The following is a 98,681-nucleotide window of genomic DNA, read 5'->3' as shown; positions in this document are numbered from 1 at the left end:
CTGGCATTAGGGTTTTGGCAGGCTTCAGGCCCTGATGGCAATGCAGGGTGTATAGTGCCTGCTCGGGTGACTGTCGTTCAGTGGCTCATAACCGAGATGCCAACATGTCCCAGACGTACCCCAACGCGGCCCAAAAAGCCCATGTGCGCATCTGCGAGCAGGTCGAGGCCTTCCTTCAGCATGGCGGCCGCATTCAGCAGGTTGCGATCGGTGTCACCGGTTACTCTGAAGGTGTCTCCAGAGCGCAGTGGAAAAAAGGGCGCACTGTAAAGCCTTGAGGATGCCGGCAGCCGCCGTGAAACGTTCCTTTCAGGTGATGGTTCACGGCTTGTGCATTCGCGAGGCGGAGTCCGGGGTGGTCATGAAAGCTGAGCCTTGCCTCGGAACCGGAACGCGATCAGAAACCTTCCAGAACAATCTTGCCGCGTGCTTTCCCGCTCTCGATCAAGGCGTGAGCGCGTTTGAGGTGCTCGGCGTTGATGGTGCCGTAGTGCTCACCGAGGGTAGTCTTGAGCACGCCATCATCGACCAGCTGTGAAATGCGATCGAGTAGTTGATGCTGCTTGATCATGTCCTCGGTCTGGTACAGCGAACGCGTGAACATGAGCTCCCAGTGCAGGGAAAGGGATTTGCGCTTGAGCGGCATGACATCCAGTTGTGCCGGGTCGTCGATCAACGCGAGCTTGCCTTGTGGACGTAGCACTTCGACCAGTTGGGGGAGGTAGGTGTCGGTATGGGTCAGGCTGATCACATGATCGACCGGGTTCAACTTGAGCGCTTCCAGTTGATGGGGGATCGGTTTGGTGTGATCGATGACATGATGTGCCCCCAGTTCCTTGACCCAGGCCTGGGTTTCAGGCCTTGAAGCGGTGCCGATGACAACCAGCTGCGTGAGTTTGCTGGCGAGCTGGACCAGGATCGAGCCCACCCCGCCGGCGGCTCCGATCACCAGAAGGCTTTGGCCCTGGCCCCCGTTTTCTTCAACACCCAGGCGGTCGAACAGCAGCTCCCATGCGGTGATGGAGGTGAGGGGCAGGGCTGCGGCACTGGCATTGTCCAGGCTGCGGGGCTTGTGTCCGACGATACGCTCGTCCACCACATGGCGCTCACTGTAGCTGCCAGCACGGTCGATGGCACCGGCGTAGAAAACCTCATCGCCAGGTTGGAACAGCGTGACCTCTGGCCCAACCTCGCGAACAACGCCAACCGCATCCCAGCCGAGAACCTGTGGTTGCTCACCGCCGCGGCTCGCGCGGATTTTCGTGTCGACCGGGTTGACAGCAATGGCCTTTACCTCGACCAGCAGATCCCGGGCTCCCGTCTTGGGTTCGGGCAACTGCGCGTCATACAACGACTGCGGGTCCTGGATCGGCAAACCGGGTTGGGTGTAAACGACAGCCTTCATTGGCGCAACCTCTTGGGTAGGGGAAAAGTGAGCTCAGGCTAGTCGTTTCGATTAAGGCGATAAACTGGCCAAATAGCGCAAGACTTTCTCTCCTTCAGTGAAAATGGTGTGAGGCGCTCGTTACCAAGCTTAAGCGCCTCACGCGCAACCGTCAGCTGGCGCTGTACCGCGGTGCAAGCTGGTTGCTGGACAATTGGCCGAACAAGGCCTGGCGGGCAGCTTCGTATTGGTCGAAGGCTTGCAGATCTTGCATTGACGGCAAGGAGATCAGCACCCCGTTGTCGAAGTCCTGCAGCGCACCGTCCACCAAGTCCTGGGCCGACATCACGATGCCGGGGTCGAGGTTTTCGACCGGTAAGCCGCCGATTTGCCAGAAGTCAGTGGCGGTGGCCCCGGGCAGTACCGCCTGCACCTGCACCCCCTTGCCTGCCAGCTCCTTGTTCAAGGACTGGGTGAACGCAGTGACGTACGCCTTGCTGCCGCCGTAGACGCCGTTGAGCAGTTCTGGCGCCAGGCTGACGATGGACGAGATATTGATGATCGCCCCCCGCTCACGCGCCACAAAGCCAGGTACAGCCGCATAGGTCAGGCGGGTGAGGGCGGTCACGTTCAGGCTGATCATTTCGGCCATGCGCTCGACATCGCTTTCCAGCAGGCTGGTATGGGTGCCGATGCCGGCGTTGTTCACCAGCATGCTGATGCTGGCATCTTCGCGCAGTTTGCGTTCTACCTTGGCAAGGTCATCTGTATTGGCCAGGTCGGCCGGGAGCACTTCCACGTTCTGCCGGGTTTCGGTGGTGAGCCGGCCCGCCAATGCGTTGAGGCGTTCCCGGTTGCGGGCCACCAGTACCAAGTCATAACCGCGGCGTGCCAACTGCTCTGCGTAGAGCGAACCGATGCCGGTGGAAGCGCCGGTGACAAGCGCGGTGCCTTTGAATGCCTGTGCCATGGTGATACTCCGTTGCTTTGAGTGGGTGGAGCCATGATGCAGAAGACGGTTATTGTCTTAAAGGACGTATATGGTAGTGTTTCAGGACATTGCTCAGTGGGGTTCAACCATGCACCGGGTCGGCTATTTGTTAACCGAAGGCTTTCAAATCATGTCCCTGGCAACGCAAACCGTGTTCGAGTTTGCCAACCTTGTCGCCGGCAAAGCGGTTTACAGGCTCGAGAACTTTTCTGTCGGTGGCGGCACGGTGCGCTCCTCGTTGGGGATGTCTGTCGAGACGCTACCTTTGGCCGCCCCTGGCCTGGCCGACACCTGGATGGTGACGGGTACGCTGACGCCGTTGACGTCGCCCGGTGAAGAGGTGCTGGACAGCGTGCGGGGCTTCGTCGACGCTGCGCGGCGCACTGCGGGCCTTTGCACCGGCTGTTTCGTACTGGCGCAGGCCGGGGTGCTGGATGGGCGGCGTGCTACAACCCACTGGGCCTACGCGAACAAGTTGCGTGAGTTACATCCGAAGATCGACGTCGAGGAAGACCGGATCTTCATCGTCGATGGGTCGATATGGACGTCCGCCGGGATGACCGCCGCCCTGGACATGGCCCTGGGCATGGTGGAAAAGGATCTGGGCAACGAGATAGCCAGGTCGGTGGCGCACAAGATGGTCATGCATCAACGCCGTTCTGGTGGGCAGTCCCAACATTCCGAGTTATTGTCGCTGTCGCCCAGGACTGACCGTATCCAGAGCGCGCTGGATTACGCGCGCGGCCACCTCAGCCGCCCATTGAGCGTGGAAGAACTGGCCCAGGTGGCGCACCTGAGCCCGCGGCAGTTCACCCGTGTATTCACTGCCGAGACCGGGCAATCACCCGCCAAGGCCATCGAGGGCCTGCGGCTCGAGGCTGCCCGGCTGATGATCGAGCAGAGCCGGCACAGCCTGGAGGTGGTGGCCAAGGAAACCGGGTTCAGGGACCGCCGGCACATGCGCGAGGTGTTCATCCGTGGGTTTGGCGTCCCTCCTCAGGCGGTGCGAAGGGATGCTCGGCAAGTGTGACCTGCGCTTTCGTTGAAGCGCTTTTATTCTTGCGCCATCCCCTCAGGTTCATGACGCACAACACAAGCTGCAGCACAATCAAAGCCCAGGCCTGGGCATGCCACCCCCAGACTGACCACAGTATGTTGCTGGCGATAAAACAGCAGAAGCCCACCATGCGCCGTCCTGGGCGGTGCGACCCGATGCACCAGGCTGCCACCACCGTGACCAGCATGGCCGGCCACTCCAGCAAGTCGATCCAGCTCTCCATCGAAGCGAGTCCCCAACATTAACCCATGGCACCAGGGCGGGTCGATCGTGCCCGACCTGGCCTGGCGCCTTTGATTCACGCGGCCCGTTGCTCACCCTTCAGCAGTTTTTTCTGGGCTTGCATGGCGAGCCCCAGCTCTTCCAGTTGGTCTTTTCCGAGCAGTTTTTTCGCGGTGGGGAAGAGCTCTTCTTCCTCTTCCTCGATGTGGCACCGAGGCCCGCGTCAGCAGGCCCCGGCAGCACTTTCACAGAATAGGTTTGCCCCCTGTCACGGCGTAGCGCGAACCCGAGATGTAGCTGGCTTCATCGGACCCCAGCAAGACATAGATTGGCGCCACCTCCACAGGTTGACCCGGCCGCCCCATCGGGTAACCGGAACCGAAATTTCTCACCGCCTCATCAGGCATGGTGGCCGGTATCAGCGGTGTCCAGATCGGGCCGGGCGCGACGCTATTGACGCGAATGCCCTGCTTGCCCAGCAATTGCGCAAGGCCTGCAGTGAAATTGGCAATGGCCCCTTTGGTGGCCGCATAGGCCAACAAGCTGGGTGACGGGTCGTCAGAGTTGACCGAGCTGGTGTTGATGATCGAGCCGCCTTTTGGCATCGAGGGCAAAGCGCGTTGGCAGATGCGGAAAATGGCGGTGATGTTGGTATCGAAGGTCTTTACCCATTCATCGTCGTCAATGTCGTCCAGGCTTTCATGGGCCATCTGGAACGCGGCATTGTTGACCAGGATATCGATGCGACCAAACTGCGCCACGGTCTTGTCGACGATGTCATGGCAATGCTGTTTCTGTGCCAGGTCGCCGGGCAGCAGCAGGCACTGGCGGCCAGCCGCTTTGACCCAGCGCGCGGTTTCCTGCGCATCTTCGTGTTCATTCAGATAGGCAATGGCTACGTCAGCGCCTTCCCGGGCATAGGCAATCGCTACCGCACGGCCGATGCCGCTGTCAGCACCGGTTATCAAGGCGATCTTGCCTTCGAGGCGATTGTTGCCGGTGTAGCTCTGCTCGCCACAGTCCGGATACGGCTCCATCCTGCGCTGGGAACCTGGAACGCTTTGCGGTTGGGAGGCGAATGGAGGGGTAGGGTAGTCGCTCATGCTGGAAGCTCCTGCAGGTTGAAACGCTCATTTCCGTTCGAAAGGCGCGCCAAGGCAGTGTTGAAGTGGATCTTCGTGCTGAGCGACGAGCGGTTGATGCACCCACTTCCAATGAATTTTTACCAACCGCCTGGCTCTACCGCTGACGGGGCTTGCTGGCATGGGTGAGGCCCACGTTATCAAGGAGCCTGCAGTGCCTCGAATCATCACGCCTTCCACGCCGGAGCATGAGATCGACCAGACGAGCGAGAGGATGTTCGGTACGCCCAAAGAGCGACTGGATTTCTATCGACGCGAAATTCAGTATGAGACCACCATCCTGGCCAACCGCACTGACGCTTATCTTGCTGCCCAGTCGTTCCTGGTGATTGCCTATGTGTCATCGATGGGCAACCTGAACCCAGGCTGGGGCGAGATGTTCACCTTGATGGTGCCGGCTTTTCTCGCACTGCTCGGCGTGCTCAGTACACTGAATGCCTGGCCTGGCATCCGCGCGGCCTTCCGGATTATCGAGCACTGGCAGATGAAGCAGAGCCACCTGCTGCGCAGCGAGCCGATGATGGGCCTGGCCTATGACGAGTCGCCGCTGTTCTGCGAGGCCGAAACCTCTCAGGCAGGGCACCGTAAATCGCTGCTGTTTTCCTTGCGCACGCCCTGGATTTTCCTGTGCTTCTGGGTTTTGCTGGGCAGCTATTCGGTTTTCATCCAGCTGGCGTGACCAGCGCGTGCTGGTCGGTGCCATGGGCGGCCAGCACGCGCTGAAGAGCATCAGGCTTAGCCTGCCAATGCCTTGATCAACTGCTCATTGAAAGCGGGGATGTCATCCGGCTGGCGGCTGGTAATGAGGTTGCCATCGACCACCACTGGTTCATCCAGCCACGTACCGCCCGCATTACGAATGTCATCTTGCAAGGTTTTGTAGCTGGTCATCCGCTTACCGTTGGCCAGCCCGCTCGATATCAGCAGCCACGCGCCGTGACAGATGACCGCCAGCGGCTTGCCGGCCGCATCATGGCTTTTTAGCAGCTTCTGCGCGCCGGGCATCAAGCGAATCGTGTCCGAGTTCTGTACACCGCCAGGCAGCACCAGGGCATCGTAGAGGTCAAGCTGTGCACTGTCGAAAGTCGCATCCACGCTGAACCCGTCGGCGGGTTCGTCATGGTTCCAGCCACGTACCGTGCCTTCTTTCTCGCTCAGGATATCGACCACTGCGCCGCTGTTTTCCAACGCTTCACGCGGGCCGGTCAGTTCCACCTGTTCAAAACCATCGGTGACCAGAAAGGCCACGCGCTTGCCGTTCAATTTTGCACTCATCATTCTCTCCTCGTGCTGATAGGCCTTTCATAAGGGCCTGCAAACAGCGAGCAAAGTTCCTGCTCGATGCTTGGCGGTATAGGGAGAACAGGCTAACGGTTGCGTACGGTATCCAATGCAGGCGACCAGACTGTATGAGCGCAACGTGAACACGCCAGGGTGTCGTGAGGCTCATGGTAGGCCGGAAAACCGCAGTTCACGCAGCAATGCAACCCGGCGCCGGGCGGTGATCTGTACTCTGGGCGATGCTCGAACGGCAGCACTGAGAGGCCGGGACGTGTGTCTTGCTGGTTGTAGAAATACAAACTGAGGTCGCCATCGGTTTCCAGAAGGCCCAGTCGAACCTGGCCCAGGTGCTCGACACCTTGCTGGCGTAGCTCCATGAACAGCTCATTCGGTGAAATGTTCATGTGACGCAGCGAATGGATTTCGTACATGCCATCTTTCACTACCGTGACTGGCAGCCCGTCGATCCAGGCCTCGCAGGTTCTGTTTCGCCTCATGAGGTAGACCGTTCCTCGGTAAAGCATGAACAGTGTGAGGAAAACCACGGCCACCGGAAGCAGCGGTACATCTTCGTAAAAGGTCACATCGCCGGCCGCTGAGCCCAGGGTGAGAATGACCACGAGCTCGAACCGGGACAGCTGTCTGATACCGCGACGGCCACTGAACTTCAGAAAAAAGAACACGGCCAGGAAGGCCGCTGAAACACGCACGGCAACTTCCAGCAGAAAGGTAAAAGGAAAGTCGCCTATCAGCATCCGTTGCAGATCAAACGAAACCATTCGTTCCACCCTTCCTTCTGCCGGTTTCAGATAAAGGGTTGACCGTTCTCGCGCATGCCTGGTTCATCAACTTGGCCGGGCGCTCTCCGTGCACGTCACCAAGGAATCGGCGTGCCATCCCACGCCCAGAACGTTCCGCTCTGCGCCGGGCCGTGACGGCTCACAAGCGCCAGGATGCAGGTGGCGGCAAACGCGGGCGAGAACAGCTTGTCCGGCGGCACATTGCCCTGAAAGGGTCGGGAAAGCTGGGTGTCGGTGGTTCCGGGATGCAATGCAAGTACCGTTGAAGCGGGGTTCAGTCGCTTCAGCTCGATGCTTGCAGTGCGCAGAAGCTGGTTGAGCGCGGCTTTGCTGGCACGGTAGCTGTACCAGCCACCCAGGTGATTGTCGCCTATCGACCCGACTCGCGCAGACAGGGCGACGAAGGCCATCGGTTGCCGACGCAGCAGCGGCAGCAAGTGCTTGAGCAGCAGAACAGGGGCGAAACAGTTGGTTGTGAAACTACTCAGCAACCCCGCCATATCAAGCTGGGTCAGCGCTTTTTCAGCCCGTGCCGGGCCTTCTTGCAGCACGCCAAGCGTGCTGAAGACCAGGTTCAGCTGGTCGCAGCAGGCGCTCACCTGCGCAGCCAGTGTTTGCAGTGCCTGCTCGGACCGGGCGTCGCAGTCGAGGCGAACCAACCGTCGCCCGTGTTCCTTGAACAAGGTATCCAGCGCAGGGCTGGTGGTGGCTCGTCGCGAAACGGCGAACACCAGCCCGATGTCATCGCGCGCCAGCAGCTGCGTGCACAATGCCAGGCCAATCCCTTCACTGGCCCCGCAGACCAGCACGTTGGCGGGTGTGTGAAGGTCGTTGATCAGGCTCATCGGAGTGTCCTCTTGGCTGGGCGCTGGCGCCTCGTCCTGTGATGCCCGCCAACGTTCTTGCAACTGGCAGGGGTGAGCTCACAGCAGGATATAGTCACTGTACTGCCGTAAGCCGGCATGGGGCCCTTCGATCAAGTGCACGTAACGGTCGTTCACCCAGTCGATCGGCAGGCAATCGTCGACGTCCAGTACCGCGTCGGTATGCGGCTTGAGCCAGTCTGCCTGCAGGCGCTGTTTGCCCAGTTGCCTGGCCTCGGCCTTGTCCTTCGCCACCACCAGCAGGTAGCGGTGTGCCTCGCCAAACACCCCGGGCTCGTAGCCGCCAAGGTTGATGAAGAACAGCCTGGGATCATGTGGGCCAGGCGCTACCTGGCTGAACGCGACGCGGTAGCGGTCAATACCGTCGACTTCCATCCACGCGTCGATGTGCAGGCCCGTTCGGCTCCCGAACCAGGCTTGGCGCAGATATGGGTAGGCCTGTTCAAGTGAGTCCGCCTGCGCGAACACCACGTCGTGGACCTCGATATTCGCCCGTGGGTGGCGTCCACCGAGCATGACGACGTACAGCATGAGCAATTCCTTCTATCTCGACTTTCATGGGTGTTCGATAACGGGGCGCGAGGCTTGCAGAAATGTGCATGCTCGGCATTGAAATCTGTACATGCCCCAGCAAATATGTGTACAAGAGTCTACTATTGTATAATATTTCCCGAAGTCCTCGAGGTCAGAATGGCGCACCCCGCACGTTGGACCTGTTTGTGCCTGCTGCTAGCCGCCATGTCGTCGGCGGCAGACTGGCGAGCGGAGCTGCCTGCGGCGCAACGGCTGGGCGCCGGTGATTTCACATGGTTCGGACTGCGGCTGTATACCGCCCGGTTATGGGCAGTTGGCCCGGTTCAGGGCTGGAACCAGCCGTTCGCCCTTGAGCTGCTCTATCACCGGTCATTGTCCAGGGACACGCTGGTCAAGGCCAGCCTCAAGGAAATGCAACGCCTGGATGGCGGCAGCATGACGGCGCAGCAGCGCGCGGCATGGACCAGGGCGATAGAGCAGGCATTCGTGGACGTGAGCCCTGGCATGCGCATCACGGGCCTGTACCTGCCGGGGCAGGGTTGCCGCTTTTACGTAGACGGAAAACTGAGCCACGCGATCAACGATCCGGTGTTCGCCCGGGCCTTCTTCGCCATCTGGCTCGACCCGCGGGCCAGAGACCCCCAATTGCGTCAGCGGCTGCTTGGGCTGGCTGGCGATGACCGAGGAGCCTGAACATGTACAAAGCGCTGTTGCTGGCTGCCTGCCTGCTTCTGGGCAGTTGTGGCAATGTCGGTATTGAGCACTATGCCCAGGAGCAGCCGAAGCTGGACCTGGCGGCGTTCTTCTCGCGCCCGGTTCAGGCGTGGGGGATGTTCCAGAAGCGTTCCGGTGAGGTGGTCAAGCGATTCCATGTGCGCATCGACAGCCGACGCGAAGGTGAACGACTGATCCTCGACGAGCATTTCCTCTATAGCGATGGCACACGCCAGCAGCGTACCTGGACGCTGGTGCCGGACGGCCCCGGGCGCTGGCGGGGAACAGCGGGGGACGTGATCGGCGAGGCGCGTGGGGAAGTGGCGGGCAACGCGCTGCGATGGCGTTACCAACTGGATCTGCCAGTCGACGGGCGGCACTGGCAGGTAGACCTGGACGACTGGATGTACCTCATGGATGACGACACCCTGATCAACCGCTCGAGCATGAGCAAACTGGGCGTGGAGATTGGCCAGATCACCTTGTTCTTCCGCCGCCTGCCAGAGGGCACACCATGAACCTGAACGCGCTGACCCAGCTGGTTTCGACCGGCGAAGCCAAGGAACTTGAACTGCTGTCGCTGGAGGGGGGCTTCTACCTCCTGCGTGCCCTGACCGACGCCGGCCCCGTGACATTGAGCGATGCCCAGGGGCAGCCCGTGCGCGTGCGCTCCACGACCGAACTGCGGCAGTTGCTGGCCGACCTGCCGCCGGTGCCGTGCATGCTGGTGCAGCAGGTGGTGCACGATGAGATGTGCGGGCAGCGCGACGGCCCCATTGCGCCGCTGCGCGTACCGGTAACGCTCACCAGCCAGTGGTAGTCCGGACGATGCGCCTGGGCCTGGTGCTGGGTGACCAACTGTCGTTCGACCTGGCAAGTCTGGCGTCCCTGGACCCTGCTCGCGATGCGGTCCTGATGGCGGAAGTGGAGGGGGAGGCCCGATACGTACCGCATCATCCGCTGAAGATCGTTCTCATCTTCAGCGCCATGCGCCATTTTGCCCAGGCCCTGCGTGAACGGGGATGGCAGGTGCACTATGTCAAGCTGGACGCCGAGGGTAACAGCGGCAGCATCGTGGGTGAGTTGCGTCGATGGCAACAAACCTTGGGCGCCACCCACATCCACCTGACCGAGTGCGGGGAGTGGCGCCTGGAGCAGGCCTTGCGTGATGCTGCGCTGCCGCTTGTGTGGTTTCGCGACACGCGTTTTCTGTGCTCCCGTGAAGCCTTCGGGCGCTGGGCTACAGAACGTCGCCAGCTGCGTATGGAGCACTTCTACCGTGGCATGCGCAAGCGAACCGGCCTGCTCATGGAGCCTGACGGCAGCCCGGCAGGCGGGGCCTGGAATTTCGATGGCGACAATCGCAAGCCATTGCCACGGCAGCTGCGTGGCCCGTTCGCTGCGCATTTCGCGCCAGACGACATCACGGCAGCGGTGGTGGCCTTGGTGCGCCAGCGCTTCAGCGATCACTACGGGGGCGTCGACGGTTTCGACTACCCCGTGACCCACGCCGAGGCACAACAGCTCTGGCAGCATTTCCTGGATTTCGGCCTGGCGGCTTTTGGGGACTACCAAGACGCGATGGCCGAAGGTGAGCCGTACCTGTTTCATGCGCGCATCAGTGCGGCGCTCAACATCGGCCTTCTGGATGTGCGTCGTCTGTGCGACGACGTCGACAAAGCCTGGCGCGAGGGGCGTGTGCCGCTCAATGCCGCCGAAGGCTTCATTCGCCAGCTGATCGGCTGGCGTGAGTATGTGCGCGGCATCTATTGGCAGCGCATGCCGGCGTATGCCGGGCTCAATCACCTGAACAACGACCGGGCGCTGCCAGCGTTCTACTGGACCGGGCGCACCCGCATGCGCTGCATGGCGCAAGCCATCGGGCAGACCCTGCGGTTGGGCTACGCTCACCATATTCAGCGGTTGATGGTTACCGGCAACTTCGCCTTGCTGGCCGGTATCGTGCCAACCGAGATTTGTGAGTGGTACCTGGCGGTCTACATGGATGCCTTCGAGTGGGTCGAACTGCCCAACACGCTTGGCATGGTGATGCACGCCGACGGCGGCTACCTGGGGTCCAAGCCCTACTGCGCCAGTGGTCGTTATATCCAGCGCATGTCCGACCATTGCAAGGCTTGCAGTTACAGGGTCGACCAGGTGACCGAAGAGGAGGCCTGCCCGTTCAATGCCTTGTATTGGCATTTTCTCATTCGCCATCGCCCCCAGCTATCGGCTAACCCGCGCCTGGCCCTGGTCTATCGCAGCCTCGATGGCATGCCTGCTGGCCGTCGCGATGCCGTGTGGCAACGTGGCCAGTCATTGCTGGCGCGGCTCGATGCGGGGCAGGCGTTGTGAAAAAGAGCCTTCTGCCCAGCAAGGTTTGCGTGGTGTGTGGCCGGCCGTTCACCTGGCGCAAGCGCTGGGCACGCTGTTGGGAGCAGGTGCGCTACTGTTCCGAGCGATGTCGGCGGTCAGCGCCGCGCCGCGAGGCGCGCCAGCAGGGGCAGGGCCAAAGCCCATATCGGCATCAGTAGCAGGCCGGTTTCCAGCGCGCCCAATGGCAAGGCGACATCTGCCAGCCTGGCGCCACCTACATAGGCCAGGGGGCCGCCAAGCGCCCCCAGCAGTGCGCCGATTCGCCAGTGCCTGCCGGCCCATGCCAGGCTGTGACGCATCCCGCTGGCCAGCACCAACCACAGCAGCGCTAGCCACAGCGGCAGGGGCCAGGCGTCGAAACCGAACACCCCCAGTGCTCCCAGCACGCTGTCGAGCACGCACCCGGCAAAGGTGACGCGCAACAGCGCCTTGACCTCGGCGTTGACGTCCGGGCACAGGCGCAGGTGCACGGCCACGCCAGGAATCACCAGCAGCAACAACAAGGGCCGTTCGGCGCCCAGCACGCAGACCCACCAGCCGGCTTGCAGCCAGAGGGCATTGGCGATCAGCCAGCGGCTGGGCATCAGGCACCGCCAGGCAAGGGCGCGCGGCGTGCCTGGGGGGCTGCCCAGAGCAGGTGCGCTACGCCGATGGTACGTTCCTCGAAACCGCCCTGGCAGTAGCACAGGTAAAACTCCCACAGGCGCTGGAACATGTCGTCGTAGCCAAGGTCCGACAGCGCAGTGCGTGCCTGACGCAGGTTTTCACGCCAGTGTCGCAGGGTGTGGGCATAGTCCAGGCCGAAATCCTCCATGTGCACAAGGTTCAACCCAGTGTGCCGGCTGGCGGTGTCGAGCAACACGCTCAGCGAAGGCAGGGCGCCACCGGGGAAGATGTAGCGCTGGATAAAGTCGACCGAGCGCTGCGCCTGGGCATAGCGCTGGTCGCGGATGGTGATCGCCTGCAATAGCATCAGGCCTTCAGGCTTGAGCAGCGAAGCACACTGGCGGAAATACACCGGCAGGTAGCGATGGCCGACCGCTTCGATCATCTCGATCGAAACCAGTTTGTCGAACGTGCCTTGAAGGTCGCGGTAGTCTTCGCGGAGCACTTGCACGCGCTGCCCCAGCCCCAAGGCCTTGACGCGCTCCAGGGTATGGCTGTACTGCGCCTCGGAGAGCGTCGTGGTGGTGACCCTGCAGCCGTAACGGGTGGCTGCGTGGATAGCGAGGCTGCCCCAGCCGCTGCCAATTTCCAGCAGGTGATCCTCAGGGCTCAGCTCGAGTTTTTGGCAGATGCGCTCCAGCTTGTGCAACTGGGCCTGCTCCAGTGATTGGTCAGGGTGTTCGAACCGCGCAGCCGAATACATCATGGTGGGGTCCAGCAGCCGCTCGAACAGGGCATTGCCCAGGTCGTAGTGCGCCAGAATGTTGCGCCGGGCACCGCGCTTGTCGTTGCGGTTGAGCCGGTGCAGCAGGCGCAGGGCAGGGCGGCCCAAGCGGGCCAGGCCGCCCTCGAGCGCGTCGAGCACTTCGAGGTTGGCGACGAACAGGCGGGTCACCCGCGCCAGGTCGGGGCTGCGCCAATAGCCGTGGATGTAGGCTTCGCCCGCGCCGATCGAGCCATTGCCGGCGATCAGGCTCCAGGTGGCGTCATCGAGGATTTCCACCTCCGCCTGCAAGGGGCTGTCGGCATCACCGAAACTCCATTGCTGCCCGTGGCTGAGCAGGCGCAGGTGGCCGTGACGCAGCTTGCCCAACTGGGCGAGCACGGCGCTTCGTGCCAGCCCGCCGAGCAGTGGCGCAAGGCCTGCGAACTTGCTAACGCTCAGGGTGGGATTCGACATCATCAAGGTCCTCGCAAGGTTGGCCGAGCGCCAGGTCACCCTGGCAGGCGGTGTGGTCATGCACGGGCGTGCGTTTGAGCAACAGGCGGAGCGCTTGCCAGTAGATGGCCGAGACAGTGCGCAGGCTCATCCATGGGAAGTTCAGGACATACCGGCGCAGCGCTGCTCCATCCAGTGGCGTGCGGCGCAGGGCGAGGTCGGCCTCGAACACCTTTGTGCCGCCTTGCCAGTTCTGCATGTGAATGCGCACATGGTGCGCGTCCAGGAAAAAGCGCAGGCGATAGTCCATGTCCAGCGGCATGAACGGCGACACATGGAAGGCCTTGCCGACGCTGAAGGGCCTGGCAAGGTCGCCTTGCACCGGTAGCACGTAGTGAAAGCGTTCACGCCAGGGCGTGTTGCGCACTTCCATCAGGATCGCGGTCAGGCGCCCGTCTCGGTCATGGCAGAAATAGAAACTCACCGGGTTGAACGACAGCCCCCAGCACCGCAGTTGCGTGAGCAGCTGTACCCGGCCTTCGGGCATATGCCCCGTCGCCTGCCCGACCAGCAAGCGTGCAGCCTGGGCCAGCGATTCGCCTTGGCGGGTCTGGGCGGGCAGGTAGTCGGTCTCGCGCCAGCACAACGGCGCCAGGCGCCAGCGCCCCAGCCAGCGTGACAGGCCCATCAGCCAGGTTTGTTCGTCCAGGTCCAGGTAGAACATGCCGATCCGGTAGCGGAAAGCGTGGGCCCGCGGCGTCAGCCGACGGTGGCTGATCCAGCCCAGGCAGAGGCTGCTGTTCACAGTTGCTCTCCGAAATGCGCGGCCACTTTCAGTGCGCTGACCACCCCGTCTTCATGAAAGCCATTGCCCCAGTAGGCGCCGCAGAAGTAACTGTGCTGTTGCCCCTGCAGTTGCTCCTGGCACGCTTGCGCGGCGGACGCGGCAACGCTGTACTGGGGATGGGCGTACTGGAAGCGGGCGATGACCTGCGCCGGGTCTATCAGTGCGGTCTGGTTGAGGCTCACGCAGAAAGTTGTCGGTGCCTGGATACCTTGCAGAATGTTCATGTTGTAGGTCAGCGCGGCGGGAGCCTGCTCGGGGCCGCCCAGGCGGTAGTTCCAGCTGGCCCAGGCGCGCTGGCGGCGTGGCAGCAGACGGGTATCGGTGTGCAGCACCACGTCGTTGCTGGCGTAATCGATCGCGCTGAGCACGGCGCGCTCCTGGTTGCTGGGGCTTTCCAGCAGTGCCAGGGCCTGATCGCTGTGGCAGGCGAACACCACATTGTCGAAACGTTCGGTGCCGGCCGCGCTCACAAGAGTCACCCCACCTTCGTCGCGGCCGACCCGGTAAACCTTGCAGTTGAGGCGAATGCGCTCAGCGAACGGTCGGCACAGCGGCGCGACATAGCTGCGTGAGCCGCCTTTGATCACCCGCCACTGTGGGCGTTGGTTGACTGACAGCAAGCCGTGGTTGCGACAGAAGCGCACGAAGAACTCAAGCGGGAAGTGGAGCATGTCTGCGCGAGACATCGACCAGATCGCCGACCCCATCGGCACGATGTAATGATCGATGAAGCGCTGCCCATAGCGGTTCGCCTGAAGGTAGGCGCCCAGCGTGGTGCTTGCATCGATACGCTGGTTGTCCAGGTCGGCCAGTGCCTGACGGTTGAAGCGCAGAATGTCCCGGATCATCCCCCAGAACCCTGGGGACACCAGGTTGCTGCGTTGGGCGAACAGGGTGTTCAGGTCGTGGCCGTTATATTCCAGGCCCGTGATCGGGTCATGCACGGAAAAGCTCATCTCGGTCGGCTGCGAAGGGACCTTGAGCTGGTCGAGCAAGCGGATGAAGTGCGGGTACGTCCAGTCGTTGAAGACGATGAAACCGGTATCTATTGCATGGCGCTGGCCTTTCCAGACCACATCAAGGGTGTGCGTGTGGCCCCCGACCCATTGCTCGGCCTCGAAAACCGTGACTTCGTGCTTGCGTGACAGCAAATGGGCGCAGGTCAACCCCGCGATGCCACTGCCGATGATTGCTATACGCATGGATCATCTTTCCTGTTCATGACGGGCAAGGCGTTGGCCCAGCGCCAGGCGCACGCGCGCGGGCAGCGCCCCGAGCAGGCGCAACACCCAGGTGAAAAGGCCGGGGAAGTTGATTTCCAGGGGGCGGCGGGGCAGGCGCCTGGCGATATGCCGGGCGGCACGCTGCGCAGACCACAGCTGTGGCATGGGGAAATCGTTGCGGCGGGTCAGTGGTGTGTCCACGAAGCCTGGGCTTACCAGGGTGACCGCGATGCCCTCGCGATCCAGGTCGATTCGCTGTGACTCCACCAGATAGCGCACCGCGGCCTTGGACGCGCCATAGGCGCCAGCGCGGGGCAAGGCCAACCAGGTCACCGAACTGCCCATCACCACCAGGTGTGGGCGCTGGCCGGCGCGAAGCAAGGGCAGTGCTGCCGCCAGGCAGTAGCTGACGCCCAGCAGGTTGGTGCGCATGACGCGCTCGACCAACGCCGGATCGAAATGCCCTGGCTCCAGGTACTCGCAGGTGCCGGCATTGAGAATGGCCATGTCCAGGCCTCCCCAGGCCTGCTCGATATGCGCAGCGATGCCGGCGACCTGCTCCGGGCTGTCAAGATCGCCAATGGCCAGCAATGCCTGCCCAGGAAACCGTTCGGCCAGCGGGGCAAGGCGGTCGGCGTTGCGCCCGCCCAAGGCGACCTGGTGGCCTTGCTCCAGGAGGACTTGCGCGAGCGCGGCACCGATACCGCTGCTGGCGCCGGTCAGCCAGCAGCGGCTCATGCCAGCCTGCCTTTGAGCCAGCGGATCGCAGTGCCCATGACGGGAAGGTGCTCATAAAGCAGGGCGCCGGCGTCGAAATAGTCCTGGTGAAAATGCACACGGTCGCGCCAATGCAGGCAGCTGCAGCCTTGCAACGTGATCGGCTGGCCGCCGGCCAGGCGCGGGTGGCAAAACTGCAGTGTCCAACGCAGGTAGCCCTGCCCGGGCTTTACCTCGTCGGCGCTGGTGAAGGTGTAGCGGATATCGGTGGCGTTGGCGTACAACTGCTGGAAGTAGGCGCGCAGGGCCTGCAGCCCCTGTATCTGGTGCAGGGGGTCACGAAAGGTGACATCGTCGCTGTACAGTTTATCCAGCGTGTCGAGGCTAGCCCCATCGAGGCAGGCGAAGCGCTCGGCGAATTGCTGTAGGTACGCAGACATACTGGGCTCCAGGCAATCCTGTACAAAATTGAGTTGTTGTACAGGTATAACTGAAGCCTAAGCCTTTATCTATACAAGTCAACGGTCTTGTATAGGTTTTTTTGTCAGTGCTTGGCCTGGCCCTGCTTCCGACGCAATTCCGCCACTTCAGCCTCCAGCTCGCGAACCCTTTCCTCGGCGAATACTTGCGCTGTGACATCGCGCTGGATGCCGATGTAGTAGGTCAGCTGGTCCGCCTCATTGTGCACCGGTGTGATGGACAGCTCATTCCAGAACAGGCTGCCGTCTTTGCGGTAGTTGCGCAGCACCTGGCAGCAGGGGCGGCCTTCGCGGATCGCCTCGCGGATAATTGCGATGCCCGGCTGGTCGTGATCCTCGCCCTGAAGGAAACGGCAGTCCTGATAGAGAATATCGTCAGCGCAGTAGCCGGTCAGGCGCTCGAAGGCCGGGTTGACGTAGATAAGGATGCTCTCATTGCCTTCCTGCTCGGCGACAACGATGCCATCGTTGGAATGTTCGACCATCAGTTGCAGGAGTTTTGCGTTGATCATGGGGCTCACCTACAGATATTTCGTATGCGATATGCGCCAAAGGCTTCCGGTGCAGAAGCTTTTGGCGCCGTTTGTTGCATGATGAACCAAGGAGGCTCGCCGCAGAAGGTGCATCTGGGTTTAGAATGTATCACCCCCTGGATGACACCTCGTTATGACCGACGCCACCCCACCCGAATTGCTACCCATGCGCGATGTGGTCAGCCTGACCGGCATCAATCCGGTGACCTTGCGTGCCTGGGAGCGGCGTCATGGGTTGATTCGCCCGCAGCGCACCGAGGGCGGCCATCGCTTGTACACCGCCCAGGATGTGCAGCGCATACGCGACATCTTGCGCTGGACCGCCAACGGCCTGCCCATCAGCAAGGTTGGCGACAGGCTCGCCGGCCAGCCTGAGGCGCCTGTGCAGCAGCCCTCGGCCTTTGACGACTGGCGCGCCGCCGTTGCGCGCGCTTCCAGGGCATTCGATGCGCAGGCGCTGGAAGCGATCCATGGACAGCTGTTCACACTTTTGCCAAAGGCCACGGTGCTGCGGGACGTGCTGATGCCGGTTTGGCATGACCTGGCTTCAGGCACTGCGCCAGGCCAGCGTAGCCAATGGTTGTTTCTCGATACGTTCTTGCGCGCCCGGCTGCTGCTGCGCTTGCAGATGAACCAGGCCGACGCCCCACGGGTACTGCTGGCAGGTACCGAGGGTCAAGCCGAATGCCAGGTATTGTGCGCCGGGCTGCTGTTGAGCAGCGAGCGACAACGCATCGACGTGCTCGGCTGCGGGCAGCCGCTGGAAGAGCTCCCGCTGCTGTGTGCAGCGGTGCAGCCTGCGGCACTGGTGATCGCGCTGCAGCCACCGGTGAGCCCTGCCTTGGCCAAGCGCCTGCGCTCGCTGCAGATGGAAATTGCTTGTCCGCTGGCCTTGACAGGCGAGGGGCTGGCCGGTGTGCAGGCGGCCTTGCACGGGCTGCCGGTGTGCCTGCTGGACGAGCATGGTGCTGACGTCGCGCGCGTGCTTGACGCCTTGCTCCGAGGGGCGCTGGACCTTTGATCTCTGCCCTGCGCCCTGCCAAGGTGGTGAGGTGCACAGTTCCGTAACCGCGTCTACGCTCTCTAAGCGTCATTAAACCTACGCTGAACCGATACGGCGCATTGTTCAAAGGAGCTGGCAATGACTGTGTTCGTAAAAAGCTTCAGTACGCATCGTGCGGAACATGCGAAAGGGTGGATGCTTGCACCGGTTATCCTGTTGGCTCTCCACAGTAGCGACCTGTTAGCCGGAGGCATCTTCATCTATGAGGCCGGCCAGGAAAGCAACGGCTTGGCCAATGCTGGCTCGGCGGCGCTGGCCACCGACCCCAGCGTGCTGATGAGCAATCCCGCAGGTATCGCCCTGCTGCCTGGCACGCAGATCAGCGCCAACGCGCAGGTAATCCTTGGCGACCTGCGTTACTCACGCGACAGCAACAACCAGTTCGACGGCAACGAGGGCGGCAATGCCCTGCAATACCTGCCGGGCGCCAGCCTGTTCATCAGCCACCAGCTCGATGACCGCTCGGCCATCGGGTTCGGCATGTACGGTAATTTCGGCCTGGCACTGAACTACGACGATGACTGGGCAGGGCGATACTTCACCCAGGAAGCAGCAGTGATTGGTGTGTCTTTCCAACCCACCTTTGCTTACAAGTTCACCGATGACCTCACCGTCGGCGTCGGCCCGCGCATGATGCTCGGCTATTACCGCACCGAGGTGGCCATCAATAACAGCCTGCTGGGATTGGTCGAGCGCCCCGATGGCCAACTCGAATACAAGGACACCGATTTCGGCATTGGGGTGAACCTGGGCCTGCTCTACCAACTCGCCCCTCGCACGCGAATTGGCCTGGCCTACACCAGCAAGGTGAAACTGGAGTTTGAAGACAATCCGCACGTCAGCAACATCAACAATCCCCTCATCAATGCCGCCCTGAACCGCCTGGCGGTAGACACGCTGGAACTGGAGATGAATGTACCGCAGACCGCGACATTCAGTGTGGCCCACCAGTTGGACGAGCAGTGGACATTGCTGGGCAGCCTGGGTTGGCAGGACTGGAGCGAGTTCGGTGACATCGGAGTCGAGGTGGACGCCAATGCTGCCGGGGTCAGCCGCACGGTCGATCGCAAGTACAAGGACACCTGGCACGCTTCGGTGGGCGCCCAGTACCAGTCTACCCGCCAATTGCGCTGGAGCTTTGGGGTGGGCTATGACAGTTCGGCCGTGGATGACAAGGACCGGACCGTGGACAACCCGATGGGCGAGGTATGGCGCTTCGCAACCGGGGTGAACTATCAGATTGAAGAAGGACTGGACCTGCATCTGGCGTACACGCTGGTCTGGCTCGGCGACATGGACGTGGAGCAGACCAAAGCGCGTTCCGGCGACACGCTGTCAGGCCGTTTCGATAACGCTGCCCTGCACATCGTCGGAGGCGGTGCAACCTGGCGATTCTGAAGACGCTCATCCTTGGATAACCGCTCCAACGTGGAAGGAGAAGTTGCATGAAAAGTAAGTCTCTTATTGCAACCGTTTGTCTCGCATCGCTGTTACTGCATGGGTGCACGAGCAAATACGTGGAGCCTGATGAGTATTCCGGATTTCTGAAGGACTACAGCAAGCTCAAGGAAGACAAATCACCTTCGGGTGCCGAGGTCATGCGCTGGATCAAGCCTGGCATCAATGCCAACCAGTTTTCCAGCGTCTATGTCGAACCCAGCCAGTTTTACCCTAAACCGCAACCCACCGCGAAAATTCCGCAGCAAACCTTGCAAGGCATAACCCAATATTACGATCAGGCGTTGAAGAACCAATTTTCCACAGTCCTGCCGCTGGCGACGAGCCCTGGGCCTGGTGTACTGGTGGTGCGCCCGGCGATCACTGGGGTGAGCGCCAAAACCAAGGGGCTGCGCCCGTATGAGGTTATCCCGATCGCGTTGGTGGCCGCCGGCATCAGTACGGCTACAGGTATTCGCGACCAGGACACCAGCGTGGCCACGGAGGCCGCATTCATTGATGGAAGTACCAATGAGTTGGTGGCCGAAGTGGTACGTAAAGGTGCAGGCGCTGAACTGGACAACTCCTCGCAGATCATGCAGGCCAAGGACGCACGTGCCGTGCTCGATGGCTGGGCAAAGGATATGGTCAGTTCATTCCAGGCGCTGAAGAAATAGCCCGCATGTTCCCCTGTCGCGGAGGTGCGCCAAGGGAGCGGAATGTGATGCATGAATGCAATGCTTCAAGGGGGCCCCGATGAAAACGGTCATGCTCAAAATCAAACATGAATGCCTGAAAGTGCTTCCGCCCACCGTGTTTTTTTTCGTGATTCTGCACATCGTTGCGCTGATTCGCGCACTTATGATCAAGGGCTCAGGGGTGGAGCTGCCTGTCTCTGCCTCGGTGCTGATCGCCGCTCTGATATTGGGCAAGTCTGTGCTGGTTGCCGATATGCTGCCTTTCATCAACCGGTTTCCCGACAAGCCGCTAATCTGGAACGTTGTCTGGAAAACACTCATGTATGCAATGGTCGCGCTGATCGTTCATTACCTGGAACGTCTGTATGAGTACTGGAAAGAGGCTGAGGGCTTGCTCGATGCAAACGCGATGTTGTGGGCATCCATAAACTGGCCTCGCTTCTGGGCTGTTCAGATTTTGCTGATGACATTGATATTCATGTATTGCGTCATCGCAGAGTTGGCGCGCGTCATTGGTCGCGAGCGCCTTAAACGCATGTTCATCGGCCCGTTACCGTCAAAGCAGTCCGAGATGTCGAATCACACCGGATAGCCGAACAGCCCGGCCGATCGAAACGCAGTGACTTTCAGTTGACGGGTAATACTATGTCGAAAAGAAATGGCTACCCGCTTTATCTACTTGCCTTGCTGGCACATACCGGACAAGGGCAAGCGGAAGACTCCGCAGAGCTTGCCAAGAAAGCGCTTAACCCGGTTGCGGCCATGTACAGCTTGCCGGTGCAATATAACTGGGACCAGAAAATAGGCCCGCGCGGCAATGGCAAGCGCAGCCTGACAAACATCCAGCCCGTTCTGCCTTTCAGCCTGAATGAAGAGTGGAACCTGATTTCCCGAACTATCCTGCCCGTCATCGACCAACACGGCCTGGGGGGAGCAGCGGACACCTCTGGCGTGGGGGATGTGACCCAGAGCTTTTTCTTCTCACCGAAACAACCCACTGCCAGTGGCTGGATACTCGGTGCAGGGCCGGCGCTGCTGATACCAACAGGCAGCAACGACGTACTGAGCAGTGAACAATGGGGGCTCGGGCCGACCGCGGTAGCCTTGAAGCAATCCAACGGTTGGACGCACGGCATATTGGCCAATCATATCTGGGGGCTGGAGGGCAGCCCTGCGGATGGAAAGGAGAAGGTCAATCAGACCTTCTTGCAGCCGTTTCTTTCATACACCAATAGTACGTTGACCACCTTTGGTATCAACAGTGAGTCCACCTACGACTGGCAATCCAAAGACTGGACGATTCCGCTCAACCTGACCGTTACCCAATTATTGAAGGTTGGCGGCCACCCCATTACCGTCCAGGCCGGCCCGCGTTACTGGCTCGATTCACCGGATAATGGCCCGGACGGCTGGGGCTTTCGCTTTGCTGTGACGCTGCTGTTCCCCCGCTGAGCCGGACAGTAAGCCAATAATAACAAAGCGGATTTTCAGTTTGCGGCTATGATCAGTAACCAGTGGCCTGCAGGCCTGTCCGAGCGGTCGTTGGCGAACGGTGGGTTTCGGCTCTGTATGAAGAGCCTTGATATTCGGTGATGCTGCGTTGAAAACAGCCTGACCTTCGTCCAAAGGCTTTTCATGCACCCTAGGCAACAGCCTAATTACGCAGTCGTCGCTACTTGGCATGCCAGAAGCCTCCTCCAAGGGGCGCTGATTCGTTTGACCACGGAGCTAAAGGATGGCGCGTCGCAACGAAGGCAATATGCTGGGCTTGCCGTTTAAGGCCTTGTGCTGTTTGGCTGTTTTGATCATTTGGCTGTTTGGCCCAGTGGGCATCGCGTTCTCCGCTGATGAGGCGGGTTCTGTGCCTACCCCCTCGATCGCGTCCGAGGGCTATGTGGAAACCGCTACCTGCCTTGGCTGTCACGTTACCCAGGCCAAGGCCTGGAAGGACTCGGATCACGGTTGGGCCATGCGTGATGCCACCGAGGCCAACGTGCTCGGCAACTTCAAGGATGCTCGCTTCGATGAGGCCGGGGTAACGGCGCGTTTCTTCCGTAGGCAGGGTGGCTTCTTCGTCAATACCGAAGGTGAGGATGGCCAGCCGGCAGACTTTCAAATTCTCTACACCTTTGGCCACTATCCGCTGCAGCAGTACCTGGTTGCCCTGCCCAGGGGCCGCCTGCAGGCTTTGACCATCGCCTGGGACAGCAGAGCCAAGGGCGAGGGCGGGCAACGCTGGTTCTCGCTCTACCCAGGCCAACGCTTCGCGCCCGATGACCCCTTGCACTGGACCGGTCGCTACCAGAACTGGAACGGCATGTGCGCCGATTGCCATTCCACTCGCTTGATGAAGCATTACGACGATCGTCAGGACAGCTTCGCCTCCACCTGGAAAGAGCAGAACGTTGGCTGCCAGAGCTGTCATGGGCCTGGCAAGGCGCATGTCGATTGGGCGAATAAAACCAAACCAGCCGAGCAAGCCTATGCATCGGCCAAGGACATAGGCCTGGCCGTCGATTACAAGGCGCTGGGCAGTCAGGGCATGGTCGAGCAATGTGCGTTCTGCCACAGCCGGCGGCAGACCCTTGGCGTGGGTCAGTTACCTGGTCATCCGCAGCTTGACCAGAGCCTCCCGGCAACATTGCGCCGTGGCCTTTACCACGCCGATGGTCAGATCGACGGTGAGGTGTACGAGTACGGCTCGTTCACGCAAAGCAAAATGTACAATGCAGGGGTGGGCTGCACCGACTGCCACAATCCCCATACCACCAAGGTCAAGATCGAAGGCAACGGGCTGTGCCTGCAATGCCACAACGGCAATCCACCGGTTGCCCGCTTCGCCACCCTGCAGGCCAAGGACTACGATACACCCGCCCACCATCACCATGTCGCTGGCAGCCCTGGCGCTCAGTGTGTCAGTTGCCACATGCCGACCAAGACCTACATGGTCGTCGACCCCCGTCGCGACCACAGCTTGCGGATCCCACGTCCGGACCTCGCCGGCAAGGTCGACAGCCCCGATGCCTGCACCGCCTGTCACAAGGATCAGCAACCGGCCTGGGCGGCCAAGGCAATCGAGCAGTGGTTTGGCAAACCGCAGCGGCCGGTGTTGTTTGGCGAGGCGTTCCAGGCGGTGCGCGATGGCCAAGGTATCCCGTTGAGCCTTTTGAATACGGTGCTGGCAGACAAGACCAAGCCAACCATCGTCCGTGCCACGGCTGCCGAACAGATGGCCGACCTGGGCCCCCAGGCCCTCATCAGTCTGGGCTGGGCGTTGAAAGATCCGAGCCCCTTGGTGCGAGCCTACGCCACCTCTGGTTTCTCGAGCGTGCCACCAGAGCAGCGTCTCAAGCCGCTGTTGCCCCTGCTCGAAGACCCGTCCCTGGCGGTGCGCGATGAGGCAGTGCGGGCGCTCGCGGATGTGCCCACGGCGCAATTGCCAGCCCAGTCGATGGAGGCGTTCAGCACCGCGCTGGCGGACTATGAGGCGCGGCTGCGTGGCAATGCCGACCTGCCTGGCGGGCGTTTGAACCTGGCCGTCCTGTTGAGCCGCCAGGGGCGTCAGCAAGAAGCCATGGAACAGTACCGTCAGGCACTGCGCCTTGACCCATACTTTGTGCCGGCGCGGGTCAACCTGGCCAATCTCGCAACGGCCGAACATCAGCTCGATGAAGCGGAAAGGGTACTGCGTGCGGGCTTGGCGCTGGACAAGATATCGGCCCCCGACCACGGCAACCTGGCGTACATGCTGGCCCTGCTGCTGGTGGAGCGACGCCAGCCCGAAGAGGCCGTGGGACTGATGGAAACGGCAGCGGTCGCGCTGCCAGGCAATGCGCGCATTCGTTACAACCAAGGTTTGCTGCTGTCGCGCATGAACCGTCGGGATGAGGCCTTGGTGGCACTGGAGCAGGGCCTCAAGCAGGCGCCTGACAACGCCGACCTGCTTTACTCGTTGATCTACCTGCATGCCTTGGCCGGTGAACGCAGTGAAGCCTACGCCTATGTGCAAAGAATGCGCAAAGCGGCCCCTGACGATATACGCCTGCAAGGCATCGAGCCTTATTGGCAAAAGTACGAAAGCACAAACTGAAGCTGGCGAGGGCGCGGTGAGCGGCTAGATTTACCTCGTTGCCTTCAAGCAGTTGCGAACATCCGTGGGGCCTCTTGTCGATGCCCCGACTGACTAGGACCGGACAGTGGATATACGCGAGCAGATTGCTGAACTCGAAGCCCATGTGGCGCAGAGCGTGCTGGGCCAGGCCGACACCATTCGTCATGTGATTCTTGGCTTGCTGGCCAATGGTCACGTCTTGCTGGAAAGCCTGCCTGGGCTGGCCAAAACGCGTACGGTCAAGGCGTTGGCCACGCATCTGGAAGCCAGCATGCGGCGCATCCAGTTCACCCCCGACCTATTACCGTCGGACATCACCGGTGGCGAAATCCTCCAGCAGACCGCACAGGGCAACGAGATCAAGTTTCAGCCTGGGCCGCTGTTCGGCAACGTGATTCTCGCCGATGAGATCAACCGCGCCCCGGCCAAGGTTCAGGCAGCACTGCTTGAAGCCATGGAAGAACGCCAGATTACCGTAGCTGGGCAGAGCTACCCGATGTCGGGCCTGTTCATGGTGCTGGCGACCCAGAACCCCATCGAGCAAGAAGGTACCTACCCATTGCCCGAGGCGCAGATGGACCGGTTCCTGATGAAGCTGCAACTGGACTATCCCAAGGTGGAGGATGAAGCCCTGGTGCTACGGCTGGTGCGCAACGAGGAACAACAGGCAGGCCACCCGCACCAGGCGCCTGGGCGTCTGCCCCAGGAAGTGGTGTTCGCCGCCCGCAGCGCGATCGCGTGCATCGAAGTATCGCCCGCGATCGACCGCTACCTGATCGATCTGATCAACGGCACCCGCCACCCGGCAGAGCATGATCCGGACCTTGGGCGTTGGATCAAGATCGGCGCCAGCCCGCGTGGCGGTATCAGCCTGGATAGGGTGGCGCGCGCCCACGCGTGGCTGGCCGGGCAGGAGTACGTCACCCCGGACGATGTGCGTGCGGTCATCCATCCGGTGTTGCGCCACCGCTTGCAGCTCTCTTACGACGCCGTCGCCGATGGCATTGGGGCCGACCAGGTGATCGACCGGCTGCTGGACAAGGTCGCCATCCCAGCCTGAACGGAGCGAGCCCATGCAACCGACCCAGGATGGCTTCGTCTACGCTTCGCTGAGCCAGCTGATGGCGTTCGAGTACCGCGTGCGCGGTTTGAGCTTTCTGGCGCGTCAGCCCTTGGCGAGCATTCTGGCGGGCAACCATGCCTCACGCCTGCGTGGCCGTGGCTTGAGCTTCGACGAGCTGCGCCGTTACATACCTGGCGATGACCTGCGACACCTCGACTGGCGCGCCTCGTTACGCTATGGCAAGCCGTTCGTGCGCACGTTTACCGAGGAGCGCGACCGGCCGACGCTGCTGCTGGTCGATCAGCGCATGAACATGTACTTCGGCTCCAGGCGCAGTTTCAAGTCGGTCACCGCTGCCGAGCTTGCCGCGTTGTCGGCATGGATCGCCCTGCAGGCCGGTGATCGGGTGGGCGGGCTGGTGTTCGACGATCAGCAGGTGGTGCACATCAGGCCGCTGCGCAGCCGCGCACGGGTGCAGGCACTTTGCGCAGCAGTGGTGCGCAGCAACAATCGCCTCAGTGCGTCAGGGCCGGACAGCGAGCTGGAGGGGCAACTCGACAATGCGCTGCGCACTGTCCTCGGCCTGGCCGGGCATGATGCGCTGATTTGCATCATCAGTGACTTTGCCGGCGTGTCGGAGCAGACCTTGAAGCTGTTGCGCCAACTGAGCGCGCACAATGATGTGATCGCCATGCAGGTGTATGACCCCATTGCGCTGGATGTCCCTGACAAGGGGCGTCTGAGCGTGACGCAGGGTGAGGTACAGATCGACCTTGAGGTTGGGCGGCGCCAGGTGCACCGGCCGTTGGGCGACTTTTTCTCCGGGCGCCTGCAGGACGTGGCTCAGTTGCTGCGCCGCAGCCAGATACCCCTGATGATGATCAGTACCGGCGACGAGGTGCTGGGCCAGGTACAGCGTGAACTGGGGCGGCTTGGGGGAAGTGCCCGATGAGTGCCCGGCCGTCGCCTGCCGCCATCGACCAGCTCAAGGAGCTGCCGTTGCCGGTACCGCCGTTCAGTTACGCCCCGCACACCTGGGGCTGGGCGGTATTGCTGGCCTTCGTGGTGCTGGCAGGGCTCGCTTATGCCGTGTATGCCTGGCGGCGCTGGCAGCGCAATCGCTATCGGCGTGAGGCGCTGTTGCGGCTCGACGCGCTGGTGGGGGCGCTGGCCAAGCCCGAGCAGCGTCTGGCGGCCCTGCGTGAAGTGCCGGAGCTGCTCAAGCGGGTAGCGCTTTCCATGCCCGATGCACCCGCGGTACACAGCTTGTCGGGCGCGCAATGGCAGGTGTTTCTGCAGCAGCGGGCACGCTTTGCCTTGCCTGGGCAGTTCGCCGCGCAACTGCACACGCTGGCTTATGCGCCAGACCTGCAGGTGCAGGCGATCGGCGAACCTGAGCTGCGGACCCTGGTGAACACCTGCAGGCGCTGGATCGAGGCTCATCATGTGGCAGTTTGATTACCTGTGGGTGTTCTTGTTGCTGCCCTTGCCCTGGGTCGTCTACCGTTTCATGCGCCCTTATCACGAGGCGCGCAGCGCATTGCGGGTGCCGTTTTTCTTCGCCATGAGCCGTGCAGTGAACCAGTTGCCGGGCACCTCGCCACCCTCGGGCGGACGCTGGCAAGTGCTCGTGAACCTGCTGGTATGGGGTCTTCTGGTGGCGGCCTGCGCGCGGCCCGTACTGGTGGAAAAGGCCATTGAGCGTGAGCAACCGATCCGCGACATGCTGCTGGCGATCGATATTTCGCAGTCCATGCAGGCCAAGGACTTTACTGACGCCAATGGCCGGCAAGTGGATCGGTTGAGCGCGGTGAAAGGGGTGGTCCGCGACTTCATCGCCCAGCGCAAGCAAGACCGCATCGGCTTGATCGTCTTCGGCACGGGCGCCTACCCACAGGCGCCCCTGACCCTCGATCATGCCAGCCTCTCGCTGCTGCTTGATGAAGTCGGTGTGGGGATGGCTGGGCCGAATACCGCCATAGGCGATGCCATTGGCCTTGCCATCAAGCTGCTGGACCAGGCCAATGAGCAGGAAAAGGTGATGGTGCTGCTGAGCGACGGCAACGACACCGGCAGCGCCATAACGCCTGAACACGCGGCAGCCTTGGCCAGTGATCGGAATATCGTGGTACATACCATTGGTATCGGCGACCCCCAGGCCAGCGGTGAAGACAAGGTGGACTTGCAGGCGCTGGAGGGCATCGCGCGTACCACCGGTGGCTGGTTCTTCCGCGCCGATGACCGGGGCGCGCTGGCGCAGGTGTATGCCACGCTCGACCGGATCACCCCGCACCGCGTCAAGACCTTCAGCCATCAGCCCAAGCGTGACCTGTTCTGGTGGCCACTGGGGGCGGCCCTGCTGTTGCTCGCCTTGGGGCATAGCCTGGCAGCCATAGCCGGCCCGTTGCGGGCACGGCCTGCGCAGGGGAGGCCGTGAATGGACATCGACCTCAGCGCCTTGCACCTGCTACGCCCTTACTGGTTGTTGCTGTGGCTACCGGCTGCGCTGCTGCCGTGGGCCTGGCAGCGGCGCCATGATCTGAAGCGGCAGTTGCACGGCGTGATCGCTCCACACCTGGTCGAGCATTTGCTCATCGTCCCCGAGGAGCAACAGCGGGTGCGGCCCGTTCACCTGCTGGCAGCACTGCTCGGCCTGGGTGCCCTGGCCGCCGCCGGGCCGACCTGGCAGCGAGATATCCCGGCGTTCGTCGACAACCGTGCGCCGTTGATCCTGGCGCTGGACCTGTCGCCCTCGATGGATGCCGACGACGTCCCCCCGTCCCGCCTGCAAGCCGCCAAACATACCTTGCACGACCTGGTGATGCGCCGCGCGGGCGCGCGTACAGCGCTCATCGTGTATGCCGGCAGCGCGCACCTGGTGCTGCCCGCCACGGAAGACCCGCAGTTGCTCGATACGTTTTTGCAAGCGCTGACCACCGATTTGATCGCCAAACCCGGCAAGGACGTGGTGGGCGTGATCGAAGTGGCGAAACGCTTGCTTGCTGCCGAACAGGTGCCCGGCACGCTGGTGCTGCTGACCGATGGCGCCGATGCCGGGCAGCTGTCGGCACTCGCGGGCGCGCTGAAAGGCAGCGACCTGCAGGTGATGGTACTGGCCGTTGGCAGCCACGACAGCGGTGTTTTGCATGACGCCCAGGGCCGTACCCGCGTCGATGCCGAAGGGCGCCCGCTACAGGCGGACTTCGATCAGCAGGGCTTGAGGCAGTTGGCCAAAGCCGTCAACGGCCCGCTGGGCAGCCTGACCCTGAGTGACGACGACCTGGACTGGATCGAACTGCATGCGCAGCAGCATTTTCAGGCAGCCCAAGGCGACGCGCAGCAGGTGCACTGGAAGGACGCCGGCTACTGGCTGTGCTGGCCGCTGGCGCTGATCGCGCTGTTGTGCCTGCGCCGTGGCTGGAAGGTGCACTGGATGGCCACCGTGCTGGTGGCGGCATTGCTGGGCACGCAGCCGCAAACGGCGCAGGCCGGGCCTGTCGCTGATGCCTTCTTCACGCCTGACCAGCAGGGTCGCTGGGCCTTTGAGCATGGCCATTACCCGCAGGCTGCGGCGCATTTCAACGACCCTTACTGGAAAGGCCTGGCTGCCTACACCGCCGCCGACTATGACGTTGCCCTGGTCAGCCTCGGCAAGGTCGATACCGCCCAGGCTTTTTTCTACCGGGGCAATATCTACGTGCGCCAGTTCAAGTTCCCCCAAGCGGTCCAGGCCTACCAACAGGCTTTGAAGCGGCAGCCGGTGTTTCCCGAGGCCAGCGCCAACCTGGCATTGGCACAGGCGCTGCTCAAAGACTACGAAGACCAGCAAAAGGCAGGTACACCAGACGAGAAGGCCGACAAGGTGGTGGAGGACCAGACACCCTCCAAAGGCGCCCGGCAGAAGCAGCAAACTCCGCAGGCCGCTTCGGACCAGGTCTGGCTGAACAACCTGACGACGTCGCCGGCACAGTTCCTCAGGCGCAAGTTCCTGCTTCAGGACGCCTCACGGCAAACCCCGGAGGGCACCCGATGAAACGCTTGCTGTTGCTGCTAGGGCTCTACCTGCCATTGCTCGCGGTCGCGGCACCCGAGGCACGCGTGCAGGTGCGGCTGCTGCCGGCCGGTGACACGGTAGTAGGCGCGACGCTCGAGTTGCAGATCGACTTATTGGTGGACACCTGGTTCACCCAGCCGGCCGTGTTGCCGGTGATCGAATTGTCGGGTGCTACGGTGAGCGCGCCGAGCGGTGAAGCGCAGCATCTGAACGAGCGAATCGACGGCAAGACCTTCTTTGGCCTGCGTTACACCTATCAGATTACCCCGCAAACGGCCCAGGCCTTCACACTCCCGGCGCAAACCTTTCAGGTGTTCCCCGGCCAGGCGGATGCCCCGGTCACGCTTACCAGCGAACCGCTGGCGTTCGCAGCCAAGGCCCTGGCCGGCGACGCGACTGTGCACCGCCTGGTGGCACGAAACGTCAGCCTTGAGCAACAAACACAACTGTCGCATTCGCCGTTGCGGGCAGGGGACAGCGTTACCCGCCGTGTTATTACGCAAGCCGAAGGTGCGCAGGCGATGCTGATACCGCCGCCACCGTTGGTCGACATCAAAGGCCTTAAAAGCTATGTACAAACCCCTCGTATTGCGTCGCTCAGTGATGGCCGCGGGGGCTCGATAGGCGGCCAGCGCGAGGACAGTGTGAGCTATGTGGTATCGGCTGCCGGACGTTACCAATTACCCGCGATCGAACTGCAGTGGTGGGACGCGGCTACTGGTGAGGCCAGGCAAGCAACGTTGCCCCCCATCGACGTCAACGCCATCGAGGGTGGTTACAAGGCGCCGTTTTCCATCGACCAGGACCTGCGCGCGCTCGGCCGTCAGGCCCAGTTGCGCCTGCCCGGTTACGGGTTGTGGGCAGCGGGCTTGCTGGTGCTTGGCGGAGTGCTGATTTACTTTGCACGGCCGTGGATGCAGGTGGTGTGGCGGCATTTGAAAGGCTGGCGAACAGCGCGGCGTACGGCGCGGTTGCAGTCTGCCGACCATGCCTGGCGGCAGGCGCGTGCACAACTTGCGCAAGACCCACCTCAGCTCGACGGGCTATACCTGTGGATCCGGCGGGTTACCGGGCAGCGCACGGTGTCAGAATTTTCCTTATCTTTGCCATCCTCATTGCGAATACGTCTACTAGACTGGCTCCAGAACCGTTACGGCAATGGCAGTGAAGTACGCCAGGTTGCGCCGTCACTGAGCCCGATTCTGCCAGCGCTGCGGCGAGCGGCGGTGAACGGGCGGCAGGTCAGTCACCCTGAAGGCTTGAAACCACTCAACCCATGAGTTTTTGCCTGAAGTGGATAGGCAGCACAGAGGAGGGATACTTCATGCTCGACCTGCACCGTACGCGCTGGTGGTTGACCTGGTTGCTCGTGTTGCCTTTGGCTGTGCAGGCCGCGAACCCGCTGCCTTCCTGGCGGGAGGGTCCTTCACGGCAAGCCATCGAAGCTTTCGTGGGCGCCGTGACCACCGAGGGCGGCAAAGATTACGTGCCCGAGGCCGAGCGCATCGCCGTCTTCGACAATGATGGCACGCTGTGGAGCGAGCAGCCGCTGTATTTCGAAGTGCTGTTTGCCCTCGACGAGGTCAAAAGGCTCGCACCGCAGCACCCGGAATGGGCCACCCAACAGCCGTTCAAGGCCGTCCTTGAGGGCGACCAGCAAGCACTCAGTGACAGCGGCATGGACGGTATGCTGAAGATCGTGGCCGCCACCCATGCCGGGGTCAGCACCGAGGCTTTTATCACCAATACCCAGCGCTGGCTGGCGAAGGCCGTGCACCCTCGCACCCACAAGCCGTACACCGAGATGGTCTTCCAGCCCATGCTCGAGCTCTTGCAGTACCTGCGGGCCAATGGTTTCAGGACTTACATCGTTTCAGGCGGCGAGGTGGCCTTCATGCGTGCATTCGCTGAGGAAGTCTATGGGGTGCCGCCAGAGCAAGTGATAGGCACCATACTGGAAGCGCGCTTTATCGACGACAACGGTAAATTGTCTATCGAACGGCTGCCCAAGTTGCTGCACAACGATGATGGCCCAGGCAAGCCGGTGAGCATCGATGCTCATATCGGCCGTCGCCCTATCTTCGCCTTCGGCAACTCCGACGGCGACCTGCAAATGTTGCAGTGGACCATGGCTGGCGACGGCAAGCGCTTTGCCGGGCTGGTCCACCACACCGATGCGACACGCGAATGGGCCTATGACCGCGACAGCAAGGTCGGGCACCTGGACAAGGCGCTGGATGCCGCCATGGGTGCGAACTGGACCGTAGTCGATATGGCGCGCGAGTGGCAGCGCATCTACCCATTCGAAAGCAACCAGGTTCAATGAAAGAGAACCGCAGGGCACAGGGAACCAGCCAAGCAGTAGGTCGATCGTGCACGTAGTCGTGGCAAATGCCAGTAAACGTGATACGGAGAAACCGCCTTATGAAGTCCAGTAGAAGATGGATAACCACATTCGCGCTCGCCGCTACTGCGGCGGTGAGCGTGTGCACGGCGAGTGCCGCGGAAAAACCCAATATTCTGGTGATATTCGGCGATGACATTGGCCAGACCAATATCAGTGCCTACGGCAAGGGCGTGGTCGGCTATCAGACGCCGAACATCGACCGCATCGGCCAGGAAGGGATGCTGTTCACTGACTATTACGCCGAGAACAGCTGCACCGCTGGGCGTTCTACCTTCATCACCGGGCAGACACCGCTGCGCACCGGTTTGTCCAAGGTCGGTATGCCTGGGGTGCCCGTGGGCTTGCAGGCGCGCGATGTCACCATTGCCCAGGCACTCAAGGCGCAGGGCTATGCCACTGGCCAGTTCGGCAAGAACCATTTGGGCGACCGGGATGAATACCTGCCGACCAATCATGGGTTCGACGAGTTTTTCGGCAACCTGTATCACCTCAACGCCGAAGAAGAGCCGGAGCGTGAACTGTGGCCTAAGGATGATGAGGCATTCGTCAAGGCTACCTCGCCGCGCGGTGTGATCAAGTCGAGCGCCGATGGCAAGATCGAGGATACCGGTGCGCTGACCAAGTCGCGCATGGAGACCATCGACGACGAGACCACCCAGGCGGCAATCAACTTCATCGACAAGCAAGTCAAGGCTGACAAGCCGTTCTTCGTCTGGATGAACACCACCCGTATGCACCTTTATACCCATGTACGTGAGTCGATGCGTGGGCAGAGCGGCATGCCGGGCAATGAGTATGCAGATGGCATGCTCGAACACGACGGTGATGTGGGCAAGCTGCTCAAGACCCTCGATGACCTGAAGATCGCCGACAACACCATCGTGGTCTACACCACGGACAACGGTCCTAACCAGTTCTCCTGGCCTGATGCCGCGACGACGCCGTTCCGCAACGAGAAGAACTCCAACTGGGAAGGCGCCTACCGCGTGCCGGCGATGATCCGTTGGCCGGGCAAGGTCAAGCCGGGCACGGTGTCCACCCAGATGTTCTCGGGGCTGGACTGGTTCCCGACACTGTTGGCCGCAGCCGGTGACACTGACATCAAGGACCGTTTGCTCAAGGGCACCGATGTGGGGGGCAAAAACTTCAAGGTGCATCTGGACGGTTATAACCAACTGGACTATCTGACCGGCAAAACGGACAAGAGCGCACGTAACGAGTTCTATTACTTCAACGACGACGGTGAACTGGTGTCGATGCGCTTCGGCAACTGGAAGCTTGTGTTCTGCGAACAGCGCGCCCCGGGTGGCTTCGCCGTCTGGAGCGAGCCGTTCACCTGTCTGCGGGTGCCCAAGGTCTTCAATCTGCGTATGGACCCGTATGAACGCGCCGATGTCGTCTCCAACCAGTACTACGATTGGGTGACCAAGAACGACTACCTGATCTTCCAGGGAACCCGCAAAGCTGCCGCATTCCTGCAGACGTTCGTGGAATACCCGCCGAGCCAGCGTCCGGCAAGTTTCAGCATCGACCAGATCCGTGCTGACGTGGACAAGAAGATCGAAGAGAAGATGAAGCAATAACGGCAATGCCCCGCGCCCGCCCTTGGCGGGCGCATTCTTTCATACCCAGTGCGGACAGGCGTGTGAGTCCGTTAAGGCTTGATGATGCCAGCAGTCGTGAACCTTCCCCGCGCCGGCAGCCCCGGCACCACCGAAACGCAAGCACCGCTGCAATGGCTGATGCCTGCGGCGCTGCTGTTCGCCTCTGGTGGTGCAGCGCTGATCTATCAGGTGCTTTGGGTCAAGCAGCTGTCTCTGGTGGTTGGGGTGGAGGTGTATGCCATCACCGCTGGCATCAGCGCGTTTTTTGCAGGGCTGGCCATGGGCGGCCTGCTGTTCGGTCGCTGGGCTGACCGCTTGCGCCACCCGGTCAGGCTCTATGCGGGGCTGGAGTTGTCGGTCGCTTTACTGGCGGTGGCGGCGACCTTGGGGCTGGCGCAGAGTGCGGCACTGTTTGCCCGCCTGGAGGCAAATGTCGGCTTGCTGGCCTGGCTGCTGCCACTGAGCCTGGTGGGGCTGCCCGCCTTTTTGATGGGCGGAACCTTGCCTGTACTGGTTCGAGCGCTGACCCCCAGTGACGCGCAGACGGGGGAGGCGGGTGGTCGGTTATACGCCGCCAATACCGCTGGCGCAATCTGCGGCACCTTGTTGGCGGCATTCGTCTTGCTGCCCCTGCTTGGCGTCACCGGGGCCGCCTGCGTAGCGGGGGCGTTGAATCTGCTGGCCGCGCTGGGCGCCTGGTGCGGGCGCGGCAGGGATGAGCGGGCCTTGCCTACCTCTGCCACTGCCTCGCTGCCGCGCACGCCGCAGGCTCGCTTGGCCATCGCCCTGTATTGCCTGGCAGGCGGCGTGGCGCTCGGTTACGAAGTGGTGTGGACCCAATCGATCGTGCAGTTCATGAGTACCCGCGCGTTTGCCTTCTCCGTGGTGCTGGCCACGTACCTGACGGGGTTGGTCCTGGGCAGTGCACTGTATGCCCGGCGCGCCGACCGCATCCGCGACCCTTGGGGGCTGTTCGGCCTGCTGATCGCGTCTGCCGGGCTGCTGGCGTTGTTGCAGATTGCCGGGCTCGGGCGGTGGCTGGTGACCTGGCAGACCCTGCTGGAAAGCCATGTACTGCAACTGACCGGCAGCCAGTTGGCTGGAATGTGCGCGCGCTTTGCGGCTGCCGCAGTGTGCGTGGTATTCATCCCGACCACGTTGCTCGGGGCGGCATTTCCGCTGGCCCTGCGCCTGGCCGTGGACAGTGGCCAAGTGGGGCGGGACGTGGGGGCGGTGATTGCCCTCAATACCCTGGGTGGCATCGTCGGTGTCATGCTCACGGGGTTTGTCCTGGTGCCTGGAATAGGGCTGGTGCGAACTTTGGTGGTGCTCGCTTGCCTGGCGGCGGCCATCGGGGCAGTAGCGACATGGCGCGGCAAGGCCGTGCACAAGGGCATGCGGGCAGCGGTCCTGCTGGTTGGCGGCGCGACCCTGGTTACCGGCGCACTTACCCCACCAGAACGCTTGGCACAGTTGTTACCAGGTGCGCGTAGCGGCGAACTGGTGTTCTACCAGGAAGGCCGCGGCGGCACGGTAGCGGTGGTCAACCAGCAGCGTCAGGGACAAGCGTTCAACCGCCTGTACATTCAGGGTGTGTCCAACACTGGGGATGCCATGCCGTCACTGCGCTACATGCGCCTGCAGGCGTTGCTGCCATTGCTGATACATCGCGACGAGCCGCGCTCGGCGCTGGTGATCGGCTTCGGCACCGGGATCACCGCCGGTGCAATGCTGCGCTATTCAGGCCTGGAGCATCCGGTGGTTGCCGAACTGCTGCCGCAGGTACTGGCAGCGGCGCCGCTGTTCTCCGGTAACTACGACGCTGTGAACGATCCGCGCCTTGACATCCGCCTGCGTGATGGGCGCCGGGAGCTTTTGCGTAATGAGCAACGATACGACGTGATCACCCTGGAGCCACCACCGCCCTCGGCAGCAGGGGTGGTCAACCTTTACTCGCGCGACTTCTATCAGTTGGCAGCGTCTCGCCTGCAGGAGCATGGACTGGTGGCTCAATGGCTACCGCTCCCCACCCAGAACGACGAGGACAGCCGCTCGCTGGTACGCAGCTTTCTTGACGTGTTCCCGCATGCCTCGCTGTGGACCACTGAGTTTCACGAGATGCTCTTGATCGGCTCGGCAACGCCGATGGTGCTGGATGTACCGCGCATCCGCCAACGTTTCGAGCAACCCCAGGTTTCGGCTGCCCTGGCCCAGGTCGGCGTAAGCTCGGTCGAAGCATTGCTGGCCACCTGGGTGACCGACCGGCAAGGGCTTGAGCGTTATGCCGGCGATGCACAGCCGGTTACCGACGATCGGCCCCGTATCGAGTACGCGCCGTGGGTACGGCCGCGCGAAATCACCCGCGTGCTACCGGCATTACTGGCGCTGCGGGTAGCGCCGCCATTGGAAAATGCCAACCCCTCGGTGCTCGCCGCGGTGAATGATGAGTGGGCGTTGCTGCGTCGTTTTTATGGGCTGTCGCTGCTGGCCTACAACGGCAATCGCCAGGCCTGGATGCGCGAGGCGCGGGCCTTGGCGCCGATCAGCGCAGAGAATCCTTACATGCGCTGGTTTACCGGCGGTAGGCGCTGAACTGAACCCACGGTTAGAAACTGCGTCAGGCCTGGCTATTACTGCATGTTGCGCCTGCACGGGGCCATGGCTGGGGCCAGATCAGCACCGGAGGGTTCATCGCTCACGCGGTGTTTTCAGGTTTGGACGGGGCCGCGTGCCACTGCTCCTTGGGCACCCATTTGGGTTGCTCGGGGTCGCCCAGGTAGTGAGGCGACATGATTTGCACCCCATACTCATTGAACACGTCCTGGATATTGGCGTGCAACAGGCTCAGGAGCTGCGCGCGTGGCCTGGGCTCTGACGGAATGGCCTGGGCCACTAATCGATACTCGGGGTAGAAATCCGACAGCGCCGTCTGGAATACCTGGGGCGCGGGCGTTTGCAGCACGCCGTCGGTGCGACGAGCCGCTTCCAGCAACATCGCCTCGACCTGACGCCAGGGGGTGTCGTAGCCGATGGTCACCACGGTATCGACCACATAGCCTGGCCCTTCCACGATACGCGAGTAGTTCTTGGTCACCGAGCCGGTAATCATTGAATTGGGAAGTGTCAGCACTTCGCCAAGCCCGGTGCGTATGGATGTGGTGAAGATGCCCACTTCGGTCACCGTGCCCTCGTAATCGCCCACGCGTACAAACTCGCCGACGCGCATCGTGCGTGTGTAGGTAAGGATCAATCCGGCGGCCCCTTGGCCGATGACACTGGTCGCCCCCAGTGAAATCATCAGACCGAGCAACACCGAGAGCCCCTTGAAGGCATCGGTACCCGAGCCGGGTAGATAGGGGTAGGCCATCACCAGGGCGAATAGCCATATTGCCAGCGACGTCAGGCGCATGGTCGGTTGCAAGGTTTCGGCGGTCAGCCATTTCAACGTGCCCGGGCGTGCCATGCGCCTTAGCACACGTTTGGAGAAGGCGCTGATACCGCGGGCGATGAAGAAGATCGACAGCGCAACTACCAGGCCGGGCATGGCACGTAAAATGCCGCTGACCAGGTAGTTGAGCAGCTCCATCAGGTGGATATTGAGGCTTTCACCCCAAGACCTTGTGTAGGGGAACTGAGACAGCACGAAGCCCAGCCACTGGTAGCAGAACAACAACACGACCAACCAGTACAGCAGCCAGAGTGAGCGGTCGATCAGGTAGTACAGGTTCTGCAGGTCGAACAGTTGCGTGTGGCCGACCTTGAGGCGCTCGGAGTGTTTGCCCATCAGTTTGGGCAGCAGTCCCAAGAGCTTGCGTCGACAGTAGCCTGCGGCCTTTACCAGCATGAAGAACACCAAGGTTGCCGCAGCGCCGTAGCCTATCGCCGTGAGCAAAAAGCGCAGGCTACGCGCCTGACGGGTTTCCTCGACGACAAGGCGCAGGTTCTCGGCGGCCTGCTCGGCGGCTTCGCCTGCTGTAATGCTATCGGCCGCAGCATCCAGCGGCGTCACGATGAATGCACGGCGCCCGCCCAGCAGCACCAGGTAGCTGCGCAGAATAGGGTCGACGCGAACCTCCAGATCGTTTGTTTCCTGGAGTGTTTCCTCGATGACCTTCTTGGCGCGCTGGGCGCGCACCTTGGGTGTTTCGCCCAGCAGCGTCGCACGAAAGACCAGCACCGTGCGGTTGATGACGGTCAGCGGGGCGGGCTCGGCAATGACACCCTCTACCTCTGGCCCGGACTGAGGGTTGTCTGCATGGAGCAGGGGCGAGAACAGCAAGTGGGTCAGTAGCACCAGCCAAGCAGCCCGTCCGAACCTGCGCTTCTTGCCCATTTGACAGCCCCTGTGCCGGCGTGTGGATTGCTACCAGCATAGTCGGCTTCAGCCAGCATTCAGTGGCTTAGTTCGCGTGCAAGAGGATCACGAAGTTCTTCTTCATGTCTTCCACTACGGTCCATTTGCCCTTGGCGCCCGGTTCGATAATGAACGTGTCGCCAGCGGCCAGTTTGACCGGGGCGCAACCCTCAAGCTCGATGATGCAGCATCCACTCAAAACGTGGCAGAACTCCCAGACTTTGTAGTCAATGCGCCACGCCCCGGTGCTGGCTTCCCATTCTCCGGAAATGCGACCTTGCTGTTCATCGTGATAGTACTTGGACGTCAGCGTGTGAGGGGTACCTTCCAAAACTTCTTCAAAGAAGGGCAGGTCGCGCAGCGGTTGGATATCCAGTTCGCGGAACACGGTCAGTTTCTGGTTCATGGCTGTTTCTCGAGCACGTTGTGAGTAGGGCGATACATTAAATAGGCTTCACCGGTTACACCGAGCATCGGGTGCGGAACGATCTGGCAGGTTTTCACGATCTGAAATCCATGACGTTCGTAGAAGCGGCGTGCACCGTGGTTTTCTGCGTAATCGATCAGGCACAGTCCATCGAGGCCAGCGTCGTCAGCGCGCTGCTGGGCGTGGCGAAGAAACTGGGCACCCAGCCCCTGGCTCCGCCAGGCCTCATCCAGTGCCAGGCTGGATATGTACAAGGTATCGGGTATTTCCATGTCGGAATAAGGCGCGAGGACGGGGTCGGTCTCGGCTGGCCTGTCAGGCGTCGCGCGCAAGACATAGCTATGCATCATGCCGATGACGCGCCCTTCGAAAGTGGCCATCAGGCAGTTCTTGTATGAAAAGTCGCCCTGTTCTCTGGCATAGCGAGACGCACCGACACTCAGCAGTGCTTCTCCGGGGGCAGCGAGCTTGCTCCATATGTAATCGGCCATGCCCTCCGATGTCAGTTGAAAGAAGCGCGCAATATCATGCGCGTCCGAGACCCGAGCGGGTCTGAAGTCGATAGACATGTACAGTGCTCCCAAGGGGCCGCGTGGTCATTTTGCAAGGGCTAAGCCTTTGGCTGCGGGGCAGGGTAGACGGTTTCAGCGGTTCCCATGATGCTCTGCGCGAACACCATCAGCACGGCGCGCGACACTGCCCACATGCCCACATGCACGTGGCGCTATAAAAGGTTCGGGATGGCTTGGGTATTGGATCGTGCAACCCCTTTCAAACCGCCGACGAAGCCTCTGTGCAAGCGTCCGTAAATCCACTAAATTGTGGGTAGATGTAGAAATTAAGAGATAAGACGCAAATTAAGGGAATTAGCTCGATTGATAGGGCCTTGCGTTAATTCTATAATTTTGTGGATTAACTGGTACAGAGCGGGCTTGGTACACACTATGTTGGATTTAAGCTTCAGCAAGCCGAGTGAGGTCGTGAAGCGCCTCTGCGATCGCTTGCGCACAGAGCGCTTGGCGCGGGACATGACACAGGCGGACTTGGCCGGGCGTGCTGGCATCGCTACAAACACAGTGTCCAACCTTGAAGCCGGGCGCAATGTCGGATTCGAGAACGTCGTTCGGGTGGCGATGGCGCTTGGCCGGACCAAGGAACTGGAAGGCCTTTTCCTGCCAAAGCTGGACAGCATCGAGGATATCCGGCGCTACGAAAACAGCGCCAATCGTCTTCGTACCAAGAGGAAGCCCGGCAATGCTTGAGCAGGTGAACGTCTTCTACGAAGGGTGGGGGGAGCGATGGCAATGGGGCACGCTGGTCTCCACGACTGCCCTGACCGGTCGTCCACTGATTGTGTTCGAGTACAGCAATGAAGCCAGGCAAAGGGGCTTGGAGCTGTCGTCCTACACGCTGCCGTTGGAGGGGGCTCAACTGCGCCGAGACTTTCCAGACCACCAACTGTACTTGCCAGGGCCTGTTTACGACGCCTTGCCGGACGGATGGGGCATGTTGCTGATGGACCGTATGTTCAGGCGCCGCGGGCTCACCACAGCGCGCATCGGCTCACTGGAACGGCTGGCCTATATCGGTGGTAATGCCATGGGGGCCATGACGTTTGAACCCGTGGCGCCCGAAGGGCAGGCGTCTGAAGTCCACATCCCGCTGGAGCAGCTAGCCGCCGAAGTGCAGGAAGTGCTCCATGGAGACGGCGGTGAGTTCCTGCAGAGGTTGCTGCTGGTGGGTGGCTCGCCTCAAGGTGCAAGGCCTAAGGCCCTCGTCTATCGTGATCCCGAAACTGGCCGGTTTACAACTGCCGTGACGGCGGGCTTTGAAGCCTGGCTGGTCAAGTTCCCGGCCAAGGAAGAGCATGCCGAGGTGTGCGCTGTCGAAATGGTCTACGCCGAATGCCTGCGCATGTGCGGTATCGAGACCCCTGACACGCAGTACTTCAGCCTGCCTGATGGGTTGGCGGCGTTTGCCAGCAAGCGATTTGACCGTCAGGATGGCCTGCGCGTGCCCATGCAAAGCCTCGCGGCCTTCACGGGGGCGAATTACCGGTCTCCAGGCGTGTTGGACTACGTCAATTTCCTTCGGGCAACCCAGATGTGTACCAACGACGTGCGAGAGATGGCGGTGGCCTTCGAACGTGCTGTCTTCAATGTAGCGTTCAACAACAGAGATGATCATCCCAAGAACTTTGCCTACGTCATGTCGCAGGACGGTCATTGGAGACTGTCGCCGGCCTACGATGTGACCTTTTGCGAGGGATCAGGTGGATATCACCAGATGGATGTAATGGGGGAGGCCCTGTCGATTACCCGCACACAAATGCTTCGGCTTGCCGAGGAAGCCGAGGTGCCCCGGGAGGTTGCAGGCAGAATGATTGACGGCATTTGTGAGGTGGCTAGCCAGTTTGCAAGCATCGCCGAGAACCTGTACCCACAGGTCATTACGCCAGACACCTTGCGCACGATCCAAGGCCGCATCGATCAGAACGTAGCTCGGTTACAGGGCAACGGTTGCCATTGAAGCAGGGAGGAGCGGGCGCTCAGTCGGCGCGCCGATTTTTGGCAAGGGATATCGAAGGGCGGGATGGTGATGCCCTCATGGAGAGACCACCAAGTTGATCGGATAGCGCTCGGCGCTGGTTGGGAACAGCAAAGAAGGAAATTGTTGGAGAGCGTCCGGGGAAGGCCCAATGCGATGGGCTAACCGGTGATCCTTTAGCATTGAGGTCTGCGCATGGAATATCGCGTTCGTCCCGCCACACGCAACGATGCAGCAGCGATTAGCCGCGTAGTTCTAGCCGCCCTGCGTGAGTCAAATTCACAGGACTACCCGCCTGATGTGATCGCTCAGGTTGAGCGGAGCTTTGCTCCTGAAGTCGTCACTGCACAACTTGCCAAGCGCAGGGTTTTCGTAGCCTTGCTGGGCGATAACATCGTTGGCACTGCCGGTCTTGACGGTGATGTGGTCAGAAGTGTTTTCGTTGACCCGGCTCACCAAAAAGGCGGCATTGGCCGGCATCTGATGGATGTCATTCATGCGACCGCTGCCCACGCCGGCATTGGGGCTGTACGTGTGCCATCGTCGATTACCGCCGAGAAGTTCTATGCCGCCCTGGGCTATCAGAAAATCCGCGACGAGTTTCATGGGGCTGAGCGCACCATCGTAATGGAAAAACGGCTCCAGGATTAGCCCAGGCTAGTTACCCGTTTATTCGGCAACGACTCAGCACATCCTTGAGATCGGCATACAGATCGTGCCCATTCATGATGACGTCGTCCGTAGCTGTCCGGCAGCAGCCATGTCTTCGTCTTCAGCGGCAAGCACTTCTTTGAGTGGCGTCTCTCCCACCCCCATCGCTCGCTCGATCAGCAGTTCGCTTCCATTACCCTGAAGCATCGCCTGCAGGCGCCCGAACTCGTTGCACCAGATCGTCTCGATGTCCTTGTCGCGCTGCGTGTCGCGATCACGGCTCAATGCCACCGCACGCACCTGCATGCGGCCATTCTCGGCCTTGCCGCCCAGCTCCACGCCATAGCCTGGCGTGGCCGACTTGCGCAGTACTATCTTGCCCGCGTCAGCCCAGGCGGTGGTCATGCCTTCGCGCACTTCGTAACCGAGTTCGGCCAGGCCCTTGAGCATGGCTTCGCGACGGGCGAGGGCGGCTTGCGCTTGCACATGCATGGCGAGCAATGCTTCGCAGCGGCTCGTCAGCTCGCTCACCGTGGCTTGCGGGCTGGTGGTCGTGCAAAGGCGGACCTGCTCGAGCAAGGCCTCGTTCCCGGCGCCCAGGCGGGTTTGTACTTCGTTTGCCAGTTCGTGGAGCTTGGCGAGCGAATCGCGACTCAGCTGGAAGTCGCGGCTTTTGTCGGCCAACTCGATCACCAGGCTGTCGAGCAGCAAGTTGCGCTGTTGCGCCTGGGGCTGCGCTTCGGCCCGGGCCAAGGCTTGTACGAAGGGCTCAGCACAGGCTGTGCCTTGCAACAGGTGCAGCTCGGCGATATGCCGGTCGATCTGCTGCAGGCGTGGGTCGCGGGTCGCTTGTGCTCGCTCGGCCAGCCACCTGGTGAGATTGGGCGTGGGGGCGTCATCCATGAGCCGCCGAGCCAGCGCGCGTTGCTGTTCGTCCAGGGTTTGCGCTTCCTTGCTGCTGCTCAATTGGGCGAAGCCTTGGGCAAGCAGTTGCTCGGCATTGTCCAGTTGGGCGCCATCGGCCAGTTTTGTCAGGGCTTGCACCACCTGCGGGGCGGTGTCGGTGCGGCTGACCAGGGCCTTGAGCAGAAGCGCTGCATTTTCCTTCATGCGGCGTTGATGCTGGCGCTGCTCGGTCGCTTGCCCAATAGCGCGCTCCTCTCGGGCAAGCTGGTCGCGCCGCAGGTGTTCGATCTCGATGGGGACGGCTTTCTGCAATGCCTGGTACTGGTCCTCAGTGAGCAAGGCGCGCAACCGCGCTTGCCGTGCCCGCGTGGCCGCGCGTTCCTGCTCGCTCAGCTGGCCAAGCTTTTCAGCCTGGGCTTCCCAGCGGGCCACAGCCTGATCAAGGCGGCGCAGATGGCCTTCGCAAAGGGCGATGATTTCTTCACGGGTGACGATGCGCACCACCTTTGGGCCACTCATTGGCAGGTCTCCTTGTCGTTGGATGCGGCCACCGGCTGCCCTGCCTGCATGGCGTCCTCGATGGCCGCGCGCAAGCGGGCGCGCTCGTTGTCGCCATCGTGATACCAGGCCTGGGACGAGACGCGGTGGATCTGCGGAATCGCCCGGCGCAGTACCGAGGGCCGCCAGATTTCCCGGGCCCGGGCGCGCTCGAGCAGGGCGTGGCTGGGCGCGTCGCATTCGATGCCGATGGCATAGGTTCCGGTCTGCGGGCTTGCGATGGCGAAGTCCAGGCCAAACGCGTCGCCTTCGCTGGCCGGGGCGGCATTCCAGCCCAGGGACGCGATGAACGCGCCAACGATCCTGGCGAAGCCGTCGTGGCCCTGGTCGTGCCCATGCACCTGCGTGCTGCGGTCCGTCTGCAGGCGGCCCAGCAGCTTGCCGCTGTAGTCGAATTCGCCGGCACACAGCGCGCGTGCATATTCCAGGTAGCCTTGCAGGTAGTCGCGCGGGCTGGCGGGCGCGCGCTGGGTGTTGAGCATGTCCGAAATGTCGGCGATGGGCATCGAGGTGATCATCACCACCTTGCGCCGAGCACGGGTCACCGCCACGTTCAGGCGGCGTTCGCCACCGGTCTGGCCGAGCACCCCGAAGTGGCGGCGGAAGGTGCCCTGGCTGTTGCGGCCGAAGGTGGAGGAAAACACGATCACGTCGCGCTCGTCACCCTGCACGTTCTCGACGTTCTTGACGAACACCGACATGTCTTCACCGCCCTCGCTGCGCTCGCGCTCCTGGGCGTACGCGGCGCGGAAGGCTTCGTTTTCGGCGGCGTGGGCTTCCAGGTGCTCCTCGATCAGCTCGGCCTGCTTGCGGTTGAAGGTCACCACGCCCACTGACGGGCGCTGCGCGTAAGGCAGCTGCCAGAGCGCCTCCAGGTACTGCACGACACGCGCGGCTTCGGTCGCGTTGCTCTGGTTCTGGTACAGGCCCTCGACCTGGATCAGTTCCAGTGGCTTGAGCTGACGAATGCTCGCCTGGGGGTGGCGCACCGGCACATTCAGGCGGTTGCCGTAGAACGAGGCATTGGAAAAACCGATCAGTTCGCGGTAGGCCGAGCGGTAGTGGATCTGCAGGGTGGTGCTGGGCAGGGCGTTGCGCGCCAGTTGCAGCAGGTCTGGGCAGTCCTTGATTTCGCGGCGGTTCCAGGTGTCTTCGAAGGCTTCGCGTTGTTCTTCGTCGGCGTCCTCGTCAGGCTCATCGCCATCGAACAACTCGGCCTCGTCGCTTTCGACCCGGCTGGAGAAGAACGCCGTCGGCGGCATCTGCTTCTCGTCGCCACTGACCACGGTGACCTGGCCGCGGAACAGAGTCGGCAGGGCAAACTCCACCGGCATCTGTGATGCCTCGTCGTAGATTACCGTGTCGAACAAACCGTTCTTCAATGGCAGCACCCGACTGGCCACGTCCGGGTTCATCAGCCATACCGGGCGCAATGTCATCAGCCCCAGCGGAGCACCCAGTTCGAGGAATTCACGCAGCCGGCGCGAGCGCTTGCCGGTCAGCCGGGTCACATCCTCCCACTGCTTGCGGCTACCCAGGCGCGTGGGGTCGATACCGGTGGCCAGCAGTTGGCGATTGAGCTCACGCATCCGTGTATCGGCTTGAGCCAGGCTGGCAACCTTGGCCTGGGCCTCCTCCTGGCTGAACAGCAGCTCCGGGTTGGCCTGTTCGATGCGGTGTTTCCAGCCCAGCCGCGCTTCGCGGTTGAGCAGGCGGCGCACGGCGGCGTCGAGCTGCTCTGAGGGCAGCAGGTCGAGTTGCGCCTGGCGCTGGCGCAGCAGGGCGAGCAGCTCCAGGTCAGCCTCGGCGAGCTGCCCGGCGCGGGCGCGGAAGCCCTGGTAGGCCGCCAGATGGGGCAAGGCGTCGTGCAGGTGGCTGAGCGCCAGTTCGTTGCTCAGGTTGTGTTCCACGGCATACCGCAACTGTTGAGCCAGTTCCTTGCCGAGCCAGTCTTCGAGCCGCTTGAGCTGGTCAAGGCTGGACTGGCGCACGCCTTGGCGCAGCAGCGAGGCATCCAGCTCTCCGAGCAAGGCCTCCAGGTGTTGTTTGTCGCCGGTAAGCACGGCATCGTCTGCCTGGTGTGCGCGGGGCGACTGTGCCAGTGCCTGCGCCAAAGCCTGGACCTCGACGAGCTGATGGATATCAGCCTTTACCAAGGCAGCCAGCTCCAGGCCTGCCTGCGGAGCAACGCCGTCCAGGGCCAAGGCCTGGTGAAGTGCAGCCAGTTCGGCGCGCAGAGGGCGCCATTGCTGTTCCAGGTCGATGGCCGCGCGCAGCCCTGGCAGGCCTTCATCCACACGGTCATTACCTTGAGCTTCGAGGAAATCGTGCAGACGCTTGCGTCTGAGCAGGTGCATCGGGTTCATGCGCGTCAGCCAGGAGCGAGCGGCCATGACCTTGGTGCAATCGCTTTCCAGGCCGCGCAGCGACTTGCTGTCTACCAGGCTCAAGGCAGGCGACAGTGCTGTCAGGTAATCGCCTTCGGGCAGTTGGTCGAGCTGCTGCTGCAGTTGCCGCAGCTCATTCAGCATCGCTTCGCCACGCGGCAGTTGCTCGCCGTCCTTGCTGCGGAACAGGGGGAGCCAGCGGGCCAGGCGCAGTCGCTGCTCCTGGCTCAGCCCGAGCAAGGTCGCCACATGGGCGGCCATCCATGCCCGGTACGGCGCAGGGTCGTCGATCTCGAAGCTGGCCGGGTGTGCTTGCAGGGTCGTCTGGCGCTGTAGCTCAGCCTGGCTGAAGGCCAGCAGGCTGTCGGTAAAGGCCTGCAGAGTGGGGCGGTCAGTGGCGAACGGCTGCAACTGCACCAGAGGGCTACCTTCGTAGCGGGCAGGCAGCCACAGGCGTATCAGCGGCGCACAGTTTTCTTCCAGGCGTGTCAGGCTGGCAACGTCAAGCACGGCCAGGCGCTGGCGCAACGCCGGGAATTCGAGCGGTGGCGGCCCGTCTTCGAGCTCGATCAGTTCGCCCAGCAGGCGCCGGTAGCTCAAACCGGTTGCCGGGTCCGGGCGGTGCAGGCTCTGGTGGAAGCGGTCCAGCTCGCCTTCGAGTGTCTCGATGCGCGCCGCCATTTGTTCGCGTTGGCGGAGCAGGCCCTGGCCTTCATCGCCACCGATGAACAGGGTTTCCAGCTGTTCGCGAATACTGCGGATGATCGGTTCGCGGTCGCGATTGACGTCGTTGAGCATGACGATACGCTGCCCCAGCCCTTCGGCTACCAGGCGCTTGTACACCACCTCCAGCGCCGCGTGCTTCTGGCAGACGATAAGCAGGCTGCGTTGGCGGCCGATGGCATCGGCGACCATGTTGACGATGGTCTGGCTCTTGCCTGTGCCCGGTGGCCCCTCCACCAGCAAACCCGGGCCTTGGCGCGCTTGCAGCACGGCCGCCTCCTGGGAGGGGTCGCTGGCGACGGTGAAGTAGCGGTGCAGTTCCGCCGGCGTGGCCACGGCCTCGTCTTCCTCGCCGGTCCTGAGCCGCAGTGCGGTCTCGAGCCCGCTGCCGGCAGGCGAGAGTGACTTCAGCTGGCGCAGGTCCTCGCCGATGGCCTGGCCCATGAAGGTGACGTGAAACAACACGCCAGCACATGCCAGTTCGTCCTGGTAAGGCACCACTTCCACGCTGCTGGCCGGCAGTCCGACGATGCTGCGCGAGCGCGCGGTGGCAAGCATGCCGAACGCATCCATCACATCGCTGGCGCGGATCGAGGAGCGGCCAAGCAACTCATCGGCCGTCTTGCGCCAGCGCTTGCAGGCCTCGGCCCCGAGTACGCTTTCCAGCGCCGGGTTCAGGCGCACTTCTTCGCGTTCGCTGTCGAAGGCCAGGGCCGCAAGGCCGCGGTTGCCCACTTCCAGCAGCAGCTTCACCGGCCACAACAACAGCGGAATGATGCGTGTGCGCGTGGTGCCGCGCGGATCGCGACTGAGCAGGAAAGGGAAGCCCAGATACAGCCCATCGATGCCGGTGTCGCGTTTGTACAGTGCGCTCTGCCGGTGCAGCGCGTGCAGGCGCGAGGCAATCTGCGGCGTGGCCTGGAAGCATTCAGGGTCCAGGTTCACGGGCCGTTCGTTGCGCAGCAGCAGGTGGTCGAGCAGGGCGGCAGCTGGGTGGCGCTCGCTGTGCAGTTCGTTGAGATCGACCCGGGCGGTTGTCTTGCCGATACTCATGCGCACCAGCGGGCCGCGCATCACTGCGGTTACCACCTTCTTCTCGAAGAACTCGAGGATCTGCGACACATACTGCTGCTTTTGCGGTTCAAGCCACTGGCTTGCCGGAATGGCCAGCAGCACCAAGGCTTGGGGCAGCGGCATGCGCCGTTCCAGGCGGAACTGCTCGGCCCATGCATCCACTTCGGCAACGCCGCAGCGGGCGAACCCGCGTATGCGCTCATCGACGCTGTGGTAAAGATCCTGGCGCGGGTACTGTAGCAGCGCTGTGGCAGCGTCGCTGTCGAACCAGCCGACTTCGACACTGTTCGCCAGCTCAGCCGCTTCCTGGATGATCGCGTCCACCGAGCGGAATTGGCCGATCGAAGCGCTGAGCAACACGATCAGGTCTTCTTCGGCGATGATCCGTCGTTCCGCCAACGCCAGCAGGCCGGGGTGCGCGGTATCCGGCAGTAGGCGTTGGCGTGCCTGCCATTCGCTGGCCAGCTTTGCCCGCGAGGTTGACAGCAGGTATACCCTCAACGTCTCCTCGACCAGTTCGATCTGCTGATGCAGGGCACGCTGACGCACCTGCTCGGCGCGCAGTTTGAGGCGAGAAAGCCAGTTGTCGGTCTGCAGTTGCTCCAGCAGGTCGGGCACCGAACCACTGATCAGTCGGTAGCCTTCCAGCGGATGCTCCAGCAACCAGCCCGGGGTGACGATCTCACCGCGGTGGATCAGCGGGATTTCCGGGTTGAGCAGTTTCAGCGCGAGCATCAAACGGAAATCGTCCTCCAGCCCGTCATGCTGCACCACTTGGCGCAGGCCGGCGAGCAATGAAGGGGAAAGGCCGAGCTGCTCGGCCCAGGTGACGATGACGCCGCGCAACAGATGGTCGAGCGCCTGCTGCCAGTGCTCGGCGTGCGCGGCAGCGAGAGCGAAGACCGCCGGCTTGTGGTAGCGCGCATCGCCCAGTTGCAAGGCAGCACCTTCGCCATCGTCGCGCTCGGTGAAGGGTGAAGCCGGCGCCTGCACCGGGCGCCCGTCGAGCCAGGCCTCGACCTCGGGCCATTGCCAGCGCTGGTGCCGGTCGCGTGCCAGCAGGCCGCGCAACAGCAGGTTCAGCTGTGGGTCGAGGTCGTCGGGAATCGGGACACCATTGGCCAGTACATGGATGAGGAAGGCATTGGCATGGATGCCCTCGAAGCAGGCCCCTGCGGTCAGTTGCTCGAGCAGGATCATGCCGAGGCTCCACCAGTCCGAGGCGGCCGCCACACCGCCGGCGATGGCTTCAGGGGCCATGTAGCGGCTGGTTTCCAACGGCGAGACGATGTCCAGGTCGAATTCCGACAGGCGCGCCGAACCAAAGCCGCTGATCACCAGGTCCAGTGGCTCATGGGCACGTACCAGCAGGCTGCTCGGGCGCAGGTCACGGTGGCGCAAGCCGGCCTCGTTGAAGGCGTGCAGTGCCTGGCCCAGCTCCCGCAGCATATGGCGCACGCTGTGGGCTTCACGGATCACGCCGCCGAGGTCGGCCAGGCTGCCGCCGGTCAGCTCTTCGACCACTTCGAATGCACGGCCATCCCAGCGGCCGGTGGCGATGATTTCGGGCACATGCTCGCGGGGCAGACGGCGGATCACGTCATAGACCGCTGGGTCCGGCTCCGCACCTGGTCGATAAAGGGTGAGCACCGCCTGGCGAGCGGTTTCCTGGTGCACTGCAAGGTAACGCTCGCGGACGCCGTCGGTATTGCTGATCTGGCGGATCAGCGACCAGCCGTCGATCAAGGTTTCGCTGGCTGCGGGCGCATCGTCGACCGGGGCAGCCGGCACACCGTTGGCCGCTGCTGACTGGGCCGGCGAAGCATCGCACTGCAGGCACATCAGGTCGCCAGGGTCCATGGCATGGCCGTTTTCACAGACGAGGCCGGGCGCCGGAGATGTGTCCGTCGGCGGGAGATTGTCCACGGTATGGATGATCTGCGGGCGCCAGCCGTCAGCGTGGATCGGCTCCCCGGCCAGGTCCCAGCTGCAAGGGTGCTGGTCGACGGTGCCCTCGCAGAACATTTCCTGTACCGGGCGTGCGGTGTTGCAGTTTGGGCAATAGCGAATCATTGGGCGAATTCCGGTCAGTGGCGGTGCACGCTGGTGCTAACCTGGTGGCCTTGCGCGTTCAAAAGGTCGCGCAGACGCAGTACGTCATCACGCCGAGGGATCCCTGCCATCCACACGCTACCGTTCTCGTCGAACATCAGGTCAAGGGCCTGGTCAGCGGGTTGCAGGGGACGCTGGTAGCTGGCAAGGCGTTCATGGCCGAGCGGGGTCAGCAGGTTCAGGCGCTGATTGTCGCTGCCACGCAAGGCCAGGGATTGTTCGCTGCGCTTGTCGAAGGGGTCGCTGATCAACGCATCGATCAGGCCTTCGGCTTGTTGCAGTTGGGGTTGCAGTTGCTCCAGCGAGTAGCCGCTGTACACCAGAATGTCCAGTGGGCTCGACTGGCGAAGACCTTGGAGCATGGCGAGCAGGGCAGGGAACTGGTCGAAGGGTTCGCCGCCGGAGACGGTGATGCCCTCAGCCTCGGCCAGCCAGGGCATCAGTTGCTTCAGCAACTGTGCGATGCCCACACGGCGCTTGCCTGGCCCCCAGGTGTCGACGGAAATACACCCTGCGCAGCGGATGCTGCAGCCCTGAAACCAGATGCCCAGGCGACGACCAGGGCCGAGGGTGGTGACCGGGAAGTGCACGCGGGACAGGCTCAGTTCCATGGTCAACGGCGTTCCAGGGTCAATTCGCCGACACCCAGACGGCTGATGGTGAAATGCTCGCCAGGTTGAGCGTCCTGGTCGAACAGGGCCCGCGCCAGCGGGTTGAGCAGATGCGCCTCGAGCTGGTTGCGGATGCCACGGCCGCCGTTGGACAGGTCGCGCAGACACAAAGCGTGCAATGCCTGGCGCGCCTCAGGGGCGATGGCCACGTGCAGTTTCTGCTGCTGCAGGTCCTTGAAGGTGCCATCGACCATTTGTTCGAAGATCTGCTGACCGACCTCCTCACGAATGAAGTCGAATACGATGACGTTCTCGCCGATACGGTTGAGGATCTCCGGACGATTGAGCACCTGCTTGAAATGCCGGTCGATCTCGCTGTGGACTTTCTCCCGAACCTGCTCGTAGGGCTCACCCGGCAGCACGTTGGCAACGCGCTCGCCATTCTCGCCCAGGCGGTAGATGCCCAGGTTGGAGGTGAACACGATCAGCGCCTCGGAAAAGTACACCCGGTCACCGCGACCGGAGGTCAGTACGCCGTCGTCAAGAATTTGCAGGAACTTGTCGAGGATGCGCGGGTGGGCTTTTTCGATCTCGTCGAACAGCACCACACTGAAGGGTTTCTCGCGAATCGCATTGGTCAGTTCGCCACCGACGTCGTAACCGACATAGCCGGGTGGTGCGCCGATCAGGCGCTGGTCGGCATGTTCTGCACTGAATTCCGACATGTCGAAACGGATATACGCGCTTTCGTCGCCGAACAGCAGGCTGGTCATGGTTTTGGCCAGCTCGGTCTTGCCCACCCCGGTCGGCCCAGCCAGGAAGGCTACGCCACGCGGGCGATTGCCCTTGCGGCTGGCGCCGACGCCGGTCATTGCCCGCTTGACGATGTCGAGCATGTGGGTCACGGCGTGGTCCTGGCCTTTTACCCGTTGGTGCACCAGTTCTTCGCCCTGGCGAATGCGCTGGCGATCGATGCGCAGCCAGGGGTCTTCGGTGACACCCACTTTATACCGGCGCACGGCATCAGCGATCTGCACCATGCCCACACCTTCGACCCGTGCGAGTTGCGCGATGGCGCTGAGGTCGAGCAGCAGCAGGCCTTCGGTGTTCTGCACGAAGGCGTCCGCGGCCTGGGCGAGCGCGTCCTGACTCGCCTCCTGGCTACCGGCGAGCCCCTTGAGCAGCGCCGGGGCCAGGGCGCGGCGGGCCAGTTGGTCAGGTTTTGAGACGGGAATGTGGCGAATCCGGGGGTTGTCGACCAGCAGCCAGTCCGGCAGGTCGCCTTCTTTCTCCACCAGCCACAGCAGCGTATTGAAGAAAGGCTTGCGCGTTTGTGGCTGGGGCCGGCTGCGCGCCTGGTGGGCATGCACCAAGGCCTGAGTGAACAGCTGATGCTCGGCCGCGCTCAAGGAATCGCTACGTACCGCCAGGCGCGAGGCGAAGTCGATGATCAGGGCGACAGGCGTATCGGTGCGGGCCAGCAGCCGCTGCATGGTGGCGGCCAGCAGGTCGATACCCGCAGGCGCGGCGCCGTTCACCGGGGTCAGGCCGAGTTCCTGGAGCAGGGCTTGGCCCGGTGCCGGGTCGTTGCCGGGCTTGCCAAGCACACGAAAACCAGCCACCGGGTCCCAAGCCAGCACATGGCCATAGCCGGTATCGAGCAGGGCGTTGCACAGGGTCTGGTTGAAGCTCTGGGCCGTGACCGTGCCAGGAACGACCTCACAAGCCTGGAGGTCGCGGATGTTGCCCGACAGGACGAATTGGCTTTTCAGTGGCAGGAAGCGGACGAGGTCACGCATCCAACGCGGGGTTTGAAACGGTGTAGTCCCTGACATGTTCAACTCGTCTAGGTTGTATCCTTGGCAGGGTATTGGTCCTTGCGCGCATTTTCCAGTAATGCTGTCTGAAAGTTCAGCGCGTTGGAGGGCAGCATTTCAAGTATGCCTCGATACGTACCAAGGATGGCAGCCAGACAAGTCCATGAGTTCAGCAATGGTAGATTTCGGCGCTGATTCAGGGAATTGTGCGTGGTGCTATGGGACAGCGGCGCAGGCTGTAATAATGGGGGCAATTACACGGGCCATGTCATGCTGACCATCACCAATAACGTGCATCTGCCGGATGCCGACATCGAACTGACATACATTCGCGCGCAAGGCGCGGGTGGGCAGAATGTCAACAAGGTGTCCAGCGCGGTGCACCTGCGCTTCGACATCCCGGCATCGTCGCTGCCCGAGTTTTACAAGGAGCGGCTGTTAGGGCTGCGTGACAGTCGCATCACCGGTGACGGCGTGTTGATCATCAAGGCCCAGCAGTACCGCACCCAGGAGCAGAACCGCGCTGACGCACTGACGCGTCTTGCCGAGTTGATCATCGCTGCCGGCAAGACCGAGAAGAAACGCCGCCCCACCAAGCCGACCCTCGGCTCGAAGACCCGCCGGCTCGAAGGAAAAGCCAGACGCAGCACTATCAAGAGGGGGCGGGGCAAGGTGGAGTTCTAGTGTGGTGTTTCACAAATACCGCTGAAAATCATTTGCCCAGCGCTCGCGCCGCGCGAGCGACTGAGGCAAGGATGTCCTCGGCCTTCTTGTGCCACCGAAATGGCTTCGGGTTCTGGTTGTAGGTTTCCAGGTAATACTCGATCGACGCCTCCAGATCCTTAACGCTGACATGTGCCTGCCGCTTGATCCACTTCTCGCTCAGCGTTGAGAAAAACCGCTCAACCAGATTCATCTTCTCGATGGGCTTTGTCGCGCTACTGTTCTGCGCCTACAAACCCGTCATTGACCTGGGTGTATTGGTGATACTGGCGCTGTCATCCAGCGCCTTCATTAGCATTTTGCTGGTCACGCTGATTTCGCCGTGGTTCTTTGCCGCGGTTGTGCCGCAGCCAGCAGTGCAAGAGGGTGAGCAGCCGGGGGTGGGGCTGTGCCAGGCTAAATCGCCGGGGCGCCTGCGTGCTGAAAACGGCACCGTGCGCCATGGCCGCTCAGGGGCAGCGGAGCGGATTCAGCGGGCTTTTTCCAGGTGTTCGAACTGGCATCGCATCTGAGCATCTTTGAGGCTCAGCTCAAAGTCAACCAAGCCGTCATGCACTTGCTGCAATGTCTGGATCTGCCCCATCAATTCCTGCTTTTTGCTATCGATGGCCTGCATGGCCAGATCCCAGGGCAGCGCCTGGCCGCGATGATCCTGCAGAATGGCCTGCATTTCCTTTAGCTTGAAACCGAGTTGCTGAGCGCATTTGATGAAGGTCAGCAGCTCTACGCTTTGCTGGCTGTAGATGCGGTACTTGCCTTCGCGCTGCGGGGGGGGCAACAGGCCGATTTCTTCGTAATGTCGAATGCTTTTGACGGTGGTGCCCGACAGTTGGGCCGCTTTGCCGATGTACATGAAAATCCCTTTTTTGACGCATCAGAGGCGAAAAGATGTCGCGTGCTCGTACAGGCGCGCGACATCTTTGCACGAGCATCAGGGAGTGGGAAGCCTGGACAAGGTGTCACAGCAGGGAGGCTCGGCTGGGCAGCGCAGGGGCACGGCCCGACCGGGGCCGATCAGCGGCTGGCGACTGCCTGGACTTGTTTGAGCCAGGCTTCGCGCTGTTGCGGCTTGGAGCCCAATATCGGACCGAAGGTCAGGGTTTTCAGGGTTTTTATGCCGCAGAACTCCAGGGTGGTCTTGCGCATTTGGTGCAGGCCCGGCATGCGATACACCCACCGGTAGTACCACGGTGGCGTGTCCATGGTCACCAAAAGGTGAGCCGTGCGGCCCTTGAGCAGCTTATCCGGGAAGGGCGAGCCCTTGCGGTACTTGAAGGCAAAACCGGGCAGAAACACGCGGTCGAAGAACCCCTTGAGCAACGCCGGAATGCCGCCCCACCAGATCGGGTACACCAATGTCAGGTGTTCGGCCCAGGTAATGTCGTTCTGTGCGTCGATCAAATCGGGCTCAAGCAACTGGATCTGGTTATAGCCATCGTGCAAGACCGGATCGAAATCCAGGGTGTCCAGGCGCAGCAGGCGCACCTCATGGCCTGCTTGCGTGGCGGCCTCGACATAACGTTCGGACACAGCGCCGCAAAAGCTGTTGTTCGAAGGGTGGCCGAGGATTACGAGCATGCGTTTGCGCTTCATGACAAACTCCAGGTAATGAAGTGCCAAGGGTAAAGTCTGCCCCTTACGGTAGAGTCAAGCCTTGCCGGTTAGCGGTAGAGACAAACAGTCCAGCAGCGCTCGGGTGTCGCCCGGCAAACCGTTGAATGAGGGGGCGCAGAAACGCAATGTGCGTTTTTCCGGCAGCTACGAGTGGATTACAGTGGAAGCACCGAGGGGGGCGGTGTCTAACGTGCAATCCGTCACCCAGTCGCTGTTAAGTCACACCTTCATGGAACAACAGTGTCCAGCCATGTCGCAGCATCAGATTGCGACCTCACCGTCGATATCTTCGTCCGATTTACAGCGTGGCCCGCATTGGCGAGCATGGTTTGCGCCAGGTTTTCCGGCAGGGTGGTGAGGTTGCGCCCGCTTCGGATGTCAGCCTCCAGCAAACCCAGGAACGCACCGATGGCAGGGGCCTCATGGATGGCTTCTACGCGGCTGACCACGACTTCCCCGGCGTGTACGTCGAATGCGATCTTGCCACCCGTGTCGAGGCCTAAAAGCTGGCGAACGGACTTGGGCACTGTGACCTGCCCCTTCGAGGTCAACGTGGCGATTTCGTGGAGGCAGGCATGAGCGTTCTCCCGGACGTATTGATTGAGTGGTAAGGAATAACCCTTACATGGTCAATCTTGGTTTTCTGCTGATCAAGCAAAGGCGGGGAGGACGCTCAGTAGCGCCGCAGGATGAGTTACACCACCTCTCGGGACACGATCCTCTAAAGACTGTCAGGGTCCCCAAAGAACATCTGTATCCGCGACCGCAACCACCGCTCCGCCGGGTCATTGTCCTGTGCCCCGCGCCAGGCCATGTGCAGTTCGAAACTGCGCACGGGTATCGGCAGATCCTCGGCCCGCAAGCCGCCGGCGGCTGTCAGTGCATCCGCCGTGTAGTCCGGTACCGTAGCCACGATATCGGTGCCTGCCAGCAAGCTCCCCAGCCCGTTGAACTGCGGTACCGCCAGCACCACGTGGCGCTTGCGGCCGATTTCCTCGAGGGCTTCGTCGATGAAACCGGACAAGTCCCCGGCAAACGACACCAGCGCATGGGGCCGGGCGCAGAAGTCATCCAGGGTGATGCTGCCGGGTACGCTGTCGGCGCGCAGCAGTTTCGGCATGCTGCGGCGCAGCACCTTGCGCTTGGCGTTGGCCGGCAGTTCGCTGGTGTAGCTGACACCCACCGAAATCTCGCCCGAGGCCAGCAGGGTTGGCATCAGCAAGTAGTTGACCCGTCGCACCACCAGCACGATACCGGGCGCTTCGGCACGTATGCGCTTGAGCAGTTGCGGCAGCAAGGCGAACTCGGCGTCGTCCGACAGGCCGATGCGGAACACCGCATTGCTGGTGGCCGGGTCGAATTCGGCAGCGCGGCTGACTGCAGTGGAGATCGAATCCAGCGCCGGTGACAGCAGGGCAAAGATCTCGTGGGCTCGTGCCGACGGCTCCATGCTGCGCCCTGTGCGCACGAACAGCGGGTCATCGAACAGGTTGCGCAGGCGCGACAGCGCCGCGCTGATGGCCGGTTGGCCGAGAAACAGTTTTTCTGCGGCACGGGTCACGCTGCGCTCGTGCATCAGCGTTTCGAACACAATCAGCAGGTTGAGGTCAACACGACGCAGGTCGTTTCGATTCATCGGTGCGCTTCGCCTAATGTGGGGCAGAGGTGAATCTTAAGGCCAAAGGCTGTTACCCTGCACGGGTTTAGGGGGACCAATCGCAGGGAAAGTCAGGTGCCCAATCGATGACAAGCATGTCGACTATTAATGGCCACTGATGGTCTAACGGGCAAAGCCCGGATAGAGTCAGTGGTAATTAGAGGTTCACAAAGGCGAGGTATGCGATGTCCCGCATGATCCGTTTCCACAAGTTCGGCGCTGCTGATGTGCTCCGTTGCGAAGACCAGGCCGAACCGTCACCCGCTGCCGACGAGGTGCAGATCCGTGTCGAAGCGGTTGGCGTCAGCTGGTATGACGTGCTTTGGCGCCAGAATCTGGCACCGTCCCAGGCACGTCTGCCAGCAGGGATCGGTCATGAAATGGCCGGGGTGGTGACGGCGGTCGGTGAAGGGGTCGATGACATTGCCGTCGGTGACCGGGTTGCCAGCTTCCCGGCCACCAGTGCCAACGACCACCCGGTTTACGGCGATGTCATCGTATTGCCGCGTACGGCCATTACTCGCTACCCGAATGTGCTCACCCCGATCGAGGCCAGCGTGCACTACACCCCGCTGCTGATTGCCTATTTCGCCTACGTAGACCTGGCACGGGCCAAGGCCGGGCAGACAGCATTGGTCACCGATGCCAGCCATTGCGCCGGGCCTGCCTTCGTGCAGCTGGGCAGGGCCCTGGGGCTGAAAGTGTTCGCCGCCACCAAGGATGCGGCGCAGCGAGAGTACCTGCTGGGTCTGGGCGCAGACAAAGTGATTGTCACTGAAGAGCAAGACCTGCTGTTGCAGATTGGCAAGTACACCGATGGCCGCGGCGTGGACATGGTGCTCGATGGCATGGGTGGCCCGCAGATGTCGCTGTTGGGCGATGTGTTGGCGCCGCGTGGCAGCCTGGTGTTGTACGGCCTGCAAGGCGGCAACCAGACACCGTTCCCGGCCTGCGCGGCATTCCAGAAAAACATTCAGTTCTATGTGCACTGCATCGGTAATTTCACCGGCAAGCCAGAGCTTGGCATCAGCCAGGACCAGGTGGCACTGCAGCGTGCCTTGCGCGATATCAACCAGTTCACCGCCGACCAACTGCTGACGCCGCAGATCATCAAGGTGTACCCGTTCGAGCAGGTGGTCGAGGCGCATCGTTACATGGACCAATGCCCGTGCGGCGGGCGGGTGGTGCTGGACATGGCGCAACACTGACGGTTACTGAAATGACCAGAAAACCCGGGCAGGCCCCGGGTTTTTTGTGCGCGGGGTAAAGTAATCCAACTTTTTAAGTAGGACTGTTCCTACAATAAGTTGCGACGCGGACTACATATAAGTCAGTGGTCTTTGGGGTTTCAGAAATATCCCGCCAAATATTCAGCCTTGAACGCTTTTTCCTTGCGAGCCACTGTGAACTGACGCGGTCGCTGAATGGTTTTTTTACCGTGAACTGTGTCTTCAATTCGCGCTGCCTCCCTCTCGATAATGGCCCAATGATAGTTTGTGCAAGGAACGTGGGATGAGCATGGCTATGCCTGGTATAGAGCAGCATGTGACAGCGACAGGGCATCGCAGTGGTGGTTTTTTCTCGATGGCTTGGCGACAGTGAAGGGTTCCGTCATTACTTTCATTTGGTTGTAGGAAATTTCTTCTGGGTAAGTTTGGCGCATGTTCAAGTTGAAATGGTTGGTACGGCATGCGCTGGCTGCATGAAGTTGATGAGGTGATTGCGTGACTGCTATTCACGACCAGGCGATGCATTATATCTACCAGCAAGTACTCGAGCGCTTGTTGAACCACATGTCTCAGGCGCAGCGCGCTTCCTTGCAGTTGTTGATACAACGCCTGTTGGTTGCTGCAGGTGGGCCCGAGTACATCGGTACTTTCAGCTTGCAGCTATTGCAAGGTAGCGACCGCCATAGCAGCCGGCTGCTGGCCATGTTGCGTGCCGCGCAACTGAGTATTGCCCTGCGTTCGCCGGTAACCTTCCAGTTGCGGGTATTGGTGGTCAGCCTGCCGGTTGCCGACAGCGCCACGCTGGAAGCTCACGAGCGCAGTTTTAGCGCCCTGTTCATGCAGGATGACCCGCGGGTGCAATTGCAGATGATCGAGGGGCGCGCAGTGGTGCCGTTCAGTTGTCGGCTTTCGGTAGTGCCTGAGCGCTGGCTGCTTGCCAGGGATGCGTTGTTGATGTTCGGCCACATGATCGATGCCAGGCCTGAAGCCATGCTGGGTTGCCGCTTGCACCTGGAGCTGGCGGGGGCTGTGGATCATGCGCTGCAGTCGGCGGTGCCTCCCGATGCATTGGTCACTGCCGTGTCCGGGTTCCAGCGGCGCCGATACCTGGCGTGGGCCCGGCGTAGCCTGCGCCTGGCCGGCGAGCGTGGCCCGCATGCAGTGCACCAGTGCCTGGCGGCACTGGCCCAAGGTCTGAGCCGATTGCACGGCGCTGTTGGGGGCGCACCGGGTGGCCAGCACGGGCTGGTACCGGGCGCCGTACCGGAGCGTGCGACGGTGCGGCTGATTGCTATTGATGACCTGCTACCGCACTTGCTTGAAGAGCAGCAGCTTGACGCGATGCTGGGTTGTCACTTCGAGGCTGCTGCGGATGCTTTGCCGCTGTCTGAGTTCGTCGACTCGCTAGCCACGGCACAGTTGCATGAACTGCGTGCCCGCAGCCTGGAGCCGCAGGCCGGTCGCCCAGCGCTGAAGCTGGCAGGGCAGGCGGGTGGCAGCAAGCAGCGTGACGCCACCCCGTTGCTATTTGGCAAAGCCTACGGCATCAATCAGGCCCAAATGATGTGCCTGCTGTTCAGCCCGTTTGCCAGGCAGGGGAAAAACCTCGAGCGGTTCTTGCAGTGCCGGCATGCCGACATGGTAGTGGCGTTGCCGTACCTGCACAGGGCCTTGCAAGGCAAACCCTGCCCTGACGCAGTCAAAGCCTGGCTGGTGAACATCAGTGGCTTGCCGTTGGGGCAACTGCGGCAGATTTATGATGGCCAGTTACCGCTGACGGGATGGCGCCTGCTTAACAACCTGGCCCGCCGCGATGTACACCTGAGGCTGCTGCCGAAACAGGCGTTGGGGCGGCGGCGTGGTGCTGCGGGGCTGCCTTGATGGGGCGAGCGGCCCCTGGCGAGTTCGCGTATCGCAAGGTGTATCGCTACCTGGAAGCGTTGATCGACCAGGCTGCCGGCGTTGACACATGCCGGTTGCCGTCATTGCGTGAACTGTCCCGGCGGCTGCGGGTGTCGTTGGCCACGGTGCAGAGTGCCTACAGCCTGCTGGAAGAGGAGGGCCGCGTACATTGCCTGCCGAGGTCGGGCTATTACGTACAAAACGCTGGCAAAGATCAGGCTGTAGAGGTGGCGCGGCAGCCTCCCTTGCCGACGCAGCCACTGTTGGAGCGCATTCTGCTTGGTCACGAACGGCGTTTGGCGCGTCGGCGTGATCGCAGCGTCGCCTCGTGGGAAGCGGTTGGCAGCGCCCGTTTGCGTAGCGCTGTGGCTGAGCGATACACCCGCTGCTCCAACCAGTACTGGCAGGCCGATGACGTCCAGTTGGCCCCCGATGTGCTGGCGTTACTGGAGACACTGCTCAGGGCACTGGCCATGCAAGGTGGTACTGCGTTGGTGCATTCGCCCTGTTGCTGGCAAGTGTTGCGCGCCTTGGCGCGTGTCGGCATGCGCGTGCTGGAGGTACCACGGGATGCCCGTGGCAACCCCGAACTGCACGCTTTGGCCCAACTGCTTGGGAGCGAGCCGGTAAGCCTGTTGGTCATGCCGTCTTGCCTGGGCATGCCACAAGGGCGGCTGGTTTCACCGTATTATCAGCAGCAGCTTGGGTTGTTGCTCGGCCAACACCCGGTATGGCTGCTGGAAAACGACCTGGACAGCGAGCTCTGTTACGACGGGCCGCCGAGCACACGCCTGCGTGACTGGATCGACCCGCGCTGGCTGTTGGTGATGGGCACGTTCGAGGCCGCGGTGGGGGCAGAGGCGCCGTATGCCTATTTACTGAGCCGTGACACCGTGTTGGCCAAGGCATTCGCCGAGCGAGCGTTTCGGCTTGCGCCGCTTCGCTTGCAGGCGCTTGCTCATATGCTCGGCAAGGGGGAAATCGAAACGCACCTGGTACAGCAGCGCACAGACTTGCAAAGGCGTACGCAATATCTGGCGCATGTGCTGCAGTCGCAATTCGGCCAGCGCGTGGTCTTCGAGAGGCCGCAAGGTGGGCAAATGCTGTGGGTGAGCTTCCGCCAGCCGCTGGCGTGGGACGATATTGTCGCAGCGTTGGCAGGTTCTGCATTGCATGCACTACCGGGCGAGCAGTTCGGTCTGCCGGGGCATTACCCTCAACACCTCGCATTGATCTGGCTGCGGGGGGACCCGGATGAACTGCAACTGGCGGTAAGGCGACTGGCGCAGGCGCTTGAGGTGCGCTGCGGGCGAAGCACCCGCTTCTCAAGTTGAGATCAAGGCGCTTGCAGGCACCGGCATGTGCTGCGAAGGGGCCGACAAGTCAAGAGAACGAGTCAACGGGCTGACCCACGGCTCTTGTCAGCTACGCTTTTCTGTATGTATAACCAGTGTCTGTTTTTGCTACCTGATGCCATCCCGTGATTGCCCATTCCGTCGACGACCCGTTCTACTACCTGCATAACTTCCGCCAGGTAGTGTCGTGGGTCGAACAGCGCTACCAGGACCTGCTCGATGACCAGGAACTGGCCTTCATCCGTGCCTTCAGTCAGTTGCAAGCGCCATCCCAGGCCTTGATGGTGCGTATGGTCATGCGCAAAGGCGAGTTGTTTCGCAGCGATCGGCTCGACTACGCCGAAATCGGCGATACCGCGCTGGCGCTGCAGCCGTTGCTGGCCCTTGGCTGGGTAAGGGAGCCCGAGCAACTGGAGCTTGAACAGCTGTTCGTGTTGCTGCGCAAAGAAGAGCTGGCCCGTTGCTTCGCCCGACAACTGAGCCGCCCGCGCGCAGCCAAGCATGAGCTGTTGGCACAGTTGCAACCCCTGGCGCTGGCGGCGCGGTCACTGGGCGAATGGTTTCCCGACAGCGAGGTGCGCATTCTGCAGTGGTGCCTGCAACCTCTGTGCGACCGCATGCGCCTGCTGTTCTTCGGCAACCTGTACCAGGACTGGTCAGACTTCGTCCTCGCCGACCTGGGCTTGCTGCGTTACGAGCAGGTACCGTTCAGCTCTGATTCTCGCGCCCTGCAGCAACGTGCCGATGTCGACTTGGCGATGGCGCTGCACCAGTGCGCCGAGCGCCTGGAGCAGGGCGGCGACCCGGTGCCGATCCTTGCCACCCTGCAGGGCCTGCACAGCGACAACCCCTGGCTGGCCCGGCGCCATGCGCGGCTGCAATTCGCCGTGGGCCAACAATGCGAGCGCCTGGGTGAATGGGACCTGGCCACGGCCGTATATGCGCAGTGCAACCATCCCCAGGCGCGCATTCGCCAGGTGAGGGTGCTGGAGCGCAGCGAACAGTGGCACCAGGCCCATGCACTGGCATTGCAACTGGCTGCGGCACCGGCCAACGCGCTGGAGGAGCAGGCGCTGCAGCGCATGCTGCCACGGCTGGCGCGCAAACTCGGCGGCCCGCCCCAGCGGCGCCAGCGCACCACGCCGCTGGAACTGATCGAGCTCGAGCTGCCCCGCGGGCATGCTGCGCTGGGCGTTGAAGAAGCCGTGCGTCAGCACCTGATGCAAGAGGGGGGGCAGGCGCATTACGTGGAGAACACGCTGTTCAACAGCCTGTTCGGCCTGTTGTGCTGGGAGGCCATCTTCGCCCCGGTGCCCGGCGCATTCTTCAACCCGTTCCAGGCCGCACCACAGGACCTGCACGACAACGACTTCCAGCAACGGCGCAGTGCACTGTTCGAGCGCTGCCTCGGGAAGCTCGACGATGGCAGCCATCGTCAGGCGATTCTCGACTGCTACGTGGCCAAACAGGGGCTGCAGTCGCCGTTCGTGTTCTGGTCCATGCTCAGCGAGGCGCTGCTGGAGCAGGCCTTGGCCTGCCTGCCGGCCGCTGCGCTCAAGCAATGTTTCCTGCGCCTGTTGCAGGACATTCGCAGCAACCGTGCCGGCATGCCCGACCTGATCCAGTTCTGGCCCGAGCAGGGCCGTTATCGCATGGTCGAGGTCAAGGGGCCTGGTGATCGCCTGCAGGACAATCAGCTGCGCTGGCTGGAGTTCTGCCGGCAACACGGCCTGCCGGTCGCGGTGTGCCACGTGCGCTGGAGCGAATCGCCTTGAGTTACAGCGTAGCGGTGCGCGCCTTGTGTGAGTTCAGTGCCAAGGTCGGCGACCTGGACCTGCGTTTCACGCCGTCGCCCACCGCCCAGGAGGGTATCGAAGGGCATCAGCGGGTAGTGGCACGGCGTGCTGCTGGCTACGAGTCGGAAATCACCCTTGAAGGCCAGTTCGAAACCCTGACGGTGAGGGGCCGTGCCGATGGCTATGACCCTGGCAGCAATCGCCTGGAAGAAATCAAGACGCACCGTGGCGATCTGGCGCGTCAACCGGCCAATCACCGTCAGTTGCACTGGGCACAGGCCAAGGTCTATGGCTGGTTGATGTGCCAGGCGCGACAACTGCCGGCCATCGAGGTGGCGCTGGTGTACCTCGACGTGGACAGCGATGGCCAGACGCTGTTCAGTGAGCACTGTTCGGCTGCCGAGTTGCGGGCCTTCTTCGAAACCCAGTGTCGGCGCTTTCTGGGCTGGGCCCGATTGCAGCAACAACGCTTGGCCGAACGTGACCAAGGCCTGCTGGCGCTGAGTTTCCCGTACCCACAGTTCCGAAAGGGACAGCGGCAGTTGGCTGAAACCTTGTACAAGGCGGTTAGCACCGGCCGTTGCCTGATGGCCCAGGCCAGCACCGGCATTGGCAAGACCCTCGGTACCTTGTTCCCGCTGCTGAAGGCCATGGTGCCGCAGCAGCTGGACAAGCTGTTTTTTCTCACCGCCAAGACACCGGGCCGGGCGCTTGCGCTGGACGCCGTGCGCCAGATCACCGATGCCACGCCGCAACCTGCCTTGCGCACGCTGGAGCTGATCGCTCGCGACAAAGCCTGTGAATACCCGGACAAGGCCTGTCATGGTGAGTCCTGCCCCTTGGCCGCAGGCTTCTATGACCGTTTGCCGGCTGCGCGCGAGGCTGCTGCAGCAGTGCCGTTGCTCGACCGCGCCAACCTGCGTGAAGTGGCCTTGGCGCACCAGGTGTGCCCGTACTACCTGGGTCAGGAGATGGCGCGCTGGGTCGACGTGCTGGTCGCCGACTACAACTACTACTTCGATGCGCATGCTTTGCTGTTCGGCCTGACCCAGCTCAACCAGTGGCGAGTGGCAGTGCTGGTGGACGAAGCGCACAACCTGGTCGAGCGTGGGCGCGGCATGTACAGCGCCAGCCTTGACCAGGGCCAGTTGCTGGCGTTGCGCCAGAGCAAACCGCCTGGGCTGGTCAGTGCGCTGGAGCGCCTCAACAGGCAATGGAACGCGTTGTATAAAGAGCAGCGTGCGCCGTACCAGGCTAGCGAGTCGCTGCCTGAAGGGCTGTTGCGCGCCCTGCAGCAGTGCGTTGGGCTGATTCAGGAGCAGATGAACCAGGCGCCCACGCACATGGACCCCCAGGTGTTGCAGTTCTATTTTCAGGCCTTGCAGTTCTGCCGGGTTGCCGAACTGTTCGACGAGCACTTTCTGTTTGACATCAGCCAGCGCCAGGGCCCGCGCAAACGGCGGCTGGCCACCCTGTGCCTGCGCAATGTCACCCCGGCACGGCTGCTGGCACCACGCATGCAGGCGGCGCGCAGTGTGACGCTGTTTTCCGCCACGTTGAGCCCACGGCACTTCTACAGCGACCTGCTGGGCATGCCAGCCGATACCGCCTGGCTGGAAGTGGCCGCCCCGTTCCGTGCCGAACAGCTGGAAGTGCGCATTGCCAGCCAGGTGTCCACCCGTTACCAGCAGCGCCAAGCCTCCCTGGCGCCGATCGTTGACCTGATTGCCCGGCAGTATCAGCGCATGCCGGGTAACTACCTGGCGTTCTTCAGCAGCTTCGAATACCTGCAACAGGTGGCAGGGTTGTTGGCCGAGCGGCATGGTCAGATTCCGCTGTGGGCACAGGCGCCGGGCATGGACGAGGCGGCCCGTCAGGCATTTCTCGATCGCTTTGTCGCCGATGGCCGAGGTGTGGGCTTTGCCGTATTGGGCGGTGCTTTCGGCGAAGGGGTGGATTTACCCGGCACGCGGCTGATTGGCGCGTTTGTCGCCACCCTGGGGCTGCCTCAGGTCAACCCGGTCAACGAGCAGTTCAAACAGCGCCTGGGGCGGCAATTTGGTGCGGGTTTCGATTACGCGTATCTCTACCCGGGCGTGCGCAAGGTTATCCAGGCGGCGGGCCGGGTTATTCGGGGTGACCAGGACCGGGGCGTACTGGTGCTGATTGACGAACGCTTCGCCGAGCCCCGGGTGCAGCAGATGTTTCCCGACTGGTGGCCGGTGGCTATTATCTAGCGGTCTTTGCCTTGGGCGATCAGCTGCAATCGGGAGGGTGACCAATCCACTCATGCTGGCACACCGCTGCAAGGCGGCCCAGCCGCGTCAACCGGGCATTCCATCTGCCCGGGGCCGCAGCAGGATCGGCAGGTAATGGCGCAGGAACAGCAACAGCGCCAGGCTCCAGCACAGTGTAGAAACGCTTACCCCCCGCGATGTGAACAGCGGCAGAATCACCCGGGTCAGGGTCGCCAGTTGCATCAGGGCAAAGGCCCAGGCAATGCTGGTCGGTACCTGCAATGGCCTGCCGGTGTGGCCCAGGCTGACCCGCGCCATCATGGCCAGGATCAGCCCGGTCATGGCGCCAACGGTTAGCGCGTGGGTCACCAGGCTCGGGCTCAGGGCCACCCCGCTGTGCCACAGCGCCATGCCCAGGCAGGCCAGGGCGATCCAGGCGTAGGCCAGGTGCAGCGACCACAGCAACGGTACGCGCCACAGGCCACGGTCGTGCCACAGCACCAGTCGGGTCGCGTGCAGCGCGAACAAGGCGAAAAACAGCACCGCCAGACTTGCTTGTGGTGTATCGGCCAGGCCGGTGGCGAACGCCAGCGGTACTGCCACGCTGAGCAACAGACAGGCACGGTCCAGCCAGGGACGGGCAGGGGCTGCGCCAAGGTTACCCAGGCCGCGGCGGGTAAAGAACGGAATGACCCGGCCGCCGAGCACGGTCATCATCGCCGTCACCAGCCACAGCCCGGCAAATATACCGCGACGCTGCCACCGTTCGTCCTGGTGTAACCAGCCGGCCAAGGTCAACCACTGGCAGGCGGCAATCAACAGCACCAGTACGACGATAGGGTAGTTGTTGCGCAGGCGCCGTTGCACGATCGGTCGTGCCAGGGTCAGTGCCACCAATGGCAGGAAGCTGCCCTCGACCAGTACCAGCACGCTACCCGGTAGTGGCAGAAACCAGCTCACCCGGCCCAGCAGCCAAAGCAGGAACAAGCCCTGCAGCGCCCGCCCGCTCAAGCCCGGGATGCCGCTCCAGCTCTGTACGGCGGTCAGCAGAAAACCCGCGATAACGGCGGTGGCGAAGCCGTAAAGCATCTCGTGGCGGTGCCAGGCGAGCATACTGCCGGGCGGGGCAGGGGGAAGTACCCCGGCCAGTACGCCGGCCCACAACAGCAGGGCGATCAGCGCAAACAAACTGCCACCCAGGAAGAACGGGCGAAAACCCAAACCCCAGACGGCTTGGCGCGGGCGTGAAGCAGTGGGTTGCAAGAGCATGGGCGGTCCTTGGTTCGTTCAGTAGGCCTCAATTGGGGTAAGATCACGATCCGTGCCAGTTGCAAAGCCCTTGAATATCAAGGTGATGGCACTTCCCAGGGTCCGAATGACACGCGCGTTTTGCAGTCATTCGGACTAGCTTGTATGTCGTTTTGACTTGCTTCAGGGTTCGCCTGGTTCAGTGCCGGCTGACGCTTCGCTACAGGATTCACGTTTTGTCCGACCTCTCGAAAAATCCGCTGCTGCAGTACATGGCCCGTCTGGCCCCATCCAGCCAGCAAACCATGCGCTACATTCTTCAGGACGCCGCCGACCGGCTAGGTTTCGTCGACTGCAACATCGTCGATGTGCCTTGGCATCGGCTCGAGCCGGGCCATGTGATTGCACTGGTGGCTGCCCTGCGTGCTGATGGCTACGCGCCCAACAGCTCGTCGCTGTACGTCAACGCGATTCGCGGGGTGATGAACGAGGCCTGGCGTCAGGGCCTGATCGACCACGAGCAGCTGTTGCGCATTCGCGAGGTCAAGCCGGCCACAGGCTCCCGTCTGCCGCCAGGGCGCAACCTGCGCCGCAGCCTGATCCGCGAGCTGATGGATGTGTGCGCAGCCGACCCGCGGCCACAGGGGGTACGTGATGCGGCGATCATTGCCTTGCTGTACGGCACCGGCATGCGCAAGTCGGAGTCGGTCGACATCGACCTCGACCAGGTCGACTTCGAGGCGCGCAGCCTGCAGGTAGTGGGCAAGGGCAATCACCAGTTGGTCAAGTATGCACCGCCGTGGGCGTTCGAGAAGCTGCAGGCGTGGCTTGAACTGCGCCGCCAGGACCTGCCTGCCGGGGCGGAGGATGACCCGTTTTTGTTCAACCGCATCCGTCGCGGCAGCCACATTACCCGTGCGCGCATTACCAAGCATGCGATCTACTACATTGCTCGCCAGCGCGGTGCGCAGGTGGGAGTGAAGATCATGCCGCACGATTTTCGCCGTGCATTCATCACCCGGGTGATCGAAGAGCACGACCTGTCGATTGCGCAGAAGCTGGCGCACCATGCCAATATCCAGACCACGGCCATCTATGACCGGCGTGATGACAATGAGCGTCGGCGTGCCGTTGACCGCTTCGATTACTGAGGTCTGATCTTTAGGGGCTGCAAAGCTGCCCCATTTTCACGGGTGCCGGCACCGAAACAGGGCCGGCGCACGCCCCCGCTTTGTGCGCCATCCCCCCGTATGCCCGATGCCAGAGCGGCCGCAGCATAAGTTTCATCATCCTTCACCTGCGGAGTTGGCCCGCAACCTGCTATATCCAGCCTGCGAATTTGATCGAGTGGTCAGGCCGTGCGCGCTGGCAGGCGCCCGCGCCGGACCCTCTAAACGGCCAGCAGGCCACGGATTTCAGGGGCCGCAGGATGTCGCTCGCGGAGCAGATCGAACAACAACAAGACGATGCAGGCTGGAGTGCTCACCTGCAGTTGCGCTTTGTGCAGCGTGACAGCGTGACCCGCCTTGGTGCGTGGAAGCATTTTGGACCTCTTTTGGTGCAGCGGCCTTTCTATCCGGAGGGTGCGCCGTGCCATGTCTATGTCTTGCACCCGCCGGGCGGCATCGTCGCCGGCGACCGCCTGGAACTGGATATTCACCTGGAGCCGGGTAGCCATGCGCTGCTGACCATGCCCGGCGCCAGCAAGTTCTATCGCAGCATTGGCCCGACCGCGCGGTTGGCCCAGCGCTTTCACCTGGCCGCGGGCAGCACCCTGGAGTGGCTGCCACAGGACAGCATCTTCTTCTCCGGCGCCCGCGCCAGCCTCGCCAGCCGTTTTACCCTCGAGCCGGGCGCCCGCCTGTTGGCTTGGGAAACCCTGTGCCTGGGCCGCCCGGTCATGCAAGAGCGTTTCGACCACGGCGCCCTCGACAGCCTTTTGCACATCGTACTGCCTGACGAGGTTGGCCTGCATGAGCGCCTGCGTCTCGAGGGCGGGCACCTGGACAAGCTGGGTGGGCATCCGCTACTCGCCACTTTCTGTGCCGCACCGGCCGATCAGGCCGTGCTGGAGCAGGTTCGCCCGCTACTCGATGAACTGGGCAACCCGGCCGGTGCGACCCTGCTCGGGTCGTTGCTGGTGATCCGCCTGCTCGACCATGACAACCAACACCTGCAACGCACCCTGCAACGCCTCTGGCATGTGCTGCGTCCGGCCATCCTCGGCCTGCCCGCCTGCCCGCCGCGTATCTGGGCTACCTGAGAGAGCGCCATGGAGCTTACCCCGAGAGAGAAAGACAAACTGCTGCTGTTCACTGCCGCGCTGCTGGCGGAGCGGCGTCTGGCCCGTGGCCTGAAGCTCAACTACCCGGAGGCCGTGGCGCTGATCAGCGCCGCAGTGCTCGAAGGCGCCCGCGATGGCCGCACAGTCGCCGAACTGATGAGCCTGGGGCGCGAAGTGCTGACCCGTGAGCAGGTGATGCCCGGTATCGCTGAAATGCTTCACGACGTGCAGGTCGAAGCGACCTTCCCGGATGGCACCAAGTTGGTGACCGTGCATGACCCCATCGTCTGAAACCGCCAAGGAGCGTTGCATGATCCCAGGTGAAATCCAGGTCGCCGCGGGCGACATCGAGTTGAACAGTGGCCGAGAAACGGTCAGCGTCAGCGTGGCCAACCATGGCGATCGGCCGGTGCAGGTCGGCTCGCACTACCACTTCTACGAGGTCAACGACGCGCTGGTGTTCGACCGTGCGCCCACCTTGGGCTTTCGCCTGGACATTCCGGCCGGCACTGCCGTGCGCTTCGAGCCGGGTCAGGCGCGTACCGTGCAACTGGTGGCTTACGCCGGCAAGCGTGAGGTCTATGGTTTTCAGGGCAAGGTGATGGGCGCGCTGGAGGGTAGGGCATGAGCCGTATTTCCCGTCAGGCCTATGCCGACATGTTCGGGCCCACGGTTGGCGACCGCGTGCGCCTGGCCGACACTGCGTTGTGGGTGGAGGTCGAGAAAGACTTCACCATCTACGGCGAAGAGGTGAAGTTCGGCGGCGGCAAGGTCATTCGCGATGGCATGGGGCAGGGCCAGATGCTGGCGGCCGAGGCCATGGACCTGGTATTGACCAATGCGCTGATCATCGACCACTGGGGCATCGTCAAAGCCGACATCGGCATCAAGCATGGACGCATCGCGCTGATCGGCAAGGCCGGCAACCCCGATGTGCAGCCGGGCGTGAACGTGCCGGTCGGGCCAGGGACCGAGGTGATTGCGGCCGAGGGCAAGATCGTCACCGCCGGAGGTGTCGATTCGCATATCCACTTCATTTGCCCGCAACAGGTGGACGAGGCATTGAACAGCGGTGTCACCACGTTCATCGGCGGCGGAACCGGGCCGGCCACCGGCACCAATGCCACCACCTGCACGCCCGGGCCTTGGTACCTTGCGCGCATGCTGCAGGCTGCCGACAGCTTGCCGATCAACATCGGATTGCTCGGCAAGGGCAATGCCTCGCAGCCTGAAGCGCTGCGCGAGCAGATTGCCGCAGGTGCTGTCGGGCTCAAACTGCATGAAGACTGGGGCTCTACGCCAGCGGCCATCGACTGCTGCCTGGGCGTGGCCGAGGAAATGGATATCCAGGTGGCGATTCACACCGACACCCTCAACGAGTCGGGCTGTATCGAAGACACGTTGGCGGCCATCGGCGACCGCACCATCCACACCTTCCATACCGAAGGAGCCGGTGGCGGCCATGCCCCGGACATCATCCGTGCGGCGGGGCAGGCAAACGTGCTGCCATCCTCGACCAACCCGACCCTGCCTTACACGATCAACACCGTGGACGAGCACCTGGACATGCTCATGGTCTGTCACCACCTGGACCCGAGCATCGCCGAGGACGTGGCCTTTGCCGAGTCACGCATTCGCCGCGAAACCATCGCTGCCGAGGACATCCTTCACGACATGGGCGCCTTTGCCATGACCTCGTCCGACTCCCAGGCCATGGGCCGGGTTGGTGAGGTGGTGCTGCGCACCTGGCAGGTGGCGCACCAGATGAAGTTGCGCCGCGGGCCGCTGGCACCAGACACCCCTTACAGCGACAACTTCCGGGTCAAACGTTACATCGCCAAGTACACCATCAATCCGGCATTGACCCATGGCATCGGTCACGAGGTGGGTTCGGTGGAGGTCGGCAAGCTGGCCGACCTGGTGCTGTGGTCGCCAGCGTTCTTTGCGGTCAAGCCGGCCCTGGTGCTCAAGGGCGGGATGATCGTTACCGCGCCAATGGGCGACATCAACGGCTCCATCCCCACGCCCCAGCCGGTGCACTATCGGCCGATGTTCGGCGCGCTGGGTGCGGCGCGGCATGCCACACGCATGACATTCCTGCCTCAGGCGGCAATGGACCGCGGGCTGGCCGAGGAGCTGAACCTGCGCAGCCTGATTGGCGTGGTCAACGGCTGTCGGCGGGTACGCAAGCCGGACATGGTCCACAACACCCTGCAGCCGCTGATCGAAGTCGATGCGCAGACCTATCAGGTGCGTGCCGATGGCGAGCTGCTGGTCTGCGAACCGGCCAGCGAACTGCCGCTGGCTCAGCGCTATTTCCTGTTCTGAGGAGCACCCATGATTGTCTTGAACCGCCGTATCTCCGAACCCGGCACGCGGGTTGTCAGTGGCACTGTGACCCTTGATGTGGACAGCCGTATCAAAAGCCGCCTGCGAGTAACTCTGGACGATGGCCGCGAAGCCGGGCTGATGCTGGAGCGCGGTCACCTGCTGCGCGGAGGTGAATTACTGGCCGATGCCGAGGGCACTCAGCTGATCCGCGTGTTGGCGGCGCCCGAAGCGGTGTCGACGGTGCGCTGTACCGATCCACACCTGTTGGCCCGCGCCGCCTACCACTTGGGTAACCGCCATGTGCCGCTGCAGATCGAACCCGGCCTGCTGCGCTTCCAGCACGACCATGTGCTGGACGACATGCTGCGGGGGTTGGGCCTGACGGTAGAGGCCGAACAGGCCCCGTTCGAGCCTGAAGCGGGTGCCTACCAAAGTGCACCGCATGGCCACAGCCACAGTCATGCCCATGGCCACGACCACCCGTTCGTTCGCCTGCCTGCCCATTCCTGAACTGCCCTGGAGCAACCGATGAAAAAGACTTTCGCCCTGTTTCTGTTGATGCTGGCACTGCCAGCCTTCGCCCATCCAGGCCATGACAGCAACCCGCTGCAGGACGGCCTGCTGCACCCGCTGACCGGGCTCGATCACCTGCTGATGCTACTGGGCACCGGCGTGCTCGCCGCGTTGACCCGGCGCAACCTGACGTTGCCCCTGGCTACCCTGGCGGCCATGTTCGGTGGTGCCGTGTGCGGTCACCTGTTCGGCGATGTGCTGGGCATGGAGACCCTGATTGCCGTTTCGCTGCTGGTGGCTGCCGGGGCGGTGCTGCTGCCGAGCCGCCAGTTGCTGCTGGCCATGGCCATGCCGGTGTTCGCCTTGTTCCATGGCTGGGCCCATGGTGTGGAAGCTACGCCGAGCGCTTTCTGGCAATTCAGCGCGGGGTTTGTCGCGGTCAGCGGCTTGCTGCTGGCGGCAGGCTTTGCAATCGGTTGCCTGCTGCGCCGCCACAGCGGCCTGCAGAAGGCCTTTGGCGGTGGCCTGTTGGCCGGCGCCGCGCTGGTGCTGGCCGGTTGATGAACAGCGACCTGGCGCTGCTGCGCCTGCTGCAGTTGGCCAGCCCCGGCTTGCCGGTGGGTGGTTTCACCTATTCGCAAGGCCTGGAGTGGGCGGTCGAGGCCGGCTGGGTTCGCGGCGTGGACAGCTTTGCCAGCTGGCAGCGTGAGCAGGTTCACGACACCTTGGCTTGCCTTGACTGGCCAGTATTGGCACGTCTGTACCACGCCTGCCAGGCCGAGGACGCCGAAGCGTTCTACCACTGGAGCCGGTTCTTGCTGGCCAACCGCGAAACCGCCGAGTTGCGCCTGGAAGAACAGCAGCGCGGCGCGGCGCTGGCGCGGTTGCTCGACGGTTGGCAACTGGGCCAGGCACCGGCCTGGCGCACCAGCCTTGAGCTGACCCAGTTGGGCGGCATGGCCTGGCTGGCCGCGCACTGGGCCATCCCGTTGCGCCAACTGGCTTTGGGCCATGGCTTTGCCTGGCTGGAGGGCGCAGTCATGGCCGGGGTCAAGCTGGTGCCGTTCGGCCAGCAGGCTGCCCAGACCTTGCTGCGCGACCTCGGTGCCGACTTGCCCGCTGCACTGGACCAGGCACTGGCCCTGGGCGATGACCAGCTCGGCGGCGGCCTGCCGCTGCTGGCCATCGCCTCATCGCGTCACGAAACCCAATACACCCGTTTGTTCCGTTCCTGAGGACTGCCTTCATGCAAAGCTATCAACAACCCCTGCGCATCGGTGTCGGCGGCCCGGTCGGCTCTGGCAAGACCGCACTGCTGGAAGCGCTGTGCAAGGCCATGCGAGATCACTACCAGATTGCCGTGGTCACCAACGACATCTATACCAAGGAAGACCAGCGTATTCTCACCGAGGCCGGCGCCCTTGAGCCGGAGCGCATCGTCGGTGTGGAGACCGGCGGCTGCCCGCACACGGCCATTCGTGAAGACGCGTCGATGAACCTGGCGGCGGTCGAGGCGCTGGCGCGCAAGTTCGGTAACCTCGAAGTCATTTTCGTGGAAAGTGGCGGTGACAACCTCAGCGCCACGTTCAGCCCGGAGCTGGCCGACTTGACCATCTACGTGATCGACGTGGCCGAGGGCGAGAAGATCCCGCGCAAGGGCGGCCCAGGCATTACCAAGTCTGACTTTCTGGTGATCAACAAGACCGATCTGGCGCCTTATGTAGGTGCTTCACTGGATGTGATGGAGCGCGACACCCAGCGCATGCGGCCGCAGCGGCCCTGGACCTTCAGCAACCTGAAGAAGGGCGAGGGGTTGCAGGCGGTGATCGATTTTATCGTCGAGCGCGGGATGCTGGGTGTGCGAGCCTGACAGATCGAGGTCTCTTTGCGCTCATGCCCGCGAAGAAACCAACGCAGTGGATGGCACCGGCTCCGCCGGTGTTCGCGGGTGAACCCGCTCCTACGATGGCCTGTGTCCCTCCGGTGTGCGTCCGTCACCGATCAGGCGTAGGAGCGGGTTTACCCGCGAATACGGTGGCGGCGGCAACGGTGAACGGCCAGGGATATTGGCCAGCAGGCCGGGCCCTTTCGCGGGTGAACCCGCTCCTACGATGGCCTGTGTCCCTCCGGTGTGCGCCCGTCACCGATCAGGCGTAGGAGCGGGTTTACCCGCGAATACGGTGGCGGCGGCAACGGGTGCCTGCTTTCGCTGGTGCTCATGGTGCTGTCTCCTCGCTGGGGGATTCACACCTTGGTCGAGTAAGGCCAGGTCGAATCGACAGGCACCGGTGGCCGGGCGATGAGCGGTACCGGCTCATCCCGAGTGGGCGATATGCCCCTCGGCCAGTTCATCGGCGCCGTCATCCTCGCCAGGCAGGGCGGTGATCACGCTGAAATCGCTGACTTCTACCTTGCCGCCGCCATAGCCCAGCAAATGGAAGGAAAACGCCTTGCGCTCGGTCGGGTTGTCGAAGCTGAACTCCATCTCCAGGGGCGCGTCGGCGGTGACCTTTACCTCTTCTGGCAGGCCTAACGGCACGTCCTGTTCCAACTGCTTGGCCTTGAGCCGTATATAGGCCGCACGTTTGGGATCCAGCGAGCGTACCTTGACCCGCACGCGGGTGTGCGAGCCTCCAGGCATTTCCAGGTACTGGGCGCCAATCAGGTTGTCGGCCCAGTCATCGTGAATGCGCTTGCGCAACTTGATCGGCGAAGGGCCGCCGAACTGGTAACGCAGGTTGAGCGGGGTTTGCAGCAGGGATTGGTCGAGCACCCCGACCAGGGCGCCGATCTGCTGGCCCAGCAGGCTGTCGGCCGGACCGAGGTAGCGGGCCTGGTCGGCGATGAAACCTTCACTGGCATAACGCCGGCAGCGCTGCTGGAAGTCACATTCGGTGAACAGGCCCTGGCCGTTGTGGTAGCGCAGCATGCCGTTGGTGTAGGAGATCATTTCGCGGCCGTTGTCGTAGTCGCGGTACAACGAGCGGCCGCCAAGCGCGACAGGAATGGGCAGTGCGAAGTAGTCGAGCAGCGAGGTGGCCAGGTCGATATGGCCGTAAGTGCCGTGCTTGATGGTTGGCAGTTGGGCCTGCTCCGGCGCCAGGGTAAGGTTGAAGCCCCAGGACGAGGCCAGGCGCACGCCATCAATGCCGTGGGACTCGTCGGAAGTCAGCACCACCAGTGTGTCCTTGAGGACGCCCTGGCGCTCGAGGTTGTCAAGAAATGCCCCGACCGCGTCATCCAGATAGGCGACCGCTGCCTGTTTCGGTGTGTCGTAGCGCTTGAGGTACTCGGCCGGCGCCGAATAGGGCTGGTGGGTGCCCACGGTGAGCAGCGTCAGCATCCAGGGCTTGTCCTGCTTCTGCAACTGGCCGACATAGCGCAGGGCGCCTTCGAAGAAAGCGCGGTCATCCTTGCCCCATGGGAAGTTCAGGTAGTTCTTGTTGCTGAACCACTCCTGGCCATGCACCGAATCGAAACCGATGTGCGGCATGATGCGGTCTTTGGCCATGAAGCGCAGGCCCGCGCCTTGCAGGTAGTGGGTGGTGAAACCGGCCTGGCGCAATTGTGCCGGCAGGCAGGCCTGGTTGCGTGCGTTCTGGGTCAGCAGTTCCACGCCCTTGGGCGTGCCATTGGCCAGCTTGTCGTAATCGCCGCACAGCATCGCATACAGGCCACGGATGGTCTGGTGGGTGTGCAGCACGTAGTCTGGGGTGTTCATGCCCCGCTCGGCCCACTTGCTGAGCCTGGGCATCAAGTCCTCATTGAAACGGCTGTTCAGCGCCTGGCGGTTAGGCCGCAGGTAGGCGCCCGGGATGCCTTCCATGGTAATCACCAGCAGGTTGCGGGCGCTTCCCGGGCCGGCAAGCAGCCTTTGCCCATGCAGGTCGGATTGAGTCAGGCCGCTGCTGGCGAGCGGGGTGAAGGTTTGCGTGCGGCCCATCCAGCCTTCGACCTGGCGTTGCAGGTTACCGACCCCGGCAGACATCAACTGGTGGGGGAGGTTGTATTGCCGCCACTGGTCGGCATCGGAAGGTAGCAACTGCTGGCTGCCCCAGTGCGTGCCAAACAGCAGTACGGGTATGGCCCAGGCCTTGTGCGGCAGTGGCTGGCTGGCCTGTGCACGGCTGCGCCATGCGAAGGCCAGCCAGGCCAGCAAGCCGCCACCCAGAGCCCAGGGCAGCCAGGCATGGGCCAGGCTGCCACCGGTCGAATTCTCCATGAACTGCGGGTCGACCAGGTAGTTCAGGTCGGCGCTGGTGGGCAGTCGGCCCACTGCGCTCACCAGTTCGGCCGAGGCCACCCACAGCGCCGCCCAGGCCAGCAGCACGGGCAACGCAAGCCACCACGGCCTGCGGTGTAGCAGCACGATCAACAGGCTGCCGAGGGCGAGGTCTGACAGGTAACCGAACGGGTTGGACCAACCCAGCATGGCGCGCGTACCCAGTGGGATCACCAACACCAGGGCCGCCAAAGCGGTAAGCCGGGTGCGTGGGTGGTCGGACAGGCTCTTCACAAAAACTTCCCTTTTGCCATTAAATCGTCATGCAACTGTGCTTGATGATAACAGGGCAGGGCAGGGAAGGCGGTCGATTACAAGGTTGGTAACCAAAGCCGGGGTCGTTCGCACAGCCCCGGCCGATGGCAACTATCAGAAGTAATAAGGGAATTTCAGGCTGAAAGAAAAGTCCGGTGCGTCATCGGTCAGACCAATGGACAGGTTGGGCACGATGGTCAGGTTGTCGGTGGCGGCGAAGGTCATGCCGATGTTGAAGTTGGCCGCGTTGTAATCGCTGTTGGAGATCGATTGCCAGTCGCCGCCATCAGGTTTGATCTTGCTCTTGCGGGCGAACTGGTCGGATACCGAGAACGACATGCTCATCTTTTCGTTCAGGGCAAAGGCGATGCCGCCGCCAATCTGCCACGAGTCACCAAGCTTGACGTCACCCGGCACCTTGCTGTTCACCTGCGGACTGATGTCGCTGAACGAGTCTTGCATGTTGTAGGTGTAGGACAGGCTGCCGAACAGCACAGCCGGGTCGAAGGTCTTGACCAGCGAGATGCCCGGTGTGATCGACCATACACCGTTGCCAGTCGGTAGGCTTTCCGGTACCGCGAGGTTGTTGTTGCCATCCACCTCACGCAGTTTGATGCCATAGGGGTCCTTGCCGGTCGGTGCCTTTATTCGCAGGGTGGCCACTGCGTCCGGCCAGGTTTCGTCCTCGTCGAGGAATTTATAGGCCACCCCAACGTTGATATCGCCGATTTCCGGGTCGCGGGTCACGCTGGCATCGGAGGTGGTTGCCCCGGCCCCTCCCGCACCGCCAGACGAGTAGGTGGACTCGCGGTAGACCACGGGGACGTTGATATCGAACTGCCAGCGCTGTGCCAGGTTATAGCGCGCGGTCATGTCCAGGGTCCAGTTGTCAGCCTTGATCCGGTCGAGGTTGATGCTGCCGAGGAAGATCGAGTCCAGTGCCAGAAAGCCATTGAGGGTCAGCGCACGGGTATCGTAATGGGTATAGGTGAGGCCGGTTTCGAAGCTGAACTTGCCCCCGCCAAAGAATCCGCTGGCTTCGTCATACAGGTTGGTAACGCTTTGCGCCGGCTGGGAGTCGGCCGTCAGTGCCTGACCGTAGGAGCTACCTGAAGTGCCCGGTGCCCCAGAGGCAACGGTTTGCGCACCTTTTACCCCCTCGGCGGGAGACTTGACCAGACGTCTGGGTTGCGTTGCTGCAGGGGCCTCTTCGACCTGGCGTACACGTTGTTCCAGCACCATCAGTGCCTGTTGCTGTGCCTCATAGCGGCGTTTGAGTTCAGTCAGTTCCTGTTTCAGCGCTTCGACCTGTGGGTCAGCGGCTGCGTAAAGTGCTGTGGCTGGGGCCAAGGCAGTCAAGCACACAAAAGCTCTGAGCGTAAAAGATCGGTACATGGAGTTGCCGTCCCTTCCAACTACTTTCGATGAGACTGAGCGTAGATCAGTATCCGAAGGTGCGAAGACCTTTGAGCTGGTCGAGGCTACCGCTGAGCGAAGCCGCTGTCGGCACGCTCTCACGCATGACAACGTTCAGACTGGTGACGTTGTTGACCAGGTTACCGTTGCCGAGCAGCGTCGAATTCTGCAGCAGGCCACCCTGGGCCAGGCGTTGCACGCTGCTGCCCTGGTTGTTGCTGGCATTGATGTTGAGCTGCACGCCCACACCGCTGGAAGACACACTGAGTGCGCCGGCGCCATTTTCCCCAACCAGGGTCTGGCCGGCGGCCAGTACCTGGCCGTGCTGTTGTACGGCGGGGGCCTGGTTGGCTTTGGTCACGTTGATATCGACGTTGTTGTAAGCGGCGTTGTTGTCACCGGCTGCACGCACCACCTGGGTCACACCTTCGGTGGTGGTCAGGCCGTTGCCGCCCGTTACCACGCCAGTCCCGGCAGCAGAAGCGCTGCTCGGCGCCTTACCTGCGCCTTTTTTATCAATCATCGATACATAGAACTGGGGCTTGATGGTCGATTGCTGAACCTGCAGCGTGGACGTTGCCCCGATCACATCCCCTTTGGCATTTTGCCAGGTGCTGGACATGATGATACCGAAGCTCACGATTCGTCCGGGCATCACATAGCGGCCCCGCAGGTTCGCCAGCTCCTGGTCCTTCAGTTCGATGGGTTTGAATGTCTCTGCGTGACTGGGCAGGCTGGCTGCCAGACAGACCATGGCCAACCACAATGAAGTCTTCATGAAATGCTCCCTGGAGCATCATGCTCCTTGTCATTAGAACAGTCGTTAGAAGAAGTCGCTTCTGATGAAGCCGAAGTCCAGCAGCTCTGAGTCCTGCACGGGGGTGAAGTTGTTCACCCGGTCCTTGGCGGTCAGTGGCAGGGGCGGGTCGAGCAGGATGTTGTTTTTGTCGTAACCCTGGCCGATCACCGCGAAGATGATGCCGTTCCAGCCCTTGAGGAAATCGTCGACCTTGTATCGCTTGTGGCCCAGCACCGGGTCACCGATGTACACCCAGCCTTTGTCGACCTTCTGCATGACCACGAAGTGCTTGTAGCCGCGCACATCCATCAGTACCACGACGGGAATGCGCACGCTTTGCAGGGTTTCGGGCGCCACCCGGTAACCGCGGGCACGCATCCCGAGGCTTTCGATATAGCGCTTCATGTCGAGCATCGAGAAGCCTTGCGTGCGCACAAGGTCCTGGTCGGCGTGGGCCAGCATGCCTTCGATGATCTGATGTTCGTCCACGTCCAGCCAGTAGGCCTGACGCAGGATGGTTGCCAGCGCGGCGGCGCCGCAGCTGAAGTCGGTCTTTTGTTGCACCAGGTCGGCGAACTTGCGTTCACGCAAGCTCTGGATCGGTTTGAACACCACGGCGCCGCCCGGCAGGACGGACAGGGGCATTTGTGCAGCTTCGCTCACGCTGGCCAGGCACAGCAAAAACGCCAAGGCGAAAATACGCATGATCGGGTGCCTTACGGTGTGTTGAAGAAAGGCCCCCCGAAGGGGGCCTCAAGCACAGCGGTCAGAACGAGGTGTTGGAGATGGCCAGCGAGTTGCTTTGCTGGTTGCCCACACCGGCTGCTACGTTGACGCCCAGGTTACCGCTGCCACCATTCACCGAACCGCTAAGGGTTGCAGTGTTGGTAACTGGGTTGGCCCAGCCGGTCGGGGTCAGCACTTGGAAGGACACAGTATTGCTCAAGTCGTAAGCGCTGCTTTCGCTGTAGCTCTTCGAAACGTCGTTCGAGGATTGTTTCGATTGCTCGCCAGACTTCGAGAAGTCGGACGCCGAAGCATTCTCGTACGAAGAGTCGTGAGACTTGGAGTACGAAGAGTCCTTGGACTTGTCATACGCCGATTCACGCGACTTGTCGTAGTTGGAGTCGAATGCTTTCTCGAACGACGAGTCGTATGCACTTTCGCGCGACTTGTCGACCGATGCATCCAGCGATGCACTCAGCGAGCCATCGAAGGACTTGGAGTGGGAGCGCTCATAACGGCCATAGTCGGTGGTATGGGTACGCGTGGCGTTAACTTCAGCGTCCAGCGAAGCTGCCAGGCTGGCGCTGCTTGACGCGCTGTGGCTGCCGCTGGCAGAGCCACTGGCACCCCAACCGCTCGAGCCACTTGCGCTCGAGTTGTGGGAGCCGCTGGCATTGCTGGAATGCGAGCCGCTGGAGTCCCAGCCACTGGAGCCGCTGGAGCTGGCGCTATGCGCACCGGCGAGGCTGAAGCTCGAGGACGAGCTGCGGTCGTCGGTCGAGTTGAACGAGCCATCACGCGAGCTTGAACCGCTGGCCGACTTGGTGATGGTAATCGTATCCACCCGGTAGGTGCGGTCAGCGCTGTTGTTTACAATCAGGCCTGGGCCGTCCTGATTGGCCGACGCGGTGGCGGTGGCGTTACCCAACGGGGCACCGGTGTTGGCGATGGCCATGGTGTTTTTCTGCTGGTTGAGGTCGCCACCGGCAATGTTGATGCCAATGTTGCCCTCAGCCCCGCTGGCTGAGCCGCTCATCACAGCCGAAGACTGGGTCGAGTAGTTGTCGACCCGGTTGTTTCTGCTGGTTTGCACAACGTCAGCCGTGGCATTGGCCATGCCGAACACGAAGCTGTTGTCCAGGCTCGAGTCAGAGCCTGCGTTGGCAATGGCAGCGGCGTTATCTTGCTGGTTGCCGTTACCGGCCGCCACGTTTATGCCAACGTTGCCGCTGGAGCCGGTGCCAGAGTCACTCATCTCGGCATCGTTGATGGTGCCTTGGTTGGTGATGCGGTTACGCGTGCTGGTTTGGGTATCCCAGGCATTGGCCGTTGCATACACAGGGATCTTGGTGGGTGGAGGCGTGTGATGACCATTGTTATGGTGGCCGTTATGGTGGTCATTACGCCGATCATTTTGCCCAGCTTGTACAGCAACAGCCATGACCGCAGCAATTGCGAAAACCAGAGGCTTGATTGCCATCGAGGGTTTCATGGTGATTCTCCGTACGCTATTAGGTTAAGTGTCGTTCTTAACTGCAGGGTCAATCCGCGACCCGGATGCTCAAGGTGTTGGCCATTCGGTTTCCCACCCCGGCACTCTGGTTCAACTGGATCACCCCGTGGCTACCGGTGAAGGCCTGGTCACTGGTGGTGACCTGGCGATAGCCTGCTGGAATGTCAGTTGCTCCGGAGTTGTTGATCAGCGCCACGTTTTGTTGCATGAGGACGCTGTCGTCGATGCTTTGCGGCTGCGCACCAATGCTGATGTTCAGTGCGTTGGCTTGCTGGGTGTTGGCGCCTGCGCTCTGGTTGATCCCCAGGGCGCCGCTGCCGTTGCTGAAGGCGTTGCCCTGGATGGTCGAGCGGGCGTCCATTGCAGGGTCAGCGGGCGTATTGAGCCGTTGCCGGATCTGGGTGCTTGCACTGGCTTCGGGGCCGACGGCGATGGCACGCGCATTGACCTGCTGCTGCATGTCGCCAGCAGCCTGGTTGACAGAGAGGTTCCCCTGATAGCGACTGCCGGAGCTGTCGATATCGGCGTTGTTGATGACGGGAACCAGGGATTGCGCGAAGACCGGTGCAGTGCAAAGGGCGGCCAGCATCAGCAGAGTGCGCTTCATCTCACTTGCCCCCGCCGGTCAGAATCTGCAGCGGCGCGAGGCCACGCTGCACGCTTGAGTTGACCATGTTCGAGATACCGTTACCCGACCCCGTACCGCGCCCGCCCGCCAAGTTGGGGAGCTGGTTCTGGTTGCCGAGGTTGCCCCCCAGGTTGTTGGTTTGTTGGGTGATCATGTTGCTGATGCCTGCACCACTGCTGATGCTGGCGAAGTCGCCATCGCTCAGCTCGCTGGTTTGCTTGAGCACGTGAGCTGAAGGGTTGGCATTGATGGTGGTAGGGCTCGGGTCTGGGATCAGAGGGGGGATGGTCGCGTTGCGCACTTGCACATCGCGCTTGATGATGATGATCCCCTTGTCCGCCTGAGCCGTCAGGCTTAGTGACCCCAGTACACAGCCCACCAGTAATAGGTGATAGAGGTGATTGTCACTTTTCCTCACGACGGCAACTCCTTCTTTGAGCGCTGGCCCTGTTCAGCGATGCGTACCACAGAGCAGAAGGTGTGCCGCTTTTTAGAAATCTTTTCGGATCAGATAGTTAGCGCTGGGGGCTGACAAAATGCGGCGCATGCTGTCTCAGGCGTGAAACAGCTTGCCGTGATCGTTGCCGGCAAAGGCAGCGGTGGCCTTGAGTGGAAGGGTTTTTGCAGAGTGTGTTTCATGAGCGTGACACTGGCCCCGGGTCGGGGGAAAGCCCCGCAATTTCGGGGGCTTTGCCCCGCCAGGTTGTGTCAGAGGCTTAACACTCGGTAGGGCATGATGGCTCATCGCCGCTAAGTAGCGTAGCAACCGCCTGCAAGGCCACCAATTGGCGCTGCGGCCAATTGCCATCCAGTATTTGGTGCGGTTGGTTGTGCCGCTTCAGCCAAGCCAGGCTGTCCTCGAAAAAGCGTTGACGATCGCTGAGGTCGGGTTGGCAACGCTGGCCATCAGCAATCCAGTCCACCCCTTGCGGGCTGAGCAACAGGTGCAGGTCATAACGCCGTGCCAGCAGTGCTTCTTCCAGCCAGGTTGGACAGTCGTCGAATAGTGCGCGGCTCCAGAGCATGTTGCTCAGCAGGTGGGTGTCCAGAATTAGCAGCGGTGGCGCCTGCTCGCGCGCACGGTCCTCCCATGCCAGTTGCCCACGGGCGATGGCGGGAATATCGGCGTAGCAGGTGTCACGGCATTGCTGGTCGATGAAATGGCGCACGTACTCGCCCACCAGCACGCCACCAAAATGTGCCTGGATCACCCCGCTAAGCCAGCTTTTGCCACTGGATTCAGGGCCGCACAGTACCAGCACTTTCATTGATTGCTGCGCATTCATGGCTGTACCAGCGCCGGGTCGCGGCGCCATTCCAGCCAGCCGCGTACAGCAATCAGGGTGAGCACGGCGAAGAAGCCCGCAGTGAAATACAGCTGCTGATGCAGGTATTGGCCCACATAGATAATGTCGACCACGACCCACAGTGGCCAGCACTGCAGGCGTTTCTGCGCCATCCACAGTTGCGCCACCAGGCTGAAGCCGGTCAGGGTGGCATCCAGCCAGGGCAGGGCGGCATCGGTCCAGTTGGCCATGGCCGCGCCCAGGGTTGCGCTCAGCAGCGCCCCGGCGGCCAGCCCGGTGAGCAGTGCCGGGCGTTGCAGACGGGAGACCTGGCGGGCGTCCTCAACGTGGTCGGGGCGTTTCCATTGCCACCAGCCGTACAGTTGCAGGATGGCGTAGGCCAGTTGCAGCAACATGCCCGAATACAGCTTTACCTCGTAGAACAGCCAGCCATAGATCAGCACCATGACCAGGCCGATCGGCCAGCACCAGGCGTTCTGCTTGACCGTGAGCCAGACAGCGGTTACGCCGAGGACGGCGGCAATGAGTTCAAGGCCGGACATCGGCGATCCTTGGAGGCTACGGGGGAGGGGCGCGATTGTAGCGGGTCGGCCGCGGAAGGTGTAGGGCGCAGCGGTGGGATGCCCCTTGGTAGGAGCGGGTTCACCCGCGAACACCGGCAGCGCCGGTGCCATCCACCGCGTTGCTTCCTTCGCGGGCATGCCCGCTCCCACAGGTGCAGCGCAGGCTTCAAGGTCACTCGATACCTGCAAGAGCAGGCATGCCCGCCCACCAAGGGCTTGTTCTCAGACCCGGAACTGCCGCAACAACTGCTCCAACTCTTCGCTCAATCGCCCCAGCGCCGCCCCGGCATCGCTGGACTGACGGGCCGCATCGGCGGTCTGCTGCGACAACCCGGCGGTATCCAGCACATTGCGGTTGATCTCTTCGACCACATGCGACTGCTGCAAGGTGGCGCTGGCGATGGAGGCATTCAATGCGGTGAGGTTGTTCAGCACCTGGTTGATGGCGTCCAGGCTGGCGCCGGCCTCGCGTGCCTGTTCGACGGTCTGGCGCGATGCCTCGCTGCTGGTGTCTATGGCCTTGACTGCAGCGTCCGACTGGCTCTGCAGGTGCTCGATCATGGTATGAATCTCGGCCGTCGATTGCGCTGTACGCTGGGCCAGCAGTCGCACCTCGTCGGCGACCACGGCAAAGCCTCGGCCTTGCTCGCCGGCCCGTGCCGCCTCGATGGCAGCATTCAGCGCCAGCAGGTTGGTCTGTTCGGCAATGGAACGAATCACGTCCAGCACACCACCAATGCGCGTGCTGTGCCCGGCCAGGTCGCGAATCACCTGTACGGCCTGATCGATGGTCAGCGACAGGCGGTCGATCTGCGCCAGGCTGCCGTGGATGGCCTGCTGACCGTGGGTCACCTGTTGTTGTGCCGTACGCATCTCTCCGGCGGCCTGTTCTGCAGTCTTGGCCACGTCCTGCACGGCGTAGGTCACCTCATTGACTGCAGTGGCCACCTGGTCCATCTGTAGCGATTGCTGGGCGCTGTGCTGTTGGGCGGCACCCGCGTTGTCACCGACGTGCCCGGCGGATTGGGCCAACGCGTGGGCCGCGCCTTGCAGTTGGCCGACTACGCCTTGCAGTTTGCCGTTGAAACGGTTGAAGTGCTCGCCCAGGTGGGTGATCTCGTCGCGGCCATGGGTGTCCAGGCGCCGGGTGAGGTCGCTTTCTCCGCTGGCAATGTTGCCCATCGCCTGCACCGCTTCGTGCAGCGGGCGGGCTATGCTGCGGGCAATCAGCATGACCACCAGCGCCATCAGCAGGGCAATGCCCACGCCAACCAGCGAAGCGTCGCGCAACTGGCGAGCGAATTCGGCCTGCACGTCATCCACATACACGCCTGAACCGATGATCCAGCCCCACGGCTTGAACAGCTGAATATAGGAAGTCTTGGCTACCGGCTCACTGGCGCCGGGCTTGGGCCAGCGATAGTTGACCGGGCCGGCGCCCTGCTGACGGGCAAGGGCGACCATTTCGTTGAACACGGCGAAACCATCGGGATCGCGAATGGCTGAAAGGTCCTGGCCGTCGAGCTTGGGGTTGGCCGGATGCATGATCATCTTCGGCCCCAGGTCGTTGATCCAGAAATAGTCGTCATGGTCGTAGCGCAGCGCGCGCACCACTTGCAGCGCCTGTTGCTGGGCGGTTTCGCGGCTGAGCGTGCCGGCAGCTTCCAGGCCTTGGTAATAGGCCAACACACCCGCGGCGGTCTGCACCACATGGCGGGTTTTCTCCGCCTTGGCCTGGTAAAGGTCACCATGGATCTGCCGCAGCATCAGCAGGCCCAGGACCACCAGCATGGCCACCGCTACCACAAGGATCAGCCACAGGCGCCGACTGATTGACATCGATCTCAGAGTGTTCATCCATCAGCTCCCGCATTGTTCTTTTTATTGAGGTGCATCGAAGCATGCTTTGCAGCGAGCCCCCACTCGACTAATGGCTAAGTGCTATGTTGGTGATAGTCTGCAACAGGTCGTTAAAGCGATTGCCAAGGGGCTCTGTCAGGATTTCGGCCGCGCAAGATGAAACCTTTAACAGGCGTGAACTTTTCCACTGGCGTTGCGCCCAACAGTCGCTGTAAAACAGCCGGGCCGTGTAAGGCAATCTCAAGCGAATCAAGAATAAGGGGCCTGCGACAAGCAGCGCTCCATCCGGGGGAATGATGGATTTTTGGACTGCCTTCCAGGCAATCATCTTAGGCGTGGTCGAAGGGCTGACGGAGTTTCTGCCGATCTCCAGTACCGGCCACCAGATTATCGTCGCCGACCTGATCGGTTTTGGCGGCGAACGGGCCATGGCTTTCAACATCATCATTCAGCTGGCGGCGATCCTGGCGGTGGTGTGGGAGTTTCGCAGCAAGATATTCGAAGTGGTCTTCGGCCTGACCCGTCAGCCCACGGCGCGCCGCTTTACGGGCAACCTGCTGTTGGCGTTCATGCCGGCGGTGGTGCTGGGTGTCCTGTTCGCCGACCTTATTCACGAATACCTGTTCAACCCCGTCACCGTGGCGGCGGCACTGGTGGTGGGGGGCATCATCATGCTCTGGGCCGAGCGCCGTGAGCACCGCGTGCAGGTGGACCATGTGGACGACATGCGCTGGAGCCATGCACTGAAAATCGGCTTCATCCAGTGCCTGGCGATGATCCCGGGCACGTCGCGCTCCGGTTCGACCATCATCGGTGGCCTGCTGTTCGGCCTGTCGCGCAAGGCAGCGACCGAGTTCTCGTTCTTTCTGGCAATGCCGACCATGGTCGGTGCGGCGGTGTATTCGGGCTATAAGTACCGCGACTTGTTCCAGCCCGGCGATCTGCCGGTGTTCGCGCTCGGCTTCGTGACCTCGTTCATCTTTGCCATGATTGCCGTACGGGCATTGCTCAAGTTCATTGCCAACCATAGCTACGCGGCATTTGCCTGGTATCGCATTGTGTTCGGCCTGTTCATTCTGGCGACCTGGCAGTTTGGTTGGGTCGACTGGTCCACGGCGCATGGCTGAGGCGCTGCGTGGGCAACGGGCTGAAGGTGTGCGCAATGTGCACCTGAAGCTGCTGGTGTTGGGCGTGCTTTGCCTGTTGCCCGGCTTGGGGGCGGCGCGCATGGCCTGGAACGATCAGACCTGGTGGCCGTTGGCGTTGTACCCGGCCATGAGCCTGATCAGCCTGTTGCTGTATTGGCAGGACAAGCAGCAGGCACGTACGCGGGCCTGGCGTACACCCGAGAAAGTGCTGCATGCCAGTGAATTGCTCGGTGGTTGGCCGGGGGCGCTGTTGGCACAGCAGCTGTTTCGGCACAAGACCCGCAAGGTTTCGTTCCAATTGGTGTGCTGGGGGATTGTGCTGGTGCACCAGGTGTTCTGGGCAGACTGGCTGTTTCTTGACGGGCGTTATCTGCCCTTTGGTTGATGTGCAGTTGTACCGGCCTCTTCGCGGGTAAAGCCGCGAACGGGCCGGCACAGCTAGATCACATGACCAACCCCACTTGCAACCGCTTGGGCAACCGACGCACTACCAGCTGGTGCGACCGCTGCAACACGTCACACAGTTCATCACGCCCCATCGGGTAGGGTGGCGTCATGCTGACCCACCGCGCCCGCGCCAGGTACGGAGCTGGCCGTATCCCCGGGCGATCGCAATAACCCAGAAACAGCTCGTCGGCCACCTTGAACGATAACCCGGCACCCGCCAGGTCGAGCACCGCGAACATCTTGTTTTCTGCCACCGAAAACACTCGGATGCCGCCCCATTTGTAGTCTTCCCGCGAACCTGGCAGGCTCAGGCAAAACGCCGCTACCTGGGCTTCGCTCATTTTTCGTTCAGACATACCGCTCTCCACAAGCCTCGAATGACGCCGCCAGGTGATCGATCCACACCCGGACCGCAGGCAGCAAGCCACGCCGGTGTGGGTAAACTGCCTGCAGGTAGCCACCCGGCAGCGACCAGTCTGGCAGCAGGCGCACCAGTTCGCCGCGTTCCAGTTCCTCTTCACAGAACATGCTGGGCAGCGCAGTGAACCCCAGACCGGCACGTACAGCAGCGTTACGTACTACGAAATCATCGATCGCCAAGCGCGGCTCCAGCGCTATTTCCTGCTGCTTGCCATGGGGGCCGATCAGGCGAAAGTGTACCAGCCGGTCTGCTTCGGCTGCGCCCAGCACGGGCAATGATGCCAACTCGCCCGGTTCGCGAATGTGGTCGGCAAAGCCGGGCGCGGCTACCAGTTGCATTTGTGCCTGGCGCAGGCGGCGGGTAACCAGGGCCGGGTCTTCGTCGCCCAGGTCGCGTACGCGCAACGCTACGTCAATGCCTTCGGAAATCAGGTCGACCCGGCGGTTGAGCAATACCATGTCCAGTTGCACCAGCGGGTACTGCTCAAGAAAGCGGCTGATCACATCCGGCAGGAAGGCGTGTGCCAGTGCCACCGGGCAGGATACCCGTAAACGCCCGCGCGGCTCACTGCTCATGCTGGCCACGGTTTCGTCAGCGGCTTCGGCCTCCAGCAGCATGGCCTGACAATGATGCAAGTAACGTTCACCCACTGCGGTGAGCTTGAGTTGCCGTGTGGTGCGCTGCAACAGACGTGTGCCCAGGCGCTCTTCAAGCTCGGCGATACGCCGCGACAGGCGCGACTTGGGGATGCCCAGCTGGCGCCCGGCGGCGGCAAATCCGCCAGCTTCGACGACGCGCGCGAAGTAGAAGAGGTCGTTGAGGTCTTGCATGGGAATGTCTCACTGTTCCATCTGTGGGACAAACTAACGCATTTTTGCTTACTTATCAGCTATTGATCACTTCGGTAGGATCTTCCCCATCGTGATCGCCCACAGATGCGGTCTTCAATCACAGGAGAGTCCCATGAAACTGTTGCACATCGATTCGAGCATCCTGGGCGACAATTCCGCCTCGCGCCAGTTGAGCCGCGAAGTGGTCGAAGCCTGGAAGGCTGCAGACCCAAGCGTTGAAGTGATTTACCGCGACCTGGCTGCCGATGCCATCGCCCACTTCTCCGCCGCCACCCTTGTGGCTGCAGGCACCCCTGAAGACGTACGCGACGCGGCCCAGGCTTTCGAAGCCAAGCTGAGCACCGAGACGCTCGAAGAGTTCCTGGCTGCCGATGCCGTGGTGATTGGTGCGCCAATGTACAACTTCACCGTGCCGACCCAGCTAAAAGCCTGGATTGACCGCGTGGCCGTCGCCGGCAAGACCTTCCGCTACACCGAAGCCGGCCCGCAAGGCCTGTGCGGCAACAAGAAAGTGGTGCTGGTTTCCACCGCGGGTGGCCTGCACGCTGGCCAGCCGACTGGTGCCGGGCACGAAGACTTCCTGAAAGTGTTCCTGGGCTTCATCGGTGTTACCGACCTGGAAATCGTCCGGGCCCATGGCCTGGCCTATGGCCCGGAGCAGCGCAGCCAGGCGATTGATGCTGCACAGGCGCAGATCGCCAACGAGCTGTTTGCTGCTGCCTGATCAAGGGAATGCGGTGGATCGCAAGAGTGGCCCCTGTCGAGGCACAAGGCCACTCCAACCTGTAGAAGAGTGACTCAGACCACCGGGATAAGCGGATCAGCTGCCGCCAAGGCCGCTTCCCGGTCAGCCGCTGGCGGATAAATCCACACTGAATTGATCTGGCGCTTCAGCGCCTTGGCTTCGGCCTTGTCCTCCGGTGGTGAAACCTCACGGTCCCATCCTTCGGTATAAACCGCACCCCAGGGCCCCAGGTCCAGGCACGTCACGTACTTGGGCTGGCTGTAAGCCACTGGTGCTACGCCAAGCAAATCGGCTGCGGCATTGTTGCCCGCATGGCGCCCCAGCGGAATCGCGTGCTGGCACGACATCACGGCATGATTGCCAAGCGCGTCACAGGTGGCGTAAGCCACATCTCCAGCTGCATACACGGCCTCATTGCCCTTGACCTTCAGGTTGCCATCGACATGCAAGCGGCCGCGGTTGTCGCGCTCGCCGCTGATTTGTTCGGTGAGCGGGTTGGCCTTGAAGCCAACCGTCCATACCACCGTGCTGGTGTCGATACGCTGGCCGTTGTCCAGCTGCACTCCGGCAGGGTCTGCCGAAACCACCGTGGCACCGCAAACCCACTCTACGCCCAGGGCCTCGCATGCCTGCTCGATGGCCGGTCGGATGCCGTCACCCAGGGCTGCACCAATGTTTGCGCCGCGGTCGATTACCACTACGCGCAAACTGACGTCTTCACCCAGTATCGCGCGCAAGCGGGCCGGCAGTTCGGTGGCCGTCTCGATGCCGGTAAAACCGCCCCCGGCTACCACCACGGTGTTGCGTACCGGCGTGTTCGGCAGGCTGGCCAGTGACTTCAGGTGGGTTTCCAGGCGTGCAGCGCTGTCGAGCGTGTCGACATCGAAGACATGCTCGATGCCGACCATGTCAGGGCGATCGAGCACACTGCCGCAGGCCATGATCAGGCGGTCGTAGGGCAGGGCGCAGCGAGTGCCGCTGCGGGTGCGGTAGCCCACGCGACGGGCTGCCTCATCAATGTGGAATGCCGTGCCCTGCACGAAGCGGACATTGACAGCGTCGAACAGCGCCTGCAGTGGTGCGGCCATGGTATGCACGTCTGGCTCGTAGAAGCGCGGACGCACAGACAGTTCAGCCTGGGGCGCGAGCAAGGTGACCTCGACGTCCTTGCTGCCGTTGAGGTCAAGCTGGCGGATGGCGCTGAGCGCGCTCCACAGGCCGGCAAAGCCCGCACCAATAATCAGGATCTGCTTCATGGTTGTGCTCCTTTGAAGTTCGGTGGACAAGGTAGACCTTATTGCCGGTCAACGGTGTTACCAGTGCTTGCTGGAGTGCTTCAGAATGTTGGCGGCGTGATCACCCAGATCACCACGGCATCCACTTCACCGGGGTTGCCGTAGCGGTGTGGTTCCTGGCTCGGGAAGCTGAAGCTGTCGCCTTCACTCAGCTGGAAATGCCGCTCGCCTACCCACAGCTCAAACGTGCCGCTGAGGAGGTAGCCGGCTTCTTCACCGTCGTGGCTGTAACTTTGCTGGCTGTAGGTTCCCGGAGGGAAACGGGAGTGCAGCATCTCCAACTGGCGGTTGGGCTGGGGGGTGAGTAGTTGATCGACGATGCCGTCTTCATAATGCACGCTCAGGCGGCTGTTGCGCCGCACCACATAGCCTTGGTCTTCGGGCGCGGTGGTGGCCTCGCTGGCGAAGAACCACTGGATGGTCACGCCCAGGCTGCGGGCGATGTTGAACAGCGCCGGGATCGACGGATAGGACAGGTTGCGCTCCAGCTGGCTGATGTAGCCTGCGGTCAGTTCACTGTGTGCGGCCAGCTCCGCCAGGGTCATGCCGCGGCGCTTGCGCAGGCCGCGGATGCGGGTGCCGAGGAACTGCGGCGCGGCGCCCCCGGGTTCGCTGGCGGGAGGCTGGGAGGGTTGGCTCATGCGCGTCGGTCCATCGCAAAAGCCGCAGTATGTACAGCCTCAGAGCGACCAGGCAACCGTCAGACCATCGTGAATCGCTTCTTCGGCCGTGCGCGGCGCCAGGCAGTCGCCAATCCGCCGGACGTCCACCACACCTGCCAGTTCGGTGGCCAGGCGGTCTTGCGGTTGATGCCCCATGCACAGCACCAGGGTGTCGATGCCTTCGAAGATCATCGGATCGCCGCTGGCGGTGTGCTGCAGGTACACCGTGTTGTCGTCGCTACCATACAGGCGTGCGTATGGTGTGACAGGGATACCCAGGCGATGCAGCTCGCCGGCCAGTTGGTCACGTACATAAAGCGGCAGGCTCTCGCCGCAATGAGTGCCATTGACCGCCAACTGTACCTGATGGCCTTCACGCACCAGGCGTTCGGCGATACCGGGGCCGATCCAGTCACAGCGCCAGTCGATCACCAGCACCGAACGCCCCGGTTTCACCTCATTGCGCAGCACTTGCCAGGCGTCCACTACCTGAAGCTCGCCGGTACGTTCGAACGCGGGCCAGTAGGGGGTGGCGCCGGTAGCAGCGATGACCAGATCAGGGCGCTCACGTTCGACCAGTGCGCGGTCGACCCGGGTGTTGCGCACCACTTCTACCCCCGCCAGGGCCATTTCCCGTTGCAGGTTGGTGCTGGCCCCCCCGAACTCGCTGCGCCGTGGCAGCAGTTGGGCGAGCAGCACCTGCCCACCGAGCTGCGGGCCCGCCTCGTACAGAGTGACCTGGTGCCCGCGCGCGGCAGCCACGGCGGCAGCCTTCATGCCGGCAGGCCCGCCGCCGGCGACCATTATGCGTTTGGGCGAGGAAGTGGGCGTAAGGTGCCCGTACTGTAACTCTCGGCCGGTTTCCGGGCGCTGGATGCAGGAAATGGCCAAGCCGCGATGGAAATGGCCGATGCATGCCTGGTTGCAAGCGATGCAGGCGCGCACGTCTTCGACCTGGCCGCGTTCGGTCTTGACTGGCATCAACGGGTCGCAGATCAGCGCCCGGGTCATGCCGCACACATCAGCCTGACCGCGGGCCAGGATCAGCTCGGCTTCCTGGGGCTGGTTGATGCGCCCGGTGACGAACAGGGGGATGGCCAGCTGCTGCCTGAAGGTGCCAGCCTCGCGGGCCAGGTACGCCGGTTCGATGGCCATCGGTGGCACGATATGGACTGCGCCACCCAGTGAGGCCGAGGTGCCGGCGACGATATGCAGGTAGTCGAGCTGGCCCTGCAAGGCCACGGCAGCAGCCAGTGACTCGTCTTCGCTCAGGCCCTGGCTGTCGCGCTCGTCAGCACTGATGCGCAGGCCAATGATGAACTGCTCATCGGTGGCGGCGCGCACTGCGGCCAGTACTTCGCGCAAGAACCTCAGACGCTGATCCAGATCGCCGTTGTAGCCATCACTGCGTACGTTCACCCGCGGGTTGAGAAACTGCGCGGGCAGGTAACCATGACTGGCCACCACCTCGACGCCATCCAGCCCGGCCTGGTGCAGGCGGCGGGCGGCGCTGGCGTAGCCCTGGACGATTTCGTCGATCATTGCCTGGTCCAGCGCCCGCGGCATCACCCGGAAGCGCTCATTGGGCACCGCAGAGGCCGAGTAGGCTACCGCCAACAGGCCGTCTGCCGACTCCATGATCTCCCGCCCGGGGTGAAACAGTTGCGACAGCACCACGGTGCCGTGCGCGTGGCAGGCCTCGGCAAGCTGGCGGTAGCCGGCGATGCAGGCATCGTCAGTGGCCATCAGCACATGCGAGGTGTAGCGGGCACTGTCGTGCACCCCGGTGACCTGCAGCACGATCAGGCCGACGCCGCCGGCAGCGCGGTCGCGCTGGTAGGCGATCAGTTTGTCGTTGACCAGGTTGTCGGTGGGCAGGCAGGTGTCGTGCCCGGTGGACATGATGCGGTTCTTCAAGCGTTTGCCGCGGATCTGCAAGGGCTCGAACAGGTGAGGGAAGGCGGTCTGCATCAGGCGGCTCCGGTACGGGTTTGTTATTTTTTCTTATAAAAGTGTAGCGATAGTAAAAAATCAACTTGTTTTTTTACTAGTGTCTGTCTAGGTTTTCCTCACTCGCGTGGCGAGGGTGTGACCTCAGAACAACAAGAAAACGGGCCCGTCGGGCACCGGAAGGAGGAAGCTACGATGCAGCTATTTCCACGAATGACCGGCCTTTGCGCAGCCTTGCTGGCCCTTGGCCTGGGCAATGCGCAAGCTGCGCAGCAGATGGTTGTGGTCGGTTATGGCGGCGCAGGCCAGAAGGCCCAGGATGAGGCGATCTTCAAACCCTTCAGTGACCAGGACGGCAGTCAGTTGATTCAGAGTGAATACAACGGCGAAATGGCACGTATCCAGGTCATGGCTGACACCGGCCACGTCGATTGGGACGTGGTGCAGATCGAAGGCCCTGACTTGATGCGCGGCTGCGACGAGGGAATATACGAGCACCTGGACTGGCAGCGCCTGGGCCATGCAGACGAACTGATCCCGGCAGCCGCACAGGATTGTGGGTCGGCCGCGCTGGTCTGGAGCGTGGCTATTGCCTATGACCGCAACAAGCTCGCCCAGGCGCCGGCCTCGTGGGCCGATTTCTGGGACATCAACAAGTACCCTGGCAAGCGTGGCCTGCGCAAGCGTGCGGTGTACAACCTGGAATTCGCGCTGTTGGCTGACGGGGTCAAGGTCGAGGACGTTTACCGGGTACTGTCCACGCCGGCGGGTGTCGAACGGGCCTTCGCCAAACTCAGCGAACTCAAGCCCCATATCCAGTGGTGGGACGCCGGCGCTCAACCCGCGCAATGGCTGGCAGCCGGTGACGTGGTGATGACCTCCACCTACAGCGGACGAATTGCGGTGGCGGCGCAGCAGGGCAGCCCGTTGGCCGTGGTATGGCCTGGCAGCCTGTACGGTATGGACTATTGGGCGATCATCAAAGGCTCGCGGCATGTCGACCAGGCCAAGCGGCTGATTGCCTATGCCAATCAGCCGGATACCCAGGTGCGGTATGTGCAGCAGATACCCTATGGGCCGACCAATACCCAGGCCGCAGCCAGGCTTGACCCGTCCCTGGCCAATTGGGTACCCACGTCACCACAGAACCTGCAAGGGGCGCTGGCCATGAACGTGGAATTCTGGGTCGACCATGGCGAAGAATTGGAGCAACGCTTCAACGCCTGGGCCAGCAAATAGCGTTCAGTTAAGGGGCAACAAGATGACTGCAACGGAACAAAGCCTGCGTCGGGAGTTGGCTGCCTGCTACCGGCTGATCGCACATTTTCGCATGAGTGATCTCATCTTCACGCATATCTCCTTGCGCTTGCCTGGGCCGGAGCACCATTTCCTGATCAACCCGTATGGCCTGCTCTTCGATGAGATCACCGCTTCCAGTCTGGTGAAGATCGACCTGCAAGGGCGGCCGGTGGGGGCTGCCCGTCACCCAGTCAACCCAGCCGGGTTCGTCATTCACAGTGCCATTCACGCTGCCCGCGAGGATGCCCAGTGCGTGCTGCACACCCACACCCGCGCAGGTTGCGCGGTGGCCGCACTGGAATGTGGCCTGCTGCCGGTCAGCCAGATGTCCATGGAGTTTTACGGCAATGTGGCTTACCACGCCTACGAGGGCATCGCGCTGGACATGGATGAACAGCAACGGCTGGTGGCCGACCTGGGCAACAAGCCGGTGATGATACTGCGCAACCATGGGCTGTTGACCACGGGGCGCAGTGTGGCTGAAGCCTTCCTGCGCATGTACTACCTGGAGAAGGCTTGCGAGATCCAGTTGGCGGCGCAGCGTGCTGGGCAACTGATTTTCCCGTCGACTGATGTGTGCAGTCGTACCGAACGGCAGTTCAACGCGCCGGGGAGCGGCTTGAAGCAGGGGGAACTGACCGACCCGGATGCGCTGCAATTGGCGTGGGCGGCGTTGTTGCGAATGCTGGAGAAGGTGGCGCCTGGTTATCAGGATTGAACCTGTGCTTGCTGATTTGGTTGCGTAGATGTCCAGCCAGATAGCGGGCGGACGGAACAGTCACTGTAGTGCAACCATTGGTTTCAACTGTGCTGGTCCCTTTGTGTGGAATACCTTTATGCTGTAACGAAATATGTCTAAAAAGCCTGCAGAAGGAAGTCGCAATGCCACTCAAGGACCTGCTTATCGCCCTGGTGGTGATTGTCGCCTGGGGAGTCAACTTTGTGGTCATCAAGGTTGGCCTCGACGGGCTGCCACCGATGTTGCTGGGGGCATTGCGTTTCTTGTTGGTGGCGTTCCCGGCGATCTTGCTGGTCAGGCGGCCCAAACTGCCGTGGCGCTGGTTGATCGCTTACGGTGCGACCATTTCACTGGGCCAGTTCGCGTTCCTGTTTCAGGCCATGTACAGCGGCATGCCGCCAGGGTTGGCTTCGTTGATCCTGCAGTCGCAAGCCTTCTTCACCCTCGGTTTTGCAGCGTTGTTTCTCGGTGAGCGGCTGCGCCTTGCCAGCGTGCTGGGGCTACTGGTGGCGGCCAGTGGCCTGGCGCTGATCGGCAGCGAAGACGGCGGCCATGTGCCCATGCTGGCGCTGGTGCTGACGCTGTGTGGCGGCGCAATGTGGGGCCTGGGCAACATCATTACCCGACGGTTTGGCTCGGTCGACCTGGTCGCGTTGGTGATCTGGGGCGGGCTGATACCGCCACTGCCATTTCTGGCACTGTCCTGGTGGCTGGAAGGCCCCGAGCGCATTGGCCATGCCTTGGCAAATATCAGTTGGAGTTCGGTGCTGGCCCTGGCGTATCTGGCCTTTGTGGCCACCATGCTCGGCTACAGCCTGTGGAGCAAGTTGCTGTCGCGCCACCCGGCAGGCAAGGTGGCGCCGTTCTCGCTGCTGGTACCGGTGATTGGCCTGAGTTCGTCGGCTTTGCTGCTGGGAGAGCGCCTGACCGCTACGCAGGGCTGGGGTGCATTGCTGGTGATGGCCGGCCTGCTGGTGAATGTGTTTGGTGCGCGCATCGGTCAGCGTTTGCGGGCAGCCAACGCGTAAGGCGCTTCAATCTGCTGAGCTGCGCTCTGTTAGAATCGGCCTCTTTTTGCCAGGCCAACGGAGCGCATCCATGATCATTTCCACCACCAGCCAGCTCGAAGGCCGCCCGATTGCCGAATACTTGGGCGTGGTCAGTTCCGAATCGGTGCAGGGCATCAACTTCGTGCGCGATTTCTTTACACGGTTTCGCGACTTCTTCGGCGGCCGTTCGCAAACCCTGGAAAGCGCGTTGCGCGAGGCCCGGGAGCAGGCCACGGAAGAACTCAAGGCCCGGGCACGACAGTTGCAAGCCGATGCGGTAGTGGGGGTGGACTTTGAGATCAGCATGCCGTCGGTACAGGGCGGCATGGTCGTGGTATTTGCCACCGGTACGGCAGTACGCCTGAAGTAAAGCCTGCGGCCATTGGTCGGCTACAAGGTTCTTGTCCGGTCGGTCCGCAAATGACCAGCTAGTCTCACTCTCACAGGCCGCGTTTCCTGGGCAACTTGTCTGGTTGCCGACGCGACCGCCACCGGAGGGAGACTGGGCATGAGCGAATCCTTTTTCGAAGACCTGAACGATGCGTTCCCGATCAACAGCCAGGTGCGTTGCGGCCAGGCGGCATTTCGCCTGGGTTTCGCCCACATGACGCTGGATGATTCCGAACAGCTCCAGCCTGCACATTTGCAGCGCAGCAAAAAAGGCCGCTTCATGCCGCGGGTACCGATCAAGAAGTGATCCCGCGTCTGCACACGCCCCCCGCCCAACGGCGGGGTTTTTATTGCCATTCGTTGATCCGCCTCATGGTATTGCCCGGTAGCGCTCGCCGGATGGCCCGGCCTGTGGTTTTCTGACGCGGCATTCCAGCGACGGAGGATTGAATGCTCATGCGAGTCAGGGAAGAAACCTATTGGCAGTGGGCCGACGCACAGTTGCACAGCCGCTGCCACGACGAAGCACTCAGCGACGGCACCACACTGGACGTGCAGGTGCGCTTGTCGCGCCTGGGGGCGACGCAGCTGTTTCTGGGGTTGTACGCCGGGAATGGGCGGGCGTTGCTGGAAGAGTATTACCCTGCGCTGCCGGGCGAGACCATGACCCGTGCGCTGGTGTGGGGTGTCGACCGCGCCCGGGCGATGGCAACGGGCGCCTTGCCTTTGCCGGAAACCCGCTTGCAGCGGCGCCAGGCATGAAAAAGCCCGGCCTGTGCGGGCCGGGCTCTGGTAAGGGTACGAACCCTCAATTCAGCGGTTCGATCACCTTGACTGCCTGCTGCTCACGGGCAGCGGGCCATTCTTGTTGCAGGGTCTGCAGCACGCGGCTGACGAATTCGGTGTCGGCGGCGGCTTTCTTGCCGACGTAGCCTTGGCCACGGCGGTAGACCTTGAAGCGGGCACGCATGCTGGGCAGGTGCTCTTCAAATTCATCTTCGACGGTGTTCGGTGGCAGGCGGTCGAGGCGCACTTCACCGGTTTGGCTAACCCACAGCAGATGGTCGTCAAGGCTGTCCTTGCGCACGGCGAACAGCTGGGCCAATTGGTCGATAGTCGGATTGTTGTTCAAGTTCATCATAAAGCCCCCATTACCCATTCATAGGTGATTTTCACAGTTGGCGCTATCACGGTGTAGCGCACTACCAAGGCTGCTACAGCAGCATCGCAACAGGGGCTTTCTCACGCTGCCTTTTGGACAGTTTCCCTCTCCACGGACGGCCTGCGTTACCGCGCAGGCCGTCTGGAACACCCTTGCCACCGCTCCCGATCGGGGAGACGGCTTCATCATGCCCAAGCGCGATGAACGGCGTCAACCGTTTTGTAGTGATTTTTTTTGCTCACTACATTCTGTCGTTTTGTCCGACAATCACCGCTGGCGTTACAAGCCGGAAAGGATGTCGAAGGCGGCTTGCACCCGCGCTTGGTTGGGGTAATTCCGATTGGCCAGCAACACGACTGCCAGTTGTTCTGCCGGCACGAACGCGGCGTACGCGCCGAAGCCATTGGTGGAGCCAGTCTTGTTGTACCAGGCTGCCGGTAGCGCGGGCAGGGCCGGTTGCAAGCGAGTGGTTGCCTGCGGTTCACGGATCAGCAGCGAGCTGTTGCCATCGATCAGAGTGCGCAGCGTGGCCGGGTAGGGGTAGCGTTCCCAGCCCAGTCCTTGCGTCATGGCGCCAACCTGGAAATAGCCTTGCTGGGTAATGGCGGTGGCTTTCACCAGGGCCGGTGGCAGGCCCTGCGGCTGCATGTGCAGCCGCACATAGCGCAGCAGGTCGCTGGCGCTGGTTTTGATGCCGTATGCCTCGTCGGCGTAAGGCCCGGGCCCCACACGCACCGGCTTGTCGGCGGCGTCATACCCTTGGGCATAAAGCCCCTGGGCGCTGGCCGGAACCTGAAGGTAGGTATTCTTCAGGCCCATCTTCGCCAGCAGGCCTTCAGTCATCAGCGTGGAGAACGGTTGGTGCTGCGCCCGGGCGGCCAGGTCACCGAACAAACCCAGGCTGGGGTTCGAGTAGCAGCGCTGGGTGCCGGGTTTGGCGCGAGGTTGCCAGTGGCGGAAGAAATCGACGACCTGTTGCGGCGATTGCACAGTGTCGGGGAACTGCAGTGGCAGGCAATCGGCGCTATAGGCGCCCAGTTCCAGCACGGTCGCGTCGCCGATGGGGACACCGGCCAGTGCCGGGTGATAGCGCTTGGCCGGGGCGTCGAGGTCAAGTTTGCCCTCGGCGCTGGCAAGTGCGGCCAGGGTGGCAGTGTAGGTCTTGCTCAGCGAACCGATCTCGAACAGCGTATCGCGGCTGACCGGTACGTTGTCGGCCTTGCTGGCCAAGCCGTAGCTGAAGTAATGCGCATGGTCGCGTGCATAGATGGCCACAGCCATGCCGGTAATGCCTTGTTCCTGCATGAGCGGGCGGATGATCTGGTCGACCTTGGCCTGTAACTGGTCGTCGGCCTGGGCGCTGGCATGGCCCAAAGCAAAGGTAATGGCGGCTGCAAGTGCAGCCAGACGTGGGCGGAGCATGGCGAGTCCTTGTTGTGGAACGTGTCCGTTGAGCGATACCACTCGGGGTTCCGGCGTTAGCGACGGAGAGCCAGAGACCTTATCGTCTGCCCAGCCACAATGACAAGATGGATACAGTGATGAAGTATTTGCGCATGTTATTTGACAATTTCACCTTGGCCTTGCTCGGGGTGGTACTCATCGCCACCGTGCTGCCTTGCTCGGGCGATGGCGCGGTGTATTTCGGCTGGCTGACCAACCTGGCCATCGGCCTGTTGTTCTTCCTGCATGGCGCCAAACTGTCGCGTGAAGCCATCATTGCCGGTGCCGGGCACTGGCGCCTGCACCTACTGGTGTTCTCCTGTACTTTCGTACTGTTCCCGCTGCTGGGCCTGGCGTTCAAACCTTTGTTCGTACCGCTGGTGGGTAACGAGCTTTACCTGGGCGTCCTGTACCTGTGTGCCTTGCCTGCGACCGTGCAGTCGGCCATTGCCTTTACCTCGCTGGCCCGCGGTAACGTGCCGGCGGCCATCTGCAGCGCGGCGGCCTCCAGCCTGCTGGGTATCTTCCTCACACCGTTGCTGGTGATGTTGCTGCTGGGTGCCAGTGGTGATACAGGTTCCGGCCTGGATGCGGTGTTGAAGATCACTTTGCAGTTGCTAGTGCCATTCGTTGCCGGGCAGATCGCGCGGCGCTGGATCGGTGCCTGGGTCAAGCGCAATGCACGCTGGCTCAAGGTGGTGGACCAGGGTTCGATCCTGCTGGTGGTGTACACCGCCTTCAGTGAGGCCGTGGTTACCGGGCTGTGGCATACCGTATCGCCGCAGCACCTGGCGGGGTTGTTCGTGGTGTGCGCGATTCTGCTGGCAGTGGTGCTGTTCGGCACACGCATGCTTGGCAAGGCCCTGGGCTTCGACCTCGAGGATCGCATCACCATCCTGTTTGCCGGCTCCAAGAAAAGCCTGGCTACTGGTGTGCCCATGGCCCAGGTGTTGTTCGTGGGCAGTGGCATTGGCGCGATGATCCTGCCGCTGATGCTGTTCCACCAGATACAACTGATGGTGTGTGCTGTGCTGGCGCAGCGTTATGCCAGCCGTGAGCAGGCGGTGGAGGCTTCGGCGGTGTCTTGAGCGCCTTTACGTTCCCATGTAGATGCTGTGTTGGTGGTCAAGCTTTTCTGCGGTGCTGAGAGCTGAAAAGCTTGGTCGTACAAAGGGTTGATACCCGCGAAGAGGCCAGGGCTGCTGGCCAATCTCCACCCGTCGTTCACC

At 62.2% G+C, this 98,681-nt stretch carries 94 protein-coding genes and 4 pseudogenes; 52 read left to right on the top strand and 46 right to left on the bottom strand.

Annotated features, from left to right (window positions below; all coding sequences use genetic code 11):
• Positions 1-104: 104 nt before the first annotated feature.
• Positions 105-278: a hypothetical protein gene (locus ACF8GF_RS21115; RefSeq protein ID WP_176684067.1), complete on the top strand. Its 174-nt coding sequence runs from the start codon at positions 105-107 to the stop codon at positions 276-278.
• 119 nt (positions 279-397) lie between these two features.
• Here ACF8GF_RS21115 and ACF8GF_RS21110 read toward each other — a convergent pair whose 3' ends face one another.
• Both ACF8GF_RS21110 and ACF8GF_RS21105 read right to left on the bottom strand, forming a co-directional pair.
• Complete coding sequence (locus ACF8GF_RS21110) at positions 398-1,405, bottom strand: zinc-binding alcohol dehydrogenase family protein (RefSeq protein ID WP_176684066.1); 1,008 nt, start codon at positions 1,403-1,405, stop codon at positions 398-400.
• 151 nt (positions 1,406-1,556) lie between these two features.
• A complete protein-coding gene (locus ACF8GF_RS21105; protein ID WP_392487957.1) occupies positions 1,557-2,354 on the bottom strand; it encodes an SDR family NAD(P)-dependent oxidoreductase in 798 nt (265 codons plus the stop codon).
• Positions 2,355-2,463: 109 nt separating this feature from the next.
• Between ACF8GF_RS21105 and ACF8GF_RS21100 the strand changes: the two genes are divergently transcribed.
• Positions 2,464-3,405: a GlxA family transcriptional regulator gene (locus tag ACF8GF_RS21100; RefSeq protein WP_176684159.1), complete on the top strand. Its 942-nt coding sequence runs from the start codon at positions 2,464-2,466 to the stop codon at positions 3,403-3,405.
• Here the strand turns inward: ACF8GF_RS21100 and ACF8GF_RS21095 are convergent.
• From ACF8GF_RS21095 to ACF8GF_RS21085, 3 genes and pseudogenes are all read right to left on the bottom strand, one after another.
• Entirely contained in the window at positions 3,347-3,604 is a 258-nt protein-coding gene (locus ACF8GF_RS21095; protein ID WP_223271121.1) for a hypothetical protein, read from the bottom strand. The genes ACF8GF_RS21100 and ACF8GF_RS21095 overlap by 59 nt on opposite strands.
• A 126-nt stretch (positions 3,605-3,730) precedes the next feature.
• Positions 3,731-3,862: pseudogene (locus ACF8GF_RS21090) on the bottom strand (hemerythrin domain-containing protein); the annotation flags it as partial.
• A gap of 37 nt (positions 3,863-3,899) precedes the next feature.
• The gene (locus ACF8GF_RS21085) at positions 3,900-4,757 is read right to left on the bottom strand and encodes a glucose 1-dehydrogenase (RefSeq protein WP_103444542.1); all 858 of its coding nucleotides are present in this window, start codon (positions 4,755-4,757) and stop codon (positions 3,900-3,902) included.
• Positions 4,758-4,950: 193 nt separating this feature from the next.
• Between ACF8GF_RS21085 and ACF8GF_RS21080 the strand changes: the two genes are divergently transcribed.
• Positions 4,951-5,475: a hypothetical protein gene (locus ACF8GF_RS21080; protein WP_176684064.1), complete on the top strand. Its 525-nt coding sequence runs from the start codon at positions 4,951-4,953 to the stop codon at positions 5,473-5,475.
• A gap of 56 nt (positions 5,476-5,531) precedes the next feature.
• Here ACF8GF_RS21080 and ACF8GF_RS21075 read toward each other — a convergent pair whose 3' ends face one another.
• The 4 genes from ACF8GF_RS21075 to ACF8GF_RS21060 all read right to left on the bottom strand — a co-directional run bounded on the left by ACF8GF_RS21075 (position 5,532) and on the right by ACF8GF_RS21060 (position 8,292).
• Positions 5,532-6,071, bottom strand: a complete 540-nt coding sequence (locus ACF8GF_RS21075; RefSeq protein WP_392487956.1) for a type 1 glutamine amidotransferase domain-containing protein — start codon at positions 6,069-6,071, stop codon at positions 5,532-5,534.
• 92 nt (positions 6,072-6,163) lie between these two features.
• Complete coding sequence (locus ACF8GF_RS21070) at positions 6,164-6,856, bottom strand: DUF421 domain-containing protein (protein WP_392487955.1); 693 nt, start codon at positions 6,854-6,856, stop codon at positions 6,164-6,166.
• Positions 6,857-6,951: 95 nt separating this feature from the next.
• A complete protein-coding gene (locus tag ACF8GF_RS21065; RefSeq protein WP_392487954.1) occupies positions 6,952-7,722 on the bottom strand; it encodes an SDR family NAD(P)-dependent oxidoreductase in 771 nt (256 codons plus the stop codon).
• 78 nt (positions 7,723-7,800) lie between these two features.
• Positions 7,801-8,292, bottom strand: a complete 492-nt coding sequence (locus ACF8GF_RS21060; protein ID WP_176684060.1) for a DUF1543 domain-containing protein — start codon at positions 8,290-8,292, stop codon at positions 7,801-7,803.
• A gap of 159 nt (positions 8,293-8,451) precedes the next feature.
• Here ACF8GF_RS21060 and ACF8GF_RS21055 point away from each other — a divergent pair, with 159 nt between their 5' ends.
• Genes ACF8GF_RS21055 through ACF8GF_RS21035 form a run of 5 tightly spaced genes read left to right on the top strand, consistent with a single transcriptional unit; the run spans position 8,452 to position 11,543 of the window.
• Complete coding sequence (locus tag ACF8GF_RS21055; RefSeq protein WP_176684059.1) at positions 8,452-8,988, top strand: chalcone isomerase family protein; 537 nt, start codon at positions 8,452-8,454, stop codon at positions 8,986-8,988.
• Between the two features lie 2 nt (positions 8,989-8,990).
• Positions 8,991-9,527, top strand: a complete 537-nt coding sequence (locus tag ACF8GF_RS21050; protein WP_003254010.1) for a DUF3833 domain-containing protein — start codon at positions 8,991-8,993, stop codon at positions 9,525-9,527.
• Positions 9,524-9,829, top strand: a complete 306-nt coding sequence (locus ACF8GF_RS21045; protein ID WP_021782287.1) for a DUF6482 family protein — start codon at positions 9,524-9,526, stop codon at positions 9,827-9,829. Before ACF8GF_RS21050 ends, ACF8GF_RS21045 begins: the two co-directional genes overlap by 4 nt.
• Positions 9,830-9,837: 8 nt before the next feature.
• Positions 9,838-11,364 (top strand): cryptochrome/photolyase family protein, encoded by a 1,527-nt coding sequence (locus tag ACF8GF_RS21040; RefSeq protein ID WP_176684058.1) that lies wholly within the window; start codon positions 9,838-9,840, stop codon positions 11,362-11,364.
• Positions 11,361-11,543, top strand: coding sequence for a DUF2256 domain-containing protein (locus ACF8GF_RS21035; protein WP_176684057.1), 183 nt, complete (start codon positions 11,361-11,363; stop codon positions 11,541-11,543). The genes ACF8GF_RS21040 and ACF8GF_RS21035 overlap by 4 nt, the downstream gene beginning before the upstream one ends.
• Here the strand turns inward: ACF8GF_RS21035 and ACF8GF_RS21030 are convergent.
• The 7 genes from ACF8GF_RS21030 to ACF8GF_RS21000 all read right to left on the bottom strand — a co-directional run bounded on the left by ACF8GF_RS21030 (position 11,481) and on the right by ACF8GF_RS21000 (position 16,988).
• The gene (locus ACF8GF_RS21030; protein WP_392487953.1) at positions 11,481-11,969 is read right to left on the bottom strand and encodes a DUF2878 domain-containing protein; all 489 of its coding nucleotides are present in this window, start codon (positions 11,967-11,969) and stop codon (positions 11,481-11,483) included. The two genes, ACF8GF_RS21035 and ACF8GF_RS21030, sit on opposite strands and share 63 nt — an antisense overlap.
• The gene (locus ACF8GF_RS21025) at positions 11,969-13,231 is read right to left on the bottom strand and encodes a class I SAM-dependent methyltransferase (RefSeq protein WP_392487952.1); all 1,263 of its coding nucleotides are present in this window, start codon (positions 13,229-13,231) and stop codon (positions 11,969-11,971) included. The genes ACF8GF_RS21030 and ACF8GF_RS21025 overlap by 1 nt, the downstream gene beginning before the upstream one ends.
• Entirely contained in the window at positions 13,206-14,015 is an 810-nt protein-coding gene (locus ACF8GF_RS21020; protein WP_176684054.1) for a DUF1365 domain-containing protein, read from the bottom strand. Before ACF8GF_RS21020 ends, ACF8GF_RS21025 begins: the two co-directional genes overlap by 26 nt.
• Positions 14,012-15,259: an NAD(P)/FAD-dependent oxidoreductase gene (locus ACF8GF_RS21015; RefSeq protein WP_392487951.1), complete on the bottom strand. Its 1,248-nt coding sequence runs from the start codon at positions 15,257-15,259 to the stop codon at positions 14,012-14,014. The genes ACF8GF_RS21020 and ACF8GF_RS21015 overlap by 4 nt, the downstream gene beginning before the upstream one ends.
• A gap of 3 nt (positions 15,260-15,262) precedes the next feature.
• Positions 15,263-16,018 (bottom strand): SDR family NAD(P)-dependent oxidoreductase, encoded by a 756-nt coding sequence (locus ACF8GF_RS21010; protein ID WP_176684052.1) that lies wholly within the window; start codon positions 16,016-16,018, stop codon positions 15,263-15,265.
• On the bottom strand, positions 16,015-16,437 hold the full coding sequence (locus ACF8GF_RS21005) for a nuclear transport factor 2 family protein (protein ID WP_209966531.1): 423 nt from the start codon (positions 16,435-16,437) through the stop codon (positions 16,015-16,017). The genes ACF8GF_RS21010 and ACF8GF_RS21005 overlap by 4 nt, the downstream gene beginning before the upstream one ends.
• A gap of 104 nt (positions 16,438-16,541) precedes the next feature.
• Complete coding sequence (locus ACF8GF_RS21000; RefSeq protein WP_176684050.1) at positions 16,542-16,988, bottom strand: PAS domain S-box protein; 447 nt, start codon at positions 16,986-16,988, stop codon at positions 16,542-16,544.
• 154 nt (positions 16,989-17,142) lie between these two features.
• On the opposite strand from ACF8GF_RS21000, the gene ACF8GF_RS20995 reads away from it, so the two are divergent.
• From ACF8GF_RS20995 to ACF8GF_RS20925, 15 genes are all read left to right on the top strand, one after another.
• A complete protein-coding gene (locus ACF8GF_RS20995; protein ID WP_176684049.1) occupies positions 17,143-18,030 on the top strand; it encodes a MerR family transcriptional regulator in 888 nt (295 codons plus the stop codon).
• A gap of 177 nt (positions 18,031-18,207) precedes the next feature.
• A complete protein-coding gene (locus ACF8GF_RS20990; RefSeq protein WP_176684158.1) occupies positions 18,208-19,470 on the top strand; it encodes an OmpP1/FadL family transporter in 1,263 nt (420 codons plus the stop codon).
• Between the two features lie 47 nt (positions 19,471-19,517).
• Positions 19,518-20,186: a DUF3313 domain-containing protein gene (locus ACF8GF_RS20985; protein ID WP_392487950.1), complete on the top strand. Its 669-nt coding sequence runs from the start codon at positions 19,518-19,520 to the stop codon at positions 20,184-20,186.
• 79 nt (positions 20,187-20,265) lie between these two features.
• Positions 20,266-20,799 (top strand): hypothetical protein, encoded by a 534-nt coding sequence (locus tag ACF8GF_RS20980; protein WP_176684047.1) that lies wholly within the window; start codon positions 20,266-20,268, stop codon positions 20,797-20,799.
• A 53-nt stretch (positions 20,800-20,852) separates the two neighbouring features.
• The gene (locus ACF8GF_RS20975) at positions 20,853-21,659 is read left to right on the top strand and encodes a transporter (protein WP_176684046.1); all 807 of its coding nucleotides are present in this window, start codon (positions 20,853-20,855) and stop codon (positions 21,657-21,659) included.
• 283 nt (positions 21,660-21,942) lie between these two features.
• Positions 21,943-24,297 carry a tetratricopeptide repeat protein gene (locus tag ACF8GF_RS20970; protein ID WP_392487949.1) on the top strand — a complete coding sequence of 785 codons (2,355 nt, stop codon included), beginning with the start codon at positions 21,943-21,945 and terminating at the stop codon, positions 24,295-24,297.
• Between the two features lie 106 nt (positions 24,298-24,403).
• Entirely contained in the window at positions 24,404-25,378 is a 975-nt protein-coding gene (locus ACF8GF_RS20965) for a MoxR family ATPase (RefSeq protein WP_176684044.1), read from the top strand.
• Between the two features lie 13 nt (positions 25,379-25,391).
• Positions 25,392-26,333 (top strand): DUF58 domain-containing protein, encoded by a 942-nt coding sequence (locus ACF8GF_RS20960; protein WP_325950882.1) that lies wholly within the window; start codon positions 25,392-25,394, stop codon positions 26,331-26,333.
• Positions 26,330-26,839 carry a DUF4381 domain-containing protein gene (locus ACF8GF_RS20955; protein ID WP_176684042.1) on the top strand — a complete coding sequence of 170 codons (510 nt, stop codon included), beginning with the start codon at positions 26,330-26,332 and terminating at the stop codon, positions 26,837-26,839. Before ACF8GF_RS20960 ends, ACF8GF_RS20955 begins: the two co-directional genes overlap by 4 nt.
• Positions 26,826-27,818, top strand: a complete 993-nt coding sequence (locus ACF8GF_RS20950) for a vWA domain-containing protein (protein WP_392487948.1) — start codon at positions 26,826-26,828, stop codon at positions 27,816-27,818. The genes ACF8GF_RS20955 and ACF8GF_RS20950 overlap by 14 nt, the downstream gene beginning before the upstream one ends.
• A complete protein-coding gene (locus ACF8GF_RS20945; RefSeq protein WP_176684040.1) occupies positions 27,819-29,414 on the top strand; it encodes a VWA domain-containing protein in 1,596 nt (531 codons plus the stop codon).
• Positions 29,411-30,715, top strand: coding sequence for a hypothetical protein (locus ACF8GF_RS20940; protein WP_392487947.1), 1,305 nt, complete (start codon positions 29,411-29,413; stop codon positions 30,713-30,715). Before ACF8GF_RS20945 ends, ACF8GF_RS20940 begins: the two co-directional genes overlap by 4 nt.
• A 44-nt stretch (positions 30,716-30,759) precedes the next feature.
• A complete protein-coding gene (locus ACF8GF_RS20935) occupies positions 30,760-31,761 on the top strand; it encodes an HAD family phosphatase (protein ID WP_176684038.1) in 1,002 nt (333 codons plus the stop codon).
• Positions 31,762-31,859: 98 nt separating this feature from the next.
• Positions 31,860-33,425: an arylsulfatase gene (locus ACF8GF_RS20930; RefSeq protein ID WP_176684037.1), complete on the top strand. Its 1,566-nt coding sequence runs from the start codon at positions 31,860-31,862 to the stop codon at positions 33,423-33,425.
• 84 nt (positions 33,426-33,509) lie between these two features.
• Positions 33,510-36,038, top strand: a complete 2,529-nt coding sequence (locus tag ACF8GF_RS20925) for a fused MFS/spermidine synthase (RefSeq protein WP_392462387.1) — start codon at positions 33,510-33,512, stop codon at positions 36,036-36,038.
• A gap of 103 nt (positions 36,039-36,141) precedes the next feature.
• On the opposite strand, the gene ACF8GF_RS20920 is transcribed toward ACF8GF_RS20925, so the two are convergent.
• The 3 genes from ACF8GF_RS20920 to ACF8GF_RS20910 form a co-directional block, all read right to left on the bottom strand.
• The gene (locus ACF8GF_RS20920; RefSeq protein ID WP_392487946.1) at positions 36,142-37,779 is read right to left on the bottom strand and encodes a mechanosensitive ion channel family protein; all 1,638 of its coding nucleotides are present in this window, start codon (positions 37,777-37,779) and stop codon (positions 36,142-36,144) included.
• Positions 37,780-37,846: 67 nt separating this feature from the next.
• Entirely contained in the window at positions 37,847-38,206 is a 360-nt protein-coding gene (locus ACF8GF_RS20915; protein ID WP_392487945.1) for a cupin domain-containing protein, read from the bottom strand.
• The gene (locus ACF8GF_RS20910; RefSeq protein ID WP_021782299.1) at positions 38,203-38,796 is read right to left on the bottom strand and encodes a GNAT family N-acetyltransferase; all 594 of its coding nucleotides are present in this window, start codon (positions 38,794-38,796) and stop codon (positions 38,203-38,205) included. The genes ACF8GF_RS20915 and ACF8GF_RS20910 overlap by 4 nt, the downstream gene beginning before the upstream one ends.
• A gap of 375 nt (positions 38,797-39,171) precedes the next feature.
• On the opposite strand from ACF8GF_RS20910, the gene ACF8GF_RS20905 reads away from it, so the two are divergent.
• From ACF8GF_RS20905 to ACF8GF_RS20895, 3 genes are all read left to right on the top strand, one after another.
• Entirely contained in the window at positions 39,172-39,489 is a 318-nt protein-coding gene (locus ACF8GF_RS20905; protein WP_021782301.1) for a helix-turn-helix domain-containing protein, read from the top strand.
• The gene (locus ACF8GF_RS20900) at positions 39,482-40,756 is read left to right on the top strand and encodes a type II toxin-antitoxin system HipA family toxin (protein WP_392487944.1); all 1,275 of its coding nucleotides are present in this window, start codon (positions 39,482-39,484) and stop codon (positions 40,754-40,756) included. The genes ACF8GF_RS20905 and ACF8GF_RS20900 overlap by 8 nt, the downstream gene beginning before the upstream one ends.
• A gap of 213 nt (positions 40,757-40,969) precedes the next feature.
• Positions 40,970-41,425, top strand: coding sequence for a GNAT family N-acetyltransferase (locus tag ACF8GF_RS20895; protein WP_279934964.1), 456 nt, complete (start codon positions 40,970-40,972; stop codon positions 41,423-41,425).
• 72 nt (positions 41,426-41,497) lie between these two features.
• Here ACF8GF_RS20895 and ACF8GF_RS20890 read toward each other — a convergent pair whose 3' ends face one another.
• Genes ACF8GF_RS20890 through ACF8GF_RS20875 form a run of 4 tightly spaced genes read right to left on the bottom strand, consistent with a single transcriptional unit; the run spans position 41,498 to position 51,631 of the window.
• Positions 41,498-42,850 carry a hypothetical protein gene (locus tag ACF8GF_RS20890; RefSeq protein WP_392487943.1) on the bottom strand — a complete coding sequence of 451 codons (1,353 nt, stop codon included), beginning with the start codon at positions 42,848-42,850 and terminating at the stop codon, positions 41,498-41,500.
• A complete protein-coding gene (locus tag ACF8GF_RS20885) occupies positions 42,847-49,146 on the bottom strand; it encodes an AAA domain-containing protein (protein WP_392487942.1) in 6,300 nt (2,099 codons plus the stop codon). The genes ACF8GF_RS20890 and ACF8GF_RS20885 overlap by 4 nt, the downstream gene beginning before the upstream one ends.
• Positions 49,147-49,160: 14 nt before the next feature.
• Positions 49,161-49,796, bottom strand: coding sequence for a 4Fe-4S cluster-binding domain-containing protein (locus tag ACF8GF_RS20880; protein WP_209969852.1), 636 nt, complete (start codon positions 49,794-49,796; stop codon positions 49,161-49,163).
• A gap of 2 nt (positions 49,797-49,798) precedes the next feature.
• Positions 49,799-51,631 carry an AAA family ATPase gene (locus ACF8GF_RS20875; protein ID WP_392487941.1) on the bottom strand — a complete coding sequence of 611 codons (1,833 nt, stop codon included), beginning with the start codon at positions 51,629-51,631 and terminating at the stop codon, positions 49,799-49,801.
• A gap of 252 nt (positions 51,632-51,883) precedes the next feature.
• Between ACF8GF_RS20875 and arfB the strand changes: the two genes are divergently transcribed.
• Complete coding sequence (gene arfB, locus ACF8GF_RS20870) at positions 51,884-52,297, top strand: alternative ribosome rescue aminoacyl-tRNA hydrolase ArfB (RefSeq protein ID WP_176684028.1); 414 nt, start codon at positions 51,884-51,886, stop codon at positions 52,295-52,297.
• A gap of 28 nt (positions 52,298-52,325) precedes the next feature.
• Here the strand turns inward: arfB and ACF8GF_RS20865 are convergent.
• A pseudogene (locus ACF8GF_RS20865) lies at positions 52,326-52,529 on the bottom strand (IS630 family transposase); the annotation flags it as partial.
• On the opposite strand from ACF8GF_RS20865, the pseudogene ACF8GF_RS20860 reads away from it, so the two are divergent.
• A pseudogene (locus ACF8GF_RS20860) lies at positions 52,528-52,736 on the top strand (hypothetical protein); the annotation flags it as partial. The pseudogenes ACF8GF_RS20865 and ACF8GF_RS20860 overlap by 2 nt on opposite strands.
• Positions 52,737-52,805: 69 nt before the next feature.
• On the opposite strand, the gene ACF8GF_RS20855 reads toward ACF8GF_RS20860, so the two are convergent.
• The 4 genes and pseudogenes from ACF8GF_RS20855 to ACF8GF_RS20840 form a co-directional block, all read right to left on the bottom strand.
• A complete protein-coding gene (locus tag ACF8GF_RS20855; protein ID WP_392487940.1) occupies positions 52,806-53,189 on the bottom strand; it encodes a MerR family transcriptional regulator in 384 nt (127 codons plus the stop codon).
• A gap of 161 nt (positions 53,190-53,350) precedes the next feature.
• Positions 53,351-53,929 (bottom strand): NAD(P)H-dependent oxidoreductase, encoded by a 579-nt coding sequence (locus ACF8GF_RS20850; protein WP_176684026.1) that lies wholly within the window; start codon positions 53,927-53,929, stop codon positions 53,351-53,353.
• Between the two features lie 282 nt (positions 53,930-54,211).
• Positions 54,212-54,510 (bottom strand): annotated as a pseudogene (locus ACF8GF_RS20845) (type II toxin-antitoxin system PrlF family antitoxin).
• A gap of 161 nt (positions 54,511-54,671) precedes the next feature.
• Positions 54,672-55,586 carry a LysR family transcriptional regulator gene (locus tag ACF8GF_RS20840; protein WP_003253946.1) on the bottom strand — a complete coding sequence of 305 codons (915 nt, stop codon included), beginning with the start codon at positions 55,584-55,586 and terminating at the stop codon, positions 54,672-54,674.
• Positions 55,587-55,792: 206 nt separating this feature from the next.
• Between ACF8GF_RS20840 and ACF8GF_RS20835 the strand changes: the two genes are divergently transcribed.
• The 5 genes from ACF8GF_RS20835 to ACF8GF_RS20815 all read left to right on the top strand — a co-directional run bounded on the left by ACF8GF_RS20835 (position 55,793) and on the right by ACF8GF_RS20815 (position 64,126).
• Positions 55,793-56,815 carry a zinc-dependent alcohol dehydrogenase family protein gene (locus tag ACF8GF_RS20835; RefSeq protein WP_176684025.1) on the top strand — a complete coding sequence of 341 codons (1,023 nt, stop codon included), beginning with the start codon at positions 55,793-55,795 and terminating at the stop codon, positions 56,813-56,815.
• 516 nt (positions 56,816-57,331) lie between these two features.
• Positions 57,332-58,717 carry a hypothetical protein gene (locus ACF8GF_RS20830; protein ID WP_392487939.1) on the top strand — a complete coding sequence of 462 codons (1,386 nt, stop codon included), beginning with the start codon at positions 57,332-57,334 and terminating at the stop codon, positions 58,715-58,717.
• A complete protein-coding gene (locus tag ACF8GF_RS20825; protein ID WP_176684023.1) occupies positions 58,717-60,072 on the top strand; it encodes a GntR family transcriptional regulator in 1,356 nt (451 codons plus the stop codon). Before ACF8GF_RS20830 ends, ACF8GF_RS20825 begins: the two co-directional genes overlap by 1 nt.
• Before the next feature lie 146 nt (positions 60,073-60,218).
• Positions 60,219-61,868, top strand: a complete 1,650-nt coding sequence (locus ACF8GF_RS20820; RefSeq protein ID WP_392487938.1) for a VRR-NUC domain-containing protein — start codon at positions 60,219-60,221, stop codon at positions 61,866-61,868.
• Positions 61,865-64,126, top strand: coding sequence for an ATP-dependent DNA helicase (locus ACF8GF_RS20815; protein WP_176684021.1), 2,262 nt, complete (start codon positions 61,865-61,867; stop codon positions 64,124-64,126). Before ACF8GF_RS20820 ends, ACF8GF_RS20815 begins: the two co-directional genes overlap by 4 nt.
• A gap of 87 nt (positions 64,127-64,213) precedes the next feature.
• On the opposite strand, the gene ACF8GF_RS20810 is transcribed toward ACF8GF_RS20815, so the two are convergent.
• Entirely contained in the window at positions 64,214-65,395 is a 1,182-nt protein-coding gene (locus ACF8GF_RS20810) for an NnrS family protein (protein ID WP_392487937.1), read from the bottom strand.
• Between the two features lie 215 nt (positions 65,396-65,610).
• Between ACF8GF_RS20810 and xerC the strand changes: the two genes are divergently transcribed.
• The 9 genes from xerC (at position 65,611) to ureG (ending at position 72,372) form a co-directional block, all read left to right on the top strand.
• Positions 65,611-66,525 (top strand): tyrosine recombinase XerC, encoded by a 915-nt coding sequence (gene xerC, locus ACF8GF_RS20805; protein ID WP_021782337.1) that lies wholly within the window; start codon positions 65,611-65,613, stop codon positions 66,523-66,525.
• A gap of 278 nt (positions 66,526-66,803) precedes the next feature.
• Positions 66,804-67,637: an urease accessory protein UreD gene (locus ACF8GF_RS20800; protein ID WP_392487936.1), complete on the top strand. Its 834-nt coding sequence runs from the start codon at positions 66,804-66,806 to the stop codon at positions 67,635-67,637.
• Between the two features lie 9 nt (positions 67,638-67,646).
• Positions 67,647-67,949 (top strand): urease subunit gamma, encoded by a 303-nt coding sequence (locus tag ACF8GF_RS20795; RefSeq protein WP_003253929.1) that lies wholly within the window; start codon positions 67,647-67,649, stop codon positions 67,947-67,949.
• A 19-nt stretch (positions 67,950-67,968) separates the two neighbouring features.
• Positions 67,969-68,286, top strand: a complete 318-nt coding sequence (locus ACF8GF_RS20790) for an urease subunit beta (RefSeq protein ID WP_010953752.1) — start codon at positions 67,969-67,971, stop codon at positions 68,284-68,286.
• Positions 68,283-69,986 (top strand): urease subunit alpha, encoded by a 1,704-nt coding sequence (gene ureC / locus ACF8GF_RS20785; RefSeq protein WP_339443558.1) that lies wholly within the window; start codon positions 68,283-68,285, stop codon positions 69,984-69,986. Before ACF8GF_RS20790 ends, ureC begins: the two co-directional genes overlap by 4 nt.
• Positions 69,987-69,995: 9 nt before the next feature.
• Positions 69,996-70,499, top strand: a complete 504-nt coding sequence (gene ureE / locus ACF8GF_RS20780; protein ID WP_021782340.1) for an urease accessory protein UreE — start codon at positions 69,996-69,998, stop codon at positions 70,497-70,499.
• A gap of 18 nt (positions 70,500-70,517) precedes the next feature.
• Positions 70,518-71,063, top strand: a complete 546-nt coding sequence (locus tag ACF8GF_RS20775; RefSeq protein ID WP_021782341.1) for a HupE/UreJ family protein — start codon at positions 70,518-70,520, stop codon at positions 71,061-71,063.
• On the top strand, positions 71,063-71,737 hold the full coding sequence (locus ACF8GF_RS20770) for an urease accessory protein UreF (protein ID WP_176684017.1): 675 nt from the start codon (positions 71,063-71,065) through the stop codon (positions 71,735-71,737). The genes ACF8GF_RS20775 and ACF8GF_RS20770 overlap by 1 nt, the downstream gene beginning before the upstream one ends.
• A gap of 11 nt (positions 71,738-71,748) precedes the next feature.
• The gene (gene ureG, locus ACF8GF_RS20765) at positions 71,749-72,372 is read left to right on the top strand and encodes an urease accessory protein UreG (RefSeq protein ID WP_176684016.1); all 624 of its coding nucleotides are present in this window, start codon (positions 71,749-71,751) and stop codon (positions 72,370-72,372) included.
• Positions 72,373-72,816: 444 nt separating this feature from the next.
• Here the strand turns inward: ureG and ACF8GF_RS20760 are convergent, their stop codons facing one another.
• The 10 genes from ACF8GF_RS20760 to mcpP form a co-directional block, all read right to left on the bottom strand.
• Entirely contained in the window at positions 72,817-75,018 is a 2,202-nt protein-coding gene (locus ACF8GF_RS20760; RefSeq protein ID WP_176684015.1) for an LTA synthase family protein, read from the bottom strand.
• Between the two features lie 135 nt (positions 75,019-75,153).
• Entirely contained in the window at positions 75,154-76,434 is a 1,281-nt protein-coding gene (locus ACF8GF_RS20755; protein ID WP_176684014.1) for a hypothetical protein, read from the bottom strand.
• 46 nt (positions 76,435-76,480) lie between these two features.
• Positions 76,481-77,233 carry a hypothetical protein gene (locus ACF8GF_RS20750; protein WP_176684013.1) on the bottom strand — a complete coding sequence of 251 codons (753 nt, stop codon included), beginning with the start codon at positions 77,231-77,233 and terminating at the stop codon, positions 76,481-76,483.
• A 45-nt stretch (positions 77,234-77,278) separates the two neighbouring features.
• Positions 77,279-77,959 (bottom strand): C39 family peptidase, encoded by a 681-nt coding sequence (locus tag ACF8GF_RS20745; protein ID WP_176684012.1) that lies wholly within the window; start codon positions 77,957-77,959, stop codon positions 77,279-77,281.
• A gap of 61 nt (positions 77,960-78,020) precedes the next feature.
• The gene (locus tag ACF8GF_RS20740) at positions 78,021-79,472 is read right to left on the bottom strand and encodes a heme utilization protein (protein ID WP_176684011.1); all 1,452 of its coding nucleotides are present in this window, start codon (positions 79,470-79,472) and stop codon (positions 78,021-78,023) included.
• A gap of 49 nt (positions 79,473-79,521) precedes the next feature.
• The gene (locus ACF8GF_RS20735) at positions 79,522-80,100 is read right to left on the bottom strand and encodes an adhesin (RefSeq protein ID WP_176684010.1); all 579 of its coding nucleotides are present in this window, start codon (positions 80,098-80,100) and stop codon (positions 79,522-79,524) included.
• A 1-nt stretch (position 80,101) separates the two neighbouring features.
• Positions 80,102-80,539: a hypothetical protein gene (locus ACF8GF_RS20730; protein ID WP_209966438.1), complete on the bottom strand. Its 438-nt coding sequence runs from the start codon at positions 80,537-80,539 to the stop codon at positions 80,102-80,104.
• Between the two features lie 298 nt (positions 80,540-80,837).
• A complete protein-coding gene (locus ACF8GF_RS20725) occupies positions 80,838-81,407 on the bottom strand; it encodes an AAA family ATPase (protein ID WP_392487935.1) in 570 nt (189 codons plus the stop codon).
• Entirely contained in the window at positions 81,404-81,970 is a 567-nt protein-coding gene (pnuC, locus tag ACF8GF_RS20720) for a nicotinamide riboside transporter PnuC (protein ID WP_176684007.1), read from the bottom strand. The genes ACF8GF_RS20725 and pnuC overlap by 4 nt, the downstream gene beginning before the upstream one ends.
• Before the next feature lie 243 nt (positions 81,971-82,213).
• Complete coding sequence (mcpP, locus tag ACF8GF_RS20715; RefSeq protein WP_176684006.1) at positions 82,214-83,848, bottom strand: methyl-accepting chemotaxis protein McpP; 1,635 nt, start codon at positions 83,846-83,848, stop codon at positions 82,214-82,216.
• Positions 83,849-84,147: 299 nt separating this feature from the next.
• Here mcpP and ACF8GF_RS20710 point away from each other — a divergent pair, with 299 nt between their 5' ends.
• Both ACF8GF_RS20710 and ACF8GF_RS20705 read left to right on the top strand, forming a co-directional pair.
• Positions 84,148-84,978: an undecaprenyl-diphosphate phosphatase gene (locus ACF8GF_RS20710; RefSeq protein WP_176684005.1), complete on the top strand. Its 831-nt coding sequence runs from the start codon at positions 84,148-84,150 to the stop codon at positions 84,976-84,978.
• The gene (locus ACF8GF_RS20705; protein WP_392462357.1) at positions 84,971-85,384 is read left to right on the top strand and encodes a DUF1294 domain-containing protein; all 414 of its coding nucleotides are present in this window, start codon (positions 84,971-84,973) and stop codon (positions 85,382-85,384) included. Before ACF8GF_RS20710 ends, ACF8GF_RS20705 begins: the two co-directional genes overlap by 8 nt.
• A gap of 58 nt (positions 85,385-85,442) precedes the next feature.
• Here ACF8GF_RS20705 and ACF8GF_RS20700 read toward each other — a convergent pair whose 3' ends face one another.
• Together ACF8GF_RS20700 and ACF8GF_RS20695 are read right to left on the bottom strand one after the other, a co-directional pair.
• A complete protein-coding gene (locus ACF8GF_RS20700; protein ID WP_392462355.1) occupies positions 85,443-85,802 on the bottom strand; it encodes an MmcQ/YjbR family DNA-binding protein in 360 nt (119 codons plus the stop codon).
• Positions 85,795-86,697 carry a LysR substrate-binding domain-containing protein gene (locus ACF8GF_RS20695; protein ID WP_021782357.1) on the bottom strand — a complete coding sequence of 301 codons (903 nt, stop codon included), beginning with the start codon at positions 86,695-86,697 and terminating at the stop codon, positions 85,795-85,797. Before ACF8GF_RS20695 ends, ACF8GF_RS20700 begins: the two co-directional genes overlap by 8 nt.
• A 133-nt stretch (positions 86,698-86,830) precedes the next feature.
• Between ACF8GF_RS20695 and ACF8GF_RS20690 the strand changes: the two genes are divergently transcribed.
• Entirely contained in the window at positions 86,831-87,442 is a 612-nt protein-coding gene (locus ACF8GF_RS20690; protein ID WP_176684002.1) for an FMN-dependent NADH-azoreductase, read from the top strand.
• A gap of 74 nt (positions 87,443-87,516) precedes the next feature.
• Here ACF8GF_RS20690 and ACF8GF_RS20685 read toward each other — a convergent pair whose 3' ends face one another.
• The 3 genes from ACF8GF_RS20685 to ACF8GF_RS20675 all read right to left on the bottom strand — a co-directional run bounded on the left by ACF8GF_RS20685 (position 87,517) and on the right by ACF8GF_RS20675 (position 91,391).
• Positions 87,517-88,719 carry an NAD(P)/FAD-dependent oxidoreductase gene (locus ACF8GF_RS20685; protein WP_392487934.1) on the bottom strand — a complete coding sequence of 401 codons (1,203 nt, stop codon included), beginning with the start codon at positions 88,717-88,719 and terminating at the stop codon, positions 87,517-87,519.
• Between the two features lie 80 nt (positions 88,720-88,799).
• A complete protein-coding gene (locus tag ACF8GF_RS20680) occupies positions 88,800-89,399 on the bottom strand; it encodes a helix-turn-helix domain-containing protein (protein ID WP_176684000.1) in 600 nt (199 codons plus the stop codon).
• 39 nt (positions 89,400-89,438) lie between these two features.
• Entirely contained in the window at positions 89,439-91,391 is a 1,953-nt protein-coding gene (locus ACF8GF_RS20675) for an FAD-dependent oxidoreductase (RefSeq protein WP_392462349.1), read from the bottom strand.
• Positions 91,392-91,565: 174 nt separating this feature from the next.
• Here ACF8GF_RS20675 and ACF8GF_RS20670 point away from each other — a divergent pair, with 174 nt between their 5' ends.
• The 6 genes from ACF8GF_RS20670 to ACF8GF_RS20645 all read left to right on the top strand — a co-directional run bounded on the left by ACF8GF_RS20670 (position 91,566) and on the right by ACF8GF_RS20645 (position 95,609).
• Complete coding sequence (locus ACF8GF_RS20670) at positions 91,566-92,609, top strand: ABC transporter substrate-binding protein (RefSeq protein WP_176683998.1); 1,044 nt, start codon at positions 91,566-91,568, stop codon at positions 92,607-92,609.
• Positions 92,563-93,387: a class II aldolase/adducin family protein gene (locus ACF8GF_RS20665; protein ID WP_392462347.1), complete on the top strand. Its 825-nt coding sequence runs from the start codon at positions 92,563-92,565 to the stop codon at positions 93,385-93,387. Before ACF8GF_RS20670 ends, ACF8GF_RS20665 begins: the two co-directional genes overlap by 47 nt.
• A 164-nt stretch (positions 93,388-93,551) precedes the next feature.
• Positions 93,552-94,436, top strand: a complete 885-nt coding sequence (locus ACF8GF_RS20660; RefSeq protein WP_129932508.1) for an EamA family transporter — start codon at positions 93,552-93,554, stop codon at positions 94,434-94,436.
• A 70-nt stretch (positions 94,437-94,506) separates the two neighbouring features.
• Positions 94,507-94,827 (top strand): YbjQ family protein, encoded by a 321-nt coding sequence (locus tag ACF8GF_RS20655; protein WP_003253898.1) that lies wholly within the window; start codon positions 94,507-94,509, stop codon positions 94,825-94,827.
• Positions 94,828-94,965: 138 nt separating this feature from the next.
• Complete coding sequence (locus ACF8GF_RS20650) at positions 94,966-95,154, top strand: hypothetical protein (protein ID WP_021782365.1); 189 nt, start codon at positions 94,966-94,968, stop codon at positions 95,152-95,154.
• A gap of 143 nt (positions 95,155-95,297) precedes the next feature.
• Positions 95,298-95,609: a hypothetical protein gene (locus ACF8GF_RS20645; RefSeq protein ID WP_176683996.1), complete on the top strand. Its 312-nt coding sequence runs from the start codon at positions 95,298-95,300 to the stop codon at positions 95,607-95,609.
• A 46-nt stretch (positions 95,610-95,655) separates the two neighbouring features.
• On the opposite strand, the gene ACF8GF_RS20640 is transcribed toward ACF8GF_RS20645, so the two are convergent.
• Both ACF8GF_RS20640 and ampC read right to left on the bottom strand, forming a co-directional pair.
• On the bottom strand, positions 95,656-95,988 hold the full coding sequence (locus ACF8GF_RS20640; protein ID WP_392462342.1) for a hypothetical protein: 333 nt from the start codon (positions 95,986-95,988) through the stop codon (positions 95,656-95,658).
• A 300-nt stretch (positions 95,989-96,288) separates the two neighbouring features.
• Positions 96,289-97,431 (bottom strand): class C beta-lactamase, encoded by a 1,143-nt coding sequence (gene ampC / locus ACF8GF_RS20635; protein WP_392462340.1) that lies wholly within the window; start codon positions 97,429-97,431, stop codon positions 96,289-96,291.
• 107 nt (positions 97,432-97,538) lie between these two features.
• Here ampC and ACF8GF_RS20630 point away from each other — a divergent pair, with 107 nt between their 5' ends.
• Complete coding sequence (locus ACF8GF_RS20630) at positions 97,539-98,540, top strand: bile acid:sodium symporter family protein (protein ID WP_176683994.1); 1,002 nt, start codon at positions 97,539-97,541, stop codon at positions 98,538-98,540.
• Positions 98,541-98,681: the final 141 nt, after the last annotated feature.

Origin of the sequence: Pseudomonas sp. yb_5 (genome assembly GCF_043103865.1) — a bacterium.
Taxonomy (GTDB): Bacteria; Pseudomonadota; Gammaproteobacteria; order Pseudomonadales; family Pseudomonadaceae; genus Aquipseudomonas; species Aquipseudomonas putida_Y.
Note: the sequence above shows the minus strand (reverse complement) of the source record. Positions and strands in the feature narration are given on the sequence as shown.

Bases quoted from the DNA above. Each gene is read 5' to 3' on its own strand.
- ACF8GF_RS21115 (WP_176684067.1), top strand. From the start codon at position 105: ATGTCCCAGACGTACCCCAACGCGGCCCAAAAAGCCCATGTGCGCATC.
- ACF8GF_RS21110 (WP_176684066.1), bottom strand. From the start codon at position 1,405: ATGAAGGCTGTCGTTTACACCCAACCCGGTTTGCCGATCCAGGACCCG.
- ACF8GF_RS21105 (WP_392487957.1), bottom strand. From the start codon at position 2,354: ATGGCACAGGCATTCAAAGGCACCGCGCTTGTCACCGGCGCTTCCACC.
- ACF8GF_RS21100 (WP_176684159.1), top strand. From the start codon at position 2,464: ATGCACCGGGTCGGCTATTTGTTAACCGAAGGCTTTCAAATCATGTCC.
- ACF8GF_RS21085 (WP_103444542.1), bottom strand. From the start codon at position 4,757: ATGAGCGACTACCCTACCCCTCCATTCGCCTCCCAACCGCAAAGCGTT.
- ACF8GF_RS21075 (WP_392487956.1), bottom strand. From the start codon at position 6,071: ATGAGTGCAAAATTGAACGGCAAGCGCGTGGCCTTTCTGGTCACCGAT.
- ACF8GF_RS21070 (WP_392487955.1), bottom strand. From the start codon at position 6,856: ATGGTTTCGTTTGATCTGCAACGGATGCTGATAGGCGACTTTCCTTTT.
- ACF8GF_RS21065 (WP_392487954.1), bottom strand. From the start codon at position 7,722: ATGAGCCTGATCAACGACCTTCACACACCCGCCAACGTGCTGGTCTGC.
- ACF8GF_RS21060 (WP_176684060.1), bottom strand. From the start codon at position 8,292: ATGCTGTACGTCGTCATGCTCGGTGGACGCCACCCACGGGCGAATATC.
- ACF8GF_RS21055 (WP_176684059.1), top strand. From the start codon at position 8,452: ATGGCGCACCCCGCACGTTGGACCTGTTTGTGCCTGCTGCTAGCCGCC.
- ACF8GF_RS21050 (WP_003254010.1), top strand. From the start codon at position 8,991: ATGTACAAAGCGCTGTTGCTGGCTGCCTGCCTGCTTCTGGGCAGTTGT.
- ACF8GF_RS21045 (WP_021782287.1), top strand. From the start codon at position 9,524: ATGAACCTGAACGCGCTGACCCAGCTGGTTTCGACCGGCGAAGCCAAG.
- ACF8GF_RS21040 (WP_176684058.1), top strand. From the start codon at position 9,838: ATGCGCCTGGGCCTGGTGCTGGGTGACCAACTGTCGTTCGACCTGGCA.
- ACF8GF_RS21030 (WP_392487953.1), bottom strand. From the start codon at position 11,969: ATGCCCAGCCGCTGGCTGATCGCCAATGCCCTCTGGCTGCAAGCCGGC.
- ACF8GF_RS21025 (WP_392487952.1), bottom strand. From the start codon at position 13,231: ATGTCGAATCCCACCCTGAGCGTTAGCAAGTTCGCAGGCCTTGCGCCA.
- ACF8GF_RS21015 (WP_392487951.1), bottom strand. From the start codon at position 15,259: ATGCGTATAGCAATCATCGGCAGTGGCATCGCGGGGTTGACCTGCGCC.
- ACF8GF_RS21010 (WP_176684052.1), bottom strand. From the start codon at position 16,018: ATGAGCCGCTGCTGGCTGACCGGCGCCAGCAGCGGTATCGGTGCCGCG.
- ACF8GF_RS21005 (WP_209966531.1), bottom strand. From the start codon at position 16,437: ATGTCTGCGTACCTACAGCAATTCGCCGAGCGCTTCGCCTGCCTCGAT.
- ACF8GF_RS21000 (WP_176684050.1), bottom strand. From the start codon at position 16,988: ATGATCAACGCAAAACTCCTGCAACTGATGGTCGAACATTCCAACGAT.
- ACF8GF_RS20995 (WP_176684049.1), top strand. From the start codon at position 17,143: ATGACCGACGCCACCCCACCCGAATTGCTACCCATGCGCGATGTGGTC.
- ACF8GF_RS20990 (WP_176684158.1), top strand. From the start codon at position 18,208: ATGCTTGCACCGGTTATCCTGTTGGCTCTCCACAGTAGCGACCTGTTA.
- ACF8GF_RS20985 (WP_392487950.1), top strand. From the start codon at position 19,518: ATGAAAAGTAAGTCTCTTATTGCAACCGTTTGTCTCGCATCGCTGTTA.
- ACF8GF_RS20980 (WP_176684047.1), top strand. From the start codon at position 20,266: ATGAAAACGGTCATGCTCAAAATCAAACATGAATGCCTGAAAGTGCTT.
- ACF8GF_RS20975 (WP_176684046.1), top strand. From the start codon at position 20,853: ATGTCGAAAAGAAATGGCTACCCGCTTTATCTACTTGCCTTGCTGGCA.
- ACF8GF_RS20970 (WP_392487949.1), top strand. From the start codon at position 21,943: ATGGCGCGTCGCAACGAAGGCAATATGCTGGGCTTGCCGTTTAAGGCC.
- ACF8GF_RS20960 (WP_325950882.1), top strand. From the start codon at position 25,392: ATGCAACCGACCCAGGATGGCTTCGTCTACGCTTCGCTGAGCCAGCTG.
- ACF8GF_RS20955 (WP_176684042.1), top strand. From the start codon at position 26,330: ATGAGTGCCCGGCCGTCGCCTGCCGCCATCGACCAGCTCAAGGAGCTG.
- ACF8GF_RS20950 (WP_392487948.1), top strand. From the start codon at position 26,826: ATGTGGCAGTTTGATTACCTGTGGGTGTTCTTGTTGCTGCCCTTGCCC.
- ACF8GF_RS20945 (WP_176684040.1), top strand. From the start codon at position 27,819: ATGGACATCGACCTCAGCGCCTTGCACCTGCTACGCCCTTACTGGTTG.
- ACF8GF_RS20940 (WP_392487947.1), top strand. From the start codon at position 29,411: ATGAAACGCTTGCTGTTGCTGCTAGGGCTCTACCTGCCATTGCTCGCG.
- ACF8GF_RS20935 (WP_176684038.1), top strand. From the start codon at position 30,760: ATGCTCGACCTGCACCGTACGCGCTGGTGGTTGACCTGGTTGCTCGTG.
- ACF8GF_RS20930 (WP_176684037.1), top strand. From the start codon at position 31,860: ATGAAGTCCAGTAGAAGATGGATAACCACATTCGCGCTCGCCGCTACT.
- ACF8GF_RS20925 (WP_392462387.1), top strand. From the start codon at position 33,510: ATGCCAGCAGTCGTGAACCTTCCCCGCGCCGGCAGCCCCGGCACCACC.
- ACF8GF_RS20920 (WP_392487946.1), bottom strand. From the start codon at position 37,779: ATGGGCAAGAAGCGCAGGTTCGGACGGGCTGCTTGGCTGGTGCTACTG.
- ACF8GF_RS20915 (WP_392487945.1), bottom strand. From the start codon at position 38,206: ATGAACCAGAAACTGACCGTGTTCCGCGAACTGGATATCCAACCGCTG.
- ACF8GF_RS20910 (WP_021782299.1), bottom strand. From the start codon at position 38,796: ATGTCTATCGACTTCAGACCCGCTCGGGTCTCGGACGCGCATGATATT.
- ACF8GF_RS20905 (WP_021782301.1), top strand. From the start codon at position 39,172: ATGTTGGATTTAAGCTTCAGCAAGCCGAGTGAGGTCGTGAAGCGCCTC.
- ACF8GF_RS20900 (WP_392487944.1), top strand. From the start codon at position 39,482: ATGCTTGAGCAGGTGAACGTCTTCTACGAAGGGTGGGGGGAGCGATGG.
- ACF8GF_RS20895 (WP_279934964.1), top strand. From the start codon at position 40,970: ATGGAATATCGCGTTCGTCCCGCCACACGCAACGATGCAGCAGCGATT.
- ACF8GF_RS20890 (WP_392487943.1), bottom strand. From the start codon at position 42,850: ATGAGTGGCCCAAAGGTGGTGCGCATCGTCACCCGTGAAGAAATCATC.
- ACF8GF_RS20885 (WP_392487942.1), bottom strand. From the start codon at position 49,146: ATGATTCGCTATTGCCCAAACTGCAACACCGCACGCCCGGTACAGGAA.
- ACF8GF_RS20880 (WP_209969852.1), bottom strand. From the start codon at position 49,796: ATGGAACTGAGCCTGTCCCGCGTGCACTTCCCGGTCACCACCCTCGGC.
- ACF8GF_RS20875 (WP_392487941.1), bottom strand. From the start codon at position 51,631: ATGTCAGGGACTACACCGTTTCAAACCCCGCGTTGGATGCGTGACCTC.
- arfB (WP_176684028.1), top strand. From the start codon at position 51,884: ATGCTGACCATCACCAATAACGTGCATCTGCCGGATGCCGACATCGAA.
- ACF8GF_RS20855 (WP_392487940.1), bottom strand. From the start codon at position 53,189: ATGTACATCGGCAAAGCGGCCCAACTGTCGGGCACCACCGTCAAAAGC.
- ACF8GF_RS20850 (WP_176684026.1), bottom strand. From the start codon at position 53,929: ATGAAGCGCAAACGCATGCTCGTAATCCTCGGCCACCCTTCGAACAAC.
- ACF8GF_RS20840 (WP_003253946.1), bottom strand. From the start codon at position 55,586: ATGAATCGAAACGACCTGCGTCGTGTTGACCTCAACCTGCTGATTGTG.
- ACF8GF_RS20835 (WP_176684025.1), top strand. From the start codon at position 55,793: ATGTCCCGCATGATCCGTTTCCACAAGTTCGGCGCTGCTGATGTGCTC.
- ACF8GF_RS20825 (WP_176684023.1), top strand. From the start codon at position 58,717: ATGGGGCGAGCGGCCCCTGGCGAGTTCGCGTATCGCAAGGTGTATCGC.
- ACF8GF_RS20810 (WP_392487937.1), bottom strand. From the start codon at position 65,395: ATGCTCTTGCAACCCACTGCTTCACGCCCGCGCCAAGCCGTCTGGGGT.
- ACF8GF_RS20800 (WP_392487936.1), top strand. From the start codon at position 66,804: ATGTCGCTCGCGGAGCAGATCGAACAACAACAAGACGATGCAGGCTGG.
- ACF8GF_RS20795 (WP_003253929.1), top strand. From the start codon at position 67,647: ATGGAGCTTACCCCGAGAGAGAAAGACAAACTGCTGCTGTTCACTGCC.
- ACF8GF_RS20790 (WP_010953752.1), top strand. From the start codon at position 67,969: ATGATCCCAGGTGAAATCCAGGTCGCCGCGGGCGACATCGAGTTGAAC.
- ureC (WP_339443558.1), top strand. From the start codon at position 68,283: ATGAGCCGTATTTCCCGTCAGGCCTATGCCGACATGTTCGGGCCCACG.
- ureE (WP_021782340.1), top strand. From the start codon at position 69,996: ATGATTGTCTTGAACCGCCGTATCTCCGAACCCGGCACGCGGGTTGTC.
- ACF8GF_RS20775 (WP_021782341.1), top strand. From the start codon at position 70,518: ATGAAAAAGACTTTCGCCCTGTTTCTGTTGATGCTGGCACTGCCAGCC.
- ACF8GF_RS20770 (WP_176684017.1), top strand. From the start codon at position 71,063: ATGAACAGCGACCTGGCGCTGCTGCGCCTGCTGCAGTTGGCCAGCCCC.
- ureG (WP_176684016.1), top strand. From the start codon at position 71,749: ATGCAAAGCTATCAACAACCCCTGCGCATCGGTGTCGGCGGCCCGGTC.
- ACF8GF_RS20755 (WP_176684014.1), bottom strand. From the start codon at position 76,434: ATGTACCGATCTTTTACGCTCAGAGCTTTTGTGTGCTTGACTGCCTTG.
- ACF8GF_RS20750 (WP_176684013.1), bottom strand. From the start codon at position 77,233: ATGAAGACTTCATTGTGGTTGGCCATGGTCTGTCTGGCAGCCAGCCTG.
- ACF8GF_RS20745 (WP_176684012.1), bottom strand. From the start codon at position 77,959: ATGCGTATTTTCGCCTTGGCGTTTTTGCTGTGCCTGGCCAGCGTGAGC.
- ACF8GF_RS20740 (WP_176684011.1), bottom strand. From the start codon at position 79,472: ATGAAACCCTCGATGGCAATCAAGCCTCTGGTTTTCGCAATTGCTGCG.
- ACF8GF_RS20735 (WP_176684010.1), bottom strand. From the start codon at position 80,100: ATGAAGCGCACTCTGCTGATGCTGGCCGCCCTTTGCACTGCACCGGTC.
- ACF8GF_RS20725 (WP_392487935.1), bottom strand. From the start codon at position 81,407: ATGAATGCGCAGCAATCAATGAAAGTGCTGGTACTGTGCGGCCCTGAA.
- pnuC (WP_176684007.1), bottom strand. From the start codon at position 81,970: ATGTCCGGCCTTGAACTCATTGCCGCCGTCCTCGGCGTAACCGCTGTC.
- mcpP (WP_176684006.1), bottom strand. From the start codon at position 83,848: ATGAACACTCTGAGATCGATGTCAATCAGTCGGCGCCTGTGGCTGATC.
- ACF8GF_RS20710 (WP_176684005.1), top strand. From the start codon at position 84,148: ATGGATTTTTGGACTGCCTTCCAGGCAATCATCTTAGGCGTGGTCGAA.
- ACF8GF_RS20705 (WP_392462357.1), top strand. From the start codon at position 84,971: ATGGCTGAGGCGCTGCGTGGGCAACGGGCTGAAGGTGTGCGCAATGTG.
- ACF8GF_RS20700 (WP_392462355.1), bottom strand. From the start codon at position 85,802: ATGTCTGAACGAAAAATGAGCGAAGCCCAGGTAGCGGCGTTTTGCCTG.
- ACF8GF_RS20695 (WP_021782357.1), bottom strand. From the start codon at position 86,697: ATGCAAGACCTCAACGACCTCTTCTACTTCGCGCGCGTCGTCGAAGCT.
- ACF8GF_RS20690 (WP_176684002.1), top strand. From the start codon at position 86,831: ATGAAACTGTTGCACATCGATTCGAGCATCCTGGGCGACAATTCCGCC.
- ACF8GF_RS20685 (WP_392487934.1), bottom strand. From the start codon at position 88,719: ATGAAGCAGATCCTGATTATTGGTGCGGGCTTTGCCGGCCTGTGGAGC.
- ACF8GF_RS20680 (WP_176684000.1), bottom strand. From the start codon at position 89,399: ATGAGCCAACCCTCCCAGCCTCCCGCCAGCGAACCCGGGGGCGCCGCG.
- ACF8GF_RS20675 (WP_392462349.1), bottom strand. From the start codon at position 91,391: ATGCAGACCGCCTTCCCTCACCTGTTCGAGCCCTTGCAGATCCGCGGC.
- ACF8GF_RS20670 (WP_176683998.1), top strand. From the start codon at position 91,566: ATGCAGCTATTTCCACGAATGACCGGCCTTTGCGCAGCCTTGCTGGCC.
- ACF8GF_RS20665 (WP_392462347.1), top strand. From the start codon at position 92,563: ATGGCGAAGAATTGGAGCAACGCTTCAACGCCTGGGCCAGCAAATAGC.
- ACF8GF_RS20660 (WP_129932508.1), top strand. From the start codon at position 93,552: ATGCCACTCAAGGACCTGCTTATCGCCCTGGTGGTGATTGTCGCCTGG.
- ACF8GF_RS20655 (WP_003253898.1), top strand. From the start codon at position 94,507: ATGATCATTTCCACCACCAGCCAGCTCGAAGGCCGCCCGATTGCCGAA.
- ACF8GF_RS20650 (WP_021782365.1), top strand. From the start codon at position 94,966: ATGAGCGAATCCTTTTTCGAAGACCTGAACGATGCGTTCCCGATCAAC.
- ACF8GF_RS20645 (WP_176683996.1), top strand. From the start codon at position 95,298: ATGCTCATGCGAGTCAGGGAAGAAACCTATTGGCAGTGGGCCGACGCA.
- ACF8GF_RS20640 (WP_392462342.1), bottom strand. From the start codon at position 95,988: ATGATGAACTTGAACAACAATCCGACTATCGACCAATTGGCCCAGCTG.
- ampC (WP_392462340.1), bottom strand. From the start codon at position 97,431: ATGCTCCGCCCACGTCTGGCTGCACTTGCAGCCGCCATTACCTTTGCT.
- ACF8GF_RS20630 (WP_176683994.1), top strand. From the start codon at position 97,539: ATGGATACAGTGATGAAGTATTTGCGCATGTTATTTGACAATTTCACC.